This is a genomic window from Ruegeria sp. SCP11 (assembly GCF_040329455.1).
Lineage (GTDB): Bacteria > Pseudomonadota > Alphaproteobacteria > Rhodobacterales > Rhodobacteraceae > Ruegeria > Ruegeria atlantica_E.
In genome coordinates this window covers 1-115,343 of sequence record NZ_JBDZYG010000010.1, presented here as the reverse complement: position 1 = coordinate 115,343, position 115,343 = coordinate 1, and the positions used below count along the sequence as shown (strand labels likewise).

Below are 115,343 nucleotides of genomic sequence, written 5' to 3'. Positions count from 1 at the left end.
CATTAGTGCTGCTGCTGCCCGCGTGGTTTCAGGAAAATCTTGCGCGCGGCGTTCAAGCGCAAACTCGGCGACGGTTTGGAAAGTGTCTGTCACGGCATCCTGCGGCTAGCTTGCATGGTTTGAAAAACCTTAGGCAGGTTTTATCATCGAGGCACGAAAACATTCTTGGGGCTATGGCCCCAGTTTATTTGCAGCTTTTCTCGCTCTGCGTTTAGCTTATGAAACGGATCAAGAGTCGCAGTTGAACAAGACTCAACCAAATTGGCCCATAACTTTGCTCTGCGCTCTGTTTGAAAAGTACCGTCATGATGAACCTGCCCCACCTGACTTTTCTGCGGTCTTTCGAAGCCGCCGCCCGCCATTTGAGTTTCACCAGCGCCGCTGAAGAATTGAACTGCACCCAATCGGCCGTCAGTAATCACGTGCGCTCACTTGAGGAGTTCTTGCAAAGGCCACTTTTTGTCCGTCATGCTCGATCCCTGTCCTTGACTGACGTAGGCGAGGCATACCTGCCATCCGTTCGCCACGCGTTGCAGGAAATAGACGTGGCCACCCAGTCCGTCATTCAACGTTCACATAACCGCAAAGTGGTGGTGTCCTGTCCGGTAAGTCTAGCCGAAAACTGGCTGCCTGACGTCATTCGCGGTTTTAACGCCGTGCACCCGGATATCGACCTGACCGTGCATGGCACGCTGTGGAGCGATGTCGGAGCGAATGTTTCGGACATCTCGATCACAATCGACCACATTGATGATGTTGTGTCAGATGCCGAGCGGATGTGGCCGGAAAAACTCTCGGTGGTTTGCGCACCTGACTTCCGGCTCGAAGGCGCGCCATTGACCGATCCGACCCAACTGCAGGACGCGCCGCTCATCCATATTCTGGGCCGCCCCGCTTATTGGGAGCGTGTGGCCCAACATTTCGGATTGTCCGATCTGAACCAGAAGGACGGGCTGCGGACAAATGCTTCGAATCTAGCAATGGAAATGGCGGCAAATTCGCTGGGATGCGTTGCCCTGCCGCGCTCACTGACCAAGTCTCATGTGGACCGGGGGCTGCTGATCGAACCTTTCACCTTTGATTTGGAAAGCCCCTGGGCTTATTTCATTCGGCTCAAAGAGAAACCTGTGTCGACGCCGGTCAGGCTGTTTCAGGAATGGCTGCTGCAGGCAGCAGCCGAAATGGACAATTGACCGGCCCGTTAGCTGGCAGGGCCGATCAAACGGCCTCCTCCATTGCAGGTTTGACATCGCGCAGGCGGTGACCTTTGGGATCAAATGGGGCTTCTGCAAGAACCTTAGCCTTGTGAGGTTTACCCAGAATAAAGATCTCAACCGTGTCGCCGGGTTGGGCCACCTTCGGGTCTACATAACCCAGCGCCAGCGACTTCCCGACTGAATACCCATAAGCACCTGAAGTCACGCGACCCGCAGACGTGCCGTCGGTGGCAAAGATCGGCTCACCCCCGGTGGCGTCGGCCTCTTCGGTCACATCGACTTCGAAGATCGAGAACAGTTCACGCGGCGCGTTGTCCTTGATGGCCAGATAGGCGTCTTTGTGCAGGAACTCCTTGTCCAGCTTGATCAGACCCGCCAGCCCAACCTCTTGCGGGTAGTATTCCTGCGAGTACTCACGACCCCATGAACCATAGCCTTTTTCAATACGCAGCGATCCCAGCGCACGGCCGCCAACCGGGCCACCGTCCAGTTCCCGCGCGGCATCCAGCAGCGCGGTGAAGAGCCGAGTCTGATCCTCCTCGGCACAGTGCAGCTCCCACCCCAAATCACCGGTAAAGCTGACACGGATGGCAAGGCACGTGACCCCGGCGACCTCGATCGTGGCTGAGCGCATGAAGCGGAACGCCTCGTTCGACAGATCCGCATTAGTCAAGCGCTGCAACAGATCGCGCGACTTTGGCCCGGCCACGTTAAACCCTGCGATGCGGTCGGTTGCGACCTCGACCGCTGTGCCTTCGGGCATCGGAACCATGTTGAAGAACCGTTGATGATAGCGTTCGGCCATACCCGATCCGATCATCATGTATTCATCCTCGGCAACCTTGGTGATTGTGAAGTCGCCCGCCACGCCCCCACGCACCGAGATCAACGGAGTCAGGCAAGAACGCCCCACCTCAGTTGGCACCCGGTTGGCCACCAGCTTGTCCAGCCAGTCATGCGCGCCCGGACCCTTGATCACGTAATTGGCAAAGTTCGAGATGTCGATGACACCGACATTCTCGCGCAGCATCTTCACCTCGCGGCCCACCGGATCGAACCAGTTCTGGCGGGTAAAGCCGTTGGTTTCTTCGGTTCCCGGCTGATCGGCGAACCACAGCGGGTGTTCCCAGCCGCAGTTCAAGCCAAAGACGCAGCCCATGTCCTTTTGCATCTCATACGCCGGACGTACGCGGGCCGGACGGCCGGCGCTGCGTTCCTCGTTCGGGAAGTGGATCTTGAAGCGGTGGACATAAGAATCCTGCACTCGTGCCTTGGTGAAGTTCTTGTCGGCCCAGTCGCCAAAGCGGGCCAGATCCCAGGCGAACATGTCATATTGCGGCTCGCCCTGGATCATCCATTGCGCCGCCAACAGGCCCAAACCACCGGACTGTGAGAAACCGGGGATCAGACCTCCGATCAGGAAATAATTCTTCAGCTCAGGAACCGGCCCCCACAGCATGTTGGAGTCAGGCGACCAGATCATTGGCCCGTTGATCACCCGTTTGACCCCAGCGGTGGCCGCAACCGGCACACGCTCGGTGGCGCGGATCACGTTTTCCATGATCCGGTCCAGATCGTCGGGGAACAGCTCATGGGCGAAGTCCAGTGGCGTGCCGTCTTCGGCCCAGAACTTCATGTCCTTCTCATAAGCGCCGATCAGCAAGCCATTGCCTTCCTGACGGAAGTAGTACTCGCCATCCCGGTCGGCAATCGAGGGCAGACGGCGACCCAGATTGGCCACCTCGTCGATGCTTTCGGTCACGAAATACTGATGCTCGGTCGGTTGCAGCGGCAGGGTCAGACCCGCCAGCGCCGCCACCTCACGGCCCCAGAGGCCTGCGGCGTTCACCACCCATTGCGTGTGAATGTCGCCCTTAGTCGTGCGCACGATCCAGCTGCCGTCGGGCTGTTGCTCGGTCCCAATCACCGGGCAGAACCGTTCGATGGTGGCGCCCATGGCACGCGCCCCGGCGGCATAGGCATGGGGCACGCCCGAGGGGTCCACATTACCGCCATCGGGTTCATACATGATGCAGCGAATATCATCGAACTGCGCCAGCGGGTGTAGCTCTTTTGCCTCTTCCCGGCTGACCTCGTGGAAATTCAACCCATAGAATCTGGCCTTGGCCTCTTGCAGGCGCAGCTGATGCTCACGCTCTTCGGTCTGAGCTAGGTACAACGAGCCGGGCTGGAACACACCGCAGCTCTGACCGGTTTCCTTCTCCAACTCTTTATACAAATTCATCGTATAGTGCTGGATGCGGGTGATGTTGTTGTTGTCGTGCAGCCCGTGAATATTGGCTGCTGCGTGCCAGGTCGAGCCGCTGGTCAACTCATCCCGTTCCAGCAGGATAACATCCGTCCAGCCCAGCTTGGCCAGGTGATACAGGATCGAACATCCGGCCAGACCGCCACCAATTACGACTGCTTGTGCATGAGTTTTCATGGGTTTTCTTTCCTGTAAGGGTTTCTGGCCAAGGTGGGATTTATGGTTCCCTGCAGACCGAGACAGTATTCAGCGGGCCGAACGGCCTTTGCCTAAGAATACAAGTGTCGTCTCCTGACATCTGGAACCATCCATGCAGAGGTATCATTCCAGCAAGATATATGAGGCAGCCGCCAAAAACTCTCACAAAAAAAACGGGGGCATTGCCTGCGCTCGTGTTGAGCGTGTGAACTTCGCTGCTGCGCATGTCAGCGATGCTGCAGAGTCCCACTAAGCCAGGCACGAACAGGAATGCCCGGCTTTCGAGATATCTTGTCAGACCCTGGCCTTTTCAAATGCTGACCATGCGGCTTCAAACGCTTCAAACCCAAAACCGGATTTCCGGGCGGCATCGAGTACAATGCGTTCGGTCGATAACAACTTTTGGATCGCGCCCTCGAGCTGATCGACAACGTCGTCAGGTACCACCAGTGCGCCGTGACGGTCGGCATGGATCAAATCCCCTGGACGTACCGTCAGCCCAAACACCGAGACTGGACTGTCGATCTCGCGCACGTGGACGAAACCGTGGCTGGGTCCGACTGATCCTGCGACAACCGGAAAGCCGTCGGGCAAGTCACCCAGATCGCGCATAACTCCGTTTGTTAAAGCCCCGGACATGCCAAAGCCTTTGTGCACAGTTGTATTGATCTCGCCCCAATAAGCACCGATGCACTCTGGGTAATCCAAATCCTCGATCACCGCGACCGACGGGCTGGGGCCTTCGGCCATGTACTTGTAATACGCCATCCGCCGCGCCTTGATGATTTCCGGCGGCTCAGTCGGCGGATTGACTGCCGCTATTTTGGCGGTACGAGCAAAGCCGACAATGGCCGGTTCATCAGGGGCAGAGCACATCATGTTGCCGCGCGTGAACCCGTTGAACCCACGTTTGCCCTGGGCCACTTCGATAGCGTTGCAAACAGTCGGCGTGTCCACTTTTTTGAGCAGCGAGATAAGGGAAGGTGTCATGCGTCCTCCAACCAGCGGATCAGTGCCGCCGTGGTGTCATGGGGTTGTTCCAGGGTGGGCAGGTGTCCTGCGCCTTCGATTATTTCGAGCGTGCTGGCGGGCAGCAGATCGTGCATGAGTTGGTGGCGTTCGACTGGGCACAAAGCGTCTTCCCGCCCGCACAAAACCAGAGTTTTGCCGGAATACCCTGAAAGGGTTGCCTGTTGGTCGGGACGGTCCCTTAAAGCCAGCGATTGACGAAGGAAAACATCTGGGCCTAAATCCAGAGCCATAGCCATACACAAGTCCAAAATAGCGCCCTGATTGGGGCCATCGGCCAAATAATTGGGCTTCATCTCGTCGCGCATCACCTGCCTCAGTTTACCTTCGCGTACTGCGGTCATTTGAGGGGCACGGCGAGCTTTAACTTCAGGCTTTTCAGCCAACGGGTTGGTGTCAAGAAGCGCCAGACGCGATACGCGTTCTGGGGCTTGTCGTAAGACTTCCATTGCCACGATACCGCCCATCGACAGGCCCGCCAAAGCGAAGGCGGGCGGTGCGTTGTCCAGGATTTCGGCGGCCATGACTGTCACGCTGTCATGTCGACACATTGGAAAGGTCATAATGGGCATCTTGCCCGACAGCGCATTAATCTGAGGGCCGAATAGGCGGGCATCGCACATCATGCCCGGTAGGAAAATCAAGGGGGTCATGCTGCAACCTGCCTTGCACCTTCAGACATCGATGCCAGCTTGGCATAGGCAATCTGCGGGTCTATCGCGCCGAAACCCGCGAAAGTTCCGAAGCCGCAATCGCTTCCTGCGATCACCCTGTTCGGTCCAACGATATCGGTAAAGCGCTCGATCCGCTGAGCCACCAGTTCCGGGTGTTCGACAAAGTTCGTAGTGGTGTCAACAACGCCCGGCACCAATACCTTGTCATCGGGAATGTCAGCCTTGCGGTCGCGGAATACTGTCCATTCATGAGCGTGACGCGGGTTGGACGTCTCGAACAAGACATAACGGGACTTGGTCGCCATCAGAGTACTGAACACCTTGTCCATCGCAATATCGCAGCAATGCGGACCTTCGTAGTTGCCCCAACAGATGTGCACGCGAACACGGTCCTGCGGGACATTCTGAAGTGCATGGTTCAGTGCCTCGACGTGCATGTCTGCGATTTTGATGAACTCATCATCCGTGAGGTCAGTGAAAAGCATATGACGCGACAGAGCCAGATCGGGACAATCCAGTTGCAGGTCCAGACCGGCGGCCACGATGGTTTCGTACTCGTCCTTCATCGCATCTGCCAAAGCGGCCAGGTAAGCCTCGCGCGTGGAGTAAAAATCATTCTGCAGGAACAGCGAAATGACACCCGGCGACGCTGCATTCATGAAACCACGTTCAGCTCCATGCTGTTCAATCGCCGCCTTGAGGTTGGCAATGTCCTTCTCAAGCTCGCCCTGCCCTTTTGATCGGACCTCGCCCGTGCACATTGGCCGCGCATATTGCGGCGTGCCACCATCATTGGCGAGCCGTTCAAGAAAGCTGGGAAACATCTTCAGATCCGCCGGGGCATTGCGAGGGCTGTCACCGGAAAAGCCCGTGTAGCGATCCTTGACATAGGTCGCGTAAGAAATCTTCGAGGTCTCACCATCACTGACGATATCCACGCCAGCCTCAACCTGTCTGCGCACAGTTTCAGAAACTGCATCGGTCATGCATGCGTCAAAGGCCGAGGTTTCAAAAGGCTCGCCGTTTTCCCGTGCAAAAATGAAATCCACTACCTCCTGCGTACGGGGCAGTGATCCGACATGGGTTGTCTTAACCGGCATCTGCGTCTCCTTTAATCTTCCGCGCCATCAGGACGCTGTGGCTTTCAGTGTCAGGGTCCTTGGCCAGAAACCCCGTCATCCGCAGGCCATTTTCCTCCAAGCACACGGCATAATCTGCTGGCGAAAGTGAGGCATGATAGACCAGTTCATCCCCGACGGTTCCGGTCTCTTCACCCGCACTGGGACCAACGGTCAGCATTAGGTTTCCACCGGGTTTCAAATGCCGAGACATACGGGCAATACAGTCTTCCTGCTCATCCCCCGTCAGGTGGAAAAAGCTGTTCCAGGCGATAATGCCCTCGAATTGCCGATCCAGTTCGAAATCGCGCATATCCGCTTGCCGCCAATCTCCGTCCGGCCAGCGATTCCGAGCAATCGTCAGCATCGCCTCGGAGAAATCCACGCCAGTCACAGTGAAGCCTTCGGCCTTGAACCAGCGTGCTATCGGCTCACCTGTACCGCATCCCAAGTCCAGCACGTGATCTCCGGAATTCAGGCTCGCGGTGAAGCGCGCCAGCCAGCGCGCTTCGAACAGGGCCCGAGAGCGTTGCTCATCGTAGGCTCTGGCCTGCCGTTCATAAACGGCATGGGTATCTCCGGGATCGACGGTCATCCGGCCCAGGTTGCCCCGGCAGGATCGTCCGTCGCCGTGATGCGATACAGCCCCGCCTGTCCCGTCATGGACGGGGCGACGCTGTATGTTTCACCAGGCATCACCACTGCAGTATCGCCGTTGCACAATGTCGTTTCATACCCGTCCACCGTGATACGCCAATGCCCACTGGCCGGCATCAGAACCACCGGCTTGTCTGCTGTGACCGCGTCGTCAGCAGCCGAGCCGCGGGTTAGGAAGTCGACCTCAAAACCCGGCTTGTCCTTGATGATACCGGTCTCACCAATCACCAGCGCGGGTTTGTCAGCGGCCAGCGCCATAAGGTCCCAATAACGCGCTACATATTTTCCTATTACCGCATCAACGGGCACTTCGGGGAAAGCTTTCAAATCCTCCTCGGTCAGCAGCGGCATCGGGCGCACATTGTGCGGTAGTTCCTGACCTTTCTTGGAATCGTAGAGCACTCCGTTGTCACCCAGCATCAGGCCGTGCGCCTGCGCATCTTCGATGACCTGAGGTGCCCAGGTAACGCCGCCGCCCGCGTCGTCGCCACCAAGGATCGACATGATCATGCCGTAGTCGTCGCCCACGTTTTCGAATCCACGGAAGATTCCGGTGGGGATGTTGAAGATATCACCTTCTTCGGCAATGAATTCGCCCGCCGTTCCATAGCGGCCCCAGAAAAAGCGCCAACGGCCTTTGGCTACGAAAAACACCTCGGCGGTGGTGTGGCTGTGCAATGAGTTGCGGCACTTGGGCGGCTGACCTGCCGCACCGATGTTGAAACCGATCTTGTCGGTGATGTGTACATGTTGGTCCGGGGATTCCGAAACGCCGCCACCGACAATGGTAAAGTTTTCTTTCTGATCGCTACCCGGGGTATGGGCGTCGATAAAGGCGGTTTTGCAGGGCTGCAGTTCGCCATAGCGGACGATGCGTTGTTGGATGGTGCTCATGAGTTTGTCTCCTTGAAATTGGGGTTGTTGGGATCAATCCCAAACCCCTGGAGGACGGTTGTTCAGTCGCCGCGCCCGCAGCGAGGCGCGGTGCGTATGATAGCGCCGCGCTGCCTGACTGGCGTTGAGAGATGAGACCATTCTGCTCACTTAACCCTCTCCAACCTGAAGTAGGATCTGTTTCCAGATCGTGGTTTCATCGAACAATGTGTACTCGCGGCGCAGCTGCGGCTGGCCGGTTATCAACTCGCCGAACTCGGCATGGCTAATGCCCAGAACATAGACCTGAGCGCCGGTCGGAGCACCAAAGGCACCCCATCCATCGTGCTTGCCCCACAGGCTCCAGCGGACTGCCGCACGGGGCGCCATGTTCGGGTCATCTCGTCCGATCTGGTGTTCGATCTTAAACTCGGCATTGGGGAAGCTGGCGCGCAGACCCATCCAGAACCGATCCACGGAGTCCCAACCGTGACCGGTCACACCGCCCACATATTCGGACTGTACGGCGCGATCATACTCGGCTTCGATCGCACCCATATCGGCGTTCATGATCCGGGTCAGGATATCGGCGTAGCGCTGGCCCCATTCATTGTCGTTGCCTGTGCCCTTGTAGGGGCCGGGCTGATCAGTGGCGGGCGTCAGCGGTTTGACACAGTTCTCCGGCCCGCCCTCGCGCGCGATCAGATCTGCGGCGTATTCCTTGGGGTCCCAGCCCATCTGACGAACGATCGCACCTTGGTCACGGATCAGCCACTCGTCGTTGATCTGATTGTCGATGGCGTGGCAGTCAGCCAGAATCCGATAGCGCAACTTTGTGCCGGTCGCCGGGCCATAGACTCCTCCGGCAAGATGCGTTGCAGTCGAAATGATCCGGTGCGAACTTAGCATCCCCTCTTCCGGTGCACCGGACCAGATCACGTCCTCGCCCAGAAGTTGCCGATCAGGAAACTCGGCCAGCGTCGCCATGGTCGCGCCAATGACGTTCTGGTTACCCAACACCACTGACGCGGGTGAGCGCACGACGATATCCTTGCTGTAATAGTCATGCAGCGTGGCGATGCCCCGGTCTTCCCAGATTTCTTTGGTGATACCGATGATGTAGTCCGGGAAGTCCCGGAACTTCGAATCGAAGCCTTTCATGTCTCAGTCCTTTGTGGAGTCCACCCCTTAGGCAACCGAGCCGAGGTCCGCACGACCAATGGTCCGTCAATGGCCACCTTGCGCGGCTCAGCGGTGTCCGGGGTACCGATATGTTCAAAAAGCGCGGCAACAGTTTCAGCCACCATAAGGTTGGCCCGTTGCCGGATCGTCGTCAGATTATAGGCGGGCCACCCGGCGGGTGGCACGTCGTCGTAGCCCACGACCGAGACATCCTCGGGCACTCGCAGGCCAAGTTCAAAGCGGATCACATCCATTACCGCCAACGCCATATGGTCATTGGCAACAAAGACGGCATCCGGCCGCTGATCGGGTGCGACATCAAACATCCTCCGGGCCGCTGCGCGGGCCTTTTCGGTGTGGAAGTCGCCAACCTGATGCGCGAACAGCGCGTGCCCCGCCTCTGTCAGAGCCGCGCGAAATCCGGCCTCTCGGTCCCGCTGGGTTGAGGCCCCCTGCCATCCGGCGATGTAAGCAATACGCTGGTGGCCGCCTTGCACAAGAAATTCGGCAACCTTGCGCCCGCCGCCAAAATTGTCCGAGGCTACGGTGGTAACCCCCTCGATATCCTGGCTGCGGTTAAACAGCACCACCGGCACGCCAGCCTGCTGGCACCGCATGACAATATCCGACGACATCGCCACAGAGGCCAGAATGACTCCATCCACCTGGTAGTCGAGGATTTCTTCCATCACGGTATCGATATTGCCCGCTGTTCGAGAGGCCATGAAGATCAGGACGTGGTACCCCTGCTCCTGCAAGGCGTTGGACAGTTTCTCAAGCGCTTCGGGATAGAAATAATTGTCCAAATAGGCCACTACCAGACCAATGATGCGGCTTTTGCCGGACACCATGGCCCGCGCCAAAACGTTGGGGCGATAGCCCAGTTCGGCAGCAGCCTTGCGTACTTTCTCCTCGGTCTTTTTACTGACCGAGGCACCGGGTGTGAACACCCGGCTGACTGCCGACTGGCTGACACCCGCCAGCTGCGCAACTTGCAGGGATGTGACTTTATCAGCCATCAGTCCGCCGTCCATCCGCCGTCAATCAGCATCGAAGTGCCCGTGACCAAAGCCGAGGCATCCGAGGCAAGGTAAGTGACCGCTCCCATGATATCCTCGACCTCACCCACGCGATCCAGCTTGATCTTTTCCATGATCCAGGCGGCCCGTTCGGGATTGTCGAAGGTCGATTGTGTCAAGGGCGTACGAATGAAGGTCGGGCACACCGTGTTGATGCGTATCCGCTGCTTGCCCCATTCGATGGCCATGGCTTTGACCATGCCTTCCAGCCCATGCTTGGTCGCACAATACAGCGCCCGGTCGACTCCGCCGACATGGCCCATCTGGCTGGAGATATGGATGATCGACCCCGGCTTGCCCGCCGCCATCAGCGCTTTGGCTGCATAGGCCGACAGGAAATAGGCCGAACGCAGGTTCACATCCGTAACCGCGTCGAAATCCTCAGGCGTGGTCTCAACCGCCGGGCCGTGGCGCGCGGTGCCGGCAGAATTTACCACCACGTCAAAGACACGCCCCTCAAAAAGCTGCTGCAGGGCACCCAAGTCGCCCTGATCCACAACCGCAGCCTCGGCTGACCAGCCTTGCCCCTGCAACGCCGCCACGGTCTCGGCCAACCGGTCCGCGCCCCGCGCGGCGCAAACCACATGGGCTCCGGCCTCGGCCAGGGCCACGGCACAACCCTGCCCAATGCCGGAAGACGCTCCGGTCACAAGGGCGGTTTTGCCGTTCAGCGAAAACGAAGGGGTGCGGGGCAAGTCTGTCATCAGCTCATTCCATCAGGCGTTTCAATACGGCCCAGATTTCGGGCCTTGTTGAATTCCCGCAGACGGGCAAAGACGTCAACGCCAAGCTGCCGGTAAGCGTCCAGCAAATCGACCAGAACCCAGTTTTCCCGGATGCGCCCATTTTCCAGCCGCCAAAAATCGAGGCTGCGCATGGTGATCTTCTTGCCTGATGGCGCAATCCCCAGCCAGCCATCATGGGTGACGGTTTGGATCATGTTTGGCCAGCCGGTCACCGCCGCATATTCGCCATCACCAAAGAAGTGATACGTGATCTCGTCCACATACTGCCCCCGATCCGGCATTCCGTTCAGGAATGGGATCTGGTGCCAGTTGCGAAAGCCAGCATAGCCGCGCCCGGTACCGATGCCCGAAGGGCCGTACCAGTTCATGCGCGGATGCCAGAACCGCTCCATCTCCATCACTTCGGGACCGCCTTGCGACGGGTGTTTCTTTAGGTGATCCAGCATGTCGATGATGTGCTGGCAGGTGGCCTTGCCCTTGGCTGCATCATAGGGACCGGGCACAAATCCATCCTGCGTTGCAGGGCCGGGTACATGCCATTCGTGGCCAAGGCTAGGCACCATCGGCCAGGCATTGGCTTGCATCATCACCTCGGGGATGTCCCAAAGCGCCTGAACCTCAACAACCTTATCGTCCACGAACCGGTAGAATTCGTGGAACCGCATTGTGACCTGATGACCGGTTGGTGGGATATCCAACCACGGGCCGATGAAGGTTCCAGTGTAATAGCCTCCGCAACCGACCCAATTGGCACCATCCTCATCCGGCCCGGCCATAACGATATAGTCGCGGCGTTCCAGATCAGGCCAGGCGGCCAGCAGGTCTTTATAGGCGCTGTCGTAGAAGGCATCGCTGCCAGTGCTGTCGCCAAAAGGATGGCACAGATGGAACACGGCATCCGAAGTCGTGACCTCGGCCAGTGCCTTTCGCACACTGGCCTCGGAAAAATCATACATAGCAGCCCTGAGTGGAGCGATCAGGGCCTTGTGCTGGGTATGCTTGTCACTCATTCGGCCGCGTCCCGGTAAGGTGCCGGTTCGCCATAGGGCACGTTGATGCCGCCATAGCGGCGCACACGGATGTTGCATTGCTCAGCATGACCGACGAAGCCTTCCAACATACACAGGCGCGAGCCATATTCGCCGATCAGCGTCGCTGCCTCATCGGTCAGCACCTTTTGATAGCTGTGCGTCTTCAGGTACTTACCAACCCATAGCCCGCCGGTGTAACGCCCGGCCTTCTTCGTCGGCAGCGTGTGGTTGGTGCCAATCACCTTATCCCCGTTCGACACATTGGTACGCGGCCCAAGGAACAGAGCGCCATAGCAGGTCATGTTTTCAAGGAACCAGTCATCGCGGTCGGTCATCACCTGCACATGTTCCGAGGCAATGTCATCAGCGACCTGCAGCATCTCGTCATAGGTGTCGCAGACGATCACTTCGCCATACTCGTCCCACGACACTTTAGCAGTACCCGCCGTCGGTAGAATACCCAGCAGACGGTCGATCTCGGACAGAGTTTCCTCGGCCAGTTTGCGCGAGTTGGTCAGCAGAACGCAGGGGCTGTTATAGCCATGCTCGGCCTGACCCAGCAGGTCGGTGGCGCAAAGCTCAGCGTCAGCTGCGGTTTCATCGGCGATGACCATGGTCTCGGTCGGACCGGCGAACAGATCTATGCCGACGCGGCCAAACAGTTGACGCTTGGCTTCGGCAACGAACGCATTACCGGGGCCAACCAGCATATGAACCGGATCGATGGTCTCGGTCCCGATCGCCATCGCGCCGATGGCCTGAATGCCGCCCATGACATAAATCTCATGCGCGCCGCCCAGATGCATCGCTGCGATCACAGCCGCATTTGGCTTGCCGTTGAACGGAGGCGTGCAGGCGATGATGCGCGGAACACCGGCGACCGAGGCCGTCGCCACCGACATATGCGCCGACGCCACCATCGGGAACTTACCGCCGGGTACATAGCAACCCACGGACTGCACAGGGATGTTCTTGTGGCCCAGGATCACGCCCGGCAAGGTTTCGACCTCGATATCCAGCATTGAGTCGCGCTGTGCCTGTGCGAAGTTACGCACCTGTTCCTGCGCGAACTTGATGTCGGCCAGTTCGCGGTCGGTCAGCTGTCCGATCAGGTCGTCGATTTCCTGCTGGCTCAGCCGGAACGAAGGCGGCGAGTAGTTATCAAACTTCTCGCTCAGTTCACGCACGGCGGTATCACCACGGGTTTCGATGTCTTTAAGGGTCGCCTCGACCACGGCACGGGTCTTGGCGTCATCTTCGGCCCGGTCGGCGTCAGACTTACCGCGTTTCAGATACTCGATTGTCATGTTTCCAATCCTCAGTTTTCGGGCCGGGGCGGAACCTTTTCCCCCCGGTCATAGGCTTCCCAGCCTTCACCGTTGAACAGATCGACGCCCAGCTGCGCCGCGACGTGGGCGAAATCGACATTCACCCAATTGTCGACGATCTTGCCATCGACCACTTTCCAGAAATCCATGTAGCGAATCTCAACCCGTTTACCGGTGGGGGCGATGCCCAGAAACTCACCCGAATGGGTGGCTTCCTGACGGCCGAAGGCGGCCGCCCATTCACCCATGTACAGACGTGCCTCATCAATGCAGGTCTTGTCTGAGAACGCGGCCTGAAACGGGCGCTGCCAGTTGTCCTGAAACTCTTTCAGGCCAGTCTTGGTACCGCAGCCCTGATTGCCCATCCAGCGAAAGCCCTGGGCAAAGAACTCACCTATATCGTCGATGCGGTGGTCGTTCAGACCGTCCACCATGGTTTCAATCACACGGCGTGTGTCATCTGTTTTGCTGAGGTCCGTGTCGCGAGTCAGAACCGCTTGTTCGGGGCGGGAACCTTTCATGTGTCATGTCCTTTCAGGTTTTACAGGGAAGAGAGTGGGGGAAAGGCCCCCAACACTCAGAAAATCCCTGGGCATCCTGTTCAGCGCCGGGTGGCGTGACATGGCGTTATGGCGGGCGTGGTTGCTCATCAGCCCTTCACCGCCCCGGCTGTCAAACCGCTGACAATCTGGCGCTGGAAGATCAGCACAAGGAAGATCAGCGGCGCAGTGATCGACACGGCAGCGGCCACGGCAACTACTTGGTCAGTTGTGGTGGTCTCGCGATTGAACATGCCAACGATGGCAGGAACCATGGTCTGGTTCTGCGCGTCCAGCAGCAACGAGGTGACAAGAATGTCGTTATAGGCCAGCAGGAAGCTGAACAACCCGGTGGTGATCACCCCCGGCCACATCACCGGCATGATCACCCGGCGGAATGCTTGGAAGTGATTGCAACCGTCGACACGCGCGGCCTCATCCAGTTCGGCGGGGATGTTTTGGAAGAAGGAGCGCAGCATCCAGATCGTAAACGGTTGGTTGATCGCCACCAGCACCGCGATCACGGCGAAGGGCTTACCATAGAGAGTCGGTGCGTTTTCGCCCAGGATCGGTGCCAGCCATTCAGACGAGCTGATAAAAACCGGCAGATAGCTTGCGACCAGCGCCGATGGCGGCAAAGCGCGGAAGATCAAAGCGACGATCAGAAGCCAGAAAGCCAGATTTGACCCCGACCGCGCCAGCCCATAGCCCGCCAACGTCCCGACCGAAAGTGACAGGATGACAACGCCCGAGGTCACGATCAGCGAGTTCTTGAAGTTGTTCGAGAAGCCGCGGTCGATCCAGACGGTTTTATAGTGTTCGGTGGTCAGACCCAGTATGTCACGCCCCAGCGGACCAAAGAGTGGATTCAACACGCTCAGAATGGCGGGAAGTATCACGAAGAATACAACCAGAAAGCCCACTGCGGCGGCCAGAATACCGATCACCCAACCAAACCACTCCTGACCTTCCTTGGAATAGGCTTTGATCATTGCAGGCATTTTCTTGGACACCAGAGCGATGGTGCCCCAGATCACGGCGATACCAAGTATAATATCCAGCAGCGACAGCCCGTTGCCGTTAGACAGAGTCGTTGGCCCGAAAATCACGTTCAGGGCGTTGCTGTCAAAGGCATCAACTGGGGATTTGAAACTCATCACCGTGATCCAGAAGATCGGGAAGATGGCAACAAGGCACCAGAAGGTCAGGAAGATGTTCGAGGTCAGCCTCAGGCTGAGCGGTTGGCGAAGCGCGCGCGAGGACATGTCAGTGACCTCCTTTGTGATCGCGCCATGTCCGGCGCAGCGGGAAGATAAGCAGGATGGCGATGCCGATCATGGTCAGCATGGCGCTGGCCGAGGCTCGGCTGATCGAGCGGTTACCGGCCTGATCAGGCACCAGGAAGTCGTAGGTCAGCCATTGCAGCGAGATGACATAGCCCTGGCTTGCGAAACCGACGATCTCTTCGAACACTCGGTAGCTGTCCATCAGGTGGATCATCGACACGAAGATGATCAGCGGCATCAGGTGTGGGATGACGATGTACTTCATCCGCTGCCAGCGAGTCGCACCGTCGATCACCGCGCTTTCCAGGCTGTCCTGATTGACCGTTTGCAGACCGGCATAGAACACGATGGCGGCAAAGGGCGCGACGTGCCAGACGCGGTAGAGCATCATTAGGATTTCAATCGTCCAAGCCTGCGCAAACAGGGCAATATCCCGGTTTAGCCACCATTCCAGCATCGCGGTCAGGATGCCATCGCCGCGAAACAGCCAATTGACCGACAGCACCCCGATCACCGGTGTGATGATGAAGGGCAGCAATGAGATGAAGATCACCGGCCCCCGGATCGCCTGTGCCGCATTATTGATCATAACCGCAATTCCCAGCCCACAGACGATGACCAAAGGTAAGGTGATCAGCGTGAAGGTCAGGGTAAAGCGCAGCGCCTTCCAGAAGTTGATGGTTGAAAGAACATTCCAGTTGCCATCACTGATCGCACGCCAGGCCCGTTCCGGCTCCAATACGTTGCGATAGCTTTCCCAGCCGACAAACTGGGTCTGGGTGATGATTTTACCTTCCTCATCCAGCTGCGGCTGCGAGACAGTCTCGGTCACACAGGTCTGGGTCAGAAACCCGGGAGTGCAGGTTTCGATTTCGACAGATTCATACAGCGGTTGTGTGACGTAAAAGCTCTGCTTGAACACACTGACCAGCGGGAACGCGATAAAGAGAAGCATCATAAAGACAGAGGGGCCAACAAAGGCGGCAAATGTCCGGAAGTTCATGGCTCTGCCTTTCTCATGGTTCTCATGGGAAGAAAGGGATGGGAGGGCCGGAGCCCTCCCCCCGGGAGGATCAGTTGTTGATGAGACCGGCTTCTTTGGCGGCGGTCAGATACTCTGCTTCGATGTCAGCCAGAGTGGTCTGAGCATCTTTGGCACCGGTCAGATAGTCGGCTAGACCGTTGCCAAGCGCACTGTGCAATACGCCCATTGGGGCGGACGCCGGGTATGCCTTGGCGCCATTCTCTGCCGAAGCTGCAGCACCGGCCGCCAGATCACCCGGCGTGTAGGCGGGGCTCAGCCAGACAGCGACGTCATTGTTAGCGCTGACCATCTCGCCATCCATACCTTCCATGACGAGGCGGAAAGCGGCATCCGCTTCTTCGTCGCTCATGTTTGCGGCCAAAACGACACCGTCCCACCAAATGGTCGTCGACGGTGCAGCCGCGCCCATCGGGGCAGATGCCATGGTCACTTTGCCCACAACCTGGCTTTCAGTTTCGTCATTCATGGCGGCCGCACGGCTGGCCCACAGGTTCGCCATTGCGATCTTGCCCTGCTGGAACTGCTGCTGAACATAAGTGGAGTCAGACACCAGATATTCCGGGTCCATAAACTCGGTCATGGCTTTCATGGTCTCAAGCGCTTTGACGCCCTGTTCGTTGTTGATCGAGGGCTGATTGCCTTCGCCAAAGAACTCACCACCTTCGCCCATGTACATGTTGACGAATTCCTGAGCGAGATTCCAACCGGTCTTGAAGGTGCCACCAATTGGATAGTTCATGACACCCGCTTCTTTGATCTTGGCAGCAGCAGCCAGGACGTCATCATAAGTCTTGGGTTCTTCGATACCCAGATCAGCCAGAACGTCACTGCGGTACATCAGGTGTTGCGCGTTCACCATCATGGCAATCGCCATGATCTTGCCGTCCACTTTGATCAGCTGGTTCGGCAGGAGGTCCTGACCATACTTCTCGACCAGATCATCCAGCGGACGCAGCGAACCTGCGTTCAACAGCGGGATCATCGTTTCGTTGGCTACGCCACCAATTTGGTAGAGCGCCGGGTTGGCTGCGAAAGCCTCGGGCTGTTTCTCGCGGAACTCCTGGTCCAGCGACGCGCTGAAATTGCCGCATTCGGCCATTGCATCGGTAACAGCTTTCCAGGCCTCGAACCCGGCTGAGAGCGATTTCAGCGGCACTTCATTTTCATAGGCGCAATCAGCCCAAGCGGCAGCTGCGGCGAAGGACATGGCACCTGCCATGAGGATCGTCTTGAGTTTCATACGTTTCTCCCTGTCAGGATCGGTCCGTCGTCGACGTCCGGACCGGTTGTGTACCCTTGCGGGCTTGATTGGGGTTACCCCCCGATCCGCGCACCACTTTCAGCTTCAAAGAGGTGACAGATTTCCGTTGGCACCGAGAACGAGACCGGCTCGCCAATCTCGGCGCGGAAAGCTTTGTCGGCTTTGACCGAAACCAGCGCGCCCCCGACCCGGACCGAAATCATGGTCGCGTCGCCCAGCAGTTCCAGCGTGTAGATCGGCGCCGTGATTTCACCCTGCCCTTCGGCAATGCTGGCGTCCTCGGCCCGGAAGCCCAGCGTCAGCGGCCCGTCCGGCGCATCTACCGGGATGGCAACATGTTCGGCACGGAACACTCCGCCCGAAACCTCACCATCCATCAGGTTCATCGCGGGTGAGCCAATAAAGCTGGCTACGAAGGTATTCGCGGGGCGGTCATAAATCTCGGTCGGGCTGCCCACCTGCTGCACCACACCCTGTTTCATCACCACCACACGATCGGCCAGCGTCATGGCCTCAATCTGATCGTGGGTCACGTAGATGGTGGTCACCGCCAGTTCGTGACTGAGGTTCTTGATCTGCGCCCGTGTCGAAACCCGCAGTTTGGCATCAAGGTTCGACAGAGGCTCGTCCATCAGGAATACGTTCGGTTCCCGCACGATGGCGCGGGCCAGAGCCACACGCTGCCGCTGACCGCCCGACAATTCGGCGGGTTTGCGATGTAGGAAATCGTCCAGCTCTACCATTGCGCTGGCGCGTCGCACCTTTTCGTCGTGGGTGGACGGGTCGATCCCACGCACCTTCAATGGAAACCGGATGTTCTCGTAGACGTTCATGTTCGGGTAGAGCGCGTAACTCTGAAACACCATTGCCACGTCTCGGTCCTTGGGCTCCAGATCATTGACTACATTGCCATCGACCAGAATTTCACCTTCGGTCACATCCTCAAGACCGGCGATCATACGCATCGTGGTGGTCTTGCCGCAGCCCGACGGACCCAGCAGCACCAAAAACTCGCGATCCGCGATGGTCAGGTCGAAATTGTGAACCCCGACAAAGGAACCCCAGCGTTTGCCGACGTTGCGCAATTGAATTTCCGCCATGGTGCCCCCTGAAAGGAATCGTTTGCATACGTTTGCAAAACTGTAATTCGCATACATCAAATCAGGCAAGACTTTTTTGCATACGTATGCAATTATATGCCGAAACGCCGAGTCGAAAGCCCGGCAATAATCCTGTAACCCCTTATCAAAGAACGGAAACTGCCGTGAACTTCCAAGCCGAAAAAAAGTTGGTCTTGTCCTTCTACGATGTACTCGACAGCGCAGAAGGAATCGAACTGTCCTCCGTTATGACCCAATTCTGCGCGTCCAATATGTTATGGCGCGGCTTTCATCCGTTCGATGAAATCTCCGGTCCGGAAGAGGTTGCGCGGCAGTTCTGGCAGCCGCTGAAACAGAGCCTGACACGCTTGCAGCGTCGGCAGGACATCTTTTTTGCGGGCAAAAATTCACTGAGTGAAGGCGGCGTTTGGGTAATATCCATGGGTCATCTGATGGGCCTGTTCGACGCGCCGTGGCTTGGCATTCGTCCTACGGGAAAGATGGCCTTTTTGCGTTATTGCGAGTTCCACAAGATCTCAGGAGGTAAGATCACCGAAACGGCAATGTACTTCGACATTCCTCACCTTATGGTGCAGGCAGGACAAAATCCCTTTCCACCGCAAACAGCCGCGCATCTGGTGCAACCCGGACCGATGACACATGATGGGCTGCTATTTTCTGATCAACCTGTGAGTGAAGGCGAAAAGACGCTGGCGGTCATCAACGCCATGATCTCGGATCTTGGGCAATGGAACAGTGTTCTTTCTCTTGAAGATGAACTGGCCCAAACTTGGAATGACGACATGATCTGGTGGGGTCCGGAGGGAATTGGGGCTACCTACACGATCGAACGTTATGCCAAACAACATTCCGGGCCGTTCCGCGCATCATTTTCTGATCGTTCGAAAACCGACCATGTCTGCCGTCTGGCCGAGGGTCATTACGGAGGCTTCTTCGGTTGGCCGAATTTCACCGCCGTACCCATAGGTGGTTTCATGGGTATGCCCGCCACTGGGAAGGCTGGCGAGTTTCGAGTAATCGACATTTACCGCCGCGCAGGGGACAAGCTGGCCGAGAACTGGATCTTCATCGACCTTCTACATTTTTGGAAGCAACAGGGCCTGGATATCCTGAACCGCACAACTCAAATCGAAACATCGTGAAAAAAAGGCCAATCCCGTTGGAACCGTCCCAGAGCCTAATTGGACTGCAATTTGATAGACTACAGTAAGTCCGCCTGCCCTTGCGCGACAGGCAAAAGCTGCCCGCATTTCGCTGACCCGCAGCCCGACCTGTCGCTCATCCCTATATCCCAGGCTCGGGACTCATTCTCAGCTATGACGATTGCCGCGACTGGGATGCGTGAGCGGAAGGCATTTGTACAGCGATTGTATCGTGTTGCAACACTTTGCCAGTGCTTCTGTTTGCCGAACATGATCAGACATGTTCACCACTCGCTATTGGAACAGTAATTCATGCCAACCTTCGACAAAACTGGGGGCCTGATCCCAGCGAAAAGGGTGGTTTCCAACCTTCACCTTCTTTGATGTCGCGCCGTTCGGAACAGCAACAAAAACACGAAAACCGATCCGATCGAGGTTGTCACGATTCCAACTGGAAGTTCCTGCGGGGCCAGCAAGAGCCTACTTAGAATATCCGAACCCGTTAACAACGCCGCTCCGACCAAGGCCGCTGTTGGCAACAGCCGGCTATGCAGGGGCCCAGCGATCCCTCGGGCGATATGGGGAACCATCAGGCCGACAAACCCAATCACGCCTGCTACGGAGACAAAGACCGCGGTTGCCAAAGCCGCAACGAAAAACATGCTGAAGCGCAGGCTCTGCACCGGAACACCCAGCGTCGACGCCGTCACGTCTCCGGTCAACAAGGCATCCAGCCAACGACTGCGATACAGCGAATAAGTCAGGATCAGCAAAAGTCCGACACCGACGAGCGGAAAGGTCTCCCATCGGGCCAGACCAAGGCCGCCCAGCATCCAGAAGATGACCGAATGCGCGGCACGACTATCGCCCGCGAAAATCAAATAATTTGTGATGGCGGAGAACAGGAATGATACTGCCAGACCTGCAAGGATCAGTTTTTCTGGCGCACTTGTTCGTAGTGCGTGCACAAGTGCCAGTACAATTCCCGAGGCGATGATGCCCCCACAAAACGCAGCCAACGGCAAGGTCCAGAAACCGAGAAGATCGCCGGTCACCGTGATGACAAACACCGCTCCGGCTGCGGCACCCGAGGACAGGCCGAACAGAAACGGATCAGCCAGATCGTTGCGGGTGGTTGTTTGCAGGACAACGCCGACAATGCCCAAACCGGCACCGATCACCGCAGCAAACAAGGCGCGCGGCAAACGCAAGTCAAAGACAATACGATGCGCAGGTTCCATATCTCCTTGAACCAGCCCAGTACCTAGCAACACCGCGTCGAACGCATCTACGGCAGGAATGGCCGTTGTGCCGTACACGGTTGAAATCAGCAAAAGGGCGGTCAATACGACCGCCCCCAGCATAAGTACAAAGCCAAATCGGCCCATATCAGTTGATGCCCGGATGCATGGCCTGAACCATTTTCGAGATCGCCGCAATGTTTGCCGGTCCGGGGGTCAGCTCTTCGTAACGCAGGCCGATCCAACGTTCGTTCTTGACCGCATCTGTTTCAGACATCACCGGGTGTTCCTGCAGAAACTTAAACGTATCCTCGGCGCCATTCCCGGTTTGATAGTCCAGCAATACCAGGAACTCAGGATTCGAGGCAGCTACGGCCTCCCACGAGGTGCGGCCCCAACTGGTGTCCATGTCATGGGTGACGTTTTCACCACCAGCAGCTGCAATCATTGCGTCAGGAATGGCAAACTTGCCCGCGGTGAAAGGTGCATCCGCCGGGCCGTCCAGTAGGAAGACGCGGGGCTTGGGAAGATCCGCCGTTTGGGACTCAAGGGCCGCCAGCTCGTCTTTCCAGCCTTTCACCAGTTCCTCAGCCTTGTCCTCTACATGCATGACTTTGCCCAGACGCAGGACGTCATCGAACAGCAGGTCCATGCTGGCCTCGGGGCGTTCTTTGTCCAGATGCACGCAGCTTTCAGTCAGGATCATGGTCTTGATGCCAAACGGCTCCAAAGTGTCTGGCGTCACGTCGCCGCCGGGCTTCATGCCATAGTACCAACCGGCAAAGAAAATATCGGGCTCAACCGCGACGAGATTTTCTACCGTCGGGTATTTAGGCGCCAGTTCGGGGATATCTCCGCGCAGGGTGTCGAATTCAGGACTGGTCTTGTACCAACCCGTAATGCCGGTCAGGCCGACAATCTTGTCTTGCAGACCCAGCGCAAAGGCCATGTCAGTCATGTTCATGTCATGCACGACCAAACGCTCGGGCTGCTCGTCAAACACCAGCGGCTTGCCGCAATTGTCGACCATAACTTCATGCGCGGACGCGCCGCCTGCAATGGCAGTGGTCAACGCCACGGACCAGAGGTGTTTCATCTGAGGATGTTCCTTTGTTCAAGTTGAAACAGTGGTTTTTCGGATATCCAGCGCCGGGATCACGCGGCCTTCATGGTGAAAGCACAGGTAATCGACGCCAAAGGTGTCACGTACGTGTTCAGGCGTCAGCACCTCGGCCACCGGGCCAAAACTGGTGATACGGCTGGATTTCATAAGCGCCACGTGTGTGGCAAATTCGGGGATCATGACAAGATCGTGGACGATCATCACCACGGTGATCCCTAATTCAGCGACCAGGGACAGCATCCTCCCCTTGGCGTCCGGATCCAGATGATTTGTCGGCTCGTCCAGAAACAGCAGCGAAGGGTTCTGAGCCAGAGCGCGTGCGATATGGGCACGCTGACGCTCGCCCCCGGACAGAACAGACATCTTTTTGTCCGCAAGCGCATCCAGACCGGTCAGTTGCAATATTCTAGAGAGCTCAATGGCATGTTCCTCGGCCGATCGGTCAGACCGGATTGGTATCTGACCCAAGGCGACATACTCCCACAGCGACAGCCTTCCGTCCGGCAATTCCTGCTGACTGACCACGGCAATCATTCGGGCACGTTCGACCGCTGTCATCTGTTTGAGGCTGTGCCCTTTGACCAGTACATCCCCCAGCACCAGATCAACCGCACCACATAAGAGATTCAGAAGCGTCGTCTTGCCCGCACCGTTCGGCCCGGCGATGGCCAGAATAGCTCCTTCACCTAACTCGAATGAGGCCTGTTGCAGCAAAACGTCCCCGTTAAGTGCATAGTATTCAAGATCGCGGGCAACCAAAAAAGATGAGGTCGTCATGAGCGTTCCTCCGCCTCGATCCGGGGCAATCGCGACAAAGTCTTACGGTACAATGGACGCGGCCTGTCTGTCGCGTTTGTCCACCCGTCAGTGCTGTTTTGGAATTGTTGAGCAAACTCAGCCAGAGCCCGGATATCCTGTGCGGTCTCAATATCACCGAACAGGTATTGCGCCTTGCCACGGGCCTGAAACCCTACTGTCGTTGGGTGTGCGCAGCCTGCCATGCAAGCAATTTTGCGAATAGTGAAACCCGAAGGCAGTTTGCCCTGTAAGGATGTACGTAGCGCTTCGGCCTTGTCTTCGCCTTTGCACGTCGAACAAATCAGCAGGTGATGATCAGGTTTTTTCGGCATTGCCCACTCCGCTTGTTGCCAAGCGCGAGCAGAAGGTGCCGACAATGTACACACGTGACAAACGTGCCATCAAAGCCTCCTTCCAGGACGCCCCGCCCCGGGTTGGTTAAATACGCGATGGCAGGTCTCCTGACTTGCGGGTCGATGCTTGGCCTCCCTTCCCGGCCATTGGCCAGTGGGTATTTGGCGTCGCTCACCGCTTACAGTTGCGGGGGCAGTTACGGACTTGGTGCCTGTCGGCCAACCTCACCGTATTCCCTTTTCATCCCGTGGCAGCACCAGCGGGAACCATCGAAGGAAGGATGTGCACGAGAACTGGAATTTGGTCAAATGATTTTTCAAGACTGCGAACAGTTTCTATGAGGTTTAAACAAATAGGTCGTTGTTTGCCGAAATGCGGTGGTCTTCGCACACTCCACAATTATCAACCCTATACATCCGGTTCTTCTCTCAGTATGGACAGCGCTTCGACGTTGATCCGTCTGTTGGACGCTCTGAGGGTGGCCGCAGCACCCAAAAGAGCCAAACCATGAAACAGACAATTGCTGATGCCCTTGCACGCAAAGGGTACACCACGCTCACACCAGTTCAGGAGGCCGTATCGGCACCAGAACTTCAAGGGCGGGATCTGCTGGTCTCGGCCCAGACCGGATCGGGGAAAACCATCGGGTTCGGCCTAGCCATCGCGTCTACCATATTGGGTGATGCTGAGGTCTTTGACACCAGCGGTGCGCCTTTGGCACTGGTCATCGCCCCGACGCGAGAGCTAGCCATGCAGGTCAAACGTGAACTTGGGTGGCTTTACGCGGATGCAGGTGCCTTCATTACCTCCTGTGTCGGCGGCATGGACATGCGCGATGAACGCCGGGCACTGGCCCGTGGTGCACATATCGTTGTAGCGACACCGGGACGCCTGCGCGATCACATCACGCGCGGCTCGATCGACCTGACGGCGGTGCGTGCAGTGGTGCTGGACGAGGCTGACGAAATGCTCGACCTCGGGTTCCGTGAGGATTTGGAGTTTATTCTGGAAGAAACGCCAACAGACCGGCAAACCCTTCTGTTTTCAGCCACCGTACCCCGTGCCATTGCCAATCTTGCGACGCGGTACCAACGGAATGCCGAACGCGTCAGCACCGTCAGCGAGCGTAAACAACACGCTGATATCGAGTACCGTGCGTTGAAGGTCGCCCCACGTGACGGAGAAAACGCGATAATCAACGTATTGCGGTATTACGAGGCGCCAAACGCCATCGTCTTTTGCAACACCCGCGCCATGGTTGGGCGTCTGACTGCCCGCTTGTCGAACCGCGGGTTTTCGGTTGTGGCCTTGTCCGGTGAATTGACCCAAGGCGAGCGTTCAAATGCGCTGCAAGCGATGCGCGACGGACGCGCCCGGGTCTGTGTGGCAACTGATGTCGCCGCGCGAGGGATTGATCTGCCGAACTTGGACCTTGTGGTTCACGCCGAGCTGCCAAACAGCCATGAAACTCTTTTACACCGTTCGGGTCGGACCGGACGTGCCGGGCGCAAAGGCGTCAGCACTCTGATTGTTCCGCCAACCTCGTTCAAAAAAGCCGAACGGCTTTTGAAGTTCGCCAAGCTCACGGCCCAATGGGGCGCGGCGCCGTCGGCTGAAGAGGTCAACGCGCAGGATTTGGCGCGGATGTTCGGTTCGGAGGACTGGCAGGCAGACGTTACTGACAGCGAACGGACCTCGGTGGATGAACTGGTGGCGAAGTTCACGCCAGAACAACTCGCTGCCGCATATGTCCGACAATACAAACGGCAGCACTCCGCGCCGGAAGAGCTGAGTGATGTCACTACCACTACGCCAAAGCCTCAGGCGGAATTCGGTCCGAGCGTGTGGTTCTCGCTGTCGGAAGGGCGCAAAGAAAACGCGTCTCCGCGTTATCTTCTGCCCATGGTGTGCAAGGCCGGGAACATCACCAAAGCTGATGTCGGCGCGATCCGCATCGCGGAGGATGTGACCTACATTGAAATTCGCGAAAGCAGCGTTCCGGGCTTTTTGGACGCTATCGGGCCAGACATGAAGATCGAGGGCACAAAAGACATCGTACGCTTGGAGACAGCGCCCGATTTTTCAAAGCCTACAAAGTCGAAGCCAAAGCGTGGCACAAAAGGCAAAAGAGGCCCTGCAAAGTTCGAGGAAAGACCGCCTCGTCTCGCTGAACCACAGCCTGCAAAGCCGCGCAAAAAAACAGCGACCGCGCGACCCGAGAGGGCCGATACAAACACCAAGCCCAAGCGCGATGACGCCAGCGGCACCGGCAAAGCCAAGAAACAAGATCGAAAATTCAAAAGCGATCGCCCGAAAGGCCCGCCCCCGCCCAAGGGAAAGCCAAATAGCAAAAAAAATCGCGCTCGTGCCGCCGCATCGAAAAAGGGCGGCAACGCGGTTCCAATGCGCAAGAAATAAGCTGAAACTCTCGGTTGCTTTAGAACTAGCATAAGGGTTTCGGTTCGGCAGAAATGCTTATGCGGGCGTGGGGTTTTCTATTCGAAAGTTGGAAACCCCACTCCTCAGGCGACGGCCAATAGGGGAAGCGCGAACCTTTCGCTTCCCCATATGCATCAAACTTCGACCTCAACCTTGCCGATCGGGTTTGAACAACAGGCCAGAATGTAGCCCGCTTCGACATCATCCTCGGAAATACCTCCATTGTGTACCATGTGAACCTCGCCAGCTGTCTTTTTAACTTTGCAGGTTCCGCAAACGCCAAAGGTGCAGCCTGACGGAATGTTCAACCCGACCGAACGCGCAGCGGCCAAGACCGTGTCGGTCTCGGCGACTTTGGCGGTGACACCAGAACTTGAGAACAGAATCTCGGCGCTGCTATCATCGTCCAGAATGATATCATCCAGTTCCGGCTGATCCGCCTCGGTCTCCACAGGAGCGCCGAAGCTTTCCTGATGGTAGTTGTCCATGTCAAAGCCCAGACCGGCAAGCGCATCACGCACGGCTTGCATGAAGGGCTCCGGGCCACAGCAATAAACCTCGCGGTCGAGATAGTCCGGCGCCATGAGGCCAAGCATAAGCTGGTTGAACTGGCCCTGATATCCAGTCCACGGGCGGTAAGGATCGGGTTCCTCAACAACAAACTTCAGGTCCAGACCGTGCGTCCGGCTGGCCATCTGCTCTAACCGCTGGCGGAAGATGATCTCTGAAGGCCGTCTGGCACAGTTGATGAAGACAACATCCAGATCGCGGCCTTCATCCCACATGCAGGTGGTCATCGACATCATCGGGGTGATGCCGGACCCGGCCGAGATGAACAGAAATTTCCCCGCTTTGCTTTCTGCATTACTGAACAGCCCTGCGGGGCCAATGGCTTTCACCCGCATACCAGGTTGCAGGTTGTCCAACATCCAGCGTGTGCCGATGCTGTCGGGCTGGGCCTTGGCGGTGATCGTAATCGACCGTGGCCGCGAAGGAGAGGAAGAGATCGTATAGGTGCGATGCACCACCCCACCCGGCTGGTCCGGGGCCAGGATTTCCAAGGTCAGAAACTGTCCGGGCTGATACGCGAATTGCGCCCCCGAAGGAGCGCGAAACGAAAAGCTCGCCGTGTTCGGCATCTCGGGAACGACCGAAACGCATTCCAATGTTTCAGTGTCTTGCCAGACAGTTACTGGCGCGCTGAAATCTTTCATTTCCCTCACTCCGCCGCTATCGCGTCAGGTGCCAAGCGATCCGCCAGCGTGTTGCAGTACCAGTCGACAAACTGCAACACACCGGATTCCTGAGTGACTGAATATGGGCCGGGCACGTAGGCCGGGCTGTTGATGCCCAGCTGATTGTCTTCGACGACTTGGCGATCTTCGTCATTGGTAGCCATCCAGACCTCGGTCAGGCGTTTCAGATCGTAGTCGACACCCTCAACAGCGTCCTTATTAACCAGCCATTTCGTAGTGACCTCGGTTTCCGTCGGACTGATCGGAGTAACGCGGAAAACAATCGAGTGGTCTGCAAGAAAATGGTTCCAAGTGGTTGGGTAATGAAACTTCAGCAGCGACCCTGCATCCGCAAATGGCGATTGGCCCAACCAACGGCGCACAGCGGACTTGCCATCCATCGTATAGCTTTCCGCGCCCTCGTTCAGCGGCATTCGGGCCAGGCGGTATTGCCCGTCGCTATGCAGGTAGAATTGTGAGGGCAGTCCAGCGGCTTCGCAGCGATCGAAATGGGCCTGCATACGAGGTGGTGTTTCACCACCTTCGATACCTGTTATAGCAGGATCGTCGGGAAAGGTGCGGCACAGCGACGGGTGATTTCCACCGCAGTGATAGCATTCGCGGTTGTTTTCCCAGACCAACTTCCAGTTGCCTTTCTCGATGATCGAGCTTTCAAAGGCGACCTTGGCATTGGCCAGATCATGCGGCTCAAGGTAGGGGCGAGCGGTGTTGGCAAAAGTGTCGAAGTCCGGTGCTTCTTCTGCCAGACAGATATAGACCAACCCGGCCAGCTCTCGGCAGTGAACAGGTTTCAAACCGTGCTGTTTCGGGTCAAAGTCCGGCCCCATATCCCGGGCCCAGAGAAGCGAGCCGTCCAACTCGTAGGTCCACTGGTGATACGGGCACACCAGCTTGGGCGCATTGCCCTTGGCTGCTTTGCATATAACCGAGCCGCGATGGCGACATGTATTGTGGAATGCCCGGATTTGATTGTCTGCGCCACGCACAATGATCACGCGATACGCGCCGACAGTGTGGGCTACATAGTCTCCGGCCTTAACCAGTTCGCAGGCCGGAATGGCAAACAGCCAGTCGCGATAGTGAATGGTTTCAAGATCAACCTGAAAAACCTCCGGATCGGTGTAAAAGGCCTGTTCCAATGCGTAACCCGATGTTCTACGGGCCAAAAGGGTTTGAATATTGTTCACTTCTAGCTCTCCTGCCGCGCCCCGTGGCGTAGCTTGGGCAGATGACAAAGGAGACCCGTCCGGAGACGTGCGAGGATCACGTCCGAAACCTGTGCCCCCCACCGCCACCCGCGGTTTGACATATCTGAGAGGCTGGTTTCCGGACTTGGAAGGGGCTTGCGCCCGGTTTCGACACCTTCCCGGAATCCTCGTTCCAGTGGTTGATTGCCGAACCTGACCTTCGTTACCGTTGCGGGGGCAGTGCCGGAATTTCACCGGCTTCCCAATTCTCTGCTGCTTGAGAATCAAACAGCAGCACCTCACACGCGCAGGATATTTCCGGCACGTATCGGCGCTGAAATGCTTGCGACAATTCCAGCGCCAAAACAGACATGGAGAACTTAGGTTTGTGTTACTGCATAATGCGTTTGATTGAAACGTTTCTCAGACCGTCAGAACACCGTCCATCACAAGCTGCGCGATTACGGCATCGAACTTCTCAATCGTCTCGTCAATCAATGCGGGCGTGTGGGGCAGCCCCGTGACACACGAAGTGTGGGACATGAAATCCACCCCATGCGCCAAAAGCCCGTCCTTTAGCCCCCTGACTAATGCCGGAGGCGTCTTACGGATTTGAGCCGCATCCAAGCCCTCGATCGAGCGCGCTCCGAAATACAAATGGCAGGTCGAACTGTCACCATAGGCCGACGCTTGCACCCCGTGTCGTGCGAAGACTGCATTGAACCCACGGCGCAAGCGTTCGGCCATTGCATCGGCATGGGCTTGCACATCGCCCGTGGAAAGAATCTCCATCGCACGCACGGCGCCGGCCGCAACCATCGGGGCCGCGTTGAACGTTCCTTTGTGGCTGACCGGGGGGGACAAGCCATCACGGTTTGCCGCCGGGCTTAGAAGTTCCATCAGATGCGCTTTGCCTACAACCGCACCACCGGGCAATCCTCCGGTCACGATTTTGGCAAGTGTGGTCAGGTCTGGTACGACACCGTCCCGCGCCTGACGCCCACCAGGCGACCAGCGCAGGCCGGTGATGACCTCATCAAAAACCAGCACACAGTTCAGATCGTCCGCGATTTGCCTAATGCCTGGTAGAAATCCATCAGGCAACGGCACAGATCCATAATTTGCACCAGAGGCTTCGACGAAAACTGTCCCGATAGTGCCGTCCACTTCCAGCAAGGTGTTTATCCGATCCAAATCAGGTGGTGCGACAATTGTCATGTCCGATATTGCTTGTGGAACACCCAGAGACGGGGGCGTGTTCACACCAGGTTTGGATCCAGTAATCAGGAGATCGTGCCAGCCGTGAAAATGCCCGTCGATGCGCAGCACCTTGTCCTTGCCGCTGTGGGCGCGCGCAACGCGCAACGCTAACATCGTTGCTTCGGTCCCTGATCCGGTAAAGCGCACACGTTCAGCTGACGGGAATAGTCGGCTTAGCCATTCCGCCCACTCAACCTCTAACGGATGGCAATCACCAGTATAGGGCATCCGGTGCATTTGCTGGGCGACAGCCTCGACAATTCCAGGGTGAGCATGACCCAAAATCTGGCTCGCGGCACCAAGTTTGAAGTCAATGTAGCGCTTTCCTCCCACATCCCATTTTTCTGCCCCCAAGGCGCGTTCGAAATAGACGGGGTCCGGTGCGCGGTAACGCAATTCGTGACTTACGCCACCGGGCATCACGGCGCGGGCACGAGCAGCAAGGGCTGTGTTTCGGGGTTCAGAGACCATTCGACTATTTTCCATGGTTTAAAACGATTGCCTTGGGAGAAAGATAGGCGGCAAGTCCGGCCAAACCTTTCTCACGCCCAATTCCGCTACGTTTGACACCGCCAAAAGGTACGGAGTCATTTGCCGTTAGAAACCCGTTGACGAAAACCTGCCCCGCCTGAACCTGTCGGGCTAGGCGCAGGGCGGTATTGCCGTCACAGGTATAAATCCCTGCGACCAGCCCAAAGTCAGAGTCATTGGCCAGCGCCAGTGCGTGATCTGCATCGTCACACAACTGCGATACAAGGACCGGGCCAAATACTTCATCTCTGGCGATCTCAGACTGCGGTGGAGGATTGGCGAAAATCGTAGGTGGGTAGAAATACCCGTTCGGATATGCCTCCAAAACACTGCGACTGCCACCAAGCGCCAACCTGTGACCTGCGGCCTTGGCACGGTCTACAAATCCTTCGACCCGGGCGATTTGGCCCGAATTGACGAGTGGTCCGATATCCGGGCTGTCTAACGGGTGGCCCAATGTCATGGCGCGTGCTTTCGCGGCGACCTTGGAAATCAGCGCCTCGTGAATGCCCGGCGTACAGACTAGCCGCGATCCAGCGGCACAGACCTGACCTGCATTAAAAAAAATACCACGCAGCACGCCCTCCGCCGCCGCATCAAGATCGGCGTCGTCCAATACAATGATCGGAGACTTGCCCCCCAGTTCCAACGTCACACCAGCCACTGGAGCCGAGGCCGCTTGCATTACCTTACGTCCTGTCGCGGTCGAGCCGGTGAACGTTACATGGTCGATCTCCGAATGCCCTGCCAACTGCGTGCCGATATCCCCGCCACCCGTCACCACATTGAACACCCCATCAGGCAATCCCGCTTGCGCAGCAATCCGGGCAAGCATAACAGCCGTAAACGGAGTCAGTTCAGAAGGCTTTGCGACCACTGTCGCCCCGGCTGCCAAGGCCGGTGCAACGCCGCGTGCCAGTGTCGAAACCGGGTAATTCCACGGAAGTATATGAACAGTGACACCAACTGGTTCATTCACCGTAAATACCGTCTGATCCGGGCCGCTCGGAATGGTATCGCCCTGCAACTTGTCACAGGCTCCGGCATAGAAACGGAAGTATTCTGCAGCGCGCCCGACATCCCGAAGCGCCTGCGGCAATGGTTTGCCTACATTGACCGCCTCAACCGCCCCCAAATGGTCAGCATTTTCTGTGATCAGTTCCGACACGCGGTGCAAAATGCGAGCGCGCTTGTCGGGGTCGCAATCGGCCCAGACTTTCAGCGCTCCACGTGCGTGCTTAACCGCCCGATCCAACTGACCTGCATCGGCATCGGGAAATGTTCCGTACATTTTCCCAGTGGCGGGGTCAGTCATCTCGCGCGCCGCACCTTTACCCATCACAGCGGCCCCACCCAACCACTGGCATGCGGCATTGAGGTCAGTATCCAAACGGGGATGCTGGATCATGCGGACCATCCAATCTGCTGACGGGTCAAGCGAATACCGAACTTATTGCCGTTTCTGACCACGTCTTGCTCAGACGTATCCATGAAACAGGTATCGGTGGCGTCATTGTCCAGCACCTCAAGGTCACCAAAAACACGAGCCAAATCAGGTCCACCGAACCATTTCTGCCGCACATCTCTCACATCCACCCAACCGGGCGGATTCTCTACGGGTGACTCTGATTGCGCGTGCCGTTCTCTGCGTCCACGACGCTGTACGGAAGCGGTCATGTCCAATCAGCTCCCTTTGCATCCTTTGTCATAAAGCAGGAAAAAAGGCCTGTTGGACAAAAGTTATATTCTCACCAATTGATGAGCAGAACTTATGAATGAGGCCCACCTTTTGATTATAAAACACTTGATGTCGCCAGCGTAGTTTGCAGTTTCATCGCCGTGTAGGGAGACAGTACGGCTTACCAGACCGCAAATGCCAACGGTTACCTGGCGGCGTTCCGCAACAATTTGGGTGAATGACTCGGGGATGTCTGCTTTTGAGGTGGCGGGTCAGCAACTGGAATTGGTTTCATAGCGACTTCAGACAAATGGCCCCACGTCACATACAAAACCGCGACCACGAACAGTGGCAAAAAACCAAAACCCTAGCTCATGTTTTACGGAACAAAACTCTATCGCTAAAGCGGTTTTCGGAGGCGCAATTTCCCGAAAATCTACTTGACACCAGAGCTCTTACCACAGCGGCCAGTTTCTAACATTCAATCGCGTCGGGTTTCAAAACCATCAAACTTTCCGACTCAAGAAATCTTTGATGCCCGTAACTACCGGGCGCAGAGCGCTCATATTTGCGTTGTCGCCCATGTGGGCCACACGGAAAACCTCTTCCCTGTTTGTGCCAAAACCGCCAGCGATACGAATGCTGTGATCAGCAACCAGGGCTGCCACCAGGTCCGAGGATTGAAACGCCGCCCCGGCCCTGACGGCCGTTACCCCGGGCGCGCGCGCACCGACTTGGATTTGCATCTCGAACCCCATCGCCTGCATCGACCGGCATAGGTAATCGCGCGCTTCGCTGTGGCGAGCGTATCGGGTGTCCAGCCCCTCGGTTAAAATTTTGCGCAATGCCACATCAAGTGCCCGGACGCCAGCCACTGGCATTGTCGTCAAGCTCGGATGCCAATCGCGCGCAGCGTCGTATTGATCCCGCCAGCGGAGAATGTCAGTGAAGCCACCGCGTGGAGTTTGTTTGGCCTCGATCTGCGGCCAGACATGGTCTGCCACGGCCACAAGTCCCAGACCCGGCACGGATTCCAACCCTTTCTGGGATGCCGAAGTCATAATCGACACCCCCCAGTCATCCATCTGGGCCGGGCACGTGCCCAGTGCACTGACGGAATCGACCAATACCGGCACGCCCTCGTCCCGGGCAACTCTGGCCAACGTATCGACCGGGTTCAGCAAGCCGGTGGAGGTTTCAACATGGGTAAAACATACGAGGTCAATTTTTTGAGCGAACAGAGCCTCGCGCAGCATTTCTGGGTCAGCGGGTTTGCCTTCAGGCACTGGCAACAGAACTGCTTTTGCACCACAACCCTCAACAGACTTCTTCAGAACGTTGCTGAAATATCCTGCGTCAAGGATCAGGGCTGTCTGCCCTTCATCCAATAACGCGCGGGCGGCCATTTCATTCGCCAAGGTCCCACAGCCCGGGACAACGGCGACATGACCGCTGGTCCCAAAGAACTGTTGCAGGTTCTCCGTCACACGGATGTAGACCTTGGAAAATTCGGAACCTACATGCAACGCCTGCGACCCGTATTGCGCCGCGAGCACCTCTTCAGACACCTCGACCGGGCCCGGTGTAAAGTTTCGTATGAGGCCCATCAGTAAGTCGCCCGCCCCCCCGACAGGTCAAACACTGCTCCGGTGTTAAAGGTGCAATCGTCAGACGATAGCCACATGACCAGACGCGCGGCTTCCTCAACCCAGCCCAGTCGCTTCATCGGAGACTTGTCGATCATGATCTGGACAAAGTCAGGTGCCATCTGGTCCAGAATAGCCGTTTTGATGGCTGCGGGCGCTATACAATTCACCCGGATATCAGTCTGCGCCAACTCCTTTGCCAAGGACTTGGTGAAGCCGATCACACCTGCCTTGGCCGCCGAATAAGCCGAGGCGTTCGGCGTTCCTTCCTTGCCCGCAAGCGAAGCCATATTGATGATGCGGCCAAAGCCACGCTCTTGCATCACCGGCACCACTGCGTGGGCCAGGTAGAATGTTCCCGTCAGGTTCACCTCGATGACCCGCGCCCATGTCGACGGGTCGTTTTCGACCACAGGCAGGGTCGGTCCAGCAAACCCAGCATTGTGTGACAAGAAGTCGATTCCGCCAAATACCTCACGCGTTGTCGCAACGGCGTCGGCAATCTGATCCGGTTGGCTGATGTCGATTTTGCAGAACAGTGCACCGTCCGGCGCGTCACATGGTTCAGCCAGGTCCCAGATTGCTACCTTGGCCCCTGCGGCCGCATAGTGTCGGGAGATTTCGGCACCGATCCCTGCGGAGCCACCGGTCACGATCGCAGTGCGACCAGAAAAGTCGTAACTTACATTGCTCATGCGTATTACCGGATAAAGGTTTGGACGTAGTCAGCACCCAGACCGACTTTTTCGAAATGCGCCCGGCACATGTCGATCTTGGTGAACACATCTTCATAGCCCAGATGTTTTCCGTCCGGATCGACGTAGTACATTACACCGTTGACCTGAAAATAGGTGATCATCTCGTCCACATCATCGGGCACAACCAGCGTGTGTGTCTCACCCGGCGGTTCAAACACATACCCACCCTCGCGGGCCTCCCAGTCGTGTTCCAGGTAATGCCAGCGACCTTTCAGCACGAACCCGTGGACAGCGTTCGGGTGCCGGTGACGGGACAACACGCCGGATTTGGTAACTTTCAGCAGGTTCATCCAGTAGCCCTGACTGACATTCAGGCATAGCGGCCGAAAGAACACATTCTCGGTCTGCTGGACCCACATACGCGGATCGCCTTCAGACAGCGCATCGGGAATCACGATCTCGGGCAATGCGTCCTGCGGCATCGGGTGTTTGTAGGGAACGCGCGGATTTTCGTCTTCTGTGACCAGTGGCATGTGCTTCCTCTCAGACCAGACAGCGGCGGTTTTAGGTTGTATTCGTATGATTTTGTCCATATTATGGACAAAGGAATCTATATATGGACACACTACGCGATCCGCACAGATGGTCAATCAGCAAAAAATCATGACGACAAAACAGGTACAGGGCACCCAAAGCTTTGCCCGCAGCATTGGGTTGCTGCAGCATATATGTGACCGCTCAACACCGCCTGGTGTGCAGGATTTGCTTTCGGAATGCGACTTCACCCGCCCAACGCTGTACCGGCTGCTGGGTGGGCTGGAGGCCGAGAATTTGATCACGCAAACACCTGACCGGCGCTACAAGCCTGGGCCGCGCCTGGTCAATCTGGCGCGCTCGGCGCTGGCCCAAACCGACATCCGCACCCTCGCCAGAGACGCCCTTGAAACACTGCGCGACAAAACCGGTGAAACCGTACATCTGGCAATTCCCAGCGGCGAGGGCCTTGTCTACATCGACAAAATCGAAAGCCGTGAAACGGTAAGGATGGGCTCAACGATAGGCACATTTGTTCCCCTTCATTCCAGCGGTGTGGGTAAAGCTTTTTTATCCGCTCTGCCTGAGCAGGGCTTGGTTTCGTATCTTGAACACGCCAATCTCAAAGCGATCACGCGGTTCACGACAACAGATCCGGAACTATTGCGCAAACAAATCGAACATTGCCGTACCCGAGGGTACATTTTCGACAATCAAGAGAATGAAGAAGGCATCGTTTGTTTCGGTGCTGCGATCTTGAACGACCGAGGACATCCGGAGGCTGCTATCAGCGTCTCGGTACCGTTGTTCCGGATAAAGGACGACAAATCGATTTATGCGGAACCGCTCTTGAATTGCGTTCGGGAGTTGTCAGCTCAGTTGGGTAACCCGTGAAACCCACGGGCGCAAGGAGGGAGCAGAATCTGAACCCGCCCAGTTCGAAAACTGAATATCCGAAGTTATCCTGACAGCATCTCCAAAAAGACCTTTCCACGTTCAAAAGTCCACCAACTTGCAATTACGCCGCAAACGAGAGCAATCGACACTCGCAACGAAACCTCGGGGGTCGGGCCGAGCCTTCTAAACAGCAACAACAGCGGCCAGATTACCAAAACAATTGCAAGCTGCCCGACCTCGACCCCGACGTTAAACGCCAACAAACTCTGCCAAATGTTCGGGGACGTCACCTGCAGAATTTCGTGCAGCACAAAACTGAAGCCGAGACCATGAAGAAGCCCCATCAGGACCGTAATGGCAAAGACTTTTCTATTGGAGTCTTTCCCCGCGTTATCCTCCATAACCGCCAGAAATGCAGCGTAGATGATCGACAGTGCGATTCCCGTTTCAACGAAAGGAACAAACCACGCCGCGGATGGCACGTAGCCAAAAAATCCGAGCGACAGGGTCACGCTGTGGCCAACCGTAAAGCCGGTGACCCGCCAGAGAAGCGCATGCAAGCCACTCGCGCCGATGACGAGGCATATCACAAACAACACATGGTCGATGCCTTCCAGAATGTGGCGCACGCCTTCCCAGACGAACGTAGCAATGCCCGCAATTCTGGACCTGGAAATTTCAACTGGCTCATCCATAAGACCACGGGTTCGAAAGACCAGCGGATCACCAGAGCCATAATCCAGAATGAGGTTTGCCGTCATCTCCTGATCTGGCAAACCGGGATCCAACAGACTTGAAAGAGTATAGGACGACGGCGCGCGCCCTAGGTCGTAGAATATCGTGACATCCACCACCACGTCGCCGACATAGGCGGGCGGAGTACCAAAACGGGTTGAGCCATTTGATATCGCCTGTTTGGCCTCACTCAACGTCGCAAAACCCGGCTCTGCGTTCACTCGATGCACCGATACAGTCTCGACAACTCCAAGTACTCGCGCGCCTTGGGTCTCCAAAACCGTATTGGTTTCCGCAATACGGCCCAAGCCAAGAGGATCGGCAGCAAGTTCGGTCGGGTCAACAAAGTGTACCACCTTGCCGTCCTCCAACGCGTTTGTTGTGAAAGGTGCTGCTGTCGGCAGACCGTCTTCGCCCGGCTCGCCAGTCTTGTCTGCCACAAGATACGGCATCGGCATGCGAAGAAACATGCGAAGACCATCGCTTGTGTGCTCAACATGAAACACGCGCACATTGAGGTTCAGAAGAAAATGAGCCTGACTGGCGACTGCAAAGACGATCAGGCAGCCAGTTGCTAGGACTAAGAGTGTATTACGCAGCCAATTAGACATCTGGTGAGCGTGCCTCCAACACTGTGATTGCCGAGAGGATCCAGTTTCCCCGGTCGGGCCGGAATTCTACCCGTGCGCGATAGTCCACCCAGCGTCGGTGATCATGCCCCCAGTGTCCGGCTCGGGCATCGACACGCCATTGCGCGACGCCTTCGAAGGCACCGTGACGGTTCATGTCACCTTCAACGATTGCGACATCCGTGACATCGGCAATTTGCGCACGCCCTCCGCCCGGCACCTGAATCGTCAGGCTTGTTTCCAGTTCCGCCGCCAAGTCAGCTTGCGATGCGTCGAAGACTATTGGCCCCAGAGCTTTTTTCCGTCCGTCGGGACGCATTTCCAGTCCAGCCACGTAGGTGTTCAGCAGAAGTTGGGAAAAAACCGCCGCTGCAAGTTGATCTTCGGTCTGGCCGGTGATCTGTGTCACGAACGCAACCTTGTTTTTACCTGACATTGCCATACCAGCGACCAAGCACCCCAGGGCGAGTGCCGCGAAACCAAATCGCACGTGTTTCTGCGCGGAACAGGCGGCGATCACTCCTGCTCCGGCAACAAGGACAAAGAACATCAGGGGCCAAAGCGGAACAAAAACTACTCCTGCCGCCGGAACTGGCTCGACGTTGGGATTTTCGTATCGTTTTAAGTGGTTGGTCCAGATGACCTCAGGGACGTCGGGTGACGCCCAATTGTAAAACGGGCCGGCACTATCTGTCAGCGTCACGGGAACCTTCTGGATATTTTCGTCAAACATGTCCCAAGAGATCGACGCCGTGGCCGGTAAATCTGGAACGGGATAGGACAGTATCACGCCGACAAAGGTCGTGTCGGCAACGAGCATCGGTGAGTCTTCGACCACCTGATATCCCCGCGCCCCAATCGTCAGAAATGACCCTCGAACCGATGCGGGGGCAACGAACTGATCCGAAATGCGCACCGGATTGCGAACCGTGAACTCTTTCAGAGCTGCGGCCAAAAGTTGGGACTGGCGTACAGGGTCTAGGCTGGCACCAGTCGCCAGGTTTTCGCCGATCCACGGTGCTAGTTCCCGAACACGGATAAGGACTTCGTGCCGAAGCTCCCGCGGTGCTACATACAGAAACGAACTGGTGCCGCTTTGTGCGGCACGATTGAGATTCGGGTTGCTGAAGGCCGTATACCATGGGTCGGGCCAATTGATCCGAAGCTGAGTATCTCTTTTCAGAAAGCTGAACCGAGTGACGGGTACAGCGCGGTCAAAAACCATGAACCCGGTGGATGCGGCCGGCGATCCATCCGCAGCGTAAATGGGGCGGATGATCAGGGATTCGGGCTGCGCGCCCTCAAAGCTGAAGAAGGCCTCAAGGTAAAAAACGTCGGGATTATCAGGCGGCCCGGGTACTACGGCTCCGGAAATGGGGTCCTTCATGCCAGCAAACGGAGAAGCCCGGTCAATTCGTTTTCGGCGCTCCATGCTCAAAAAATGGAACGGCAGGGGTCGTCCGTCAGCGTGGGCGACAAAAAATACATTCTGATCCTGATCCGGGAACTGAAGAAATGAAGCCGGAGTCGAAAGCGGGCTGGCCACAAGTTCTGACGACAGCGCGCGTTTGAAAATCGGCAAATCCTCGGGGTAAATTTCCAACTCCAGTCGAACGCCTTCATCCTCCAGTCGGAAAACAGCAATATTTTTCGCGACTTCGGCCCCACTGAACGGGACCACGTCCCCTTTTGCGGTGGTCGCCAAGACAGAGACCGCCACTATCGCCATCAGGCTTCTGATCTGTTTCGACAATATCGCCATAAGCCGTACATACGCCGATAGACGCCCTTTCTACTTTTTCGGATACACGAGTGTCATGGACAGTCGCCCTCCCCACCCGTCAGGGCCGGAGTCCGGAGAGGTCAGGTAGTATCGTGCGCCCGCTTGAAGAGACACGCGCTGCTTTCCGATCTTGACCAGTTTGGAAATCATAAAGTTCAACGGGGCGGTCCATTCCTCAGCGTTCCAGTCATACGTGGATTCCGAATTCAGTGTGTATGTCCAAGCTTTCTGAGTGGTGTGCGCCAGGAAAGGCTGGACATAGGTCGAGTCGATGTCGCTGCTTTCGAAGGACCAGATGTGATTGGCCAGCCCGCCTATGGTCCAAGGTCCCTCTTGCACCAGAACGACCCCGGTTATGCCACCCCCCCATTCGCCAACGCCCAACTCTCGATCACTGGATGTCGGCACGTAAAAAATCGGCCCAACTCCCCAGGTAAATGACGATTTTGTCGGGCTGAACCATAGGCTTACCGTTGTATCTCCGAAGCCTTGGTTGTTGCCGGACATGCCGGAAACATCATTCTGCCATTTGTAGGGAATGATCGTGCGTGTGATCAGGTTCAGATTGTCGCTCAGAGAAAATGGGATGACGGGCTGAATGTTCAGCGTCGTCTGATTGCCATCGGCGCTGCCATACCCACTGTCGTAGTTGAACTGGAACGGAACCGAGATCAATGAGGCCAGCGGGTTCGATAGTTGCTTCGCCAGTTCCGAGTCATCAGCGACCGCTGGCGATGCCAAAATCGAAGCCAGAACAGATGCTGAGACCAAGGCACTCTGTCGAAACAGGCATAGTAATGAGTATTCGGCGTAGAATTTCATCAAACTGGTCTTTTCTCAGAGTAATGAACCAAGGCGTCGTCGGACAAGTGGGGCAAGCGTTTAGCAATCTGGTGCTTACATTCAGACCCGAAGTTTTGTGATTTCAAATGGTTCGCGGTGACCCCGTGAGGCGCGCCCGGCGAGGGCGCGCCAATTGAAACCGGATTATTTGTCGTCCGGCATTTTCGGCGGTGTGTACCCTTTCCACTTCCCGGCCAAAATTTTGTCAGATGGCTTCTTTTCCTCGGACCGTGGCGCATTGTTGTACGCCTCTGTGACAGATGGCGGCAGCGCGTATTCATCCACCGACGCCTCGCGCACGATGATTTTGTCCTTGGTGACGTTTATAACCGTAAGGTCGCGCGTGAGCGTAAGATCCCCATCATAAGTCGTACGAATGCCTTCGAGAATTGCTTGGTAATTCTCGGGGGAAAGCACCGAATGATATCCAACCGCATGACGAGGCTTGACTTCGGCCATGACTTTGCCAAAGGCCGCGGGCTCGGTGTGAACGCGTGTAGATACATACGTCGCTTGACCCAGGGTCCAACCGAAGTAGGGTGCCAGCGCTTTCGGTGGCAGGAAGGCTTCGTGCGATGCGATGTCTGCGCCTTTGGCGTATTTCACGTACCAATTGTTCGGATAGGTGTCGCCACCGAAGACATATTTCAGCCCGTTCCATTCCAGAGAATAACTCACCGATCCATCCAGAAGATGAATGGCCGGCCAGGATCGGATCGTTACACCGTTTTCCTGATATACGATCTCGTTTTCCTGCATGTAGTCGAATTCTGTCACTTCGATCTTGCCGCCATCGTCCGGCAATGCGCCTGTGCGACCTTCAAGATCCCAGGCGTAGGCTTTTTGGCTGTTTTCAACAAAAGCCTTGATGCCCAGTTCCGGAGTCGATCCGGTTGGCCCGTATATCCGCAACGGGGTGTAGCGACCGGACAGCCAGCTGCCGATGTGCAGCCCCATGAAGTCCCCAACATGATCGACATGCAGGTGGCTGATGAATACTTTGTCAATTTTCGAGAAATCCGGCCGAAGCGAGAACAGGTTGCCCATCGAACCCATTCCGACGTCGAACAAGAACACATCACCATTGCCAAGCTCTACCAAAAACGAAATGGACACGGCGGCCTTGGTTTGGTTCGGCATGCCGGTACCCAATGCGGTAATCCGCATTTCATCTGTTCCCAGAATTTCCGTATTTGGGAAATAGCTGGCCGGATACTCTTCGTCACTGATTTGGGTTGCTGTTCGCCCCGTCGGCAGGTTTTCGGCCAGAGCCGCCGCCGCACCGAGGGAAAGGGCCGTCGCTGTACAAGCCAACGCCACATTCCGACATTTTCTACCAATGGTTAAAAACATAGTTCCCTCCTTCGTTTCTGATGTTCACAAGTGGGGCAGTCATGTCGGCTCTCTGTTGTCCGGCCGCTTGTCTGAAATTCGGTCTGTTTTCTCCTGTCTCAGTTGCAGGCGATGCCGGGTCCGCAATTGCAAAGATCGTCCGCGTCGGTGGCTTCACAATTGCGTACCGCGCGACGCTCGTGCCGACGATGTACACCCGCCACCGAGCCTGGTGACATGGGGTGTCCGAAATGGTCGATGAACAATGTGCCCGGACCTGTGGTTTGCGGAATGTCCCCGGTGATCACCTTGACCCCGGAATATGTCATCGTTCCCGAACCACTCAGCGGGCGTTGCGACAGTTCGACAACAACGTCTACGGGCTGCGCACCGTCGGCAACGATGGTCAGCAAGGCGTTGGGCGGGTCTACGGCAAAGCTGTCATCGCCTTCGGACACCATGTCCAAAAAGCCTTCTATGCTCAGCACACCAGCATAGCGAACTGGCCGATCGCAGAAGAACGTGACGATCGGGCTGACATCTTCCATGGTTATCGTGTCACCGGCCATAGAAACCGAACCGGCATTGTGCACAAACAGCGCCTTACATTCTTCGCTATTACTGTCCTGTGCGTAAGCGACGGACATGAGACCGATCATGATGGTAAATGCGGTGAGAAGCACTTTGCGAAATCGTTTAACCATTCCCATCTCCTTGCATGCGTGACCGAGGGTCATTGTGTCTGGCCACCCACTCGTTTAGCCGACAGTTTATTTTTTATCTGTGCACCTGAGCCTTGGGGCCTGTCGCCTCCTGATTGACGTATTGCATCAGTTCGAGCCTCAGATCCTTGCAGATCTGTTGAAATTCAACCGCTCGGGCCCGTCCGCTCTCTCCTTGCGCCTCAAAACTGCGCAGCGCGATTACCGCCTCGCCGAAGTCGCGGCAAATGGCCTGAAACTTTGGATCGCTCCGCGACAAGGACATGATAATGAACTCATCGCTGGGGGACTGGTTCACCAGTTCGGTACAACCGGCAGAAAGATAATTTTCCACTTGCTTCCCTCCGTAAAAGCCATTGGCCATCAGTGAGAAACTCTTTCCCGCGAAACATCCATACGGATACCCCGTGGCGACATCAGACTAACAGTCGAGAACGCGGGCTTGGGGTACAGAACATGTTTGAAACATGTAAAAAACATTAAAAATTCTTTGGTTTGAATGTAATACTGGACGCAACGCGACTCAGCCAGTTACTGTTTGAAGCGAGTGGATGGAACGAAAACAAACGACAGACACTTCGATGGAAAGTCAGTTTTCCGAGCGTGAGTCACTGCCATCGCCCGAACAGGCGGCTATAGACGAACAGCTCGCGCGTATGTTCGAGAGTTCTCAGTTTGGGGCCAATGATCGCCGACGCGCGTTCCTCAAATACATTATCGAAGAGACCCTAGCAGGACGCGCAGACCGGCTGAAGGGGTATTCGATTGGCGTTTCCGTTCTGGGGCGTTCCGAAGACTTCGACGCGACGTCCGATCCGGTTGTGCGCCTGGAAGCACGTCGCCTTAGACGCGAACTGGAACACTATTACCTCACGGATGGGAGCAATGATCCTTTGGTGATTACCATTCCCAAAGGGTCATATGTGCCTTCGTTCGATTTCCGGGATCAAACGTCGGCAACGCCCAATTCTGCGGAACGAGCAAGAAGGTCAGGCAAAGCCAGCTGGCGCGCACCAAATTGGCTCTTGCTGCTATTGTTGGTGTTGCTGGTCGCCATTTCAGGCTACTTGCTGGTCGAAAGCCTTGAACCGGACACCCCGCCTGGGGATCAAGCCATAACCGATCCGGACCTATGGGGAGATTTGCCGATCGTGGCCGTGATGCCGTTCAACCCGTTGGGCAGCAGCGCGGTTGCATCCGTAGCAGCCCGAGGGATTGCCGAAGACATCACGACCGATCTGGCGCGAGTTCAGGGACTGCGAGTGATCTCGTACGCGTCAACTGCCGAACTGTCTGACGAAGCGGTTGACCTGATAGATCAGGGGCGACAGCTGGGTGCGACGCATATTTTACGCGGCAGTCTACAGACGATGACAGATGGCTATCGGCTCAACATCGGTCTCGTCGACGTGGACAGCCGCAGCGAAATCTGGGCCAAGCGGTTCGACTACAAAACGACGGACCGGTTCGATACACAGACTGAGATTTCGCGAGAGATCAGCGCCACATTTTCAATCGAGCTGTTCCCGGAACTGACTTCGCGGATCGAGGATGCGCGCTGGACGCGCCGTGACGCCAGAATCTTGTATCAGCAGGCACTGGACATCATTCACCCCCCGAGCGACCCCGCGCGGTTTGACGCCGCACACGCCTTGCTGCAGCGTGTGGTGAGTCTGGAACCAAACGCCCCTCACGGTCATGCAGGGTTGGGTTTCGCGGAATCGCACCGAGCGTGGTTTGGCTTGGCGCCGAACACAGATGAAACTCGCGATGCAATCCAGCAATATGCTGAAATCGCACTGGAAAAAGACCCTGCCAATGTTCGCGCCCTGTTAACACTGGGCAACCTTGAAATGCTGAAGGGTCAGCCGCAGAAGGCAATTGAATTCGGCCAACGCGCTGTTGAACAAGAGCCGAGCTCCAGTCTGGCTCACGGCTACTTGGGATTGTTCCTGTTGTACGCGGGCAAGCCGGAACAGGCCATCACACCCCTCAAACGGTCGCTAAGCCTGGACCCCCTCAGCATCCGGCGACCCTATAGGAACATACTCGGAGTGTCTCAATTCCACGCGGGACACTACAGGGACAGCCTGAACACATTGCAGGAAAACTTGGACCTCGGCGGGCCGTTTGGGATACATATGATGGTTTACCAAGCCGCTGGTAACGCTGCGCTGGAGCAGTTCGACGAGGAAGCGGCGATCCTTGAGAGACTTTCGGCGATGATCGCAGAAGGCGAGACATTTCCGCTTAGATGGTGGCTGGAGAGGGTGATCTACGATCCCGAAATGATGCAGCCAGTTCTGTCGGAATACGAAAAGGCCAAGTCGCTGGCCGATGAGCGATAGCCAACTGTGGTTACCAGCTCTGACCCTTTTTTCGCATGCTTTTTTTGGGCTGGTCTCAAATCTTGGGCTCTGTTGCCCTCACCTGAGTTCGGAAAAGCGCAGGAAATGACTGACCGCGAGACCCCAGAAGCCGCAGCCGACTACAAGAGCAGGACTGCGTCTACCCTGCCCGGAAGAGCCTCAGATTTGATTAAAACTCGTCCATTACAAACACTCAATCCAAGCCAGTCTAGACCCGTATGCTCCCCACGCTTGCCACAAAGTTCGAAATAGTCTTTCCTAACTATAAGGAATTTGTGTGTTTTGTGTTTTGAGGTGTTTTATGACCCGCCCGTATGATAGCAGGAAGCGTATTCTGGTTACCGGCGGCGCCGGATTCTTAGGCTCCCATCTCGTCGATCGTCTACTTGAACGCAAGCACGAAGTCCTTTGCGTGGACAACTTGTTTACCGGAACCAAACGGAACATCGACCATCTGCACAACCATCCCCGGTTCGAGTTTCTACGGCATGACGTGACATTTCCCCTTTATATTGAAGTGGATCAGATCTTCAATCTGGCTTGCCCCGCCAGCCCGGTCCACTATCAGCACGACCCAGTGCAAACCACCAAGACCAGCGTACATGGTGCAATCAACATGCTGGGCCTAGCAAAGCGCCTACAATGCCCGATCCTGCAGGCCTCGACTTCCGAGGTTTACGGCAACCCAAGTGTGCACCCGCAGACCGAAGACTATTGGGGCAACGTCAATCCGATCGGGCCGCGCTCGTGCTACGATGAGGGCAAGCGTTGCGCCGAAACGCTGTTCTTCGACTATCACCGCCAGCACAATCTCGACATCAAAGTGGTTCGGATCTTCAACACCTACGGGCCGCGCATGCATCACGCCGATGGGCGGGTGGTTTCAAATTTCATTGTGCAGGCCCTGACCGGACAGGACATTACCATTTTCGGCGACGGCTCCCAGACACGTTCGTTCTGCTATGTTGAGGATTTGGTAGAAGGGTTCCTACGCATGATGGACAGTGGCCCGGATATGACCGGCCCGGTCAATCTCGGCAACCCCGGTGAGTTCACCATGCTGGAACTCGCCGAAATTGTGCTGCGCCAGACAAAGTCAAAATCAAAGATCGTCTATCAGCCGCTGCCCCAGGATGATCCACTTCAGCGCCGCCCAGACATTTCCATTGCGAAAGAAAAACTGAACTGGGAGCCCACCGTCGAGCTTGAAGAAGGGCTTAGGAGGACCATCGATTATTTCCGGCATCTCGTGAAAGAGGTTGGCCTAGTCTGACGATGCTTGAGCCCCCCTATCTCAGATACAAGATTAGCGCGTTACCTTGCCCCATTAAGAGCTGATCTTCCCGACCCCGGCCGTAGCTATTAAATAGCGGTTCGCCGTTTGCACCAACGCACTTCTACGATTGACATACGAGCCAAGCCTCTAATTTGATTGACAAAAAACTGGCGCAACATGAGCCCTTTCTCAAGCGCCTTGATCGAAACGCAATTGCCAGCCATGCTGAGTTTGCCATCCGATTGTGATCGGACACCTGTATTTTTGGGTATGAGTTTATTTGTTTTGCCTGGGACTTTTCTTATGGACGAGGGATTTGAACCTTTTAGAACACCACACCCCGAACGCCTCGGACCTGCGGTCGTCATTTCGGTTTTAGCCGCGGTCGCGACTGTATGTCTCTTCATTCTCTATGCAGTAAATGGAGAGGCAATTGCAGACACCATGTATGAGGCGCAAATCTGGCCCTCTGTTAAAAACGGATTCTCCAGAAACGGTGCAGTTCCGTCTATAGAATTTTATAGAACGGCAATCGAACGCACACTGTTCTACCTCTTGCTCATATCCGGACTGGGAGTGCTTGTTAGCCTTTCCTTTTCTCCGCGCCTTGCTGGCAACCGACAAATCGGCGGACTGGCAAGTAGGCTGGAATCGTCGGCATTTCGAGACACCTGCATTCTAGTCTACCTTTTGATTATCGCGACTGTGTTGCGGCTGCCGGGGTTGAACCTGGGAATCTGGAGGGATGAGGCCTCCACCTATTTCGAAGCGGCTTCGGGCAGTGCCTCGGCCGTAATTGACATGGTGAAGTACGGGGAACTGAACCCACCGGGGTTTTACCTGCTCACTCACTACGCAATCGAATGGCTTGGCACCGGTGAGAACGCGCTAAAGATATCACCCTTTGTCTTCGGTCTGATGGCGATCCCTGCCGCCTATTACCTTGCCAGAGTCGCCGATTCGCGCCGGGCCGCCCTGCTTGCCGCATCGCTAGTTACGATTTCCCCGGTCGGCATCTACTACGCGCAAGAAGCACGACCCAACACGCTTGCGGCACTGCTATGTTGTCTCGTGACCCTCTTTTTACTCACAAGCCTCAACAGCAGACATCGCACTTGGTCGCTCATAGCGTTTGTCCTGTGCGCCAGCTTGCTCATTTATGTTCAATACACTGGCCTGATGCTGCTTGTGTCGCTTGCGTTGGCCACAATAGTTCTGGTGGTTCGCCGTCCTGGACAGGTGCCTGCCCTTCCATATCTTATCGCCGGCTTCTCTATTTTCGTGATCTATCTACCGTGGATTCCGATCTTTTTTGACCACCTCGGAACCGGCACACCGTGGACACCGGAGAGCGAGTGGTCGGACAAGCCGCGCGCCATCTACAAAAACACAGCATACTTGCTACCGTGGAGCAGCCAAAAATCGATCATCGCGAAGATCACGCTGGGAATGGCGGCGCTGGCAGCGTTTTGTGCTTTGGCTTGGTACGTCGTCGGTTTTTTTCGGCGCCAGCAGCTCCCCGCTGCATCCCAGCGAGAAGAGACGGCCATGTTCGTGTTGGCCACAGCCCTGCTTGGGCCAATTCTAATGCTAGCGGCGTTGTCTCTGACTGGTCGCTACATGTTTTCATTCATACCAATCGCCAGCGCGTTTTTTGGTATTTTTCTGGTTCATGCAGGCCACCTGTTGAGCCAACGCGGTTGGCGCTGGTTACAACCCCTGCCCGTCGCCATTGTTGCACTTTTTGTTTGGACGCTCTTGAACGTGTGGGATATCGCGACGGCGGATCGGCTTCCAAAATCGGGAATTCGGACCGTTGCTAGCGATATTGACCCCAGTTCCAGTGAAACGGTTTATCTTCTCAGTCCCGATTTCACCGCTCCAACATTTGGTTACTACACACGGGAAAAGAATGTACCGTTTGCGGGCTTCGCCCGGCTTGAAGATCCCCATATCTTCAGACCTCAAGATTATGCCGAGACATGGAGCCGCGACGCGGCTGTACCAGAGACCATCGATTATCTACGGCGCAAGGCCACCGAGGGATACGTCCGACTCGCCTTGATCGAGGGTGGGGGCTGCCACGTACTGGAAGACACGGGTCAGATGCAATATTCGCGAGTACGCGATCTTCGGGCAGAAATTGACCGGTTGTTATCACCAGTGAGCTTCACCAATTATTCTGCCCGCATCGAGTGTGTGACCGTTACCGAGTATGATCTGACCGGTTTGGCCAATGATGGGTCAACCACAGGAGCTGACTGAAGCACGGCGTTCAGAGAAATCTATGGGCCGATGCATATGAAATGTAGCCACTTTTCGCAAAACACTTATGGGCGCCCCCATTTTTGTTTCCGTTTTTTTGCCCCGGAAACAAGAATGCTCTTAGGCCATATCTCCAAGACATTTTGAGTTCTGCTCGTTTGACCCAAATAGCGCACGGCGTGCCCAGACTTTGACCTCTCGCATCGCCGGGACCTAGCGTGCTCAAGCATTGGACGTCGAATCCTTTGACCAAAACCTCTAAAGCGGATAGCTTTTAATTGTTTTTTATTGTGTGCGGCTTTCGTTTTTTGGTTAGCCGGAGGTGTGTGTTTGTGAAAAAGTTTGTTGTGAATTCTTCTCCTGGTAAACAGGTCGACGGTTCGGATCCCATCAGAATTAAGTTGGCAATTTGTTATCCGAGGAAGGTCTCATGACCCATGAAGCGCATGAATTCCGCGCGACGGATTCAATTGCGCTTTCTGTCGTGGTGCCAACTTTCAACGAAGTTCGTAATGTCGCTGAACTTGTGAACAAGCTTGATTCCGCGCTCGACGGAATCTCTTGGGAAATTATCTTCGTAGATGATGCGTCGCCTGACGGCACAGCCGACGCTGTCCGGAAATTGGCGCGAACAGACCGGCGCGTACGGCTCATCTCACGCCACAATCGGCGTGGGCTCTCCTCAGCAGTTGTCGAAGGTGGTCTGGCCGCTGCATCGGACGTGGTCGCCGTTATGGACGGCGATTTGCAACACGACGAAACCATCCTGCCAAAGCTTTATGAAAAAGTCGCAAGTGGCGAGGCCTCCATTGCATCGGCCAGTCGCTTCCTAGCCGAGGAAAAACCATCAGGATTGTCGTCCGAGACGAGAGTGAAGATAAGCAATACAGGCATTCGACTTGCCAATCGACTTTTCAACCTCGACATGACGGATCCGCTGACCGGTTTTTTCGTGTTTCGTCGAGAAGTGTTGCTGAGAGCTTTGCCCGACCTCTCCGAGATCGGCTTTAAAATCCTGCTGGACCTGATTGCGGCTTCGCGACCACGCCCAAAAGTCGTCGAATTGCCATTCATGTTTCGTGAACGCGTGCACGGCGAGTCAAAACTCGACACTGGCGTGCTGTACGAGTTTTTCCTTTTCTTCATCGAGAAAAAAATCAGCCGCTTTCTTCCGCTTCCCGCGCGCTTCATCTCATTTGCAATGATCAATTGCGTAGGCATCATTTGCCATATGATCGTTTTTATTGCGGTCGAGAGACTCTTTGGCGCGACATTTGCTGCCTCTCAGCTCATGGCGACATTCGTTGCACTCACGTTCAACTATTCTGCTAACAATGCCATCACCTACAACGATCGCCGCCTAAGGGGCGTCGACTTCTATTTCGGCTTCGTGATTTTTGCGGTGCTGTGTTCGGTCGGTATCTTCGCCAATATCGGTGTCGCGACCATGCTGCACGATCAATACAACAACATGATTGATCTTGCCCCGGCTATGGCTGGCGCGCTGATTACGGTCGTTTGGAACTACGTCGCTACCCAAGCCTTCGTTTGGGGCCGTGTACGGTATCCGTTTCTTGCATCGCGAAAGAGCGAGAGGGCAAATTCATGACAGAAGCCACCTTAAACGACCTGCACGCAGAACCGTCGAAAAGCGACGACCAGAAATCTCAGGCAGAGCACAAGAAACCTGGGCGCACCGCTGGGGAAAACGTGTCTAACGTCCACGATCCGGATGCATCGAGTTGTACCGAAAACCAAAGCTTGAAAGACCGCGTCATGGTCTTGATGAAGCGTCATGAGACGTTGGTCAAATACTTCATAATTGGATGCACGGCGAGTGCCATAGACGTGTTGCTCTTTCTGATCCTCTACAATGCAGTTGGCACCACTGCCCTAGTCGCGCACTCAATTTCAGTTCCGACTTCGGTATTGTTCAGCTTTTTCGTGAACACCAGGCACAACTTCAAGACCAACGATTACCTAGGCCTGCGCCTGGCGTCTTTCATCGTCGTTTGCGGGATTGGCTATGTCACCGGCTACGGTGTCATCTACGCAGCGCAAGTCGTTGGCCTTGATGCAAATGCAGGAAAAATTCTGTCTTTGCCCGTCGTATTCGTCGTCCAGTATTTGCTGAACTCTCGCATCACCTTCCGCAAAGTCGTGTAGGTCGCACAACCTGTTAATAACAAGTAACACAGTGGTTCGTTAAAATGAAAAAACCAAGAGTATGCATCATCGGAGGTGGTTTCACCGGATTAACCGCCGCTTATCGTCTCAGCAAGAAAGGCGTGGACGTGACGATCTGCGAAGCATCTGATCGCCTTGGCGGTCTTGCCGCTGGGTTTGAACTTGCGGATCACAGCGTCGAACAGGCCTATCATTTTCTCTACAAAACCGACGAATATATCCTGTCTCTGGTCGACGAATTGGGCCTGAACGATCGGTTGACCTATCATAAATCTTCTGTCTCCACCTATTATGATGGCACGCTCTATCCCATGGAGACTCCGCTTGACCTAATCCGCTTCAAGCCGCTCAGTTTCATCAACCGGATCCGAGCCGGCATAAGTGTGCTTTGGCTACAGCGCGAGAAAGACTGGCGGAAACTCAGCGGCACAACAGCGCTGGAATGGCTTAGAAAATATGCCGGGCGCCAGGTAACGGACGTGATCTGGGAACCACTACTGCGCGGCAAATTCGACCGCTACTATGACAAGGTGACGATGTCTTGGCTTTGGGGGCGTTTACTCCAACGTGTCGAAAGCCGCGACAAGCAGGCTGGCGGAGAGGTGCTGGGGTATTTCGACGGCGGCTTCAGGATCATTGTCGATGCGCTTGAAAAACCTCTGCGCGAAGACAACACGGACATTCGCCTAAAAACGATGGTTTCGGGTATCGCGTACGACCCCGAGTCAGACGAGGTCATAGTTACTACCGATGCGGGGGAAGAACGTTTTGACCGCGTTCTGGCCACGGTGCCGAGCCATATACTAGCCCGCATGATTGCCCCCTACGAGGAGCGCGACCCGGAGTACTTTGATCGCCTCAAAAGCATCGACTATCTAGACGCGGCCGTGCAGGTGTTCGCGACCCCTCAGAAGTTCACCAAATACTACTGGCATAACATCAACTCTGAGAACGCGCCTTTCGTAGTATTTCTGAGCCTTACCAATCTGGTCGGCAGCGATCGGTTCGACGGTTTGAACATCTACTATATCGGTGACTACGTTCCGCCCGAGCACGAATACATGTCGATGAAACCGGAAGATCTAAAAGAGCGCTGGTATGGCGAGATCAAAAAGATCTTTCCGGAATTCGACCGCGAGGCCGTTGTGGATGATGGGCTCTTTCGTCTGCGAAACGCCCAGCACATCGTCGACATAGGCTTCGAAGAAAACAAACTTGTACCACATCAGACTCCCTGCCCCGGAGTTCTGATGTGCAATTTCTCGCAGATTTATCCAATGGACCGAGGGACGAACTACGCTGTGCGTGACGGTAACCGTATGGCAGAACAATTGCTGGACAGCTTGGCAAGGCGAAATCAAGGCGAGCGAGATGAGGTGCCGAATAAAACGCGGCCACCTTTGACCGTGTTAGAGCGGGTCGGTAAGACCAATCGCCAGGCCAGTTCGGCGAAGTGAGGAAAGACCGAAACACAGGGATCGGTAAGAACTCATGGCACAGAACACAGATACATCGCCTGGTCATAGCAACAGGCAAATAATAGAGGCGCCCACCCGCGAAACGCGATTATTGCCTACCATTTATCGGTGGATCAAACGCATTGTACTGTTTGTAATTGTTGTTGGTTTTATCGGAACGGCGATTTTTGCAGGTTTCGAGATTGGAAAACGCGAGTGGTTCCCTCACTCCATTTTCGAGAAGGTGGACCGGCGGATCGAGAAGGTCGCGGTCAAGGTCGCGCCGGGTCAACCTGCTGTTTATGACCTCGAACGGCTCTCCTCGCATCTCATTGACCTCGAGGCGGACGTCGCGAAAGTGCCCGTCAGACGCGTAAGTCCTTATCACACAATCAGGGAGAATGGTGGCGGGCTTACCTCTTTTGGCTCCGACGTCCTATTGCTGCCCTATGACGGGCGCATCTACGCTGCCAGTTCGTCCGAAGATGTCAGGCAGACAGAAGTAACCGTACCCGATACCAACCGCGCCGCCTATGAGGCCTTAGCCGACGACCCGAACAATACAGAATATGAGGTCGAGGCGGGGTACCTGCGATACAACGATCTGGTCCAATTCTCAGGTCCGAACGGTCCAGCCCTCGCGATATCCTATACAGAATATCACCCCGACCAAAAATGTATCACGAATACAGTTGCGCTTCTGGCAATGGACGCTGAAGTAAAGTCAATAGACGAGGTTCAGGCCGCACCCGACGACTGGCAGGTGCTATATCGCACTGCCCCCTGCTTGCCCCTGAAAACGCGGCATCTTGCGGTCGAGGGCCATATGGCTGGCGGAAAACTCGTCTTCGAAGACCCGTCCACGCTATACATGACAAGTGGTGACTACCATTTCGATGGAATGCGCTCCGAGGCCGGCCCAGGCATCGCCCAGAACCCTGCGGCCGAATACGGAAAAATATTGGCGATCGACGTAGCCTCGGGTGAGGGGAAAATCGTCTCGATGGGCCACCGAAACCCGCAGGGATTAACGCTCACGCCTGACGGCACTTTATACACCCTGGAGCATGGTCCAAAAGGCGGTGATGAACTGAATCTTGTGCTCGACGGGGCCAACTATGGCTGGCCGCTGGAATCCTATGGTCTGACCTATTGGGACGCCAGTGCAATTCCGGGTTCATTGAGTTACGGGCGGCATAGCCATTTCGAACGGCCGATATATTCATGGGTGCCGTCAATTGCGGGGTCGGCTCTCACCTATGTTGACGGCTTTCATCCTTCATGGGACGGAGATTTGCTCGCAGCTGCGTTGCTTGATGGGTCTCTGTTCCGGCTTCGCTTTGCAGAGGGTCGGGTAATTTACTCCGAACGTATCGAAGTCGGCACACGTATACGCGACGTACACCAGCACAGTGACGGGCGGATCGTGCTTTGGACCGATGACCGGGCCATGGTCTTTTTGACCGGTCAGGATCGGCAGAACCGATCGGAATTGTTCGCGACAAGCGTCAACCGTCAGGGGCTTTCCAGACATGCTGCAAAACGGCTGGAAACAGCGATCAGCGCCTGTGCGGAATGCCACTCTTTCGAAGTGGACGACCACGTGCGCTCACCAAGCCTCGCCCGAATTTTCGGCAGCAAAATTGCTTCAACCAATTATGATGGCTACTCGAGCGGTCTGAGCGCGCAAACCGGAACGTGGGACGAAGAGACACTCACAGAGTTTCTGAATGACCCTCAATCCTTCGCTCCCGGAACGCCCATGCCTAATCCGGGGTTCGATGACAATCGTCTGATTGCGTCGCTGATTGCATACCTCAAATTGGTCAGCGAGTCCTTCTGACCACCCAATTGAGCTGATCGATACCTATTCGATGATCGAAGGGCTAGCTGCAAGGCTAGACAGAAACGTCGGCCCTCCCGACGCGCACCAAGGTGGCCCTCTGGAACCAATAAGTGTGATTTTCCGCGAGGGCGAAGGCATATATCAGGATCGTAAGGGAAGAAGTTCTGTCGCAAATACTCGTGCTTAAATCTCGGCTGACTGCCCTTAGCAGGTAGGTCCAAAGCACCCATAAGCAATTAGGGTATGCGAAGAGCAAAATCAAAGGCCTGCATCAACTGAAAAAATAGCCATTTATGCGGTGATCTTTCACCTGAGCTGCCCGGTTTCGTGCCCGTATCTGGATGAGAAACTGGCAGATAGCGGAGGTCACGTGGCTCACACAGGCAACGAACAGGTGAACGGTGCGCTTACAAAACTTTGCAATCCGTGCTATCAAGAATTTGGTGGTTTGTTTTTCAAGCGCGTGCCTAACGGCATATCGCTTCGGTTAATAGTGTATTCGAATGGTTGAGAAAGCGCGTTCCGACAACGTAGGCGAAAGTGTCAGGAACGTTCTATGGGCCTACCTTTCCTTTTTCAGCACCAAGATTCTCAATCTCGTTTCGATTGTTATTCTGGCTTGGTACCTCGAGCCCGCAGAATTCGGGACAATGGCCATTTGTCTGGCCATTCTGGGATATTTTGAGATTCTCTCCCAATTCGGCATGGGGACTGCGCTTATTTCCACTCGTGAAAAAGTTGAGGAGACAGCCAGCGCAGTCCTTCTATGTGGCATGGTATTTTCAAGTCTTCTTGCCGGGTCAATCTGGCTGAGCGCGCCGTCGATCGCCAACTGGTATGGCGATCCGCTTTTGGCAGACCTTCTGCCTGTCATCGCCCTTGCGCTGATCGTGCAAGCGCTGACTAATGTAAACGCAAATTTTCTGGTTCGGGAACTGCGCCTCAAGGCCAAGCTGGTGCCGGACGTACTGCGAGGCCTGACCAAAGGACTTGTATCAATCCTATTGGCACTTCTGGGTTTTGGAGTCTGGTCGCTTGTGCTGGGCTATATCAGCGGTGCCATCGTCGGTGCCATTGCGCTATGGATCATCAGGCCTTGGTGGCCAACCCGCAAACCTGATCTGGCGACACTTAAGTATATTGCTCATTTCGGGGCGCATTTGATCGGCGCGGAAACCATAAATGCAACTCCGCGGCTTCTGGATAACCTGTTGGTCGGCAAGGTTCTGGGCGCTTCGGCTCTGGGGCTTTACTCCCTAGCATACCGCATTCCCGAACTCGGGATCAAAAGCCTCATCAACGTTGCAGGCTTTGTTCTGCATCCGGTTATGTCAAAAATTCAATCGGACCCCGAGGCCCTCAAGGCTTACTACTATGGCGCCCTTAAATACTGTGCCCTTCTGATGTTTGGGACCGGTGCGGCCATTGCGGTGCTCGCAGAGCCTCTGGTGCATGTGCTCTATCCTCCGAAATGGTACGCAATGATTGTGCCGATGCAGCTATTGGCCATCGCGTTTGCAGTGGGGACGATAAACATCGTTCCCGGAAATCTTTTGAAAGCGCTCAGCAGAACTGACCTGATGTTCAAGATTTCCCTGATAAACCTGCCGTTTTTCCTGGTGCTGCTTTGGCTTGCTGTTCCACATGGCATAATCGCCGTGGCCTTTATTCAAGTAGTACTGGCGATGATCCAATTTCTGTCACACTATCTGTTTTTGAGAAGCAGACTGGATATTTCGGCGCACAGCACGTTCAGCGCCCTGTTGCCCGGTGCGGTGTGTGCAGTGAGCGCCTCTGTCGTGGCGATGATTGCACAGCGCGTCTTGGTTGCCGACAGCGACCTCATTCGGCTTTTCGTAGCCACAGCAGCTTTTGGCTTAGCGTTTCTTGTGTCGATGCGGATTATGACGCCGGAAATCTTTCAGCAGATCGCGCAGCGCTGGATACAAAAAGCGGGCCGGGTCTGAAAACAGAACCCGGCCCGCTCAGAGTTTAATCACGGCCGTCTTCGGACGCCCGACTTACGCCAGCAGGAAGTCAGAATAGAACTCGACACTGTCGACACGAAGGGGTTCGTTGCCATCTGGTGTCCCTTCAAGCGCGACAAGTTCGCCATTTTCGATCCAAACACCCTCGATCACATGGCTTGTCAGCGTGTCCCGCGTCGCAAACTTCTCGTTCGTCTCCTGGTCCCAGACCCAGCTGTCGACCTCTTCTCCGCCGACACTGACGTTCAGAATGCTCTCGCCGTCGGATTCATCGTAATAGTTGACGACTATATCGTAGTAACCGGATTCGCCGTCGAATTCGGTCGAAGCCTTTGCCGTACCTTTGCCGGTGGCATTGAGATACGCCTCGCCCGAAGCGATCGAGTTGCTCTTGACCCTCCAGCCGCTTTCGATGTCGAACGTTTCAGCTTCGACGAAATAGTGCTGGGGCGTGCCATCCGTCGGGGTCGATGGGTTGTCATCCACCGGATCCGTCACCGAGGCATCGTCGCTGCCTTCGCCGATCGACTGGGTCACAACGTCCAGATAGTCGATCCGCAGCGGTTCTTGAGCATCGCCGGTTCCCGCGAAGGTGATGACATCGCCGGAATTGATCTGCACATTCTCGATGGTGAGTTCGGTTGCGGTTGCTTCATCCGCATAGATCGACCCCAGGTTCTGATCCCAGACCCAGCTATGAACGGCCTTGCCATTCACAAGGACCGTCAGATCCGATGCTCCATCCGCTTCATCGAAATATCCGATGTTCAGGTCATAGGTGCCGCTCTCGCCGGTGAACACAGTCGAGGCTTCGCCGCTCTGACCTTCTTTGACCCGGATCACCTGCCCCCCGGATGCGGGAGAAAGCGTGTTCACAGAAAACCCGTTGGTCAGAGAGAAATCTTCAGCCTCGAAACGGTAGGAGGATGCATCACCAGCATTCGATCCGCTGTCTGGTGTAGTGTTCCCCGAGTCGCTGGTGTCCGAAGTGCCACTGTCCCCGGCCTGCGTGTCGTCCTCTGGCGCCGGTGCAGGCGCGGGTTGCGAGTCCGCAGCATAACCGTCCAACAAACCGTTGATGTAATCTTCGATATCATGCACGCCATTGCCATCGGCATCACCGTGCGCGTCGAACTTATCCGGGTCTGAACCCAGAATCTCTTCGAAGTAATCCGGGATTCCGTCATCGTCGCGATCGCTTGGCGCCGCAGTGTTGGGCACATACACATACCCACCGACATCATCGGGGGAATCGATGATGCGGCCGGTTCCGTCGATCACCGACTGGACGATCCGCTGATCGACCTCGTTCAGTTCAGGATAGCGTGCCCCGGCATTGGACAGAACATAGTCCATAACCTCGGATGTAGGCATGATGGTGACATTGCTGGGGTCGAACACATAGCCGTCTTCAATCTTCGAAAGAGCATCGCCGCCAAGTTCCGCCTGGTTGTCAGAGACATAATAGGCTGTTCCCGACTCCGCCGAATTCAGGCGGATGGGTGCGCGATCGGCCGAATCCTCACCCGCAATGTAGATATTGCCGATGATATGCGCAGTCACGCCCGAATAGCTCTCGAACCCGTTGGGTCCATAGTTGTAGACCACATTGTTGATGAACTCGATATTTTGGGAGTCGTCCTTCACCTGGGCGTTGCGGTGTTCGTTATGAGCGAACAGGTTGCCCACCACCGTGACGTTCGAACTGCCATCACCGATCAGCAGCCCCATCGAGTGGTCGCCTTCCGGGTGGATCGATTCATCCAGCGCTTCGGCCAGAATGTTGTTTGAGATGGTGATGTTCTGCGGACCGTACCAGAGCGTGATCAATTCATCGACCGACCAGCTGAACGAGTTGCTGTCGATGATGACATTTTCAACGGTCTGAGAACTGCTGCCGATCGACAGCCCGTCCCGTTCGGAAGGAGAGTCCCCGTCGCCGTCGCCCGGTCGGAACTGCAGGCCACGGATAATCACGTTGTCTTCGACAACGCGCAGCTTGGCGCCCGATATTGTGATGCCTTCAGGCGAGGTTTGACCGGCAATGGTCACGTCGCCGTTTATCTCGATTGAGTCATCGAGTTGTATTTCACCGCTCACCTCAAAGACAACGATCCGCGGACCGTCGAGTTCCTCGAGAGCCCATCTGAGTGATCCGGGTCCTGAATCCGCCAGAGTCGTAACTTTGACGATTTCGCCGCCTCGGCCCCCAGTAGTGTCGGAGCCAAAACCCTGCGCACCTTCAAACGCCAGGTCGGCGCCCGTCAGATCTTCAGCCATTTGAATTCCTTCTCGATCTCAACAGGAGGACACAGCAGATATGCCCATCCCTTGTATTGGTTTCATTAGGGCGCTGAGTGGTGCCCCTTGGATTGCATGCATCCCAACATGCGCGGCGCTGCCTATACGCCATGACACGCATTTAAAACCGTCAGTTCGATATCACCAAACCGGATATCGGCGAATTTTGTCTTGGAGGTGGCGTTTTTGTGCAGATTGTTGCCAGATTCGGGTGTTTCAAATCGTTATGAGCAGATTTTTGCCGTACAGTAACGGAATTCGGCTAAAGTAAGCCGAGGTTGCATTGTGGAAATACCGCCCGCAGCGGGCTTCGAAACTCCCCTGCTGCGCAAGTGTACCAGTTTTGTTTGGCGTTTTTTCATCGGTTACAAGTGTTTGACGGGTATTGGTATGAAGAAAATCAGGATTCTCGCTCTTACGAAATCGACGGGCGGAATTGCATTTTACAACAAGATGCTATTGTCGGCGCTGGACCAGAACAGGTTCGAATCCCACACAATTTGTCTGTCTGAGGGTGCCGATGCCTACGCCGCCGAACTGAAGGCCGTAGGCCTGAGCGCTGAGGTGTTCGCGATGGCGCGCTACCGAATCGACCCTTTGGGCGATCTGAGCGTTCTGCGGTATGTGCTGAAAGTGGCACGCGCACACGAGGCGGATGTGCTGATCTGTCATGGTAGCAAGGCCGGTTTCATCGGCCGTACGGCAGGCTGCATTCTCGGGCGCCCGGCCATCTATCGGCAGGCCTCAATGCCCTTTCTGAAACGGGTTCAGGGGCGCAAAGCCCCGGCCTATTGGGCGCTTGAGAAAATTGGGGGCTGGTTTGGAGGGAAGCTGGTCGCCATCACAGACTATGCCCGTCAGGAAACCCTGCGAAACCGCTTGGTGCCCCGTGATGCCATTCAAGTGATCCGGACCGGTGTCGACACGGATCGCTTTCGACCCGCAGGACGACGAGAGACTGCTGCAGAGCAACTGGGGCTGGATGCCGCGCGCCCAATAGTCGGTTGGTTTGGACGGCTGGAGCCGCAAAAGGCCCCGCTCGACTATGTTGCGGCTCTGCGTCGGGTAGCCCCGAACCATCCCGAGGCCCAGTTCGTCATGGCAGGCGAAGGAAACCTGCGCGCAGAGGTTGAGCATAGTCTGCGAGGCTTGCGGAACGTGCATCTGCTACCTTGGCAGACCGACCTCGAAACCGTTTTTCAAGCGGTGGATATCTATGTCCTGAGCTCGCTTTGGGAGGGGTTGCCCTTGACCCTGCTGCAAGCGATGTCCAGCGGCTGCGTACCGGTATCTACAACGGTGGACGGATGCGCCGAAGTCATTGAGACCGGAACCAGCGGCCTACTGGTCCCGCCCGGCGCCCCCGATGAGATGGCGGCGGCCCTTGATAATCTCCTTTCCTCCTCCGAGCGCAGGTCGGGTATGGCCCTTGCGGCTCGGAAAAGGGTGCTCGACTTGTTCGACCGCCGCCAAATGGTCCGAGAATGGGAAGAGTTCCTGACCCAGCAGGTCGTATCGACCGTGCAGCCGCATTCACAACCAGCCGGTACAGACGCGCGGGCTTCAAACACTGCTACTGGGCACACGGGGCTGCGAATATGCATGGTGATCTCGTCCTATCATCCGATCGTCGGAGGAGCAGAGAAACAGGTGGCGCAGCTGGCGCGCATCATGATTAACAAAGGGCAGTCGGTCCGTGTCATTACGCGCCGCTATCCCGGACTTTCCGAGTTTGAGATTATCGACGATGTCGAGGTGGAGCGTATCTGCGCCGACGGCTCCAAGACTCTGGCTTCGGCCCGGTTCCTGACTGGTGCTGCGCGCGCTATACGCCGCTATGCGCCTGATGTCGTTCACTGTCACTCGACCTTCAGCCCGACCTTGGCCGGAATCCTGAGCGGCGGTTTCTCGGGCCGACCTCTGCTTGCCAAACCGATGTGCGGCGGCGAGGTAACGTCGATCATGAACAAAACAGGCGGCGGTCTGCGCAAGTTCGCCATGCAACACAGAGTATCCCGCTTTGTGGCCGTGAGCAGCGAGATCGAGGCCGAACTACAGCACTTCGGGTTTCCAGCCACAAAAATCCTGAGCATCCCCAACGGCGTCGATACAGAACGGTTCCACCCCTGCGACGAAGCAGAGGAGAAAGGCGCTCTTAGGCAGGACCTCGGCCTCCCCGACGGACCGCTGTTTCTGTTCGCCGGACGGTTTGCGCGGCAAAAACGGTTGCCGCTGTTACTGAAGGCCTGGCCCCGGGTTCGGGCACACAACCCCTACGCTACGCTGCTGATCGCAGGCGCCAACAGGGACACCACGTCAGGTTTCCAGGCCGTCGGGGGCGAAGCCGAAGAGGTACCGGCTCACTTGCTGGAACAAGACGGTGTCCGGTTTCTCGGGCATGTCGATGATATGCCGTCTTATCTGCGCGCCAGCGATGTCTTTGTGCTGCCTTCGGCACGCGAGGGACTATCCAATGCTCTGCTCGAAGCCTGCGCATCCGGGCTGGCCGTGGTGGCATCAAAAGTCGGCGGCACTGAAGATTTGATCGAAGATGGTCGCAATGGCCGGTTATTCACACCCGACGATCTCGACGAGCTGATCCGGGCTCTGACCGATCTGAGCATTGATGCCGAGTTGCGTCAAACTCTTGGCACCCATGCGGTCGAAACGATCCGCAAACGGTTTGACATCCGGCAAACAGCGGAACGCCTGCTTTTGGCCTACGCCACATTGAGCGGGATCCAAACCCCCACTCCGAAACCCGCCTTGGGCAACGTCGCCCGTCCCGATGTCAGCCGGGAGTAACAGGAAAGCACCCATTTTTTTGCCAAACCGGCCCATGTTCCGCGAAAACGTCGCTGTCAACCAACTCGCAATCCGCGCGACAGACGCAATGTGAGCGGCTTGGGTGGCGGGACTTCCTCAATTGGCCCAAGCCTCAGTGCCGCGATGCGCCCGGCTTCGACGGCAAGCAAAATGACGATCCATAGAAACCTTGGATAGGCGTCATGTAACAGCACCATTCCGGTCAAATACCCAGAAAGCCCCGCACCAAATGCCACAAACAGCAACGCCAACCGAACCTGCCCATGCGCCCGTGCGAGTTTGTAGGCACTAATAAGGCCCAGAGCCGCCAAAAACAGGATCGTCAGGAAATAGATCAGACCGACCAGGCCGTTCTCGGCCATAATTTCCAGATAAAGGCTGTGGGCCGAGCGCCCCTCGCCCCGGAAAATCAGTCCCTTTTCCAAAGCGACATTCTGATAGTGAATATTGAAATTGCCGCTGCCCACGCCTCCCCAAGGGTGGGTGACAAAAAGCTCCCACGCCACTTTATAGCTGGCAATTCGCCCTTCTGCGCTCTTGTCGATCTGGACGGTGTCCACCAGCTTCAAAAGTGTTGCTAACCTTTCGAATGCCTCAGCACCCAGAAAAAACGAAGCCGCCGTCAACAATACAACAAACACGAAGATCGCAGTGACCTTCTGAACGCGACTCAGTTGCAGAAACAGAACCCCTAACGCGACGACAAGCGCCAGTATCCCTCCGCGGGATTCAGTAACCAGAATCCCGAAAACCAACAGAGCCACCGCCAGTCCCCAGAAAACATATTTGTAAAATCTGTCTGCCTGGAAAAAATAAAACAGCGCCAATGGAACATTAAAAACAAGAACAATGGCGAGAAAGTTTGCGTCATTGATCGGGCCTTCGAAACGACCGTGAAATTCATTGAAATGCGCAAAAATTGCGAGACCAGACGGCAATGCAACCCCAAGTACCTGAATGAAGCCCATGCCGCAAATTGCCGTGACCGTCAGCACAGACGACAACACTACGGTTTCAAAGCCGTTTTGATACTGCATGAAAGCCAGAACAATCAGCGCGACAATCACCACTTTGGCCAGATCGAAGCTGTTATCCAGCGTCAGGCGCCAGTCGACGGCATAGGTTGTGCCAAACAACGTTAATGCGACGTATCCGACTAACAGCCAAAGGGAAAGCCAGCCGATATACGGCCGGTCCCCCCAGAAGAAGTAGCGCACGGCGAGCAAGCTCAGCAGGCCGGGAACTGCCAGTTTCGCGATGGATGGCGCCCCAAAAGCGTATATTAGATTGGGGGATAGGTTCGAAATGATCATTACGATCAGCAACGCCAGACCAACCAGCGGGTAGTGCAGCGTTGTCAGAACGAGAACCCCAAATACCGCCAGTGCCATCAACTCGACGATCGAAGAATCCCCGATGGCGAACGCAACAAAAACGGCTGCAAAGCCGATCCACACCAGTTTTGGCAGCTTTGGAAACCTTGTCGCCACGGCCATCAAGACTGGCCTTTCGTCAACCAAATGGAATCCATAACGCGATCCATACTGAAACAACCGAATTTGACCACAACGAGGGTAGCGACAAAACACTGTCAGTCAATCTTTACCCCTCCGCTGTGGCCATGAGGGTCACACTGAAAGCTCAAAGATACATAGTTTATTGATATATTCACGGCGGGTGTTAAGTTAAAAACGTGGGTTTGGTGTGTTTTCAGGAGTACGGTTTTGTATGACCAGCTTGGGATTCCCAGGAAATTTGTAAGAATTGCCGCAGTCGTCTTTTTTTGTATTTTTCCCGTACTTGCCGTTTACGTACTAATCAGGCCTCCGGTTTTTGAGGCTCGGTCGCTCATTCTGTTCGCATTGGGACAAGAATATATCTATGTCCCGGACACAGTCGGAGGCGAAGCCCCTAACCCCGGTGATTTTCAGGGCGTCGTGAACGCCGAAATGCTTCTGCTAGACAACCCCGAACTCAGTCTTGCGGCGCTTGAGGCCGTTGGGGTGGACAGGGTTTTTCCCGGACTGCCGTTGGACGAAGCATCTTTGAGTCAAGCCGTTCTGTGGGTACAGGAATCGACAACAGTTGAACTCATCACCGGGTCATACGTTGTTAAGATCGCAGTTCAGCATGTCGACCCGGAAATTGCGGCCGAATTGACCAACGCAATTACCGCAGCCTTTCTGGACCGGCGGCGCGAACTTTACACTGCCCGCGAAACCTCACGGCTGCAAACCCGTCTGGAGGCTGCTACTAGCCAAGCGACCGACACCAACAATCAGGTGCATGAACTGCTCGGAGGTCTGGACCCTCAATTCATTACTTACGATCTGGATAGGTCTTCCGTAGATCAGGCCAACCTCGAAGGTCTTTTGAGACAGTCGCGCACGACTCTGGCCGCCCTCAAGGTGCGTCGGGACTTATATTCCCAACGGCTGGGAATGGAAGACCAGGTACTACGCACCGAAACAGAGATTGAGGAAGAGCAGGCGAGGATAGACTATATCGAGTCTTCCATGCTCGAAAATCAGGAAAAGGTGCAAAACCTCTCTGCACTCATCCCTGTTCTTCGACCCCTTATTGCCCTTCAGCAGCAGCAGGCCGAACAGATTGCGGATTTGCAAATGCGGTTGCGCGACAATCTGGCTTTGAGTGGCGCGAACATTGAAGGAAACGTACGCGTGATTGAGCGAGCGGTTCCCCCGCTGCGGTCCAGTTCCGCATCGCGGAAGGTGCTGCTTGCAATCGTAGGAGTCGTGTCCGTTCTAGTGGGTATCGCTGTTGCCGGGTTCAGCATGCTTCTGACCGGTGGGCAGCAAGTAGCCTCGGATCCTCAAAAGACTGGGAACCAAAGCAAAAGCGGTGCCAACCCCAAAAAAGCCCATCCAATATTCGGGCAGCTGCGTGCTCAGAATGCCAAAGGCAAGCCCAAAGTACGCGCGCCAACGCGATGACACGCCATCCTCTGTCTTGCACAGGTTTGCGAGGCCGTAGGCGGCGCTGGCCTGACGCGAACGTGTGGCAGGAGAATGATAGTGCGGAACGGCCCTGAACCTTTGCCGCTAAAGCTAGCCTATGTCGTAGACACTCTGGTCACCGGTGGGGCCGAGCGTTTGGTCGTGACCTTTGCCAGAGCGACGAGGAACCGCCCCGATATTGATCTGACCGTATTTGTTCTCAGCAGTGGTGGTACCCCGTTCAGCAATGAGATTGAGCAAATGGGCATCGAAGTGGTCTATCTCCCCGGAAAGAGCTTAATTGATGTCCGCCGCTTTCTGAGACTGGTGTCCGAACTTCGAAAGCAACCATTTGATTTCGTACACGCGCACTTGATTTCCTCAACTGTGCTGGGGGGGTGGGCCGCTGCAATCTTGCGCCTGCCTTTCGCCACCACGATTCACAACGTCAAGGCCAGCACGGCCCGGGTTAGAAAACTGCGCGGCGCCCTATATCGCAGCGTCCTAAAAATGCCCGGAACGGTCAGAATTGCCGTCGGCCAAGCTGTCGCAGAGGCGGCACGGACCGATACCGGCGGGCGTGACTGCATCGTTGTTCCCAATGCGGTTTCGCCCGAGGTTGTGGCGCCACCCGGAGCGCGAGCGGCGACACGTGCGCAGTGGGAAATTGAGGATCGTAAGGTCCTGATCGCGGTAGGGGCGATCATCGGCCAAAAAGCATATGAAAATCTTTTGGTGGCCTATTCACAAGTCTCCTTACAAATGCCCGATACCATACTGCTGGTCGTCGGGAATGCGCCGGATTTGGAGCGATATGAAAACCTGCAAAAACAGGCACAGGATCTTGGCATAACCGAGCAGGTCCGATTTCTGGGTCTGAGGCAGGATGTGCCGGAGCTGCTATCCGCCGCCGACCTGTTTGTCAGCGCCTCACATTGGGAAGGATTACCCGTGTCAGTGTTGGAGGCCATGTCCAACGGGATACCCTGTGTCGTAACGGATGTCGGTGACAATGCCCTTATTCTGGACGGCACCGGCGCCCCGGTCGTTCCTCCTGGACAACCCGGAACGCTGGCCGAAGCGGTTCTTGATCTCTTGCAGGACGACTCCGCCCGGGAACAGATCGGGCAAGCTGTACGAGCCCAAGTGGTTGAACATTATGGCGTCGATGCCTGGGTCAAAAAATTAGTCGATATTTATACGAGCGCCGGGCACCTCAACCGACGCAGGCGCCGTTCAGTACCCCATCTTGCCGCGAACTCCGGGGACAGCGCTCCTTAAGCAGGCCGACGGTAAAGGCCTCCGTGATCGGTTCAGTTCGTGACCCCTTCAAACTTCACGACCAGAACATCACCCGGTCGTAATTCGCTGGTCAGTTTCACACGTTCGGCCTTTTCACCTCCGTCGGCACGGAACACTTCGAAAACCGTTTCGGCCTGTTCCTCAACAGACATCGCCAGCGACGGGGCGGTCATTCGCAAGTAGTCCATGCTGGCATTGAGCTGAGAACGGAGTAGTTCGATGTTTTCGTCAGCCACAACTTTGGCTGCCAGTAAATCGCGGTGATACCGGGTCAGGGCAACGTCGATTTCGTTCTTCGCATTGGCTGCGGTCTGCGCCGCCGCCGCCGCGCGGGCTGTTGTCTCAAGGTCATCCGACCGATACCGATCCGCCTCGACTTTCCAGTCGGTCAACCTTTCCCGCCGGGACAGTCCCTGCGAGACTAGTTTGTCGACATCGGCAAGCTGTGCTTCCGTCACCTCGAGCTGACGTCCGATTACGACCCGGCGCTGCGCATACAAGTCTGCCTCTGCTGTCGCGAGAGCTGCTCTGCGGCTAAATCCCTCAATCGACTCGTCCAGAAGGGTCCGACCCATGCGAATAAGCGAAACTTGGTCCGGGTTCACGCCATCGACCGTCAAATCCTCGCCGTCCAGTTGACCAGACTCAACCAGTTCCAGTTCCGCCATGACGGCTTTGCGTTGATCTTCGGCAAAACCCAAGCGTATGCGCGCTTGAATCACGCGTTGCTGGGCATTCACGACGTCACGCTCGTTCCCGCCTGCGGCTGTCACACGTTCATACCCACCGGCCAGCGCGACCGCCTTGATGACGGTCATGCCCGGTGAATAGACATAAGAACCGGGAGTCTGAACGACGCCGAGCACAGACACAGGCCTGTATTCAGCGATATCCACTATGACCGAGACCGAGCCCGCAAAGGATTCAGCCGCGCGCTCCACGATCTTGCCTTCAATCTCGTGCAGCGTCAGGCCTTCTGCCTCTATCGCACCCAGCATGTGAAGCCGAAACGTTCCATCATCCCGGACCTGGGCGATCCGTGAAAACTCGGTCCGCCCCAGGATCGATATGTCCAGCTTGTCGCCCGGAGCCACTAAATAATTGTCCGCGACGGCCTGTTGAAACAGTCCAAGACACAGGGCCGCAGCCCCAACCAATATTCGAACACCTTTAATCATACTCATGTCTCCATCAGCTGGGTTTACTTTAAACCACATCTGTCACCTACTAAGTTCGATCCAACCGTTGGCGCATTATAGATGGACCAAAGCCGATCCATCATGGCCGCACCGGAATACCGGCTCTCCACTGTACCGCGCCCGACCTCGCCTAAAAGCTTGCGGGCATCCGCATCTGCAATCATATGTTCCAGAGCACCCGCCAAGGCCGATGGGTCCGAAGGCGCAACCAGAATGCCATTTATGCCGTCTTTAATCAAATCCGGTATACCGCCGACCGCAGTCGACACCACCGGCACCTCTGCCGCCATCGCTTCCAGCAGCGCCATCGGCAGACCTTCCCATTTCGAGGCAAGAACAAAAATATCGATCGCGGCAAGCAGCCCCGGCATATCCCGCAGGTTACCGGTAAAGGTCAGTTGGTCATCCCCCAAACCCAAGCTGAGCGCACGCTCACGGACAACGCCTGAAAGCTCTCCGTCTCCGACGATCAGGGCATGCATGTTCAGATTTCGGTCGCGCAACTGTGAAATGGCCTGCAGAAAATTCTCGTGATCTTTCTGCGCCGTAATGCGCCCGATTTTCGCAAGCACAACAGCGTTTTTCGGAACTCCGAACCGAGACAGGTCCATGGGCTGGGCTTGTCCGGCGCTGAACCGGTCAAGATCAACGCCGTTTTGCACGACCTCAATCCGGTCACGTTTGTAGCCACCATAACGCGCCACATGATCCGCGACATTATCCGTGACAGCCAAACAGGCGTCGGCGCCTGATGTGATCGTCCTGAAGACCCCGGATAATACTCTTTTTTTACGCCAGGGGTCGGTGTTGTGCAGGGTCATGACCCGGTGACGGCTCAAACACCGGGCGGCCAATTGCCCGACCAGATCGCTCTTTGTCAGGTGAGTGTGGACAATATTCGGGTTCCAGTCGCGCATTAGCCGGAGGGCGCGCAGCATCGCACGGGGATCACGCAAACCGTGCTGGCTGAGCCGCACCGCATGGACACCGCGCCGGGCAACCTCTTCCTCCAGCGGCCCCGGCGTGAAATAGGCAACCTTTGCCTGATCTCCTCGCTTTTGCGCTTCATCCAGTAAGTCGAGAAGAAGCGTTTCGGCCCCACCGATGCGCAAGCTGTCGATGATATAAAGCAATCGAAGGCTCACCAATTCAACACCTCAGCGGCACGGCCACCCGCTGGCGTCTGCGCCATCATGCGCCGCGCGACGGCCTCCCAGGTGAAGCTTTCGCCACGCTCCAACCCGGCAATTCCCATCTCACGGCAGACCTTGGCATCAGATAAGACTTGGTAAAGCGCCTGCGCCAGCCCGGCGCTGTCCTTGGGCGACACCAGTCGCCCGGTCTCACCTTCCCTGACGATCGCACTGATATCCCCCACCGTGGTCGAGACGACGGGCAGTCCGAACTGCATGGCTTCTAGGAAAACAATACCAAAGGGTTCGACCCGCGACGGCATGCAAAAACAGGTCGCGCGATGGAAGTATTCTTCGATCTCAGAAAGCGGCAAGCGCCCGACAACGTCGCACCCCTCGACGTCAATCTCAGGAGAGCAACCGACGATGGTGAGCGTCGCATCAGGCAAGCGTTGACGTAGCTTCACAAACGCTTCAACTAGCTCTGGACCACCTTTGCGCTCCCATTCGACTCCCACGAAAAGAATATTCCGATGCGCATAACGGTCCAGCGAAGTATTGAGTGGTCGGGCAGGCCTGACCGACGCCCCCGCCCCAATCGCCGAAACCTTGCCGGACTCAATCCCGTAATCCTCAATCAGGAAATTCCGTATCTTGGGGCCGAACGTGAAGACATGCGCGGCTTTTTCATAGATCTTGCGCTCACAATCCAGCCACAGTTGGGATGGATAGCCCGTACCATCCTGATCTTCATCGGCAAGACGTGCACGCGCCACGTGATCGGTATAGACGAAGTTCGGACAATTCGGCAGTGCCGCCGAAAACATCGACTGCGTCTGCACAGTAAAATCGAACCCCTGCGTCCCAAAGCGCTGTTGCAGAAGCTCTTCGGCGGCTCTGAAAAATCCCCTGTTGCGAAACAGCCGATAGCGCAGCACCGATCGCGACCGGAAACTCCCCAACCCGTACTCCCACGGAACGTTCACCAGACTTCTGAGAAGGCTCGCGTAGTTTGACCGCATCGCCTCGCCAACGTTGAAGGTTTCGAATGTCACCTCGGGAAATTCCGTCCCCAACGCATCCAGCAGTTGCACATTGATATGCGAAAAGCTTCCGAATGTGGCGAAAAGCGCCCGTGGGCCAGAAACTCGGCGCGAGCCATCGTCAATAGCGTTCAAAGTATCTCGCATGTTCCATATCCGTTACGCAATCTGGTCCTCCACATAGGTGAAGTCGAAATAATCGGTACGCAGCGGCTCGCCGCCATCCGCGAAGCCTACGATCTCGATCACATCGCCTGGGTTCAGTTCCAGTCCGGTGATATCGCGTTCGACAAATGAGCTGGAATTGGCAAATGCGTCGCCCGCATCATCGTTCCAAATGAAATTGTCGATCTCAACCCCGTTTAGCAGAATACTTAATTGCGACTGGCCGTCGGATTCATCGAAGTACCCGAGCGTCAGATCGTAGACACCCGCCACCTCGTCGAACGTGTAGGAGGCCCGCTGTTCACCGCTGCTTCCGGCCTGCAGAAGCTGGTCACCGGAAGCGCCACCATTGTTCTGTACGACAAAGCCGCTGTCGATATCGAACGTCTCGGTCTCGACCCGGAACGGATCTGGCGGCGGCGGTGGTGGTGTCGACAGATCGACCGTGAAGGTCGTGAGCGCCGGATTGGCAGCCACTGTGTTGCCGGAGGTGTCCTGCACTTCACCTGCAACCAGTGCCACCGTATAGTCGCCCTCGTCGGCCGAGTCCCAGGTGCCGCCTGGTGCTTCAACCGTGTAGGTCGCCGTCCGCGGTGTGCCGTCGCTGCCGTTATTCACGCTAACACCCGTCACCGACAGAGGACCACCTGTTCCAGTCACGGTGATGTCGCCCACATCGATGCTGGAGGCGTCAATCGACACGTTATCGGCAAAGGTTACTGTGATCTGCGTGCTGGACGCCCCTACATCCCCCTGACCGATATCCGGTGCCGAAGAGGAAAGAACAAAGGGCGCGGTCGTGTCCGGGCCCGCCTCGCCTACATACTGGAAATCGAGATAGTCCGTGCGAAGCGGTTCGCCACCATCCGCGAAACCGACGATCTCGATAACATCGCCGGTGTTCAGTTCCAGGCCACTGATGTCGCGTTCCGCAAACGAGCTCGAATTGGCAAATGCGTCGCCCGCATCCTCGTTCCAAATGAAATTGTCGACCTCAACCCCGTTCAGCAGAATGCTCATCTGCGACTGGCCATCAGATTCGTCGAAATACCCGAGCGTCAGATTGTAGATACCCGAGGCTGCAACGACCGTATACGTGGCTCGCTGTTCACCGCTGCTTCCGGCCTGCAGAAGCTGGTCACCGGAAGCGCCACCATTGTTCTGCACGACAAAGCCGCTGACTATATTGAACGTCTCGGCCTCGACCCGGATCGGGTCAGAAGGCGGCGGTGTCAGGGCCGCGGTGAAGCTGGCCAGCGATGCGTCGGCCGCAACCGTATTGCCGGAGGTGTCCTGCACCTCGCCCGCAACAAGTGCCACCGTATAGCTGCCGTCATCGGCCCCGTCCCAGGTGCCGCCCGGTGCCGCCACCGTGTAGGTTGCCGTTCGCGGTGTGCCGTCACTGCCCACGTCCACGCTGACACCCGTCACCGACAGCGGACCTCCCGGCCCGGTCACCGTGATGTCGCTCACATCGATGCTCGACACATCAATCGACACGTCATCCGTAAACGTCACTGTGATATCCGTGCTGACCGCGCCCGCATCCGCCGCGCCGATATCCGGTGCCGAAGAAGACTGCACCACTGGATCCGTCGTGTCCGGCGGCGGTGTCAGGGCCGCGGTGAAGCTGGCCAGAGACGCATCGGCCGCAACCGTGTTGCCGGAGGTGTCCTGCACCTCGCCCGCAACCAGTGACACCGTGTAGCTGCCGTCATCGGCCCCGTCCCAGGTGCCGCCCGGCGCCGCAACCGTGTAGGTCGCCGTCCGCGGTGTGCCGTCACTGCCCACATCCACGCTGACACCCGTCACCGACAGCGGACCTCCCGGCCCGGTCACCGTGATGTCGCCCACATCGATGCTCGACACATCAATCGACACGTCATCCGTAAACGTCACTGTGATATCCGTGCTGGCCGCGCCCGCATCCACCACGCCGATATCCGGTGCCGAAGAAGATTGAACCACTGGATCCGTCGTGTCCGGCGGCGGTGTCAGGGCTGCGGTGAAGCTGGCCAGAGACGCATCGGCCGCAACCGTGTTGCCGGAGGTGTCCTGCACCTCGCCCGCAACAAGTGCCACCGTATAGCTGCCGTCATCGGCCCCGTCCCAGGTGCCGCCCGGTGCCGCCACCGTGTAGGTCGCCGTTCGCGGTGTGCCGTCACTGCCCACGTCCACGCTGACACCCGTCACCGACAGCGGACCTCCCGGCCCGGTCACCGTGATGTCGCCCACATCGATGCTCGACACATCAATCGACACGTCATCCGTAAACGTCACTGTGATATCCGTGCTGACCGCGCCCGCATCCGCCGCGCCGATATCCGGTGCCGAAGAAGACTGCACCACTGGATCCGTCGTGTCCGGCGGCGGTGTCAGGGCCGCGGTGAAGCTGGCCAGAGACGCATCGGCCGCAACCGTGTTGCCGGAGGTGTCCTGCACCTCGCCCGCAACCAGTGACACCGTATAGCTGCCGTCATCGGCCCCGTCCCAGGTGCCGCCCGGCGCCGCAACCGTGTAGGTCGCCGTCCGCGGTGTGCCGTCACTGCCCACGTCCACGATGACACCCGTCACCGACAGCGGACCTCCCGGCCCGGTCACCGTGATGTCGCCCACATCGATGCTCGACACATCAATCGACACGTCATCCGTGAACGTCACCGTAACATCCGTGCTGGCCGAGCCCGCATCCGCCACGCCGATATCCGGTGCCGAAGAGGATTGAACCACAGGATCCGTCGTGTCTGGGTTAACCACGCCAACAAACTGGAAGTCGAAATAGTCGGTCCGCAACGGCTCACCGCCATCTGAGGTTCCGACGATCTCGATCACGTCGCCGGTGTTCAGTTCCAGGCCATTGATGTTGCGTTCGGTAAATGAGCTGCCATTGGCAAACGCGTCGCCCGCATCCAGATCCCAGGTGAAATTATCGACCTCGAGCCCGTTCACCAGAATGCTCAGTTGCGACTGACCGTCGGATTCATCGAAATAGCCGAGCGTAAGATCATAAATGCCCGACGCCTCGTCAAACGTATACGTGGCCCGCTGTTCACCGCTGCTGCCAGCCTGCAGCAATTGATCCCCGGACGCACCGCCGTTGTTCTGCACGACAAAGCCGCTGACTATGTTGAACGTCTCGGTCTCGACCCGGAATGGATCAGACGGCGGTGGAGGCGGCGGTGTCGTCAGATCGACCGTGAAGGTCGCCAGCGTTGGATCAGCGGCCACTGTATTGCCGCTGGTGTCCTGTACCTCACTGGCGTTCAGCGCGACCGTATAGTCGCCCTCGTCCGCCAGATCCCAGGTCCCGCCCGGTGTCGCCACCGTGTAGGTCGCTGTCCGCGGCGTGCCGTCACTGCCGACATCCACGCTCACGCCTGTCACCGACAGCGGACCACTTGGCCCGGTCACCGTGATATCACCCACATCGATGCTGGAGACATCAATCGATACGTTATCCGCAAAGGTCACCGTGACATCCGTGCTGGACGCCCCAACATCAGCCTGCCCGATATCCGGTGCCGAAGAAGATTGCACAATCGGGTCCGTCGTGTCCGGACCGGCTGCGCCGACAAACTGGAAGTCGAAATAGTCGGTCCGCAACGGCTCACCGCCATCTGAGGTTCCGACGATCTCGATCACGTCGCCGGTGTTCAGTTCCAGGCCATTGATGTTGCGTTCGGTAAATGAGCTGCCATTGGCAAACGCGTCGCCCGCATCCAGATCCCAGGTGAAATTATCGACCTCGAGCCCGTTCACCAGAATGCTCAGTTGCGACTGACCGTCGGATTCATCGAAATAGCCGAGCGTAAGATCATAAATGCCCGACGCCTCGTCAAACGTATACGTGGCCCGCTGTTCACCGCTGCTGCCAGCCTGCAGCAATTGATCCCCGGACGCACCGCCGTTGTTCTGCACGACAAAGCCGCTGACTATGTTGAACGTCTCGGTCTCGACCCGGAATGGATCAGACGGCGGTGGAGGCGGCGGTGCAGAATCGAAGGTCAGGAAGATCGGCTGTGTTGTCGGTCCAAGCGGGGCATTCGCATCGTCCGGATCGATAATGGAAGCCACAAAGGCAAGCGGAACTTCGTCTTCTCCCGCGAAATTGTAGTCGGCGACGCCCGAGAAATCGAACAAAGACGAAATGTCCTGATCAGAACCGGTTAAAACGACGTCGAATGTCTGGAACTCAACGATATTATTGGCCGGGAAATCCGTTGCTGCCAAGGCCGCAAGTTGCGCATCAAGCTGCGGCGCATAAGCCTGGTCATCCGCGTCGCCGTTATAAAACTCATTCGTTTCAGGCTGAATAAACCCCTTTGCCAGGGTAACGCGCGCGACCGAACCGGCTGGTCCGTTTAGGATCACGGTAGGTCCGCCGCTAGTGTACGCCCCTGTTTCCCCTTCGCCCAGACCATTGACGGTCAAGGTCGGCTCCAGCCCCGGTGTGGCTTGCGACGACACGGTATACGCGCCGGCATTGTTCCCCGCGCTGATCAGTTCTCCGGTACTGGTAGAGCCATCCGCGTAGGTGACGGTCACCGTTGCGCCGATGATCTCGGCCCCCGAGATTCCGCCTGTGTCCCAACCGAGACTTGCACCGGCATCAAGCAGCGATTTGCTTGCGCCAGCAATCGAATTCGGGTCTAGGTCGACCGAGAAAGTGACGGTCTCTCCGGGCTCGAAGCCACCATTCAAAGCCGGGTCGAAGGTCACTATGAGCCCTTCATATCCAGAGGTCCCGCCAAGGCCGACATAGTTGGAGGCATCTGGCGTGGTATCGACCCCAGTCCCGTCGTCCGAGTTGATGGTCAGCCCCTTGAAAACGGTATCACCGGCCAAACCGAACGGGTCGACGACCGCATCCGGTAAAATGGCATTGGTCAGGTCGAACTCGACCTGAGTAATAACTTTTTCACCGGTATTTGTGATCTCGAATGAGCCATTGTCAAAGGTCGACTTGTTAATATTGTCAGAGGTTTCAGTGACCCCGATGCGCGCTGCGCCAACGGGAACGTCAACGTTTTCGACATCTATCCAGTCCCACGATGCCGCGAAGGAATCGTCTCCATCCGGCGCCGAGGCTATCATGCCGACAAAGGCACCGGTCGTCGTTCCCAGATTGTCATATTGGCCTTTGACAGCAGCAACCACATCGGGCGGAAGTGCCAGAGCGGATGTCGCTACCCAATCCGTATAGGTGCCATCATCGACATAGCGTGCACGCGCTGTCGCGGTTTCACTCCCAGACGTCAGGTCCAGATCAATTGCCACCTGGAAATTTGGATCCCCTACCCCGGCGATCACCGGGGCCTCAATGCCGGGGATTTCGACAAATGTGGACAGGAAGCTGTCATCGGTCTCGACGATCAGTTGGACGCCGTATTTGATCGTCCCGCCATCATCAACAACGGCTATGGTCGCCTCAGCATAGTTGGACTGATCGCCCGGGCCGACAACCAACCCTACCTTTTCACCACCATCCCAGACCTTGGCGGGCGGGTCGGTATTCAGCGAATAGGTAAAGATATTCACCATCTCAGTGCTTATGGTCAGTTGCAGCGCACCCGGGGCACCAAAACCGATCCCAAGAACGTCCTGCTGCGTATTCGCAGCGCCTTCGGCCGTTCCATCATGCGCAACATCAAGGCTCACGAAACTGGATGCACCACCAAGGTTGAACACACCCCCATTGTAGAGACCCTGAGTTTCGTCCCCGCCATTGTCGGTGGCGGGCAGAACTCCATTGCGGAACACGGCATTGACGCCGATATCGCCTGCGATGCTGTTGCCCGGCGGGACCGCACCAGCCGGTGTCGAGGACGGATTGCTGAGTTCAAAACCCCAACGCGCCGTCTCACCTTGCGCAATCGTGACGCCTAGCCCATCCAGCGGATCGCCAACATGTGTGTCAACGGTATCGTTCAACCCGTCCTCATCCAGATCGTCGCCGGGATCGATTGGCATCCCGCCCGGGATCAGGAAGCTGACCGTGTCGGCCCCATAGGTCGCCACGACAATTAATCCCGAGAAATCGTCGATTCCATCGCCGTTATTGTCGATCATCGTAGGTGAAAGCCCCTGATCAGGCAGGGCCACAAGGGCAAGCGGGTTCGACCCGCTCAGCGATTCAGTATGGACAATCGTCGCACTGTCTGTCCGACCATCGCCATCAGTATCGACGGGCATCGCGAAATAAAGCGTTTCGTCGAAACTGGCCGCAACAATAGCGCCCTGCAACTGACCCCCGAAATAGGTCCCCGTATATTCGGTCAGCCCATTGGTCGATTCCGGCGTCACAACTAGCGACCCGTCCTCGGTCGGGTCAAGCAGTTGCGATTCCGGCGAATACGGAGTGCCGTCCATGACACTGGTGCCGTCAAAGAAATCCAGCGGGTTGTCGATGGAACTGCCGGGGTGGCTCCAGTCATAGCCGGAAAGAACGTCAAACAAATCCGGGGGCAGACCGGTGCTTGATGTGACATCCACCCAGTTTCCCGACCCGTCCTGCTCATAGATGATCAGAATTTTATCCAAATAATCGCGGGCATCAGCCTCGTTGTCGAAAATCTGAACGCCGTTGACGATGATCGGGTCCGACGATGTAGCGCCCGCATAGGTGCCATCGGAGTTGAACGCCGCCTGCAATGCGATCTGTGCCGCCCTCAGCGGGCTGGCATGGCCGCCATAGGTGCCATATGGGTCGGTCACGTTCCCCAGATAATGTAGCTGATCGCCAAAGCCGCTGCTGCCGGATTCATTGAACTCATTGGTTGCGTATTCCGCGGTCCAGTCATCGACGATCGCGCCATCAGAGAACGACAGCGGCTGACCGCCCCAGCCCCCGTTCGGCCCGTTGTCCCAAGTGAACACCTCACCGTTTTCCATAACGATGACGTCGTAGGGGTTGCGGTATCCCGGCGCAAAAAGTTCAACGGGGTTGTTCACCAGCTTTAGCTGCCCCTGATCGCTGACCAGAACATAATCAGTGATCTTGGCCTGGTTCAGACCGTTGTTGCCACCGGCCCAATCGGGTTGCAGAACACCACCAACCTCACCGTTGTCATCAAGCGTGAAATTGGGGTCCAGGCTGAGGTCCTGAATGGACAAGGTCGTCAGGTCGATATTGGGACGCGACGGATCGTCCAAGGTCGGAAGATCCAGAATGAACTGGTTGCCATTGGCATCCGTGCGGATGTCATAAGACTCCAGTTCGGTCAGGTTGATTTTGATAATTGCACCCGACCAGGCGAAGTCGGTCGTACCCGCAAAATTGTTTCCCGGTGCGCCCTTGTTGGTGATCCCGCCCACCGCAACATACATGATGACATCGCCCGTCGCCGGGTCGATAGCCAAGTCGATACCATTATTGCCATGGTTTTCCTCGGACCGAGGCAGCCCGCGCAGCACGGCGACATTTGACAACACCTCCCCGGTGTCCGGATCCAGAGTAATCCGATGGACCTGACCGGAATTCGTGTCCAGACCGCTATCCTCGCCCACCGCGATCCGCCAGTCCGAAGAGGAAACATACAGCACGTCATTGCCGTCGTCGTCCTTGGTCACGACCATACCGGTGACCAGCCGCTTCTCGTTCCCGTTCAGATCGCCGTCGTCGTCAAAGTTCTGCGTGTCCTCGGGAATGACATCAATTTCAAGGGTATTGGTGGCGACAAACTCGTCCATCGAGTCGGCATCCGGGCCGTCAGGCTGTCTTTCGACCACATAGCGGTAAATGGTACCGTCCTGCTGAGCAACAAACAGAACAGGATTTCCGGTCTTGCTGAAATCAATGGCGGTGGGGTTATTCGAAACGCTTCCGGTCAGTCCTACTACGCCGAATGAAATCGGTTCCATGGTTCACTTGCCCCCCCTTTTAACATAATACTGAACAAAAGACCTTCTAAAGCATTAGAACGGATAGCCGTTAGGTCAGCCTTTGGCGTGAACTGCCGAAGACGTCTGGTGGTCGGAACCCCGTGCAATCGGTTGAAAACGACCCGTTACCGAACGCGCTACGTTCTGAAAAAGAAAATGCGAGCGATGTGGCACCACCACGGACTGCTTTAGGTAGCGTTCCAGAATATGGTGGGAATAATCACTACCGGGCCGGTACCGCATCACAACTTGGCCCGGCGCCAAAATATCCCTTTTTTCCGACAAGATTCTGGCCACGCGCCGAGTACCGTCTGGAAGCGATATAACCAGCTTCCCTGCGCCTTCCGCGCAGGTGTTGGGAACAATCAGGCACTCGTCATCAATTCGAAGAACCGGATACGCCATCGAATTTGCGCAGCGGTACGACACTTCAACACCCGCTTTGGCCGCGCGGTCCCGTGCCCTCTTGGGTGTCGCCTCTGTCCCCTTCCGCCGGAAAAGCCGCGATGCCAGCTTTGAAATGGATCTGGCCATGACACAAGCACCCACCAGAATGATCATCTCAAGCTCGCTTCTGTAGCTGACCGGTTTTGAGCACATTGCAGCGTTTAGGCGGCCACGGACCTCTTTTGGCGTTCCGTGGCTCATGAGAGCCTGCGTCGGACCCAGCAACCCAGGATGAACTTTGAGGCGCGCAGAGAACCCCCGCACCTCCGAGCCCAGCAAATCCGCGATCTCGGGGCGCAACGGGCGTGGACCGCATATGTTCATGTCGCCCTTGAGCACGTTCAGCAATTGCGGAAGCTCATCCAGCCGTGTTTCCCTGAGGAACCCACCCAAGGGAGTCTCGAGGCCCGACCCTGAGGGAAGCACTTTGTCCTTGGTCAATTGGGCCGCTTTGGCCGTGTCCAGTGTTCTGAACTTGTAAATATCGAACAGCTTACCGTTTCGACCAACCCGCTTGCCGCGATAGAAAATCGGCCAGCTCTGCGTCGCCATCAGGGCCAGACTGATCAAGACAAGCAGCGGCAGAACCATAAACAGCAGTAACGCCGCTATCGATGCATTGTAAACACGATGTAGAAATTCAGAGCGTGGTAGGAACCCAATACCTATCCGTCGTGTATTCCGGGAGATCGGGCGGGTGGAGGAGGCATCCGGCTTCCCACATCTGCTCGTCGAACCTGTGGTGCCAGACGCAACTGGGTTTTTCTGGAGTTCTGAACTCGCTGCATTCGGTTCAATATTGTGAACCCGCGATTGCCCTTTTCGCCTCGTATCACTTGCTGTTTTCGCGATATAATCCAAATGCCGAAAATTACTTTTCATTGGACAATCTTTCCTCGTTTAACTCAGGCACTGTTTACGGTCGTACAGCTTCACACCGAGGAGTCGTTGCATTGAATAATGCTGCAACGTCATAAGTATAAAATTCAAATAAATTAGGTATCCACCACCAGATAGCAGTCGACAACCCCCCGGACATTTCCGAGATAAAGCTTATCAATAATACGCCTAAAAGCAAGAAAGCTGATATCCAGGCAATCTCATTTGCACGGTGTATAAGGTCTGTTGGCGAATACAGCAGCGATTCTCCAAACAATTTTAGGGACTTGAATTTTTTGGGCAGTAATATCCGCCCCCCCTGAAAAAATGGGATTTCTACTCACTAGAACATTAAAAGATATGGCTCATATCGGTGAAGCCGAAGAGCCGAATCGTAGCACCCTTTAGGCCCACAACCTGCTTGCGACTGGAAAATTCAGAGATACGGCCTTATCGGGGGCAAAGAACCGGGATGGAGACCCACCATTCAGCCCCGTCCGCGCACCTTCTCCCTCAGGATGGGTCGGGCGTAGTACGCTGCAATGGCAGCGCTTAGAACGGCAACAGACCCAAACGCCGGAAAAAAGACCCCGAACGCCACCAGAAAGCTCGTGCCGAAATACATTGAAATGCCACTTGCCAAGCATCCCACAAATATTCCGATCGCCAAGTATCCAACCATTATCACTTCGCCTTCGATACTCTGTTCCGCCTGGCGTACATGCCGAGGCATGACGCAATTCTAAAACGAGACTGTGCCCAGAATTGGGCATCGCTGAACGAAATCGATAAAACTACCTGTTGTCTTCTACTGGTTATTTCAACCTGCTCGTTGAAGCGAATTTAGTACAATAATGTGGGATGTACACCACCAATGATCCAGCGCTGCCATTTTCAGTAAGATACCGCCAATTTCTGTGATCCAATTATCGACGAATGTCCGCCCCTGGAGCCCGAATTTTGGAGAAATGAGAAACGGAAAACATTGAGAATCAGAGAGTTGCCTGGGCAACTGCTTTCATCTAATCACCAGCCAGTCACGAGCTGTATTTGCCTCAAAATCGCCCTAAGAATAACACAAAAGTGAAAAGGTTAACGCTATCAAAACAAAACAACCTTGAGAGAATCACCTATCTGGTCAACAATATGCCTTGTTTGAGAACTAACGAGTTGGAAGGGAGTAATTGAAGTGTCTGATTTTAATGAAGACAAGACTGAATCCCCAGAATCTCCGGAACGCCGCGAACTTCTCGCTAAAGCAGGCCGGTATGCCGGCGCGACTTCCGCCGCGGCTTTGGTTCTGTTGTCAACGACCAAAAGTGCAGATGCCGGGGGTATTTTCAAATCCGGCGGACGCCGCCGCCGCAGGGGACGCAGAGGCAGAAACGTCTCATAACAATCTTCACTGAGACACTCTGGGCGACAAAACGCTGTCGCAACACGTCGCAGTGTTGCGGCACCTCTTTTCTCAGGGTATTGGCCTAAACAGAGAATGTGACGGTTGCGAATTCAGAATACTACTGGGTTAGGCTGCAGCAGAGCCGTGACTGCCGCCTAGGAAATAATTATGGTTTCCTTATCAAGGTGCTGCCTGCCTGTTTCTAGGAAAAAGGGGTTTAGCATTCTCACTCACCTCCTGATCCCGACCGGTCCAAGCCAGCTGGAGTGGATTGGCGACGCGGCTTACCTTTTCCTCGAGGATGAGCAGTCCCTTTCTGTACTGAACGCCGAAGCGGCTCAGGCATGGCCGCAGTTTCAGACGGGTGTGCTCTGTAAAGATGACACCCCTTGTGATGCTTCTATTTGCACCCCCTCGGTCGTTGCCAGTCTCAAGTCGATAGGCGCAATTGAGCCGCTTTCAAGTCAGGAAGGCGCCGTTCCGATCAAGGAAACGCTGCTGGTCGACACCGGTGTCTCCAAAGTTCTCATTGGATTTGACAGTAATGTCCCCGACTCGGTGATGGCCGCGTTCAGTCATATGGCAATACCTGCTGGCACGGCCTGCGACGCGTATGTGTTGGTGCAACGCCTGTCTGACCAGGCCAGGATTGCGTCACAGGGTGAACCGCCGGTTACAGTCGGGGATGACATGTTGGTTCCGCAACTGAAACTCACGATCACCGAGGCCATTCTCGACCATGCCGACCAACTGTTGTTACATGCTGCGGTTGCAGTGCATGACAGCGGGTACGCGATGCTGCTTGTTGGAGGGCCCGGCGCGGGAAAAAGCACCCTGGCAACCGCCCTCGATACCGCTGGCTTCACCCTCGCAGGGGACGATATCGCTGTTTTGAAAAATGACGGGTCTGTTTTTGCCATCCCCTTCCCGTCAACATTGAAAACGGGCGCATGGGAGCTTCTGGACGCCAAACAAGACGAGATTTCCGAAGCAGACACGCATTTAAGGCCGGATGGGCAATACGTCAGATATCTGGCGGTCGATACGGAGACGGCACTCACTCCACGCCCGGTTGGCTGGATCGTGTTTCTTGATCGCCAGAGCGTCGAATCCCCGACCTTTTCCCCGCAACCGGTCCCTCAGACAATTTCCGGTCTCATCAGTCAGGCGTGGTCGGGTACAAGCAATCTGACCACCGAAGAGTTCGGCGCCCTTGCTGCATGCGTGAATGACGCATCATGTTTCCAATTGCGCTATTCCAATCTGACAATGGCCGCAGCCGCACTTCGTAATTTCTGTACCGAACCGGTCAGAGACATCTGACCCCTCTGGATCAGGAGCCGAGTATGATTGCCCCCTCCCCTTTCGAACGACTGGCCAACTGCCTGAACGGAGATTTCGGAGGAAACCCCGATTGGTTCGAACTGATTTCGGTCGCAACTGACGAGTTCGTCGCAACCGCGTTGTACCGAAGCCTAATCGCCTCGAACGCGGCTGCCAGGGCTGAACCAGAAGCACGGGAATATCTGGCGGAACTGGAACGTGCCAACACAATACGCAATCACCAGCTCTGGGAGCTTACTCGAGCGGCGGTTGCCGGCATCAATGCGGCAGGTATTACACCAACGCTCATCAAAGGAGCGAGCGAGATGTCGCTGCTCGCAAAGCCGTCGGAGTTGTCACGTCTTCTCATCGATATCGATTTACTCGTCTCTCCGGCCGACATACCGGCGGTCCAGGCCGCACTGGGTCTAGACGGGTTTGAACCTATCGAAAACAGCCAGTACGAGCACTCGCCCGGCAGCTACTGGCGCCCCGGAGCCGTCGCCACCGTCGATCTGCACGATTCACTTCCGCCGAGTATAGCAGAGCTGCTGACCGAAGAGGATCTCGAGACGCGCATGATCCTGCAGGAGCGGGACGGCATCCACTTTCTGATTCCAGATGACAGCCTGCGCTTTCTCATCAACATCGCTCATGACATGCTGCACCACACCACCCTTGCCAGCGGTTCGACCAGCCTGCGCTATCTACTGAGCCTTGTCGAACAGATTGAGAATCCGCGATCAGGGGTCGACTGGGAATGGCTACACAGCAAACGGCAATACTGGCGCTTTCGGCTAGCATTCGACCTGCAAATAGCGATGCTAGAGCACCTTTTTGCCTTAAAAGTACCCTTAACAGAGCCTCCGGGCCGGTTCGTGCAATTTCTGCACTGGCGGCGGCAGCTCAAGTTCCGTAAGCCGCGCTTAGGCCAGATTGAGTGGATGATCGTTCGCAATGGGCTGAAAACATCGCAGTTCATCGCGACGCGCTTTAAACTGCGGAATGCGTCGCAATCTCTGGGTACGGATTGACAAGAGCGCCCTATTCGAATCCATCTGAAGGATGGACGAAAGCAATCTGCGTAATATCGGCAAGTGGGCGCACCTAAATTGAGATAGGTTCTGGCGCAAACGCAGCCAGCATCTAAGTCATACGGATGATCCGGGAGAAGTCTTTTTCGGGAGCATAGCCTGCCCCCCTCAATTGTTCGCGGGCATTGCCAACTTAGATCACCAAGTTTCCAACAGCATTCAAATTCCAGAGAATCTTGCAACTGAACCGGTTGTTTCGGAACCGACTTTCAAAACAATAGCCTTCGTGCGTTTTCTGCCACCTGCGGTTTTTCAGTTATTCAACACTTGCTTCGCAATGCTCCAAACACGTCATTAAAGCGGATTGCAGTTTTTGGGGGTCAATTGCACCGTTGGCACCTATCACAACGATCTGATTTTGGCGGGTTTTATCCCCCCACGGCGCGCCGCGGGTCAATTGGGTTCGGCTCCCCACCAGATGCAACTCGGCCCTCTGATCGGGCAATTCTGCGACATCGAAGATGCCCTTGGCCCGATAAATCTCGACAGGTAGACCTGCCAAGAAGGCCCTCAACTTGTCCAGAGACATCTTTCCAGGCCCGCTCCAACACCAGGTATCGAAAGTTACATCATGTCTATGCTTCGACGCGATTTCTGTTGATTGGGCACGAGATGGGCCGTCTAGTTCCAAATCGCGGGTGCTGACCAGCAACTCAACGGGCACCTGACCGTGGGTTGTCTCAATGATTCGGGCATTTGGGTAAAACCACTCGGCTTTCAACACCTCGATTTCGGGCCTGGTCACCAAATCTGTCTTGTTGATTACAATGATATCGGCTGCGTCCAACTGATCCATCGCCAGCTTGGCCATATCACCTTCGAGGCCATTGAACTGTTCGGCATCAACCACACTTATGACGCTGTCCAGCGTCACATGTCCGCGCAACCTTGGGTATTGCAGGGTGTGGGCAACGCGGGCCGGGTCGGACACACCACTGGTTTCGATGAGGATGTATTCCGGAGCCCCCTCACGCAGATTCATCAGGCCCGCAATCTGTTCGATAAGGTCGGTTTGCACAGTGCAACAGATACACCCGTTGGCCAGGCTGTAAATATCGTCCTGAACGCTGACGATCAACTGGCTATCAATGTTGATCTCACCAAAATCATTGACCATGACCGCAACGCGCAACCCGTGGTCGGAGCGCAGGATTTGGTTCAAGACCGTGGTTTTTCCAGCACCGAGAAATCCGCCAATAATCGTTACTGGTACGGGCGCGCGTTTCATCTGACTTTTCCTTTCAGTACGTCTGCATTGTTGCAAAAATCAAAGAACGCTGGGCGGCTCACCCTGCCACACAGCCTCAAGATCGGTCCCGTCGAAACGACTATGGAGATCATGAACCAGACGACCCTCGAGCAGGGTCAGCTCGACCGCCGTGTCGTGGATGTTACCCTTGGGATCAATCTCGAAAAGGTTTCGGTCAAGCACAATCAGGTCAGCGGATTTACCAACCTCGATACTTCCAGTGAGGTGTTCAAGGTCCATCGCCCAGGCACCATTGATCGTGGCAACCCGTATTGCCTGTTCCAAAGTGATCGGGTCCCCGAATTGACCTTCGGTTTCCCCCCACGGGTTTTCTCGTGTGACAAGCGTTTCCAACGCAATCCAGGGGTCGACCGAGGCCACCGGCCAGTCAGTGCCAAACACTGCGACACCACCGGCAGCAAGAACACCCCGAAGGTTGTAGGAATGCCGCATTCGCTCCGGGCCGTAGCCTGCGCGTGCGCCCAAAACAAAACTGGAGGGGTACCAGGTCGCAGGCGAGAATTCCGCGGTTACGCCCAGTTCAGCAAACCTTTGCAGATTGGCCTCGTGCAAGATTGCGCTGTGGGCGCATTGATGGCGCACACCTTTGGGACCGTTGCGGCGACGCGCCTCGGCGATGGCATCCAGAAAAAGGTCAGAGGCCGCATCGCCATTGCAATGGGCGATGACGCGGATACCACGCCGGTCCATGTCGACAACCATATCAGTGATGTGCTCGGGCGTCAGGTTCAGCTTGCCGCGCCAGGTTTCTTCGCCGGGCCACGGCGTCAGCAGGTATGCTGAGCGCGGCTCGACAGTGCCGTCAAAATGGAACTTCACCGCGTTCGCGTTAAGCCGGGCACTGCGATAGTAATGACGCTCACCGGCCAGCAACTCCCAGCGGCGGCGCACAGGGAAAATGTCATCTTGCCAGCTGATTGCGGCCTCGACGCGCAAGGTTAGCTGACCGGCATCATCCAGCGCCTTGAGGGCGTTCAACCGGTTTTCGCAGACGTGCGGATACTTGGTGCCGGTCACACCGCGAGCGGTTTGAAATCTGGCGCCATCCCCATAAGCACGTTTGAACACTTCGATATCGGTCGGCGGCATGGCCCCGTGGATCAAAGCGTAGGCCCCGTCGATCAAAAGGCCCACGGGATCACCAGTTATGCCATCGCGCTCCAGATACCCATTGGCGGGATCCGGAGTCTGCGCAGTAATACCAGCTAACTCCAAAGCCTTGGAATTGGCCATCATCGTGCCCCAGGTCCTGTCCAGAACCGCAACCGGACGGTCTGGCATGAAGCTATCAAGCCATGCTTTTCCGGGTTCCAGCCCGGCGCGTTTGAAGGTGTAGCGCACGAAATACTGACCATAAATCCAGCCGTCGCCCGGATTGGCTTCGGCATAATCCAGGATCGCCTGTTTGACCTCTTCCGGCGCCGGGTCCTCAAGCCCAACATCCATATCATCGGCGTACCTCGGACCCAGCGCCAGATCCGGATGGGTGTGCATGTCATGCAGACCCGGCATCGCAAACCGGCCTTCAAGGTCGATCACCTGAGTTCGAGCCGTCGCCATCCCCGAAATTTCATCGTTAGAACCCACGGCAATGAAGCGCCCATCCCGAACCGCCACTGCCTCGGCCCAAGGCGCTGAGATGTTCACCGTATAGATGCGACCATTTACCAGCACGAGATCAGGATCATGACCGTTCACGCTATGGCTTGAGCGATAATTATCTGGTTGTGTCATGCTTTCCTTCCTCTGCTGCGCATCTAGGAAATTAAGGTCGACCTTCGACCGAATTCTGGTGTTTCAACTTACATGGCAAATGGAAGTCTGCTCGTGCGCCAGACAGCGCACGAGCATTTGACTTCACAAATGTGGATTCGCGATTTCTCGGCGCAACATTCTCAGAAGAGACCATATCATCACGATAATCGCGATTGCGAATGGACTGCCTGCAACGATCGACGCTGCCTGAAGCCCCTTGAGGCCGCCGCTCATCAACAAGACCATCGCCAACGACCCAAGAAACAATCCACAAATCACCTTGAGGCCCGGCTTGGGTTCATATTCCCCCTTCGCCATCTGCATCGCCACGAAGAACGAAGCTGAATCCGCTGAGGTCACCAGGAATACGGCCATGTTTATGAACACGACATAGCTCAGAACGGTGGACCATGGCATGGCTTCCAGCAAGACATAGATACCAGCCCCGACATCTGCTTGCACAGCCTCCCAAATCTCAAGCGTGCCGTTCGTTTCGTAGTATATGGCCGACCCGCCGACGACACTGAACCAAACAATACCGATAGCTGTCGGAACTATGACCGCGCCCAATACGTATTCCCGGATGGTGCGCCCCCGTGAGATACGAGCGATGAAACCACCGGTGAAAGGTGCCCAGCTGGTAGCCCAAAGGATAAAGAACACTGTCCACCAGTTCAGCCAGCCGCTTTTACCGATCGGGTCAGTCCAAAAAGACATGTAGGCAAAGTTGCTGATATACCCGCCGACATCATGGACCATGTAATTCAAAAGGTCCGTGGTCGGTCCAAATATAAGGATGATAGATCCCCAAATAATGGCCGTGATAACATTGAAGTTGCTCAGATACTGGATGCCGCGCTTCAAGCCCGACATCGCAGAGAAGATGTATAGTGCAATAAGCGCTGTCATGAGTATTAGCTTGCCGCCGGTGCCGATCTCGACCCCGAACAGATGCGAGATACCGTAGTTGAGCGAAATGATCCCGAAGCCTAGCGTCGTGGAAACACCGCCGATCGTGGCGAAAGCCCCAAGAAAATCCAGCAATTTCGCCCATAGACTATCCTGCGTCCGCTCGCCCAACAGGCCGTAGAGCGAAATTCCTATGGTCATTGGCTTTCCATAGCGGAATGCCGGGAATGCGATACACAGCCCGACAATCGAATAGATCATCCAAGTGTGAAATCCCCAGTGCAACGTCGCGATATTGAGAGCGATGGGTAACGCCTCAGGCGTTCCCGGTTCAGCGAGGTAAGGGGTTTGCATGTAGTGATAAAGTGGTTCCGCAACGGCCCAGAGGATGTATCCAACGCCGATACCACAGCTGAACAGCATTGCGACCCAAGAGAAGAAACTGAACTCGGGCTTTTCATCCGCCGCACCCAACGTCAGATTGCCATAGCGACTGAATGCGATGCCAAACCCAATGACGATATAAGCAGCGGTGGCGAACAGATAAAACCATCCGAAGCTTTCCGAGAGGTAATCCTTTACGGTGCCAGACACGCCCTCCAATGTATCGGGACTGCTGATGCCGACTGCGACCACGCAAAGCGTAAACGCAGCTGTCGCCCAGAACAGCTTGTGGTCGATCTCTCCGACCAAACTGCTCCAATACCCACCAGCAGCGCGTGGCGGTGCCTCGGTTGTTTCAGTCATTTTACGCGTCCTCCCTGGACCCAAACCAGCCCTGACTCTGCAGGAATCTGGAAGTTGTTTCCCATTCCAATCACGCTGCTTTGCAACTTGGCCTACGACTGCGATGGCAGAACTAAAGGACAACCCTTCCCTCCCAAGAAGTGCCCGCTCTTTCCGTCTGGGTGATTTCCCACACAATGTTGTCGCACCAAACGCCACAGCGCTTGGTCGACAGTTATTGAACATTCTGCTAATTCGGATAAATGCGCAGTATATGAAGTTCACTTCGGAAGATTGAGAAGTAATGAAATCCAACAAGCAAATCAGCTTCGGTAAAGTCAGCGACGCTGATCTGCGTCTGTTGCGGATTTTTGCGACCATTGTGGAAAGCGGCGGCTTCAGTGAAGCGCAGGCGGAGTTAAACACTGCACCCTCGACTATCAGCACATACATGGCGAATTTGGAGCGTCGCCTTGGACTGCGACTATGCAGCCGCGGCCGCCGCGGATTTCAACTGACCGAAAGCGGCCGGGTTGTGTATGACGAATTAGACAAACTGTTTGGCGCGCTTAGAGATTTCGAGTCAGCCGTAGCTACAATGCGTGGTCAATTGGCTGGTGACGTCCGCGTGGGCATTGTCGACAATTCCATGCTCGACCCTTCCACGCGCATTCCGAACATTCTGCTGCGGTTTCGGGATCGGTACCCACAATCACATCTTACTGTCGAAGTAATGTCGCCAACTCAGATAGAAGAGGCGGTACTGGAGGGCAAAGTCGACATTGGCGTCGCTGTTTTTCACCGCCGCAAACCTGGCCTCGATTATCTGACATCATTCTCCGAAACTCTGGACCTTTATTGCGGTGCCGATCATCCGTTATACGATGTCGCTCCTGAAGGGCTGTCACCGAGCGACCTCGCCGGAGTCGGCTTTGCGCGTGGTATTCACGTCCCCGTACTGCCCCAAGCCGCCGTCGAGTTCCTTGCCGAACCAAGTGCAACGGCTCATCAAGCAGAGGGGCTCGGATTTCTGATCTTATCGGGCCGGTTCATAGGGTATCTGCCGCGCCGTTATGCCGAAATATGGGTTGAGCGGGGTCAAATGCGTCCGCTCTTACCGGACAAATTCAGCTGCGATGTCACATTTAGTATTTTCACTAGAAAAGGCGGGGAGCGGACACCCGTCATTCAGGCCTTTTTGGAAGAGATCGGAAGTAACAGCCAATCTTAGCGTTCACACCGTTTGTGTCGCACGTTTTTGCTCCGCTCATAGGCAACGAACCACTGAATCCAATTAACCTACGACGTTAGTTAAAGCCGACAGCCTGAACATCCAACTGATTGGCGCCGGACGTGTGAACAAGATTACCGCTTCTTAGGGGCAAGAGCTGTGCGACCGCGAGCGTCCAGCATCCAGCACTCACCATATTCAAAAACCACGGTCGTGAGATTGTGCCCATAGCCCGCGCCGGTATCAATATTGATACGATTGCCATGATGTTCGGGAACAGAGACATGACTGTGCCCATGAACGACCAGCCATGGGTGCTGATCCTGGTGACTTAGAAACTCATCTCGAATCCAGATCAGATCGTCATGGTCTTGCTCATCCAACGACACACCTGGCCGGATGCCTGCATGCACAAAGAGGATGTCTTCCGTCCGGTGAAACAGGCTCAACCCGTTCAGGAAGTCGATGTGGACCTGCGGCACAACCTGTTTTGCTTGAGCGTGGACTTGATAGATCCGGTCTTTGTCTGTGACCTCAACCCCATAGGATTTTAAGGTTTCGGTGCCCCCAATACGTGGGTGCAGCCAGTGATAACCGACCAGCAGACGGGCATCGTTACGCGGGTAATCTTCAAGAAACATCGCGCACATCTGATCGTGATTGCCACGCAGGAAGATCCAGTTTTTGCCCTCGGCCTGACCTTTGACCAGAAGGTCGAGAACTTCGCGGCTATGAGCACCACGGTCGGTGTAGTCACCGATGAACACCACTTTGGCGTCAGGCCCGCCATCCTGTTCGATCCGGGCAATCGCATCTTCGAGCATTCCCAGCTGGCCGTGGATATCTCCGATGGCGTAAATGGGTTCAGGCATAATTTCCTTCCGGGTGTCTGAGGCCACTGAAGGGCATCAATCGGACCAGTTGATCTGGAAGTTCTCACGAAAGGCGAAGCGGACCAGGTGGGTTTCAATCACTTCCTGCCATTTGGCCAGATTGCCCCGAGGTCCTGTAGTTGCCGTGACGGTCAGGCTATTGTCATCCGCAGTTAATGCCACCCGGTTACCGCCGGGGAACGAGACGCTGCCCTGTGTTGGGTCGAACGAAACCTCGGCCTTATGGGACCAGTGTTTGCAAAGCTGCTGCAGGTATTTGCTGGCCGCTGCAGTTTGCACCACGCCCGACGCGGATTGATCCGGCAAAAGGCTCAACCCAGCTTCGGCGGCGCCGCGAATAGCGTTTGCAAACAGTGTGACGTCGATATTAGTGGCCACGAAAGTTGCGCCCAGATCAAGGCACTTGCGCTGCATCTCAGGATCAAGCGTCAAGATTCCCGCCGCTTTGCCCGCTGCAACAATTCGGGTGATGGCGTCCAGAACCGCTTCGACGACCTCTGGGTGACCTGCATTGCCGATATGGCCCATATCGGCGGCAAGGTCTGAAGGGCCGATAAAGACACCATTCACGTCAGTCTCCAGAATATCTTCCAGCGCCTGTAGCCCGATCCGGTTTTCCACCTGCACCAACAGACAAATCTGTTCATCCGCTGTTTTCAGATAGTCCGGGATCGCCGCAAAACGCGACGCCCGCGCTAAAGCCGAACCTACTCCACGCACCCCGTGCGGCGGGTATTGCACCGCGCGCACCAGTTCGCGTGCCTGATCACCACTTTCGACCATCGGCACAAGAATGTTCTGAACGCCCGCATCGAGATATTGCTTGATCATCCAGGTCTCACCAATCGGTAAACGCGCAACTGCCGTACTTCCTGTACCTTCGATCACCTGCACCTGTTCGAGGATCGAGCGCAGATCGTTTGGCGCGTGTTCCCCGTCAACCAGCAACCAGTCAAACTGCGCAGTCGCAGCGATCTCGGCAGCATAGGAGTTGGCCAGTCCGACCCAACAGCCGATCTGGGGGTTGCCCGCCTTAAGCGCGGCCTTGAATGTGTTCTGTGGCGCAGGCATGAGCGCTCCTTTACGCGAAGTAGATGTCGACCGAACCGAAGGGGCCGAAATCCGCGTGGATTTCGGTGCCCGAGGGGCATTCGACCGGGCGGATGAAGCTGCCGGACAGGATCACCTGACCGGGTTCAATGCTTTGGCCATACTGCGCCATACGGCGGGCAAGCCAGACGACACTTTCAACCGGGTCGTTTAGAACGCCTGCGCCCAGACCAGTTTCCTCAATCTCGCCATTTCGGAAGGTCAGCGCGCCAACCCAGCGCAGGTCGAAGGCATCGACCGCATGGCGTTCGGCGCCCAATACGATGCCCGCATTGGCGGCATTGTCGCTGATCGTATCGAACACAGTGCGCGCCTTGCCGGTCTCAGGGTCCACGCGCTGAATACGCGTATCGAGAATTTCAATCGAAGGAGTGACGTAGTCGGTCGCGGTGATGATGTCGTCACGGGTGACGTTCTCTCCCCCCACGGCAGATTTCATCACAAAGGCGATTTCGGCCTCGATCCGCGGCTGGATGAAACGGCCAGCTGGTACAGTGCCGCCATTCTCAAACGCCATATCATCGAACAGTATCCCGCTGTCGGGGATGTCTATGTTTAGCGCATACTGCATGGCTTTTGAGGTCAGCCCGATCTTCCAGCCGATCACCTTGCGCCCCTCGGCCAATTTCTGGCGATAGATGGCGTTTTGCACTTCGTAAGCGTCGTCCATTCCCATTTCGGGATGGCGCAGAGTCAGCAGGCCTATCTGTTCGCGGGATTGTTCGGCTTTCAACAGTTCGGCTGCCGCGCGGGCGTGATCCTCGGGCGTCATACCAGTTCGTCCTCGATTGTGTTTCGCAGGGTACCGAAGCCTGCGACCGAGATCTCGACCACATCACCAGGGACCAAGTATTTCGGCGGGTCGAACCGCGCGCCTGCGCCAGTGGGCGTACCGGTGACTATGATGTCGCCAGGCTGTAGGGTCATGAAGGTCGATATATATTCGATCTCACGCCGGATCGGGAACATCATGCGGTTTAGCGTATCGTCCTGACGCAGTTCCCCGTTTACATGGGTCTGAATGCGTGCGTCGTCCAGTTGGGCGGCGTTGGTGAAGGGCACCAGCCAAGGGCCGATCGCACCGGTATTGTCCCAGTTCTTACCCTGCGTGACATTGAACTTGGCGTGGCGCACCCAGTCGCGGATCGTGCCTTCATTACAAAGCGTCAGCGCAGCAATGTGATCATAAGCATCGTCCTGAGAAATCCGGCGGCCCGTTTTACCAATCACGATGGCCACTTCGCCTTCGTAATCGAGAGTATGGTTTTCCGGCGGGCGGACAAGCGGGCGGTCATGGCCGGTAAAGCCGCTGGCAAAGCGCGGGAACAGCGACATGTATTTCGGCTGGTCACTGCCATCCTTATATTCGGCGTTCCGATCAGGGAAATTCACGCCAACACAAAGGATACGGCGGGCATCCGGCATAACCATCTCATAGATGAAATCCGTATGCGTGACGGGCTTGCCCTCAGCAGCCAGGGCCAGTTGATCAAAGGCCCCTGCGGCAATCACCTCGAAAAGGCTTGCGTGAGCTGGGAAAGCGTCATTCAGGGCAATCGCACCTGCGTCAGTGATTGCGCCGAAAAAGGTTTCACCATTGGCGGTGTAGGTTGCAAAGCGCATCAGGCCTCCTCGGCGGCGTTGATCCCGCCCATGCACAGGTATTTGAGTTCCATGAAGTCATCCAGACCGTAGCGCGAACCCTCGCGACCCAGCCCCGACATCTTGACCCCGCCAAAGGGGGCCTCGGCAGTTGAGATCAGACCGGTATTGATGCCGACCATGCCATATTCCAGGGCCTCGGACACACGCCAGACGCGAGCGAGATCGCGTGAGTAGAAATACGACGCAAGACCAAACTCGGTATTATTGGCTGCGGCCACGACTTCGGATTCAGTGTCGAATTTGAACAGAGGTGCGACCGGACCGAATGTCTCTTCGGTGGCCACGGCCATATCGGCAGTCACATCGGTCAGAATGGTCGGTTCGTAAAAGGTGCCGCCCAATGCGTGTGGTTTGCCGCCCAACGTCACCTTCGCGCCTTTTGCGGTGGCGTCAGCGACATGTTCGGTCACTTTTTCCACGGCCGCCTGATCTATCAGTGGACCAAATATAATGCCCTCGTCAAACCCATTTCCTGTGGGCATTGTCGCCAACTTTGCGGCCAGCTTTTCGGCAAAGGCGTCATAGACACCGGCCTGTACATAGATGCGGTTGGCGCAGACGCAGGTCTGGCCGTTGTTGCGGAACTTGGCGATCACGGCGCCTTCGACGGCAGCGTCCAGATCGGCGTCGTCGAAGACGATAAAGGGCGCGTTGCCGCCCAGTTCCAACCCCAGTTTCTTGATCGTTGGCGCGCACTGCGCATAGAGCATCGCGCCGATCTCAGTCGAGCCGGTAAAAGTCAGTTTTTGCACGATCTTGCTTGAGGTCATTTCACCACCGATGGCGCGCGCCGAGCCGGTGACGACCGAGAACAGGCCCGCGGGCAGACCGGCTCGATCCGCCAGCACCGCCAGTGCAATGGCCGAGAACGGGGTTTGGCTAGCTGGTTTCAGCACCATCGAACACCCGGCAGCAAAGGCCGGGCCGGCCTTGCGGGTGATCATGGCGTTGGGAAAGTTCCACGGTGTGATCGCTGCGACCACCCCGATCGGTTGCTTGACGGTGATGATACGTTTGTCCGGTGCGTGACCGGGGGTGATATCGCCATACGCGCGACGGGCCTCTTCGGCGAACCACTCAATGAAGCTGGCGCCATAGGCAATCTCGCCCTTGGCTTCGGCCAAAGGTTTACCTTGTTCGGCAGTCAGGATGGCGCCCAGATCCTCTTGGTTTTCCATCATCAGATCATACCAACGACGCAGGATCTGACTGCGCTCTTTGGCTGTGCGCTTAGCCCAACCTATCTGGGCGCGCTGCGCATCGGCAATCGCTTCGGCGGTTTCAGCAGAACCCAAATTGGGCACTCGGCCAATCAACTCGCCCGTGGCCGGGTTGGTCACATCCAATGAGGTTGCAACCTCGGACGCAGTAACCCACCTAGACCCCACCCGCGCGGCTTCAACCAGCAGCGAGGGATCATTCAAATGCAATTCTGTCATATGGTACGTTCCTATGTTCCGGCCTCAGACCGAAAAGCTGATATTGGCCTGACCTGTGCCGGAGCTTCCGAAATAGGGCGTGTAGATGTCGATCTTGCCATTGTAGCTGCCCCAACCTAGAGCACCGAACAGAAGGGCGGTGTCGTTCATGGCGCATTCGCCAGCGCATTTCTTGGCGTAGTCGGGCAGAAGCTCGAGGAATTCCTCGAAGCGGCCCTGCTCCCACAGCTCCAGAACGCGCAGGTCCATCTGCCGATTGAACTCACCGTTGACCGAGTTCAGCCCGTCTTGTGAACGTTCGTTGGGCGAAAAGTCATGGCTGAGCGAACCCGAGGCCAAAATCGAGACATTGCGCCCGGACCGCCGGATGCCCTCGGCAATGGCCTCGCCCCAGACCCGGTTTTCGGCAATGGACGAGAATTGGTTGACCGCGACCGGCAGGACGCGTGCGTTGACCCCGTCATTGATGAAATGCATCGGCAGAAGGGTGCCGTATTCCATACCCATATCGGGGTGGGAATGGCCAAGGGCACGTTCTCCTCGCTCTCTCAGAACGTCAAGAATGGTTTCTCCCAGCTCGTGATCACCGCGATAGTCGAACTCCATATCCGCCAGCATGTGCGGCAGTTCGTGACTGATAAAACGGCCCTTGTGATGCTCTTTCGTGTTCAGGTGAAAACCCTGATTGGTGATCCAGTGCGTGTCGAAAATGACGAAGGTGTCGACCTTGCGGTCAATCGCATCCTGACGCAGGCGCGCATATCCATCGATGGCAGATTGGCGGATGCCTTTGTATTTCGGCATCGTGTGGGACATCCAGATACTTGGCACGTGCGTAATCTTCGCAGCCTGTACAATCTTTCCCATGATCCTCTCCTCTCCATAAATGCGTTGCGCGCCTGTCAGCCCGTTCAGGTCACCGGGAAGATTACGTTGGTCTGTCCGGTGCCGGAGGACGGGAAATATTCGGTGACAACCTCGCATTTCGCATCATACCTGTCCCATCCCAGTGCGCCGTAGAGCATGGCAGTGTCGTGCATCGACCCTTCGCCGCAGCAGAAATTGGCGTACTCGCCCAGCATTTTTAGGAATGTCGCGTGATCTCCGGCCTGCCACATATCCAGAACATGCAGGTCCACCTGGCGGTTGAATTCCGAACTGATGGTGAATGTACCATTGTTTGCGACATAATCCTTGTTTGGCCAGATTTTGTGGCTCAGCGATCCGGACGCGACCAGCAGAACCTTGCTGTCGCTGGCCTCCACCGCCTCGCGGATGGCTTCGCCGACAAGGCGGCTTTCCTCATGGCTGTGAACGGTGCACCAGGCAGCAATCGATACCACCTTGAAGTCCGCCTCGCGGCTCATGAAACGCATCGGAACAAGGGTGCCGTATTCCAGTTCCAGACTGTCCACCTGATGGCTGAGCGTGTGTACGCCCTTTTTCGTTGCGATATCGGCAATGGCATCCCCAAGCGTCGGGTCGCCATCATATTCGTAAGGCAGGTCCTTGATGAATTGCGGGAATTCATTCGAGGTAAACAGGCCCTCGAAATGCTTGTTCGCGTTGATGTGGAAACCGGCATTGACGACCCAATGCGTGTCGCAGATCACCACCGTATCGGCGCCCAATTCCTTTGCGCGCCGTGCAATTTCCCGATGCCCGTCGATTGCTGTTTGACGCGCGCCTTTGACCGGGCCTTCCTGCTCGGACATCAGCATGGTCGGCACATGGGTCATTTTGGCTGCGAGAACGATTTCTCCCATATTCTCCTCCTAGAGGTTGAGGTATGCGCGTTTCCAGATTCTGTTGAGGCAGGCTGTTACAGCTTACCCAGTTGCATGATCTTGTGCTGACCGGTGGCAAAGCCGACGTGCTTTTGCTCCATATAGAACTCGAACGACCAGTCACCGCCGTCACGTCCGATGCCCGATGCTTTGACGCCACCAAACGGCGTGGGCAGGTGACGGACATTTTCCGAATTCACCCAGATCATCCCAGCCTCAAGCTTGTCAGTAAAGCGCAGTGCTCGGGTCAAGTCGTTGGTCCAGACATAGCCGGTCAAGCCATAGGGCGTGTCGTTGGCAATCTCCAGCGCCTCATCCTCGCTAGAGAACGGGATCGAGGTCAGGACCGGGCCAAATATCTCTTCCCGTGCGATACGCATTTGGTTGTTGGCGTTGGTGAACAGGGTCGGGCGCACGAAATAACCTTCTTCCCCCACCTTCACACCACCAGCGGCGACGGTCGCGCCGTCCTCTTCAGCGATGTCGAAATAGCTGGTCACCTTGTTGTAGTGCTCTTCTGTCACCAACGGGCCAATCTCGGTAGCCGGGTCCAGCGGGTGGCCGACCTTGATGTTGTTCACACGTTCGACCAGTTTGGCCTCGAACTCTTCCTTGATGGTGTCCTGTACCAGCAGACGCGAGGATGACGTGCAGCGTTCGCCGTTGATCGAGTAGATCATGAAGATCACCGCATCCAGTGCCCGATCCAGATCGGCATCGTCGAACACGATGACCGGGTTCTTACCGCCCAGTTCCAGATGCATCCGCTTGAGCGTGTCGGCACCTTGCTTGGTGATAATACTGCCGGTGCGGCTTTCTCCGACAAAGGCGATGGCCTTGATCAGCGGATGCTCGGTCAGCGCTTTGCCGGCGTCGGGGCCAAAGCCGTTGACGGTGTTTAACACGCCCTTGGGCAGACCGGCCTCTTCGGCGATTTCCACCAGCAGGCGGGCGGACAGAGGACTGTCCTCTGCCGGCTTGTGAACCACGGTGCAACCTGCGGCCAACGCCGGCGCAATCTTCCAGGTCGACAGCATGAACGGCGTGTTCCACGGGGTGATCACGCCCACTGGACCAATCGGCACGCGGGTCGTAACGTTCATCAGGGTCGGCGATTTCAAGTGCTGGCCGTCGCGCGCCTGCACAACCTGATCCGCGAAGTAACGAAAATTCTCTGCCCCGCGCAGCGCTGCCTTGGACATGAACCGCAGGGTCTGCCCTGTGTCCCAGCATTCACACAGCGCGATTTCCTCGGCGCGCGCCTCAATGGCGTCGGCCACATTCAGCAGAATGCGACGGCGTTCGTTGGCGGGCATGTCGCGCCATTCGGCAAAGGCGGCGTGGGCAGCCTTAGCTGCGGCGTCTATGTCGTCCGCCGTGCCATGCGCCACGTCGCAGATCACCGATTTATCGACCGGTGATGTGGACTGAAACACACCTGCCGCCCCGTTGCGATCCTCTCCGGCAATGCGGTTCTTGATGCCTGTCTCTTTAAAGCGCGCCAAGAAACCCGCCAGTTTATCGATGTTTGTATCCAGTGCGCTCATGCTTCAGGTCTCCTGGGTATTCGCAGCCAAATGGTCCCGGATCGTGCCGGTCTTGGGCGAAAGGTTCGGGTCGATGTCGCGCATCTCAAGCGAGAGCGCGATGGAATGCTGCAAGAGGGCCGGTGTCAGATACGCCTTGACCACGTCAAAAATACGGGCAGTGGCGTTCTGTTTAACCTCGTCGGGCCGCCCGGCGCGCAGACGGATCGAAATGTCGATGAACCCATGCGCGGAATTGCCGTCTGCAATGGCGTAGTGGTCGACCTTCGTGGCGCGGACGCGAATGCCCGGCATTGGAAAGGTGTCGATACCAGCCGCAGTTGCCCGGATGCACTCACACAGGCCAGCCATGTCGATCTTGTCTTCCAGATTTCCGGAATATTCGACGTGAAAATGTGGCATGCGCCCTCCTTTATTTGTTAACATGTTTACTATTTTAAATCGCCGCTGTCAAGTGCTTGCTTTGTTAATCTTTGCAATTTCAGAAATGGCATTCTAGAAGACCGCATGAACACTCAAAGTCACACAAAGAGCACCGCACGCTCTCTTCCGATTGCGTTGCTGCGCGCCCGCGAAACCGTCATGGCCCCCGTGCGCGACATGCTGCAGGGCATTCAATTGACCGAACAGAAGTGGCGTATCCTGCGCGTGTTGGACGAGTTGGGCGAAGTTGAGCAAAGCACCATCGCGCACGAGGCCTGTCTGTTGTTGCCCAGCCTTACCCGCATCCTGCGCACGATGGAGGCCGAAGGCCAGATCACCCGCCGTCAGGACAACCAAGACAAGCGTCGCACAATGGTTCAAATCACCGATGAGGGTCGCCGGATTCTCGAAGAAAACCTTGCCACCTCACTGGCGATTTCCAACAATATCGAAGCGCAGATGGGTCGCGAAAAGCTCGACAACTTGCTGGACCTGCTCGAAGAATTGCAGGCGGTCAAAGTCTGACCCCGCCCAAACCGGACGAGGCCAGGTGAGCGGTAGTTAAAGAGTCGCCAGCCCGGTATCCAACGCGGACAGGATTTTGACCACGTCATCAGAGGTGATGATCAGCGGCGGCGACAAGATGATGTTGTTGCCGGACACGCGAACCATCACACCATCTTCATACGCCGCCTTTTGCACCTGCAGCGGCAAATGTTTGGCAATCGGGGCCTTGGTGGCGCTATCCGAGACCAACTCGAGCGCGCACATCAATCCCTCGCCACCGCGTACGTCTCCGATCACGTCGTATTCCTCGGCCAGTTTCTGAAGGCCGGCATAAAGCTCATCGCCCCGCGCGGCAGCGTTTTCCCAGACACGCAGACGGTTGATTTCCGACAGAGCTGCCAATGCAGCCGCCGCACCAACCGGATGTCCTGAATAGGTGTAACCCTGATCGACCGACGCCTGGCCGGTGGTATCATTTTCGAACACTTCGGCCACTTCACCCGAGATCATCGCTGCACCGAAAGGGAAGTATCCATTGGTAATGGCCTTGGCAGTGGTCATGATATCCGGCTGCACACCCCAATGCCGCGCACCGCTTTCACTACCGGTGCGGCCGAAGGCTGTGATGATCTCATCCGAGATCAGCAGAACACCGTGTTTCGAGCAGACCTCGCGCACCATCGGCATGAAGCTCTTGTGCGGCGGGATCACACCCCCTGCCCCCAGAACAGGTTCCATGATGAAAGCGGCGACAGTGTTCGCACCTTGGAACGCGATCTCGGCCTCCAGAGCTTTGACACAGAGTTGCGCCAGACGCTCAGGGTCGGTCTCATCGAACGGGTTGCGATATGTCCACGGGGCCGGAATGTGGAAACAGCCGGGCATCATCGGTTCGTAGGCGGAACGGAACTTCTGGTTGCCGTTGACCGAAGCGGCGGCGAAATGGGTGCCGTGATAGCCCTGTTTGAGGCTAATGAACTTGGTGCGGCCCGCCTCGCCACGTACTTTGTGATACTGACGCGCCAGTTTCAGCGCGATCTCGACCGAGTCCGATCCACCCGAGGTAAAGAAGGCGCGGGTCAACCCGTCTGGCGCAAAGAACTGCGCCAATTCATAGGACAGTTCGATGGCCTTGTCGTTGCTAGTGCCGCGAAAGGTCGAGTAATAAGGTAGTGCGTTCAACTGGTCAGCGATGGCCTGCTTCACCGGATCGCAGGAATAGCCCAGATTGACGTTCCACAACCCACCCACGGCATCCAGCGCCTTGTGGCCGTCAACGTCGATAATGCTGACCCCTTCACCTCCGGTCAGGATGGTCGGCGGGTTTTTCTGGCTGTCAGCCGGATGCGCCATCGGCTGCCAGAAATAACGGGCGTTGTTTTCCTTCAGAAAGTTGGAGTCTTTCATATCGCGGGTCTCCGGAGGTTTGTCCGCCCATCGGTCATGGGAGGAACTCGGTTGGAAAGGCCTCGGGCATCTGGCCGCCAAAATTCGCAGTCAGATCCTTCGAGAGGGTATTCAGTGCAGCTAGAATCTCGGGCAATCGCGCACTGGTGGCGCGAATCTCGGGCACGGCGATGGCGATGGTGCCTATGGCGATCTGGTCGATACCAAAAATCGGGGCAGCAAAACCGAATACGCCGTCTTCATAGCTGCCATTGCTGTTGGCCCAACCGGCCTGCTTGATATCCGTGACCCGCGCACGAATTTGCTCGGGATCGGTCAGAGTGGTTTCGGTAAAGCGCTTGTGCGGATCGGTATCCAGTCGTTCCAGCAGGAAACCTGGGCCAAAACTTAACATGCACAGGCCGGAGGCGGTGGCGTTGATTGGAATGATCTCGCTGGGGTCCAGGCTGACGCGCACGCTGTGCTTTGTGGTCTCAACCACCAGCGCGGTTTGCAGAGTATCTTTTTCCAGAAGCGTCAGATGCAGGCTTTCGCCAACCTCCTGCATAGCCGTCTGCATTTTCTGCCGGGCACCCTCCAGACCGGGGCGGGCGATTTCCCGAAGCGCCGCGAGCCGCAGGGCCGCTGGCCCGATAGAGTAGGATTTGGTTTGCGGATTCTGCTCGATCAGCCCGAATTCTTCCAGCGCGCGCAGGTGCCGAAGGGTGGTTGCCTTGTTCGAACCGGACAGGCGCGCAATGTGACTCAGGCCAATTTCCGGCTGCGAGCTTGAAAATAAATCCAGCATTTTTAGGGCTTTAAGTGCGGTACCCATGTGTTTTACGTCCTCTCGCTTAGGTAATACTTGACAGAATGCACTTAACAAAGCAACATTAATATTGCTAACTCGGTTCAAGTATTGAACCACCACGGGAGGTGTCAATGAAGAAATTCCTTACAACCGCCGCCTTTGTCGCGTCAGCTACAACTGCACTGGCGGAGTATCCTGAGAAACCTGTAACCTTTGTTGTTCCATGGCCTCCGGGTGATTTGGAAGACGTGCTGACGCGTATGATTGCGGACGAGTTTCAGGCCATGTACGGCGTGCCAGCTGCAGTGGTGAACAAGCCAGGTGGCGGCGGCGGCCCGTTCCCAGGCGCGGTCGAGGTCGCGACCGCTCCGGGCGATGGCTACACCATCGGCTCATTCGTAATTGGCGTTCCGGTTATTGGACCAGAAATCGGAATACCCGAACTCAATCCGAACCCATTCGATCCCATCGGGATATTCCTAACCTATCCCTTCGTGATCGCATCCAGCAAAGATGCGCCGTTCTCGAACTGGGAAGAACTGGTGGAACACGGCAAAGAAAACGATGTGGCGCTTGGCCACTTCGGATCGGTCTTGCCACCCACTCAGGTCACCTTTGCGGCCGCAGTCAGCAGCGGCTTCGACTTTGCAAGCGAAGCAGCATTCGATGCGCTGGACTGCAACACGCTGGCGTCAGGTGACGTGGATGTGATCAATACAACTCTGCAGCTCGTTCTGCCCTGTCTCGATCAGGTGAACGTACTGGCCAGCATCGGTGGCGAACGGATTTCACTGGTTCCGGATACCCCCACGGTCGTTGAGATCAACCCGGACCTGCCGCTGGCATTGTGGAACGGCTTGTTCGTTCACAAGGATACGCCACCCGAGGCACGCGAAAAGATCACCGCTGCGGCCCAAAAGGCGCTGCAATCGGACACGGCCAAACAGCTTGCCGAGGAAACCGGAGCGCTGATCTACTGGCAGGATCCGGATGCTTCGAACGCGCAAATCGAACAGGATAAGGCTTCTTTCGCAACAATCGAAAAGATTCTGGGCGAATAAGCACCTGACGGGGCGCAGGCAGGTTACCTGCGCCCTGTTGCATGTCGGGGAGGGACATGATGATTGCAAAAACACTTCAGGACATGTTCAGAAGGTATCGCCGCCCCGGCGACATCGTCTTTGCCACTTTTTTCTTTGCGTTCGCGCTGTTTCTGCTTAGCAAATTGGGGACCGAAACCCAGGCGGTCAAACGTACCAAATGGTTTGCGCAGCCGGCGTTGTGGCCAACAGTGGCCATTTGGGGCATGGTGATATTCTCCGGCTTTCATTTGCTGGGCTCGTTTCTATCCCCCCGCATCCCTGGACGTTGGAGAGAACTCGCCTTCTGGCTGAATTCTCTGGAATACGTCATCTACTTCTTGATTTACGTAGTCGCAGTGCCGTGGCTGGGCTACCTGCCCTCGACTATGTTGTTTGCTGCCTTATTGGCCGTGCGTACCGGCTTCCAAACACCCGGCGCCATTAGCATTGCCCTTGCATTTGGAGCGGTCGTCGCCGTCGTGTTTCGGGCACTCTTACAGGTCAACATACCGGCAGGCAGGATGTACGAATATCTGCCTGACTCTGTGCGCGTTTTCGCGCTGACCTATCTGTGAGGTCGGCATGGACAATCTGATTTCCGGCTTTGCAATTCTGGCCCAATGGCAAGTCCTTGTTGCGCTTATCATCGGCTCGGTCGGTGGCGTAATCATCGGGGCGCTGCCCGGTGTCGGCGCCGCAGTGGCCATTGCGATCCTGCTGCCCGCCACCTTTGCTTTCGAACCCATTGTCGGTCTGACCCTGTTGCTGGGCATCTACGGCTCATCCATGTATGGCGGCGCGATCCCGGCCATTCTGATCAACACACCCGGCACCGCGGTAAACGCACTGACCACATATGACGGCTATCCCATGACCAAACGGGGCGAGGGCCATCGAGCGCTGTCGCTGGCCTATTCCGCGTCATTCTTCGGTGGCGTGTTCTCAATCATCTGCCTGATTGTCCTGTCACCGGTGCTCGCTTGGGTCGCTCCGCATTTCGGCAGCCGCGAGATATTCCTTGCCGCTTTCATGGGCGTCCTATTGGTAATCCTGGCCCATCGCGGTCAGACTTTCTCGGCCGCGATGCTGGCCTTTTTTGGCATCTTCCTCAGCACTGTCGGCTTGGAGCCGGTCAAATACACCAAGCGCTTTACCTTTGATCAAACCTGGCTGTCCTCAGGCGTGGATCTGATCGTTGTGGTTCTGGGCCTGTTCGCGATCAGTCAGGCCTTGCTGCTACTGATCGACAAGGAACACGCACCGGGAGAAGCCCACGTGCGCGGCAACATCTTTGCCGGACTCAAGGAACTGCTCGGCCTGAAACGTGTTGCCACCGTTTCTTCATCGCTGGGCGTGATCATGGGGATGGTGCCGGGCACGGGCGAGTTCACCTCGCAGTTCCTGTCTTACACCTACGCGCAAAAGACATCGAAAGACCCCGACAAGTTCGGTGATGGCTCGCCCGAGGGGCTGGTGGCGTCCGAGGCGGCCAACAACGCCGTACCCGGTGCGGCGATGATCCCTCTGCTGGCACTAGGTATTCCTGGTGAAGCGCTGACCGCGATGATGCTGTCGGTCTTCTATGTTCACAACGTGATCCCTGGCCCGCAGCTGTTTGCCGATCAACTGGATTTCGTCATGGCGCTTTACATGTCGCTGATCCTATTGAACGTGATCGTATTGGTGTTCCTGCTGTTCTCGACCAACCTGCTGCTGAAGATCATCCAGATCCCGACGCGCTTTCTGGGCATCATGATCCTGACCCTATCGTTTGTCGGCGTGTTCAGTCTGCGTAACTCGGTCACTGATTGTGCGATTGCAGCCGGGTTTGGCGTCTTCGGCCTGATCCTGAAGCGCCTGAACCTGCCGATTGTGCCGATCATTCTTGGCATGGTTCTGGGCGGTATCATGGAGGTCAAGCTGCGCAGCGCCATGGCACGGGTGAAAACACCACTTGATTTCATCGACCGGCCGATCGCCGCGATCCTGTTTGTCATGATCCTGGGCATCATCCTGCTGCATATCCGTACGCTGGTGCAGGAGCACAAGGAACGCATCAAGCCGCAGCCCGTTCTCGACGAAGACACAACTCAGCAAGGATAGCTCTCATGGATCAGTCCGCGATTGACACGCTGCGCGCGCAGGAGATTACCCCGCGCGGCCATTTCATCAACGGCGCGTTCCACGCCGGAGAGACGGGCGCGCAACATCAGGTGTTGTCACCGATCGACGGCCAGCCTCTGGCCCTCATCGCCGAGGGCAGCCCAGTAGACGTCAATGCGGCCGTGCAAGCAGCGCGGGTAGCTTTTGAAGATGGCCGCTGGTCACGCATGGCTCCGGCGAGACGCAAGAAAGTGCTGTTGAAATTGGCCGATCTGATCGAGGCACGCGCTTTGGAAATCGCCGTTCTGGGCGTGCGAGACAATGGGACCGAGATCAATATGGCCTACAAGGCCGAAGCTCTCTCGGCGGCAGCCACTTTCCGCTATTATGCCGAAGCTATCGACAAGATTTACGGTCAGGTTGCACCGACGGGCCATGACGTTCTGGGCCTTGTTCATCACGCTCCGGTTGGTGTCGTGGGGGCAATTGTTCCGTGGAATTTCCCCCTGATGATCGGCAGTTGGAAGATCGCTCCAGCGCTGGCGGCAGGCAATTCCGTTGTGTTGAAACCAGCAGAAAGTGCGTCGCTTAGTCTGCTGAAGATTGCGGAGCTGGCTGCTGAGGCCGGGGTGCCCGACGGGGTGTTGAACGTGGTGACCGGGCGAGGCTCGGTCGTGGGTGAAGCGCTGGCGCTGTCGATGGATGTGGACATTATGGTGTTTACCGGATCAGGCGCGACAGGGCGGCAGCTGTTGGAATACTCAGCGCGGTCGAACTTGAAACGCTGTTATCTGGAGTTAGGCGGCAAATCCGCCAATATCGTCTTTAACGACGCACCTGATCTAGCCGAAGCTGCCAAAGTTTCGGCGGCGGGGATATTCCGAAACTCAGGTCAGGTTTGCGTCGCGGGATCCCGGCTGCTGGTGCAGGAAGATATCTACGAAGATTTCGTTGCAGAAGTATCGCGCCACGCTGAGGCCTTCCGCGTCGGAGACCCGCTTGACCTGAACAGCCAGATCGGTGCGGTCCACAGCCTGACCGAACTGGAGGCAAATCTGGACTTCGTTTCCAAAGCCGAAGCCGAAGGGGCTGAACGCCGCACTGGCGGCGACCGAATACTGACCGAAACCGGGGGTTACTATATGGCCCCTACCGTAATGGCGGATGTGAAAGAGACCGACAACCTGTTCCAGAACGAGGTTTTTGGACCGGTTCTGGCCGTCACCCCGTTCAAGAACGAAGGCGAGGCGATCCGTCTGGCCAATGCAACCGTCTACGGTTTGGCGGGCGGTGTCTGGACCTCGAATCTCAGCCGCGCACATCGCATGGTTGCAGGGATAAAAACCGGCGTGGTGCATGTGAACACATATGGCGGGGCTGATCTGACCGTACCGTTGGGCGGCGTCGGCCAATCGGGCAACGGGCATGACAAATCCTTGCATGCGTTGGAAAAGTACTTCGATCTGAAAACGGCCTGGATCAAACTCTGATCCGTGAACGGGAGGGCATCATGACCACAAAAACAATCCTGCTGATCGGCACTTACGACACCAAAGACCCCGAGATGCGATTTATCGAGGATGCCATCCGGGCGCAGGGTGCGGACGTTCTGACCATGGATGTTTCGGTTCTAGGTGACCCTCAAACGCCAACGGATATTTCGAAACACGACGTGGCGGCCGCTGGTGGCATGACCATTGAAGAGGTCATCGCACAGGGCGACGAAAACAAGGCCTTCCGCGTGATGGCGGCAGGCGCCGCTAAAGTGGTGGCGCAGTCCTATGCCGAAGGCCGGTTCGATGGGATGTTGGCCACCGGCGGCACTATGGGTACCGATCTGGCGCTGGACTGTGCGCAGGCCCTGCCAATGGGCGTACCGAAATACATCGTATCGACGGTCAGCTTTTCGCCGCTAATCCCGCCGCAACGTTTGGCGCCGGACATCCAGATGATCCTGTGGGCAGGTGGTCTTTACGGCATGAACTCGATCTGCCAATCCTCGCTGGCCCAAGCCGCCGGGGCGGTCGTCGGCGCGGCCAAGGCCGCCATCGCGCCAAATCGAAGCAGGCCGCTGATCGGGATGACCAGTCTTGGCTCGTCCTGCCTGCGTTACATGAAGACGCTGAAACCGGCACTGGAAAAGCGTGGCTTCGAAGTGGCCGTGTTCCATTCAACCGGCATGGGCGGCATGGCGTTCGAGAAGCTGGCAGGCGAAGGTGCCTTTGCCTGTGTAATGGATTTCTGCATGCAGGAGTTCGGCAACCTGATGGCAGGCTCGGTCGTGTCCAGCGGCCAGGACCGCGTGACCAATGCCGGACGAGCGGGCAGCCCCCAGATGGTCGCTCCGGGCGCGCTGGACCTACTGGATTTCGCGGGCTGGCAGGACATTCCCGAACAATACGCCGACAGACCGTTTCATGAGCACAATCGGCTGATCAAAAGCTCGGTCTTCAACGGCGACGAGCGCCGCGCTTGGATCCGGGAACTGGCCAACCGGCTGGAGGCTGCAACCGGGCCGGTGCATTTCTTCTTGCCTATTCAGGGAGTCGAGGCCTGGGACAAGGAAGGTGAAGAGGCGCATGATCCGGCAGCGCTGGCCGATATGGTAGATGAGGCCCGCAAAGTCATGCCAGGACGGGTACCGATGACCGAGTTGGACGTTCATATAAACGATGCTGCGTTTTGTGACGCAGTGCTAGCGCAGTTTGACGAATGGGTTGCGGACGGGACAGTCAAAACCTGACAACAACCTTGTTTCCCGTTCTTTGTCAGACAAAATTCTCTCCGGATCCGCAGCAAAGCTCGAACCCTTTGGTTTCGTGCGGATTCTGGCACGCGACCAAGTGATTGCAAATCACCCGAGTGAATATGCATCCGGCGCGCACCGAATAACCAGCCGAAACATATGACGGAACTTGCTGCGAATGTCGGCATAGCTGTCAGCGAACTTGCGAACCTAACGGTGGCACACTCGAAACTGGCGCAAAAAGCCCGCAACGAAGCACTGAGAATCAGACTTCTACTACGCTGCAGAGATTTAGAAACTCCTGAGTTGGCTCCTTAGTGTCTTTCGAAATCGTGTAAAAGCAATAGGTTGAGTTTACTTGCGTTATTAAGTGTTGACTTTCGTTTCATATGCAACGACATTTGTTGCAAATGTAACGACCTGTCTGACTTTGGGTAAAGACGGCAGAGTTCTGGCAGTATCGCATCTTTGGAGGACACACATGGCCAAGGCATTCGCGTCTCAAGGGGACATGACTGAAAAGAAAATCTCGTTCACCGAGGTGGGCGAAGGTCTTTATGCCTTTACCGCCGAAGGCGATCCGAACTCGGGCGTGATCATCGGCGATGACAGCGTGATGATTGTCGAGGCGCAGGCCACTCCGCGTCTGGCGAACAAGGTGATAGAATGCGTGCGATCTGTCACTGACAAGCCGATCACCCACGTGGCGCTAACCCACTATCACGCCGTTCGCGTGCTGGGTGCCAGTGCTTTCGGCGCACAGCAAATCCTCATGTCCGACACGGCGCGTGCGATGGTCGTGGAACGCGGCAAGGAGGACTGGGACAGCGAATTCCAGCGCTTCCCCCGCTTGTTCGAAGGCCATGAGAGCATTCCCGGTCTGACCTGGCCCACCACCACGTTCAGTGACTCGATGACTGTTTATCTTGGGAATCGCCGGGTCGATCTGATGCATCTGGGCCGGGCCCACACAGCGGGCGATATCGTCATCCATGTGCCTGATCAGAACGTCATGTTTACCGGCGACATCGTCGAGTATCACTCGGCTTGCTATTGCGGCGACGGTCACTTCAACGATTGGGGTGATACGCTGGACAATATCAAGTGGTTCGACGTCGACGCGATCGCGCCAGGACGCGGCGACGCCTTGATCGGCAAGGACATGGTAAATGCTGCCATCGAAAATACTCGCGATTTTGTCGAAAGCACTTATCGTCCCGCAGCTAAGGTTGCGGCACGCGGTGGATCACTGAAAGAAGCATGGGATGCCGTACGCGAAGCATGCGATCCCAAATTCGCCGACTACGCGATCTATGAACACTGCCTGCCTTTCAATGTCGCCCGCGCCTATGACGAGGCCCGCGGTATTGACACTCCACGCATCTGGACCGCTCAGCGTGATCTGGAAATGTGGGAAGCCCTGCAGAGCTAAGGCTACCGGCCCGGCCTTTTGGCCGGGTATCCAATCAAATCGAAACGCGCGCAGCCAGAGGACAAAAATGATGTTCGATGATAGATACACGCTTGCCTACAAGCGTTATCCCTATAAGAAATCGACCGATCAAGACGCCGCGACACCGGTGCGACACCCGGTTGTTGTGATGGGTGGTGGCCCGATCGGCGTAGCGACTGCACTTGATCTTGGGCGTCAGGGCATTCCGACGCTCGTACTGGACGACCACGAAGGCGTCGGTATGGGATCGCGCGCGATCTGTTTCGCCAAACGCTGCCTTGAGGTTGCAGGCCGCTATGGATGCGGCAAACCGATGGTCGATAAAGGGGTAGTCTGGAATCTCGGCAAGGTCTTTCACAAGGATGGCCAGGTGTTCGAGTTCAACCTGTTGCCCGAAGAAGGTCACGAATACCCCGCCTTCATCAACATGCAGCAGCCCTACTACGAAAGCTACCAGCTCGACCGTTTCGAGGAACTGCAATCGCAGGGGGCACCGATTGAAATCCGCGGCAAAAACCGAGTGGATGCAGTCAAAGTGCACGACGATCACGTCACCCTGTCAATCATGACGCCGGACGGTCCCTACACGCTTGAAGCGGAATGGCTGATCGGGTGTGACGGTGCCTCGTCGCCACTGCGCACAATGTTGGATCTGGATTTCACCGGCAAAGTCTTTCAGGACAGCTTCCTGATTGCCGACATCAAGATGAAGAACGACAGCTTCCCGACCGAACGCTGGTTCTGGTTTGAACCGACCCATGGATCGGGCGCGTCCACCCTGCTGCACAAGCAGCCCGATGATGTCTGGCGCGTGGATTTCCAGATCGGCTGGGATGTCGACCGCAAAGAAGAGATGAAGGAAGAAAACATCCGCCGCCGCCTCGACGCGTTCCTGGGCGAAGGTGTCGAATACAATCTGGTCTGGTCCTCGATCTATACCTTCCAGTGCAAGCGCATGGACAGTTTCCGCCACGGTCGCGTGTTCTTCGCCGGGGATGCGGCGCATCAGGTGTCGCCCTTTGGTGCGCGCGGCGCAAACTCGGGCATGCAGGATGTCGACAACCTCGGCTGGAAACTGGGCATGGTGATGCGCGGTGAAGCGCCTGAAAGCCTACTGGAAACATACGACTTTGAGCGCATCCACGGCGCAGATGAGAACATCCTGAATTCGACCCGTTCGACCGATTTCATCACCCCAAAGTCCGAAACGAGCCGCATTTTGCGCGACGCCGTGCTGTCCCTGTCCGAGAAGTACGAGTTTGCGCGCCCCATGGTGAATTCCGGGCGTCTGTCAGTGCCCTGCACCTATGATGGCTCACCGCTTAACTCGGCAGATGCCTTGAACGGCCCCGCCCGATCACGCCCCGGCTCAGTTTGCCCGGATGTTCCGCTGGGTGACGATTTCCTTCTGTCCAAGCTGGGTGACAAATTCATCCTTTTGACCATCGACGCCGATGCTCCTGACATGATCGAGGAAGACGGTGTTCAGGTCACCCGGCTGGCCCTTTCGGTCAAGGATGACAAAACCGGTGCGCTGAAAAAGCGCTACCTGGGCGAGGCTGAAAGCGCGGTTTACCTGGTCCGCCCGGATCAGCACGTGGCGGCCCGACGCCCCGGCTTTGACGAAAATGCAATCCGCGCTTCGATCCGACGCGCCGTCGGCAAGGAGTAAACCTCATGACTGACTTGATTTTGACCCCGAACATCGATGGCGTCGACGACTTCTATGCTGAACTTCTGGCCGCCCACGAAGGGCTGGAGAAAGATGAAAGCGATGCATTGAACGCCCGCCTGATCCTGGTTCTGGCCAATCACATCGGCAAGCGCTCAGTTCTGAGCGAAGCGATCAAAGCTGCTGGATACTAACTTTTTAGGGAGGATACTATGAATTTGAACCTTAAAGCTCGCGCCCTTGCCTGCGTTGGCGCCACAACCATCGCACTCTCTTTCGCATCGACCGCGATGGCCGAAACCACGCTCGCTCTGTCCAGCTGGCTGCCGCCGCGCCACCCGATCGTGACGGGCGCAATCAAACCCTGGGCAAAGCAGGTTGAAGAAGTCACTGACGGCCGCGTGACGGTCCGAGTTCTGGCCAAACCGCTTGGCCCGCCACCCGCCCATTACGATATGGCATCCGAAGGTATTGCCGACATCACTTACGGTCTGCATTCCTTCACCACAGACGACCGTTTCGCCCGTTCTCGGATCGGCCAGTTCTCTTTTATCGGTGACGATGCTGTGGCAGGCTCCAAGGCGTTCTGGAACGTTTATTCCGGCCCGCTGGAAGCTCAGAAAGAGCATGAAGGCACCAAGCTTCTGGGGCTTTTTGTGCATGGCCCGGGCATGTTGCACAACAATGTCCGCAAGATCGAAACCGCCGATGATTTTGCCGGCCTGAAGATCCGCGTTCCAGGCGGCTACATTTCCGATCTTATGTCCGGTATGGGCTCAACGACGCTCTTCATGTCGTCGGGCGAGGTCTATGAGAAACTTTCGCGCGGCGTTATTGACGGAGTGACCTTCCCCTATGATGCCCTGGCCGCATTCAAACTGACCGAAGACGTCAAATACACCATGACGGTGCCCGGCGGTCTCTACAACACAACCTGGTTCATGGTCATGAACGAGGGGAAGTGGAACGAGATTTCGCCAGAAGACCAGGCAGCAATCGAAGGGATCTCGGGCGAGGCTTTTGCTGCACTGGTGGGTGAAGCCTGGGTCGGTGCCGACGAAAAAGGCAGCGCGGCCGCTGAAAAGGCCGGGATCGAAGTCTATGACGCGCCGGCCGCTGTGGTTGATGCGATCAAGTCTCAGGCCGCAAACGCCGAAACAGCGTGGTCCGAAGCAATCTCGGCAGATGGCTATGACGGTGCAGCAGCCTTGCAAGAACTGCGCAAGCAGGCTGGCGTGGACTTCTGATCCATGGAGCGGCTTCGCCATCGTTTCCCCGACCAGCCCCCGGAAGAGGGGCTGGATATCGGGCTGCTGCTTGACAGGACGCTTGGTGCCGGCGCCGCTCTGATCCTGTTCTGCCTCATTCTCATCACCTGTGTGGATGTGATCGGGCGTTACTTTCTGAATGCACCACTTTCTGGCGCATTCGAACTCACGGAAATTCTGCTCGCAGCCCTGGTTTTTCTGGCGCTGCCGCTGACAACGGAACGTCGCGAACATATTGAGGTCGACTTGCTGAACATGATCCTCGGCAAGCATACCCAACGGCTACTTTCGGCATTTGCCGGGCTGTTTTCTGCGGCCCTTCTGGCCACCTTCTCTTGGCGACTGTTTACCCATGCCGCCAAGGCAGCCCATGACGGCGCGGTCAGTAACGCGCTAGAGGTTCCGCTGGCACCCTTTGGTTATCTGGCAGGCATTTCCTGCATGGTCTCAGCATTCATTGCCTTTCTGCGCGGTTTGCAACCGCCGAAAGAGCGCGACACCGACAAAACACCCCCGGAGGCTTTGCCATGATTGAGTCGCTGATCGGTTTTGCCGTCCTGCTGGGGCTGATCCTGTTGCGGGTGCCGATTGCCTTTGCCATGGCGGCGGTTGGCGGGTTCGGATTTGCCTATATGCGCGGCTGGGAACCCGCCTGGGCGATGACCGGCCAAGTGGCATTCGACACCGCGCTGTCCTACAGCCTGTCGGTCATTCCTCTCTTTATCTTCATGGGCAACGTATTGGCGGGATCCGGTGTGGCGCATGGCCTGTTTGCAGGCGCCGACCGGCTGTTCGGCAAGCTGCGCGGCGGCCTCGCCATGGCATCGGTCTTCTCTTGCGGTGGCTTCTCTGCTGTGTGCGGGTCCTCGCTAGCAACGGCTGCGACCATGTCCAAGGTCGCGATGCCCTCGATGCGCAAGTTTGGCTATGATGACCGGCTGGCCACCGGATCCATCGCGGCGGGTGGCACGCTGGGCATCCTGATCCCACCCTCGGTGATCCTGATCATCTATGGCCTGTTGACCGAGACCAATATCGCCAAACTGTTCATCGCCGGGATTATTCCGGGCATCATCGGAGTGGTGCTGTACCTCGGCGCGGTCATGGTCGCGGTTCGCGTGAACCCTGCCCTCGCGCCCGAGGAAGAGAACACCGAACCGATGAGCCGAACCGATCTGGTTGGCGTCTTCTGCGTGCTCGGCCTGTTCCTGTTCATCATGACCGGAATCTATGGCGGGTTCTTCACGCCGACCGAAGCTGCAGGCATGGGCGCTGGCGCCTCGGTGCTGATCGCCGTGGCCTTGCGGTCGATGACCTGGAGCGGGTTTTTCGCCGCCACAATGGATTCCATCCGTGCCACAGCGATGATCTTTGCCGTCATCATCGGGGCCGAGCTGTTTACCAATTTCATCAACTTCGCCGGACTGCCTGACGCACTCTCAAGCTTTGTGATCGACAACGAAATGCCGGTCTGGGCCGTAATCGTGTTCATCATCTTAGTTTACATGATACTCGGCTGCGTGCTGGAAAGCCTGTCGATGATCCTGCTGACGGTACCGGTCTTTTACCCGCTAATGTTCGAGTTGGAGTTTGCCAACGAACTGCTGCTCGACCCCGAAAACGCACTGATCTGGTTCGCCATCGTCGTCGTAGTCGCAACCGAGATCAGCCTGATCACCCCCCCGGTCGGCATGAATGTCTTCGTTCTCAAAGGTGTGCTTCAGGACGTGTCGCTGGCGACCATCTTCAAGGGCGTTCTGCCCTTCTGGATCGCCGACATCCTGCGGCTGGCCCTTCTGATCCTGATCCCCTCACTGTCGCTCTGGCTTGTGGGACTGATGTGAACCGCGCTGACCCAACCCCTTCGGAAAGGAGGACACGATGAAAATCGAGAAAATTCACCACGTCGCTTATCGCTGCAAAGACGCCAAGGAAACCGTCGAGTGGTACGGCAAGATGCTGAACATGGATTTCATTCTGGCCATTGCAGAGGACCACGTGCCCTCGACCCACGAGCCGGATCCCTACATGCATCTGTTCCTGGATGCAGGCGACGGCAATGTTCTGGCATTCTTCGAATTGCCGACCAAGCCTGAGATGGGCCGCGACCCGAATACTCCGATCTGGGTGCAGCACATCGCCTTCAAAGTCAAAGACCGTACCACCCTGATCGAGTTCAAAGAGCATCTCGAGGCTAACGGCGTCGAAGTCCTTGGGGTGACCGACCATTCGATCTTCCACTCGATCTATTTCTTCGACCCCTCCGGTCACCGTATTGAGCTGGCCTGCCCCGACCCAGAGGAAGAGGCGATGCTGGCGCGGATGGACGAAGTGAAATGGCTGATGCTCGAAGATTGGTCGAAAACCAAGAAAGCACCGAAACACGCAGATTGGCTGCATGCCAAAGAGCTAAACAAAAAAGCCTGACGCACGGCCCCGCGCCGGGTTTCCGATCCGGCGCGGGACCTGATTGCCGACGGGTTTCGGCAATACGCTAAGAACTACTGGGTGAGGTCATGAAACTCTACTCTTATTGGCGCTCTACGACCTCATACAGGGTCAGAGTTGCCCTGAATCTCAAAGGTCTCAGCTATGAGACCATCCCGGTTAATCTGGTCGCTGGAGAACAAAGCGCGCCCGATTACACCGCCCTCAATCCCGGCAGGGGTGTTCCGACCCTTGACCTTGGGGATGGCACTCTCCTGACCCAGTCTCTTGCGATCATCGAATATCTGGACGCCATTGCGCCCGAGCCCAGGCTACTACCGGCAGACCCGCTGCAGCGCGCTCGCGTTCAGGCTGCCGCACAGACCATCGCGATGGACATTCACCCGGTGAACAACCTGAAGGTCATGGCCTATCTCAAGGCCCATATGGGCCTCACGACTGAGGGCCAGCTTGCCTGGTTCCGCCATTGGATGACCGAAGGGTTTGCCGCCTATCAGGCCTTGTTACCCGAAGGCACGACATTCAGCTTTGGGGACACCCCCGACCTCGCCGACATCTGCCTTGTTGCTCAGCTTTACAACGCGCATCGCTGGGGCGTTGATTTGAGCCCCTTCTCCCGCCTTCTCGAGATCGAGGAACGCGCGCTTTCTCTCACAGCGTTCAACGATGCGCGCCCCGAAAACCAGCCCGACGCGGCTTAAAGGTGAAAATATGACGAAACTCCTTCCCTCTTGGGTCGAAAGCGCGAACTCCGCCACGACCGATTTTCCGCTCAACAACCTGCCATACGGCGTTTTCAGAACCGAAGCAGGCGCGCTGCACTGTGGTGTGGCCATCGGAGACAAGATCCTCGACGCCACTCAGATGGAGGCGGACAATAAATTTGATCTGCCCGGCGCTGCAGTTTTTTCAAGTGGTTCTTGGAATGGCTTCATGGCGCTTGGCGCTCAGGTGTGGGTTGATTTCCGTGCCAATCTGATTGACGCACTGGCCGCTGGCTCTTCCCGTCAGGACGAACTGGCCGCTTACCTTGTCCCGATGGCGTCCGTCACGATGGCATTGCCGTTTGACGTCGCCGAGTACACGGATTTCTACGCGGGCCGCAATCATGCGTTCAACGTCGGCACGATGTTCCGTGGCCCTGAAAATGCCCTGCCCCCCAACTGGTTGCATATCCCGATCGGTTATAACGGTCGCGCGTCCTCGGTCGTGGTCAGCGGCACTGACGTGCGCCGCCCTTGGGGTCAGCTCAAAAGCCCGGATATGGATGCTCCGATCTTTGCGCCGTCCCGGCGGTTTGATCTGGAATTGGAGATGGGTGCGATCGTTGGGCAACCTTCGAACGGCCCCGTCTCCGTTCAGCAAGCAGATGACATGATCTTCGGCTATGTCCTTCTGAACGACTGGTCCGCGCGCGACATTCAGGCTTGGGAGTATCAGCCCCTTGGCCCGTTTCAAGCTAAAGCTACCGCAACGACGATCAGCCCGTGGATCGTGACCAAAGCAGCGCTGGAGCCCTTCCGCACCTCTACGCCCGAGCGCGAAAAGGAACTGCTCCCTTATCTGCAAGAACCCGGCCCCATGCTCTATGACATCGCGCTTGAGGTAGGACTAACACCAGACGGTGCCTCGGAAACGATTATCGCGCGCACCAACTACAACGAGATGTACTATTCCGCCGCCCAACAGCTAGCGCACCACACCACCAGCGGCTGCCCGATGCGGGTGGGTGATTTGCTTGGCTCAGGCACGATTTCCGGTCCGGAAAAGGAAAACCGCGGCAGCCTTCTGGAACTTAGCTGGGGTGGTAAAGAACCGCTGACGCTGGACAGTGGCGAAACACGCAGCTTTCTTGAAGACGGAGATACGCTAACCCTGCGCGGTGCAGCGCGCGGCGACGACTATCGAATCGGGTTCGGACCATGCACTGGCAAGTTGCTTGCGGCCATCGATCAGCAGTGAGAGAAACTAAAAGGGCAGAGGTCTTTTAGGTCTCTGCCCTCTGTATCAGTCGGATTTGGCGACTTTCAAAAGCGCTGAAATACCTTGTTCCAGCGCTTCGCGATCCTCGGGGCTCATTGCATTGAGCATACGATTGGCACGTTCCTGAACCTTCGGCTGTAAATGCCTGAACTGTCGAAACCCTTCCGGCGTACACCGATATACCCGAATTCTACGATCCTCATCTGGGATCTCGCGAACAATAAGTCCCTTTTCACCAAGTCGCTTAGCAGCCCGGCTGACTTGGACTTTGTCTAGTGTTGTTCGACGGGCGAGATCCAGCGACGTCATACTTTCAGCGTTTGCCAGAAGAAACAGCAATCGCCATTCTTCACGCGAAAGGCCCAATTCGCGCTCATAGACATCCGTCAGATTTCTTGAGAAAGCTTCGGACGCCACAGCCAATCGGTATGGAAAAAATGAATCGAGTTGCATGTTAAATGTAGAATAAGCCAATATCGTTGCATCTGCAACGATATGTTTGTTCAAAGTCGGTGTTGATTCACAAATGCGGTGAACGATTCACAGAGTGAGTCCAGCATGATAGCTAGTGGACTTTGTCGAAAACTTCTCTGAAGTATGAAGACGGATGGAAACTGCTGTATTGGAAGGCTAGCTTCGAAACCAGCTTTAATGGGCAATATCCGACTCCAAACCGGCTCTTTCGATCAGCTGTGCAACTTCGATGCCACCCAATGTTGTGGGTTAGTCCGTTTAAATCTAGCGCGCCGGCATAGAATTTGGTCACGGATGGCAATTGCCAAAGTACGGGAACCACTCACATGAAGATTTCTCTTCGGATTGTCGCGTAAAAACATTGCGACAGCCCCATTGCGACTAACCGCTCAAAAAAATTGCGAGGACGTCATGCCCTCGCAATTTCTGTTTTGCAGATTCAACCGGTTTAGGCCGCAGCGATCTGACCCGCTTTTTCCACCAAAACCTCTGCCTGACGGATTGAGGCATAGTCGATCAGGCGACCGTCCAGAGATACAGCCCCCTTACCTGCCGCTTCAGCCTCGGCCATGGCAACAAGAATGCGCTGAGCCTTGTTGACCTCAGCATCCGACGGCGACATCACTTCGTTCGCCAGCGCGATCTGGCTGGGGTGGATCGCCCATTTGCCTTCACACCCCAGTACCGCTGCACGTTTAGCTGCGGCACGATAGCCGTCCGGGTCCTGGAAGTCGCCAAACGGACCATCAATCGGGCGCAGACCGTTTGCGCGGGCGGCAACCACCATACGTGCCAGCGCATAATGCCACATGTCGCCCCAGTGGGTCATGCGTCCGCCATCCACATCCGCATCGGTCAGAACCGAATAATCGGGGTTCACGCCGCCGATGATCGTGGTTCGAGCGCGGGTCGAAGCGGCGTAATCGGCAACGCCAAAATGCAGGCTTTCGTTGCGCTTCGAGGCCGCCGCGATTTCGCTGACATTCTGCATACCCAGCGCGGTTTCAATGATGTGCTCAAAACCGATCCGCTTCTTGTAGCCCTTGGCGTCCTCGATCTGGGTCACCAGCATATCGACGGCATAGACATCCGCGGCAGTGCCGACTTTGGGGATCATGATCAGGTCCAGACGCTCACCGGCCTGTTCGACCACATCCACGACATCGCGGTACATATAGTGGGTGTCCAGACCGTTGATCCGCACCGACATGGTTTTGTTGCCCCAGTCGATGTCGTTCAGCGCTTCGATGATGTTCTTGCGCGCCTGCTCTTTTTCGTCCGGCGCGACCGCGTCTTCCAGGTCGAGAAAGATGACATCCACATCAGACGTGGCCGCCTTTTCGAACATACCGGGCTGGCTGCCCGGAACGGCCAGTTCACTGCGGTTCAGGCGGGCTGGGGCTTGTTCAATGGAGTGAAAGCTCATGGTTCGGGTCCTTCAACTTACAGGTTTGGGTAGATCGGGAATTTGGCGCAGAGGTCTGCGACCTCGGCCTTGACCTTGGCTTCGACCGCGCCGTTGCCGTCTTCGCCATTGGCGGCCAGGCCGTCGACAACCTCGATGATCCAGTCGGCGATCTGGCGGAATTCGACCTCGCCAAAGCCGCGGGTGGTGCCGGCGGGCGAGCCCAGGCGGATGCCGCTGGTGATGGTTGGTTTTTCCGGGTCAAACGGCACACCGTTCTTGTTGCAGGTGATATGCGCGCGGCCCAGGGCCTTCTCGGTGGCGTTGCCCTTGACGCCTTTGGGGCGCAGGTCGACCAGCACCACATGGGTGTCGGTGCCGTGGGTCACGGTGTCCAGACCACCTTTGATCAGTTGATCCGACAGCGCCTGC

Annotated in this window: 91 protein-coding genes, 1 pseudogene and 2 riboswitches (1 of these 94 running past the window's edge); of the genes and pseudogenes, 33 read left to right on the top strand and 59 right to left on the bottom strand. The window is 56.4% G+C overall.

The window, feature by feature from the left end:
• On the bottom strand, nt 1–93 hold the 5' end (the start) of the coding sequence (locus ABLN94_RS16225; RefSeq protein ID WP_352994178.1) for an MmgE/PrpD family protein. The gene continues 1,263 nt to the left of window position 1, outside the view; 93 of the gene's 1,356 nt are visible here — the first part of the coding sequence; the start codon lies at nt 91–93; its stop codon lies beyond the left edge, outside the window.
• A 212-nt stretch (nt 94–305) separates the two neighbouring features.
• Between ABLN94_RS16225 and ABLN94_RS16220 the strand changes: the two genes are divergently transcribed.
• Nucleotides 306–1,193, top strand: a complete 888-nt coding sequence (locus ABLN94_RS16220) for a LysR substrate-binding domain-containing protein (protein WP_352994175.1) — start codon at nt 306–308, stop codon at nt 1,191–1,193.
• Between the two features lie 25 nt (nt 1,194–1,218).
• Here ABLN94_RS16220 and ABLN94_RS16215 read toward each other — a convergent pair whose 3' ends face one another.
• The 16 genes from ABLN94_RS16215 to ABLN94_RS16140 form a co-directional block, all read right to left on the bottom strand.
• Entirely contained in the window at nt 1,219–3,663 is a 2,445-nt protein-coding gene (locus ABLN94_RS16215; protein ID WP_352994174.1) for a GcvT family protein, read from the bottom strand.
• Between the two features lie 315 nt (nt 3,664–3,978).
• Nucleotides 3,979–4,674, bottom strand: a complete 696-nt coding sequence (locus tag ABLN94_RS16210; protein WP_352994172.1) for an RraA family protein — start codon at nt 4,672–4,674, stop codon at nt 3,979–3,981.
• Nucleotides 4,671–5,366 (bottom strand): alpha/beta fold hydrolase, encoded by a 696-nt coding sequence (locus ABLN94_RS16205; protein ID WP_352994170.1) that lies wholly within the window; start codon nt 5,364–5,366, stop codon nt 4,671–4,673. The genes ABLN94_RS16210 and ABLN94_RS16205 overlap by 4 nt, the downstream gene beginning before the upstream one ends.
• Nucleotides 5,363–6,487 (bottom strand): cobalamin-independent methionine synthase II family protein, encoded by a 1,125-nt coding sequence (locus ABLN94_RS16200; RefSeq protein ID WP_352994168.1) that lies wholly within the window; start codon nt 6,485–6,487, stop codon nt 5,363–5,365. The genes ABLN94_RS16205 and ABLN94_RS16200 overlap by 4 nt, the downstream gene beginning before the upstream one ends.
• Nucleotides 6,477–7,100 carry a class I SAM-dependent methyltransferase gene (locus ABLN94_RS16195; protein ID WP_352994165.1) on the bottom strand — a complete coding sequence of 208 codons (624 nt, stop codon included), beginning with the start codon at nt 7,098–7,100 and terminating at the stop codon, nt 6,477–6,479. The genes ABLN94_RS16200 and ABLN94_RS16195 overlap by 11 nt, the downstream gene beginning before the upstream one ends.
• Nucleotides 7,097–8,056, bottom strand: coding sequence for a cupin (locus ABLN94_RS16190; protein WP_352994162.1), 960 nt, complete (start codon nt 8,054–8,056; stop codon nt 7,097–7,099). The genes ABLN94_RS16195 and ABLN94_RS16190 overlap by 4 nt, the downstream gene beginning before the upstream one ends.
• Before the next feature lie 150 nt (nt 8,057–8,206).
• Nucleotides 8,207–9,196, bottom strand: coding sequence for a nuclear transport factor 2 family protein (locus ABLN94_RS16185; RefSeq protein ID WP_352994159.1), 990 nt, complete (start codon nt 9,194–9,196; stop codon nt 8,207–8,209).
• Entirely contained in the window at nt 9,193–10,236 is a 1,044-nt protein-coding gene (locus tag ABLN94_RS16180; RefSeq protein WP_352994156.1) for a LacI family DNA-binding transcriptional regulator, read from the bottom strand. Before ABLN94_RS16180 ends, ABLN94_RS16185 begins: the two co-directional genes overlap by 4 nt.
• Complete coding sequence (locus ABLN94_RS16175) at nt 10,236–11,000, bottom strand: SDR family NAD(P)-dependent oxidoreductase (RefSeq protein WP_352994153.1); 765 nt, start codon at nt 10,998–11,000, stop codon at nt 10,236–10,238. The genes ABLN94_RS16180 and ABLN94_RS16175 overlap by 1 nt, the downstream gene beginning before the upstream one ends.
• Complete coding sequence (locus tag ABLN94_RS16170) at nt 11,000–12,052, bottom strand: ester cyclase (RefSeq protein WP_352994150.1); 1,053 nt, start codon at nt 12,050–12,052, stop codon at nt 11,000–11,002. Before ABLN94_RS16170 ends, ABLN94_RS16175 begins: the two co-directional genes overlap by 1 nt.
• Entirely contained in the window at nt 12,049–13,380 is a 1,332-nt protein-coding gene (gene hisD, locus ABLN94_RS16165) for a histidinol dehydrogenase (RefSeq protein ID WP_352994147.1), read from the bottom strand. Before hisD ends, ABLN94_RS16170 begins: the two co-directional genes overlap by 4 nt.
• Before the next feature lie 11 nt (nt 13,381–13,391).
• A complete protein-coding gene (locus ABLN94_RS16160) occupies nt 13,392–13,922 on the bottom strand; it encodes an ester cyclase (protein ID WP_352994144.1) in 531 nt (176 codons plus the stop codon).
• Between the two features lie 128 nt (nt 13,923–14,050).
• Nucleotides 14,051–15,205 (bottom strand): carbohydrate ABC transporter permease, encoded by a 1,155-nt coding sequence (locus ABLN94_RS16155; RefSeq protein WP_170492080.1) that lies wholly within the window; start codon nt 15,203–15,205, stop codon nt 14,051–14,053.
• A 1-nt stretch (nt 15,206) separates the two neighbouring features.
• A complete protein-coding gene (locus ABLN94_RS16150) occupies nt 15,207–16,229 on the bottom strand; it encodes a carbohydrate ABC transporter permease (protein ID WP_352994141.1) in 1,023 nt (340 codons plus the stop codon).
• Between the two features lie 70 nt (nt 16,230–16,299).
• A complete protein-coding gene (locus ABLN94_RS16145) occupies nt 16,300–17,511 on the bottom strand; it encodes an ABC transporter substrate-binding protein (RefSeq protein WP_352994138.1) in 1,212 nt (403 codons plus the stop codon).
• Between the two features lie 74 nt (nt 17,512–17,585).
• Nucleotides 17,586–18,632 carry an ABC transporter ATP-binding protein gene (locus ABLN94_RS16140; RefSeq protein ID WP_170492090.1) on the bottom strand — a complete coding sequence of 349 codons (1,047 nt, stop codon included), beginning with the start codon at nt 18,630–18,632 and terminating at the stop codon, nt 17,586–17,588.
• Between the two features lie 32 nt (nt 18,633–18,664).
• On the opposite strand from ABLN94_RS16140, the gene ABLN94_RS16135 reads away from it, so the two are divergent.
• Nucleotides 18,665–19,795 (top strand): ester cyclase, encoded by a 1,131-nt coding sequence (locus tag ABLN94_RS16135; protein WP_417750527.1) that lies wholly within the window; start codon nt 18,665–18,667, stop codon nt 19,793–19,795.
• A gap of 371 nt (nt 19,796–20,166) precedes the next feature.
• On the opposite strand, the gene ABLN94_RS16125 is transcribed toward ABLN94_RS16135, so the two are convergent.
• The 4 genes from ABLN94_RS16125 to ABLN94_RS16110 are packed head-to-tail and all read right to left on the bottom strand — an operon-like array spanning nt 20,167 to nt 23,289.
• Nucleotides 20,167–21,141: a FecCD family ABC transporter permease gene (locus tag ABLN94_RS16125; protein ID WP_352994134.1), complete on the bottom strand. Its 975-nt coding sequence runs from the start codon at nt 21,139–21,141 to the stop codon at nt 20,167–20,169.
• 43 nt (nt 21,142–21,184) lie between these two features.
• The gene (locus ABLN94_RS16120) at nt 21,185–22,132 is read right to left on the bottom strand and encodes an ABC transporter substrate-binding protein (protein ID WP_352994131.1); all 948 of its coding nucleotides are present in this window, start codon (nt 22,130–22,132) and stop codon (nt 21,185–21,187) included.
• Between the two features lie 18 nt (nt 22,133–22,150).
• Nucleotides 22,151–22,936 (bottom strand): ABC transporter ATP-binding protein, encoded by a 786-nt coding sequence (locus tag ABLN94_RS16115; protein WP_352994128.1) that lies wholly within the window; start codon nt 22,934–22,936, stop codon nt 22,151–22,153.
• On the bottom strand, nt 22,933–23,289 hold the full coding sequence (locus ABLN94_RS16110; RefSeq protein ID WP_352994126.1) for a DUF1636 domain-containing protein: 357 nt from the start codon (nt 23,287–23,289) through the stop codon (nt 22,933–22,935). The genes ABLN94_RS16115 and ABLN94_RS16110 overlap by 4 nt, the downstream gene beginning before the upstream one ends.
• A 102-nt stretch (nt 23,290–23,391) precedes the next feature.
• Nucleotides 23,392–23,597, bottom strand: a riboswitch (cobalamin riboswitch).
• Between the two features lie 221 nt (nt 23,598–23,818).
• Here ABLN94_RS16110 and ABLN94_RS16105 point away from each other — a divergent pair.
• Nucleotides 23,819–25,729: a DEAD/DEAH box helicase gene (locus tag ABLN94_RS16105; RefSeq protein WP_352994124.1), complete on the top strand. Its 1,911-nt coding sequence runs from the start codon at nt 23,819–23,821 to the stop codon at nt 25,727–25,729.
• A 155-nt stretch (nt 25,730–25,884) separates the two neighbouring features.
• Here the strand turns inward: ABLN94_RS16105 and ABLN94_RS16100 are convergent, their stop codons facing one another.
• The 8 genes from ABLN94_RS16100 to ABLN94_RS16065 form a co-directional block, all read right to left on the bottom strand.
• Entirely contained in the window at nt 25,885–26,964 is a 1,080-nt protein-coding gene (locus ABLN94_RS16100) for a hybrid-cluster NAD(P)-dependent oxidoreductase (RefSeq protein WP_352994121.1), read from the bottom strand.
• A gap of 5 nt (nt 26,965–26,969) precedes the next feature.
• Nucleotides 26,970–28,193 carry an aromatic ring-hydroxylating oxygenase subunit alpha gene (locus ABLN94_RS16095; protein WP_352994118.1) on the bottom strand — a complete coding sequence of 408 codons (1,224 nt, stop codon included), beginning with the start codon at nt 28,191–28,193 and terminating at the stop codon, nt 26,970–26,972.
• 113 nt (nt 28,194–28,306) lie between these two features.
• A riboswitch (cobalamin riboswitch) is annotated at nt 28,307–28,510 on the bottom strand.
• A 106-nt stretch (nt 28,511–28,616) separates the two neighbouring features.
• Nucleotides 28,617–29,924 (bottom strand): aspartate aminotransferase family protein, encoded by a 1,308-nt coding sequence (locus ABLN94_RS16090; protein WP_352994116.1) that lies wholly within the window; start codon nt 29,922–29,924, stop codon nt 28,617–28,619.
• Nucleotides 29,925–29,928: 4 nt separating this feature from the next.
• A complete protein-coding gene (locus ABLN94_RS16085) occupies nt 29,929–31,392 on the bottom strand; it encodes an aldehyde dehydrogenase family protein (protein WP_352994114.1) in 1,464 nt (487 codons plus the stop codon).
• Nucleotides 31,389–31,661 (bottom strand): hypothetical protein, encoded by a 273-nt coding sequence (locus ABLN94_RS16080; RefSeq protein ID WP_352994111.1) that lies wholly within the window; start codon nt 31,659–31,661, stop codon nt 31,389–31,391. The genes ABLN94_RS16085 and ABLN94_RS16080 overlap by 4 nt, the downstream gene beginning before the upstream one ends.
• 507 nt (nt 31,662–32,168) lie before the next feature.
• Nucleotides 32,169–33,269: a pyridoxal-phosphate-dependent aminotransferase family protein gene (locus ABLN94_RS16075; RefSeq protein ID WP_352994108.1), complete on the bottom strand. Its 1,101-nt coding sequence runs from the start codon at nt 33,267–33,269 to the stop codon at nt 32,169–32,171.
• Nucleotides 33,269–34,003 carry an SDR family NAD(P)-dependent oxidoreductase gene (locus ABLN94_RS16070; RefSeq protein ID WP_352994105.1) on the bottom strand — a complete coding sequence of 245 codons (735 nt, stop codon included), beginning with the start codon at nt 34,001–34,003 and terminating at the stop codon, nt 33,269–33,271. The genes ABLN94_RS16075 and ABLN94_RS16070 overlap by 1 nt, the downstream gene beginning before the upstream one ends.
• A 5-nt stretch (nt 34,004–34,008) precedes the next feature.
• Nucleotides 34,009–34,539: a 2,4'-dihydroxyacetophenone dioxygenase family protein gene (locus ABLN94_RS16065; RefSeq protein WP_352994102.1), complete on the bottom strand. Its 531-nt coding sequence runs from the start codon at nt 34,537–34,539 to the stop codon at nt 34,009–34,011.
• On the opposite strand from ABLN94_RS16065, the gene ABLN94_RS16060 reads away from it, so the two are divergent.
• Nucleotides 34,526–35,434, top strand: coding sequence for an IclR family transcriptional regulator (locus ABLN94_RS16060; RefSeq protein WP_352994099.1), 909 nt, complete (start codon nt 34,526–34,528; stop codon nt 35,432–35,434). The two genes, ABLN94_RS16065 and ABLN94_RS16060, sit on opposite strands and share 14 nt — an antisense overlap.
• 65 nt (nt 35,435–35,499) lie before the next feature.
• Here the strand turns inward: ABLN94_RS16060 and ABLN94_RS16055 are convergent, their stop codons facing one another.
• From ABLN94_RS16055 to ABLN94_RS16030, 6 genes are all read right to left on the bottom strand, one after another.
• A complete protein-coding gene (locus tag ABLN94_RS16055; RefSeq protein ID WP_352994096.1) occupies nt 35,500–36,543 on the bottom strand; it encodes a HupE/UreJ family protein in 1,044 nt (347 codons plus the stop codon).
• Nucleotides 36,544–36,775: 232 nt separating this feature from the next.
• A complete protein-coding gene (locus tag ABLN94_RS16050) occupies nt 36,776–38,530 on the bottom strand; it encodes a hypothetical protein (protein ID WP_352994093.1) in 1,755 nt (584 codons plus the stop codon).
• Between the two features lie 63 nt (nt 38,531–38,593).
• A complete protein-coding gene (locus ABLN94_RS16045) occupies nt 38,594–39,406 on the bottom strand; it encodes a transporter (protein ID WP_352994091.1) in 813 nt (270 codons plus the stop codon).
• 165 nt (nt 39,407–39,571) lie between these two features.
• Entirely contained in the window at nt 39,572–40,780 is a 1,209-nt protein-coding gene (gene gntH, locus ABLN94_RS16040; protein WP_352994089.1) for a guanitoxin biosynthesis MBL fold metallo-hydrolase GntH, read from the bottom strand.
• Between the two features lie 98 nt (nt 40,781–40,878).
• Nucleotides 40,879–41,463, bottom strand: a complete 585-nt coding sequence (locus tag ABLN94_RS16035) for a hypothetical protein (protein WP_352994087.1) — start codon at nt 41,461–41,463, stop codon at nt 40,879–40,881.
• Nucleotides 41,464–41,536: 73 nt separating this feature from the next.
• On the bottom strand, nt 41,537–41,815 hold the full coding sequence (locus ABLN94_RS16030) for a hypothetical protein (RefSeq protein WP_352994084.1): 279 nt from the start codon (nt 41,813–41,815) through the stop codon (nt 41,537–41,539).
• A 217-nt stretch (nt 41,816–42,032) separates the two neighbouring features.
• On the opposite strand from ABLN94_RS16030, the gene ABLN94_RS16025 reads away from it, so the two are divergent.
• From ABLN94_RS16025 to ABLN94_RS15990, 8 genes are all read left to right on the top strand, one after another.
• Nucleotides 42,033–43,829: a tetratricopeptide repeat protein gene (locus tag ABLN94_RS16025; protein ID WP_352994081.1), complete on the top strand. Its 1,797-nt coding sequence runs from the start codon at nt 42,033–42,035 to the stop codon at nt 43,827–43,829.
• Between the two features lie 322 nt (nt 43,830–44,151).
• Nucleotides 44,152–45,123 (top strand): UDP-glucuronic acid decarboxylase family protein, encoded by a 972-nt coding sequence (locus ABLN94_RS16020; protein WP_352994078.1) that lies wholly within the window; start codon nt 44,152–44,154, stop codon nt 45,121–45,123.
• A gap of 159 nt (nt 45,124–45,282) precedes the next feature.
• A complete protein-coding gene (locus tag ABLN94_RS16015; RefSeq protein ID WP_352994075.1) occupies nt 45,283–47,391 on the top strand; it encodes a glycosyltransferase family 39 protein in 2,109 nt (702 codons plus the stop codon).
• A gap of 430 nt (nt 47,392–47,821) precedes the next feature.
• Nucleotides 47,822–49,000: a glycosyltransferase family 2 protein gene (locus tag ABLN94_RS16010; protein ID WP_352994072.1), complete on the top strand. Its 1,179-nt coding sequence runs from the start codon at nt 47,822–47,824 to the stop codon at nt 48,998–49,000.
• On the top strand, nt 48,997–49,557 hold the full coding sequence (locus tag ABLN94_RS16005) for a GtrA family protein (RefSeq protein WP_352994071.1): 561 nt from the start codon (nt 48,997–48,999) through the stop codon (nt 49,555–49,557). Before ABLN94_RS16010 ends, ABLN94_RS16005 begins: the two co-directional genes overlap by 4 nt.
• Nucleotides 49,558–49,601: 44 nt before the next feature.
• A complete protein-coding gene (locus ABLN94_RS16000; protein WP_352994069.1) occupies nt 49,602–51,035 on the top strand; it encodes an NAD(P)/FAD-dependent oxidoreductase in 1,434 nt (477 codons plus the stop codon).
• Nucleotides 51,036–51,147: 112 nt separating this feature from the next.
• Entirely contained in the window at nt 51,148–52,878 is a 1,731-nt protein-coding gene (locus ABLN94_RS15995; RefSeq protein ID WP_352994067.1) for a PQQ-dependent sugar dehydrogenase, read from the top strand.
• Nucleotides 52,879–53,384: 506 nt separating this feature from the next.
• Nucleotides 53,385–54,848 carry a lipopolysaccharide biosynthesis protein gene (locus tag ABLN94_RS15990; protein ID WP_352994065.1) on the top strand — a complete coding sequence of 488 codons (1,464 nt, stop codon included), beginning with the start codon at nt 53,385–53,387 and terminating at the stop codon, nt 54,846–54,848.
• Nucleotides 54,849–54,902: 54 nt separating this feature from the next.
• Here the strand turns inward: ABLN94_RS15990 and ABLN94_RS15985 are convergent, their stop codons facing one another.
• Nucleotides 54,903–57,149 carry a right-handed parallel beta-helix repeat-containing protein gene (locus tag ABLN94_RS15985; RefSeq protein WP_352994063.1) on the bottom strand — a complete coding sequence of 749 codons (2,247 nt, stop codon included), beginning with the start codon at nt 57,147–57,149 and terminating at the stop codon, nt 54,903–54,905.
• A gap of 411 nt (nt 57,150–57,560) precedes the next feature.
• Between ABLN94_RS15985 and ABLN94_RS15980 the strand changes: the two genes are divergently transcribed.
• A complete protein-coding gene (locus ABLN94_RS15980; protein ID WP_352994060.1) occupies nt 57,561–59,975 on the top strand; it encodes a glycosyltransferase family 4 protein in 2,415 nt (804 codons plus the stop codon).
• Nucleotides 59,976–60,031: 56 nt separating this feature from the next.
• Here the strand turns inward: ABLN94_RS15980 and ABLN94_RS15975 are convergent, their stop codons facing one another.
• Nucleotides 60,032–61,492: an O-antigen ligase family protein gene (locus tag ABLN94_RS15975; protein ID WP_352994059.1), complete on the bottom strand. Its 1,461-nt coding sequence runs from the start codon at nt 61,490–61,492 to the stop codon at nt 60,032–60,034.
• 228 nt (nt 61,493–61,720) lie between these two features.
• On the opposite strand from ABLN94_RS15975, the gene ABLN94_RS15970 reads away from it, so the two are divergent.
• Nucleotides 61,721–62,950: a hypothetical protein gene (locus tag ABLN94_RS15970; RefSeq protein WP_352994057.1), complete on the top strand. Its 1,230-nt coding sequence runs from the start codon at nt 61,721–61,723 to the stop codon at nt 62,948–62,950.
• 81 nt (nt 62,951–63,031) lie between these two features.
• Entirely contained in the window at nt 63,032–64,234 is a 1,203-nt protein-coding gene (locus ABLN94_RS15965; RefSeq protein WP_352994054.1) for a glycosyltransferase, read from the top strand.
• Between the two features lie 32 nt (nt 64,235–64,266).
• Here the strand turns inward: ABLN94_RS15965 and ABLN94_RS15960 are convergent, their stop codons facing one another.
• The 5 genes from ABLN94_RS15960 to ABLN94_RS15940 form a co-directional block, all read right to left on the bottom strand.
• Nucleotides 64,267–65,439, bottom strand: a complete 1,173-nt coding sequence (locus ABLN94_RS15960) for a polysaccharide biosynthesis/export family protein (RefSeq protein ID WP_170497456.1) — start codon at nt 65,437–65,439, stop codon at nt 64,267–64,269.
• A 17-nt stretch (nt 65,440–65,456) separates the two neighbouring features.
• Nucleotides 65,457–66,599: a glycosyltransferase gene (locus ABLN94_RS15955; protein ID WP_352994051.1), complete on the bottom strand. Its 1,143-nt coding sequence runs from the start codon at nt 66,597–66,599 to the stop codon at nt 65,457–65,459.
• Entirely contained in the window at nt 66,596–67,777 is a 1,182-nt protein-coding gene (locus ABLN94_RS15950; RefSeq protein ID WP_352994048.1) for a glycosyltransferase family 4 protein, read from the bottom strand. Before ABLN94_RS15950 ends, ABLN94_RS15955 begins: the two co-directional genes overlap by 4 nt.
• A 12-nt stretch (nt 67,778–67,789) precedes the next feature.
• A complete protein-coding gene (locus ABLN94_RS15945; protein ID WP_352994046.1) occupies nt 67,790–75,655 on the bottom strand; it encodes a hypothetical protein in 7,866 nt (2,621 codons plus the stop codon).
• Between the two features lie 75 nt (nt 75,656–75,730).
• Nucleotides 75,731–77,005 (bottom strand): sugar transferase, encoded by a 1,275-nt coding sequence (locus ABLN94_RS15940; protein WP_352994043.1) that lies wholly within the window; start codon nt 77,003–77,005, stop codon nt 75,731–75,733.
• 1,564 nt (nt 77,006–78,569) lie between these two features.
• Here ABLN94_RS15940 and ABLN94_RS15935 point away from each other — a divergent pair.
• Together ABLN94_RS15935 and ABLN94_RS15930 are read left to right on the top strand one after the other, a co-directional pair.
• Entirely contained in the window at nt 78,570–79,724 is a 1,155-nt protein-coding gene (locus ABLN94_RS15935; RefSeq protein ID WP_352994040.1) for a hypothetical protein, read from the top strand.
• Nucleotides 79,725–79,747: 23 nt separating this feature from the next.
• Nucleotides 79,748–80,758: a nucleotidyltransferase family protein gene (locus ABLN94_RS15930; RefSeq protein ID WP_352994038.1), complete on the top strand. Its 1,011-nt coding sequence runs from the start codon at nt 79,748–79,750 to the stop codon at nt 80,756–80,758.
• A 316-nt stretch (nt 80,759–81,074) separates the two neighbouring features.
• Here the strand turns inward: ABLN94_RS15930 and ABLN94_RS15925 are convergent, their stop codons facing one another.
• The 3 genes from ABLN94_RS15925 to ABLN94_RS15915 all read right to left on the bottom strand — a co-directional run bounded on the left by ABLN94_RS15925 (nt 81,075) and on the right by ABLN94_RS15915 (nt 85,499).
• A complete protein-coding gene (locus tag ABLN94_RS15925) occupies nt 81,075–82,046 on the bottom strand; it encodes a CobW family GTP-binding protein (protein WP_352994036.1) in 972 nt (323 codons plus the stop codon).
• Between the two features lie 39 nt (nt 82,047–82,085).
• Nucleotides 82,086–83,822, bottom strand: coding sequence for an amidohydrolase (locus ABLN94_RS15920; protein ID WP_352994033.1), 1,737 nt, complete (start codon nt 83,820–83,822; stop codon nt 82,086–82,088).
• A 123-nt stretch (nt 83,823–83,945) separates the two neighbouring features.
• The gene (locus ABLN94_RS15915) at nt 83,946–85,499 is read right to left on the bottom strand and encodes a BCCT family transporter (protein WP_352994031.1); all 1,554 of its coding nucleotides are present in this window, start codon (nt 85,497–85,499) and stop codon (nt 83,946–83,948) included.
• A 283-nt stretch (nt 85,500–85,782) separates the two neighbouring features.
• Between ABLN94_RS15915 and ABLN94_RS15910 the strand changes: the two genes are divergently transcribed.
• Nucleotides 85,783–86,709, top strand: coding sequence for a LysR family transcriptional regulator (locus tag ABLN94_RS15910; RefSeq protein ID WP_352994029.1), 927 nt, complete (start codon nt 85,783–85,785; stop codon nt 86,707–86,709).
• Between the two features lie 134 nt (nt 86,710–86,843).
• Here the strand turns inward: ABLN94_RS15910 and ABLN94_RS15905 are convergent, their stop codons facing one another.
• The 9 genes from ABLN94_RS15905 to ABLN94_RS15865 are packed head-to-tail and all read right to left on the bottom strand — an operon-like array spanning nt 86,844 to nt 95,552.
• The gene (locus ABLN94_RS15905) at nt 86,844–87,581 is read right to left on the bottom strand and encodes a metallophosphoesterase family protein (protein ID WP_352994026.1); all 738 of its coding nucleotides are present in this window, start codon (nt 87,579–87,581) and stop codon (nt 86,844–86,846) included.
• 36 nt (nt 87,582–87,617) lie between these two features.
• Nucleotides 87,618–88,673, bottom strand: coding sequence for an aldolase/citrate lyase family protein (locus tag ABLN94_RS15900; RefSeq protein WP_352994024.1), 1,056 nt, complete (start codon nt 88,671–88,673; stop codon nt 87,618–87,620).
• Between the two features lie 10 nt (nt 88,674–88,683).
• Complete coding sequence (hpaH, locus tag ABLN94_RS15895) at nt 88,684–89,484, bottom strand: 2-oxo-hept-4-ene-1,7-dioate hydratase (RefSeq protein WP_352994022.1); 801 nt, start codon at nt 89,482–89,484, stop codon at nt 88,684–88,686.
• On the bottom strand, nt 89,481–90,335 hold the full coding sequence (locus tag ABLN94_RS15890) for a fumarylacetoacetate hydrolase family protein (RefSeq protein ID WP_352994020.1): 855 nt from the start codon (nt 90,333–90,335) through the stop codon (nt 89,481–89,483). Before ABLN94_RS15890 ends, hpaH begins: the two co-directional genes overlap by 4 nt.
• On the bottom strand, nt 90,335–91,816 hold the full coding sequence (locus ABLN94_RS15885; protein ID WP_352994018.1) for an NAD-dependent succinate-semialdehyde dehydrogenase: 1,482 nt from the start codon (nt 91,814–91,816) through the stop codon (nt 90,335–90,337). The genes ABLN94_RS15890 and ABLN94_RS15885 overlap by 1 nt, the downstream gene beginning before the upstream one ends.
• Before the next feature lie 24 nt (nt 91,817–91,840).
• The gene (gene hpaD / locus ABLN94_RS15880; RefSeq protein ID WP_352994015.1) at nt 91,841–92,683 is read right to left on the bottom strand and encodes a 3,4-dihydroxyphenylacetate 2,3-dioxygenase; all 843 of its coding nucleotides are present in this window, start codon (nt 92,681–92,683) and stop codon (nt 91,841–91,843) included.
• A gap of 44 nt (nt 92,684–92,727) precedes the next feature.
• Nucleotides 92,728–93,582 carry a 3,4-dihydroxyphenylacetate 2,3-dioxygenase gene (gene hpaD / locus ABLN94_RS15875; protein ID WP_352994013.1) on the bottom strand — a complete coding sequence of 285 codons (855 nt, stop codon included), beginning with the start codon at nt 93,580–93,582 and terminating at the stop codon, nt 92,728–92,730.
• Nucleotides 93,583–93,638: 56 nt separating this feature from the next.
• A complete protein-coding gene (gene hpaE / locus ABLN94_RS15870) occupies nt 93,639–95,150 on the bottom strand; it encodes a 5-carboxymethyl-2-hydroxymuconate semialdehyde dehydrogenase (protein WP_352994011.1) in 1,512 nt (503 codons plus the stop codon).
• A gap of 3 nt (nt 95,151–95,153) precedes the next feature.
• Nucleotides 95,154–95,552 carry a 5-carboxymethyl-2-hydroxymuconate isomerase gene (locus tag ABLN94_RS15865; RefSeq protein ID WP_352994008.1) on the bottom strand — a complete coding sequence of 133 codons (399 nt, stop codon included), beginning with the start codon at nt 95,550–95,552 and terminating at the stop codon, nt 95,154–95,156.
• Nucleotides 95,553–95,657: 105 nt separating this feature from the next.
• Between ABLN94_RS15865 and hpaR the strand changes: the two genes are divergently transcribed.
• The gene (gene hpaR / locus ABLN94_RS15860; RefSeq protein WP_352994006.1) at nt 95,658–96,098 is read left to right on the top strand and encodes a homoprotocatechuate degradation operon regulator HpaR; all 441 of its coding nucleotides are present in this window, start codon (nt 95,658–95,660) and stop codon (nt 96,096–96,098) included.
• 36 nt (nt 96,099–96,134) lie between these two features.
• Here the strand turns inward: hpaR and ABLN94_RS15855 are convergent, their stop codons facing one another.
• Together ABLN94_RS15855 and ABLN94_RS15850 are read right to left on the bottom strand one after the other, a co-directional pair.
• Nucleotides 96,135–97,487: an aminotransferase class III-fold pyridoxal phosphate-dependent enzyme gene (locus ABLN94_RS15855; protein WP_352994003.1), complete on the bottom strand. Its 1,353-nt coding sequence runs from the start codon at nt 97,485–97,487 to the stop codon at nt 96,135–96,137.
• A gap of 34 nt (nt 97,488–97,521) precedes the next feature.
• Entirely contained in the window at nt 97,522–98,301 is a 780-nt protein-coding gene (locus ABLN94_RS15850; RefSeq protein WP_352994001.1) for an IclR family transcriptional regulator, read from the bottom strand.
• Between the two features lie 107 nt (nt 98,302–98,408).
• On the opposite strand from ABLN94_RS15850, the gene ABLN94_RS15845 reads away from it, so the two are divergent.
• The 14 genes from ABLN94_RS15845 (at nt 98,409) to fahA (ending at nt 113,011) form a co-directional block, all read left to right on the top strand.
• Nucleotides 98,409–99,338 (top strand): tripartite tricarboxylate transporter substrate binding protein, encoded by a 930-nt coding sequence (locus ABLN94_RS15845; RefSeq protein WP_352993998.1) that lies wholly within the window; start codon nt 98,409–98,411, stop codon nt 99,336–99,338.
• 56 nt (nt 99,339–99,394) lie between these two features.
• Nucleotides 99,395–99,934, top strand: a complete 540-nt coding sequence (locus ABLN94_RS15840; RefSeq protein WP_352993995.1) for a tripartite tricarboxylate transporter TctB family protein — start codon at nt 99,395–99,397, stop codon at nt 99,932–99,934.
• Nucleotides 99,935–99,941: 7 nt separating this feature from the next.
• A complete protein-coding gene (locus ABLN94_RS15835; protein WP_352993992.1) occupies nt 99,942–101,462 on the top strand; it encodes a tripartite tricarboxylate transporter permease in 1,521 nt (506 codons plus the stop codon).
• Nucleotides 101,463–101,467: 5 nt separating this feature from the next.
• Nucleotides 101,468–102,952, top strand: a complete 1,485-nt coding sequence (locus tag ABLN94_RS15830; RefSeq protein ID WP_352993988.1) for an aldehyde dehydrogenase — start codon at nt 101,468–101,470, stop codon at nt 102,950–102,952.
• Between the two features lie 20 nt (nt 102,953–102,972).
• Nucleotides 102,973–104,205, top strand: a complete 1,233-nt coding sequence (locus ABLN94_RS15825) for a Tm-1-like ATP-binding domain-containing protein (RefSeq protein WP_352993985.1) — start codon at nt 102,973–102,975, stop codon at nt 104,203–104,205.
• A gap of 484 nt (nt 104,206–104,689) precedes the next feature.
• The gene (locus ABLN94_RS15820; protein WP_352993982.1) at nt 104,690–105,640 is read left to right on the top strand and encodes an MBL fold metallo-hydrolase; all 951 of its coding nucleotides are present in this window, start codon (nt 104,690–104,692) and stop codon (nt 105,638–105,640) included.
• A gap of 70 nt (nt 105,641–105,710) precedes the next feature.
• On the top strand, nt 105,711–107,333 hold the full coding sequence (locus ABLN94_RS15815) for an FAD-dependent oxidoreductase (protein WP_352993979.1): 1,623 nt from the start codon (nt 105,711–105,713) through the stop codon (nt 107,331–107,333).
• 5 nt (nt 107,334–107,338) lie between these two features.
• Complete coding sequence (locus tag ABLN94_RS15810; RefSeq protein WP_352993976.1) at nt 107,339–107,527, top strand: DUF2783 domain-containing protein; 189 nt, start codon at nt 107,339–107,341, stop codon at nt 107,525–107,527.
• Between the two features lie 18 nt (nt 107,528–107,545).
• The gene (locus tag ABLN94_RS15805) at nt 107,546–108,580 is read left to right on the top strand and encodes a TRAP transporter substrate-binding protein (protein ID WP_352993974.1); all 1,035 of its coding nucleotides are present in this window, start codon (nt 107,546–107,548) and stop codon (nt 108,578–108,580) included.
• Nucleotides 108,581–108,583: 3 nt separating this feature from the next.
• Nucleotides 108,584–109,132 (top strand): TRAP transporter small permease, encoded by a 549-nt coding sequence (locus ABLN94_RS15800; RefSeq protein WP_352993971.1) that lies wholly within the window; start codon nt 108,584–108,586, stop codon nt 109,130–109,132.
• The gene (locus ABLN94_RS15795; RefSeq protein ID WP_352993968.1) at nt 109,129–110,445 is read left to right on the top strand and encodes a TRAP transporter large permease; all 1,317 of its coding nucleotides are present in this window, start codon (nt 109,129–109,131) and stop codon (nt 110,443–110,445) included. The genes ABLN94_RS15800 and ABLN94_RS15795 overlap by 4 nt, the downstream gene beginning before the upstream one ends.
• Before the next feature lie 37 nt (nt 110,446–110,482).
• Nucleotides 110,483–111,028, top strand: coding sequence for a VOC family protein (locus ABLN94_RS15790; RefSeq protein ID WP_352993965.1), 546 nt, complete (start codon nt 110,483–110,485; stop codon nt 111,026–111,028).
• Nucleotides 111,029–111,117: 89 nt separating this feature from the next.
• Complete coding sequence (maiA, locus tag ABLN94_RS15785) at nt 111,118–111,750, top strand: maleylacetoacetate isomerase (protein WP_352993963.1); 633 nt, start codon at nt 111,118–111,120, stop codon at nt 111,748–111,750.
• A 10-nt stretch (nt 111,751–111,760) separates the two neighbouring features.
• Nucleotides 111,761–113,011 (top strand): fumarylacetoacetase, encoded by a 1,251-nt coding sequence (gene fahA / locus ABLN94_RS15780; protein ID WP_352993960.1) that lies wholly within the window; start codon nt 111,761–111,763, stop codon nt 113,009–113,011.
• A gap of 45 nt (nt 113,012–113,056) precedes the next feature.
• Here the strand turns inward: fahA and ABLN94_RS15775 are convergent, their stop codons facing one another.
• From ABLN94_RS15775 to glyA, 3 genes and pseudogenes are all read right to left on the bottom strand, one after another.
• Complete coding sequence (locus tag ABLN94_RS15775) at nt 113,057–113,539, bottom strand: MarR family winged helix-turn-helix transcriptional regulator (RefSeq protein WP_352993957.1); 483 nt, start codon at nt 113,537–113,539, stop codon at nt 113,057–113,059.
• A gap of 415 nt (nt 113,540–113,954) precedes the next feature.
• Nucleotides 113,955–114,932, bottom strand: coding sequence for an HpcH/HpaI aldolase/citrate lyase family protein (locus tag ABLN94_RS15770; RefSeq protein WP_352993955.1), 978 nt, complete (start codon nt 114,930–114,932; stop codon nt 113,955–113,957).
• 17 nt (nt 114,933–114,949) lie between these two features.
• Nucleotides 114,950–115,343, bottom strand: a pseudogene (glyA, locus tag ABLN94_RS15765) (serine hydroxymethyltransferase); the annotation flags it as partial.

Coding starts and splice junctions, on each gene's coding strand:
- ABLN94_RS16220 (WP_352994175.1), top strand. CDS start 306: ATGATGAACCTGCCCCACCTGACTTTTCTGCGGTCTTTCGAAGCCGCC.
- ABLN94_RS16215 (WP_352994174.1), bottom strand. CDS start 3,663: ATGAAAACTCATGCACAAGCAGTCGTAATTGGTGGCGGTCTGGCCGGA.
- ABLN94_RS16210 (WP_352994172.1), bottom strand. CDS start 4,674: ATGACACCTTCCCTTATCTCGCTGCTCAAAAAAGTGGACACGCCGACT.
- ABLN94_RS16205 (WP_352994170.1), bottom strand. CDS start 5,366: ATGACCCCCTTGATTTTCCTACCGGGCATGATGTGCGATGCCCGCCTA.
- ABLN94_RS16200 (WP_352994168.1), bottom strand. CDS start 6,487: ATGCCGGTTAAGACAACCCATGTCGGATCACTGCCCCGTACGCAGGAG.
- ABLN94_RS16195 (WP_352994165.1), bottom strand. CDS start 7,100: ATGACCGTCGATCCCGGAGATACCCATGCCGTTTATGAACGGCAGGCC.
- ABLN94_RS16190 (WP_352994162.1), bottom strand. CDS start 8,056: ATGAGCACCATCCAACAACGCATCGTCCGCTATGGCGAACTGCAGCCC.
- ABLN94_RS16185 (WP_352994159.1), bottom strand. CDS start 9,196: ATGAAAGGCTTCGATTCGAAGTTCCGGGACTTCCCGGACTACATCATC.
- ABLN94_RS16180 (WP_352994156.1), bottom strand. CDS start 10,236: ATGGCTGATAAAGTCACATCCCTGCAAGTTGCGCAGCTGGCGGGTGTC.
- ABLN94_RS16175 (WP_352994153.1), bottom strand. CDS start 11,000: ATGACAGACTTGCCCCGCACCCCTTCGTTTTCGCTGAACGGCAAAACC.
- ABLN94_RS16170 (WP_352994150.1), bottom strand. CDS start 12,052: ATGAGTGACAAGCATACCCAGCACAAGGCCCTGATCGCTCCACTCAGG.
- hisD (WP_352994147.1), bottom strand. CDS start 13,380: ATGACAATCGAGTATCTGAAACGCGGTAAGTCTGACGCCGACCGGGCC.
- ABLN94_RS16160 (WP_352994144.1), bottom strand. CDS start 13,922: ATGAAAGGTTCCCGCCCCGAACAAGCGGTTCTGACTCGCGACACGGAC.
- ABLN94_RS16155 (WP_170492080.1), bottom strand. CDS start 15,205: ATGTCCTCGCGCGCGCTTCGCCAACCGCTCAGCCTGAGGCTGACCTCG.
- ABLN94_RS16150 (WP_352994141.1), bottom strand. CDS start 16,229: ATGAACTTCCGGACATTTGCCGCCTTTGTTGGCCCCTCTGTCTTTATG.
- ABLN94_RS16145 (WP_352994138.1), bottom strand. CDS start 17,511: ATGAAACTCAAGACGATCCTCATGGCAGGTGCCATGTCCTTCGCCGCA.
- ABLN94_RS16140 (WP_170492090.1), bottom strand. CDS start 18,632: ATGGCGGAAATTCAATTGCGCAACGTCGGCAAACGCTGGGGTTCCTTT.
- ABLN94_RS16120 (WP_352994131.1), bottom strand. CDS start 22,132: ATGAAACACCTCTGGTCCGTGGCGTTGACCACTGCCATTGCAGGCGGC.
- ABLN94_RS16115 (WP_352994128.1), bottom strand. CDS start 22,936: ATGACGACCTCATCTTTTTTGGTTGCCCGCGATCTTGAATACTATGCA.
- ABLN94_RS16110 (WP_352994126.1), bottom strand. CDS start 23,289: ATGCCGAAAAAACCTGATCATCACCTGCTGATTTGTTCGACGTGCAAA.
- ABLN94_RS16105 (WP_352994124.1), top strand. CDS start 23,819: ATGAAACAGACAATTGCTGATGCCCTTGCACGCAAAGGGTACACCACG.
- ABLN94_RS16100 (WP_352994121.1), bottom strand. CDS start 26,964: ATGAAAGATTTCAGCGCGCCAGTAACTGTCTGGCAAGACACTGAAACA.
- ABLN94_RS16090 (WP_352994116.1), bottom strand. CDS start 29,924: ATGGTCTCTGAACCCCGAAACACAGCCCTTGCTGCTCGTGCCCGCGCC.
- ABLN94_RS16085 (WP_352994114.1), bottom strand. CDS start 31,392: ATGATCCAGCATCCCCGTTTGGATACTGACCTCAATGCCGCATGCCAG.
- ABLN94_RS16080 (WP_352994111.1), bottom strand. CDS start 31,661: ATGACCGCTTCCGTACAGCGTCGTGGACGCAGAGAACGGCACGCGCAA.
- ABLN94_RS16075 (WP_352994108.1), bottom strand. CDS start 33,269: ATGGGCCTCATACGAAACTTTACACCGGGCCCGGTCGAGGTGTCTGAA.
- ABLN94_RS16070 (WP_352994105.1), bottom strand. CDS start 34,003: ATGAGCAATGTAAGTTACGACTTTTCTGGTCGCACTGCGATCGTGACC.
- ABLN94_RS16065 (WP_352994102.1), bottom strand. CDS start 34,539: ATGCCACTGGTCACAGAAGACGAAAATCCGCGCGTTCCCTACAAACAC.
- ABLN94_RS16050 (WP_352994093.1), bottom strand. CDS start 38,530: ATGGCGATAGTGGCGGTCTCTGTCTTGGCGACCACCGCAAAAGGGGAC.
- ABLN94_RS16045 (WP_352994091.1), bottom strand. CDS start 39,406: ATGAAATTCTACGCCGAATACTCATTACTATGCCTGTTTCGACAGAGT.
- gntH (WP_352994089.1), bottom strand. CDS start 40,780: ATGTTTTTAACCATTGGTAGAAAATGTCGGAATGTGGCGTTGGCTTGT.
- ABLN94_RS16035 (WP_352994087.1), bottom strand. CDS start 41,463: ATGGTTAAACGATTTCGCAAAGTGCTTCTCACCGCATTTACCATCATG.
- ABLN94_RS16025 (WP_352994081.1), top strand. CDS start 42,033: ATGGAACGAAAACAAACGACAGACACTTCGATGGAAAGTCAGTTTTCC.
- ABLN94_RS16020 (WP_352994078.1), top strand. CDS start 44,152: ATGACCCGCCCGTATGATAGCAGGAAGCGTATTCTGGTTACCGGCGGC.
- ABLN94_RS16010 (WP_352994072.1), top strand. CDS start 47,822: ATGACCCATGAAGCGCATGAATTCCGCGCGACGGATTCAATTGCGCTT.
- ABLN94_RS16005 (WP_352994071.1), top strand. CDS start 48,997: ATGACAGAAGCCACCTTAAACGACCTGCACGCAGAACCGTCGAAAAGC.
- ABLN94_RS16000 (WP_352994069.1), top strand. CDS start 49,602: ATGAAAAAACCAAGAGTATGCATCATCGGAGGTGGTTTCACCGGATTA.
- ABLN94_RS15990 (WP_352994065.1), top strand. CDS start 53,385: ATGGTTGAGAAAGCGCGTTCCGACAACGTAGGCGAAAGTGTCAGGAAC.
- ABLN94_RS15985 (WP_352994063.1), bottom strand. CDS start 57,149: ATGGCTGAAGATCTGACGGGCGCCGACCTGGCGTTTGAAGGTGCGCAG.
- ABLN94_RS15980 (WP_352994060.1), top strand. CDS start 57,561: ATGAAGAAAATCAGGATTCTCGCTCTTACGAAATCGACGGGCGGAATT.
- ABLN94_RS15975 (WP_352994059.1), bottom strand. CDS start 61,492: ATGGCCGTGGCGACAAGGTTTCCAAAGCTGCCAAAACTGGTGTGGATC.
- ABLN94_RS15960 (WP_170497456.1), bottom strand. CDS start 65,439: ATGAGTATGATTAAAGGTGTTCGAATATTGGTTGGGGCTGCGGCCCTG.
- ABLN94_RS15950 (WP_352994048.1), bottom strand. CDS start 67,777: ATGCGAGATACTTTGAACGCTATTGACGATGGCTCGCGCCGAGTTTCT.
- ABLN94_RS15945 (WP_352994046.1), bottom strand. CDS start 75,655: ATGGAACCGATTTCATTCGGCGTAGTAGGACTGACCGGAAGCGTTTCG.
- ABLN94_RS15940 (WP_352994043.1), bottom strand. CDS start 77,005: ATGAAAAGTAATTTTCGGCATTTGGATTATATCGCGAAAACAGCAAGT.
- ABLN94_RS15935 (WP_352994040.1), top strand. CDS start 78,570: ATGGTTTCCTTATCAAGGTGCTGCCTGCCTGTTTCTAGGAAAAAGGGG.
- ABLN94_RS15930 (WP_352994038.1), top strand. CDS start 79,748: ATGATTGCCCCCTCCCCTTTCGAACGACTGGCCAACTGCCTGAACGGA.
- ABLN94_RS15925 (WP_352994036.1), bottom strand. CDS start 82,046: ATGAAACGCGCGCCCGTACCAGTAACGATTATTGGCGGATTTCTCGGT.
- ABLN94_RS15920 (WP_352994033.1), bottom strand. CDS start 83,822: ATGACACAACCAGATAATTATCGCTCAAGCCATAGCGTGAACGGTCAT.
- ABLN94_RS15915 (WP_352994031.1), bottom strand. CDS start 85,499: ATGACTGAAACAACCGAGGCACCGCCACGCGCTGCTGGTGGGTATTGG.
- ABLN94_RS15910 (WP_352994029.1), top strand. CDS start 85,783: ATGAAATCCAACAAGCAAATCAGCTTCGGTAAAGTCAGCGACGCTGAT.
- ABLN94_RS15905 (WP_352994026.1), bottom strand. CDS start 87,581: ATGCCTGAACCCATTTACGCCATCGGAGATATCCACGGCCAGCTGGGA.
- ABLN94_RS15900 (WP_352994024.1), bottom strand. CDS start 88,673: ATGCCTGCGCCACAGAACACATTCAAGGCCGCGCTTAAGGCGGGCAAC.
- hpaH (WP_352994022.1), bottom strand. CDS start 89,484: ATGACGCCCGAGGATCACGCCCGCGCGGCAGCCGAACTGTTGAAAGCC.
- ABLN94_RS15890 (WP_352994020.1), bottom strand. CDS start 90,335: ATGCGCTTTGCAACCTACACCGCCAATGGTGAAACCTTTTTCGGCGCA.
- ABLN94_RS15885 (WP_352994018.1), bottom strand. CDS start 91,816: ATGACAGAATTGCATTTGAATGATCCCTCGCTGCTGGTTGAAGCCGCG.
- hpaD (WP_352994015.1), bottom strand. CDS start 92,683: ATGGGAAAGATTGTACAGGCTGCGAAGATTACGCACGTGCCAAGTATC.
- hpaD (WP_352994013.1), bottom strand. CDS start 93,582: ATGGGAGAAATCGTTCTCGCAGCCAAAATGACCCATGTGCCGACCATG.
- hpaE (WP_352994011.1), bottom strand. CDS start 95,150: ATGAGCGCACTGGATACAAACATCGATAAACTGGCGGGTTTCTTGGCG.
- ABLN94_RS15865 (WP_352994008.1), bottom strand. CDS start 95,552: ATGCCACATTTTCACGTCGAATATTCCGGAAATCTGGAAGACAAGATC.
- hpaR (WP_352994006.1), top strand. CDS start 95,658: ATGAACACTCAAAGTCACACAAAGAGCACCGCACGCTCTCTTCCGATT.
- ABLN94_RS15855 (WP_352994003.1), bottom strand. CDS start 97,487: ATGAAAGACTCCAACTTTCTGAAGGAAAACAACGCCCGTTATTTCTGG.
- ABLN94_RS15850 (WP_352994001.1), bottom strand. CDS start 98,301: ATGGGTACCGCACTTAAAGCCCTAAAAATGCTGGATTTATTTTCAAGC.
- ABLN94_RS15845 (WP_352993998.1), top strand. CDS start 98,409: ATGAAGAAATTCCTTACAACCGCCGCCTTTGTCGCGTCAGCTACAACT.
- ABLN94_RS15840 (WP_352993995.1), top strand. CDS start 99,395: ATGATGATTGCAAAAACACTTCAGGACATGTTCAGAAGGTATCGCCGC.
- ABLN94_RS15835 (WP_352993992.1), top strand. CDS start 99,942: ATGGACAATCTGATTTCCGGCTTTGCAATTCTGGCCCAATGGCAAGTC.
- ABLN94_RS15830 (WP_352993988.1), top strand. CDS start 101,468: ATGGATCAGTCCGCGATTGACACGCTGCGCGCGCAGGAGATTACCCCG.
- ABLN94_RS15825 (WP_352993985.1), top strand. CDS start 102,973: ATGACCACAAAAACAATCCTGCTGATCGGCACTTACGACACCAAAGAC.
- ABLN94_RS15820 (WP_352993982.1), top strand. CDS start 104,690: ATGGCCAAGGCATTCGCGTCTCAAGGGGACATGACTGAAAAGAAAATC.
- ABLN94_RS15815 (WP_352993979.1), top strand. CDS start 105,711: ATGTTCGATGATAGATACACGCTTGCCTACAAGCGTTATCCCTATAAG.
- ABLN94_RS15810 (WP_352993976.1), top strand. CDS start 107,339: ATGACTGACTTGATTTTGACCCCGAACATCGATGGCGTCGACGACTTC.
- ABLN94_RS15805 (WP_352993974.1), top strand. CDS start 107,546: ATGAATTTGAACCTTAAAGCTCGCGCCCTTGCCTGCGTTGGCGCCACA.
- ABLN94_RS15800 (WP_352993971.1), top strand. CDS start 108,584: ATGGAGCGGCTTCGCCATCGTTTCCCCGACCAGCCCCCGGAAGAGGGG.
- ABLN94_RS15795 (WP_352993968.1), top strand. CDS start 109,129: ATGATTGAGTCGCTGATCGGTTTTGCCGTCCTGCTGGGGCTGATCCTG.
- ABLN94_RS15790 (WP_352993965.1), top strand. CDS start 110,483: ATGAAAATCGAGAAAATTCACCACGTCGCTTATCGCTGCAAAGACGCC.
- maiA (WP_352993963.1), top strand. CDS start 111,118: ATGAAACTCTACTCTTATTGGCGCTCTACGACCTCATACAGGGTCAGA.
- fahA (WP_352993960.1), top strand. CDS start 111,761: ATGACGAAACTCCTTCCCTCTTGGGTCGAAAGCGCGAACTCCGCCACG.
- ABLN94_RS15770 (WP_352993955.1), bottom strand. CDS start 114,932: ATGAGCTTTCACTCCATTGAACAAGCCCCAGCCCGCCTGAACCGCAGT.